Source organism: Azospirillum fermentarium, assembly GCF_025961205.1.
Classification (GTDB): Bacteria; Pseudomonadota; Alphaproteobacteria; order Azospirillales; family Azospirillaceae; genus Azospirillum; species Azospirillum fermentarium.
Genome location: NZ_JAOQNH010000001.1, coordinates 1,646,472 through 1,757,367 on the forward strand (window position 1 = coordinate 1,646,472; position 110,896 = coordinate 1,757,367).

The window sequence follows — 110,896 nt, forward strand, 5'->3', positions numbered from 1 at the left end:
CGGGTGCGGGCGGCGTCAGACGCCGCCGGCCAGCATTGAGGCCACGCGGGCCAGCAGGGCGTCGGTGGTGACCGGCTTGCCCAGAAGCTGGGTGTCCGGCCCCAGCGTCTCGTCCTGGATGCCCTGCTTGTGGGCGTAGCCGGTCAGGAACAGCACCTTCAGGCCGGGGCGCAGGCGGCGCCCGGCCTCCGCCACCTGCCGCCCGTTCATCCCCGGCAGGCCGACGTCGGTCACCAGCAGGTCGATGGCGGTGTCCGACGTCAGAAGGTCCAGGGCCGACGGCCCGTCCCCGGCCTCCAGCACGGTGTAGCCCTGATCGCCCAGGGCCGTGGCGAAGACCAGACGGACGAGCGCCTCGTCCTCCACCAGCAGCAGCGTGGCCGCCGCCGCGGCTTCGGCGGTGGCGGCGTCCGGGGCGTGAGGGGCGGCGCCTTCCTCCCGCCGGGCGCAGGGCAGGGTGATCGTCACCGTGGTGCCCATCCCCTCGGTGCTGCCGATGTGCAGGCGCCCGCCGGACTGGTGCACGAAGCCGTAGATCTGGCTCAGCCCCAGCCCGGTTCCCTGGCCGATGGGCTTGGTGGTGAAGAAGGGTTCGACCGCGCGGGCCAGCACGTCGGGGTTCATGCCCATACCGGTGTCGGACACCGACAGCATCACCCCCGGCCCGCAATCCCCGTCCTCCTCCGCCGGCGGGGCGGCGGCTGTGGCGATGGTGAGAACACCGCCGTCCGGCATGGCGTCGCGGGCGTTGATGGCAAGGTTGAGCAGGGCGCTTTCGATCTGGTTGGCATCCCCCCAGACGCATGGCAGGCCGTGGTCGAGCCACAGATCCACCCGCACCGCTCCCCCCACCGACCGGCGGAGCAGGTCGGCCATGCCGGTCACCAGCCCATTCAGATCGACGCTGCGCGGCTGGAGCGGCTGGCGCCGGGCAAAGGCGAGCAGGCGCTGGGTCATCGCCGCGGCCCGGTCCACCGACTGGCGCACGGCGCGCACGTAGGGGGACACGTCGGTCCGCCCGGCGGCCAGACGGCGGTCGATCAGCTCCATGCTGCCGCCGATGGCCTGAAGCAGGTTGTTGAAATCGTGGGCCACCCCGCCGGTCAACTGGCCCAGCGCTTCCATCTTCTGCGCCTGGCGCAGGGCGTCCAGCGCCTCTTCCCGTTCCCGCGTGCGCTGTTCCACCTGGGCTTCCAGCCGGGTGTTCATGGCCGCAAGGTCGTTCCGGGCGCGCACGGTGGCGGTGGTTTCCACCACCGTGTCGATCATCCCGGCGACGGCCCCGCTCTCATCGCGCACCGGGCTGTAGCAGAAGGTGAAATAGGCGTGTTCCGCATAGCCGTTGCGCTCCACCACCAGGGGGAAATCCTCGATGAAGGTGGCTTCGCCCTGGAACGCGCGTTCGGCGATGGGGCCGATGACGTCCCACGCCTCGCTCCAGATGTCGCGGAACGAGCGGCCCAGGGCCGGCGGCTTGGCCCCGAGGATGGGCGTGAAGGCGTCGTTGTGGATGGTGGTCAGTCCCGGCCCCCAGACCACCGCCGAGGGGAAACGCGAATTCAGCACCATGCCCACCGCCGTCCGCAGCGACGCCGGCCACCCGGACGGATGACCCAGCGGCGTGGCGTTCCAGTCATGGGTCCGCAGCCGCTGTCCCATGACGCCGCCTCCGTGCGCGAACGCGAAGGCGCCGTCGGTCGTCATGGGAAGCCGGTCGTTGTCGTCGGGCATGGGGGTGGTCCGGGCTGGCACAGCGGCTATCATGGTAACATAGGCACCGTGGGGCATCGGGAAAACATACCCGCGCATCGTTTGGGGGAAATGCTCCTTGTGGTGCGGCCTTGATGCCTTCTTTCGTGTGTTCCATCCTCATGGACGAGGGTTCGAATCCAAAATAAGGGAGGCACCATGAATCCGGGAAACGCCGCCAACCGCCGGGTCGTCCGCGCCCCGCGGGGCACCGCGCTCACCGCCCGGTCCTGGGCGACGGAGGCGGCCTTGCGGATGCTCATGAACAACCTTGATCCCGACGTGGCGGAAAAGCCGGAAGAGCTGGTCGTCTATGGCGGGATCGGGCGCGCGGCGCGCAACTGGGCCTGTTTCGACGCCATCGTCGAGACGCTGACCACGCTGGGCGACGACGAAACCCTGCTGGTGCAGTCGGGCAAGCCGGTGGGGGTGTTCCGCACCCACGCCGACGCGCCGCGGGTGCTGATCGCCAATTCCAACCTCGTTCCCGCCTGGGCCACCTGGGACCATTTCCGCGCCCTGGATGCCAAGGGGCTGATGATGTACGGCCAGATGACCGCCGGCTCGTGGATCTACATCGGTTCCCAGGGGATCGTGCAGGGCACCTACGAGACGTTCGTGGAGATGGGGCGGCGCCATTACGGCGGCGTTCTGGCCGGGCGGTGGATTCTGACCGGCGGGCTAGGCGGGATGGGCGGCGCGCAGCCGCTCGCCGCCACCATGGCCGGAGCGTCGATGCTGGCGGTGGAATGCTCCCCCCACCGCATCGACCGGCGGCTGGAGACCCGCTACCTCGACCGTGCCGCCGCGACGCTGGACGAGGCCATGGCGATCCTGTGGGAAGCGCAGGCCGAGGGCCGCGCCGTGTCGGTCGGTCTGCTGGGCAACGCGGCGGAGGTGTTCCCCGAACTGGCCCGCCGGGCGGCGGCGGACCCCCGCTGGCGCCCCGACGGGGTGACCGACCAGACCAGCGCCCACGACCCGCTGAACGGCTATCTGCCCGCCGGCTGGACGCTGGAACAGGCGGAATCCCGCCGGCAGAGCGATCCCGCCGCCGTGGTGGCCGCGGCCAAGGCGTCCATGGCCCGGCAGGTGCGCGCCATGCTGGATTTCCAGGCCCTGGGCATCCCCGTCTTCGACTATGGCAACAACATCCGCCAGATGGCCCAGGACGAGGGGGTGACGGACGCCTTCGCCTTCCCCGGTTTCGTGCCGGCCTACATCCGTCCGCTGTTCTGCCGCGGCATCGGCCCGTTCCGCTGGGCGGCCCTGTCCGGCGACCCCGAGGATATCCACCGCACCGACGCGCGGGTGAAGGAGCTGATCCCCGGCGATCCGCACCTGCACACCTGGCTGGACATGGCGCGGGAACGCATCCGGTTCCAGGGGCTGCCGGCCCGCATCTGCTGGGTGGGGCTGGGGGACCGGGCGCGGCTGGGGCTGGCCTTCAACGAGATGGTGGCGCGGGGCGAGCTGTCGGCCCCCATCGTCATCGGGCGCGACCATCTGGATTCCGGCTCCGTCGCCAGCCCCAACCGCGAGACGGAGGGGATGATGGACGGGTCCGACGCGGTGTCGGACTGGCCGCTGCTGAACGCGCTGCTGAACTGCGCCTCGGGGGCGACGTGGGTGTCGCTGCACCATGGCGGCGGCGTCGGCATGGGCTACAGCCAGCACGCCGGCATGGTCATCGTGGCCGATGGGACCGAAGCCGCGGCCCGGCGGCTGGAACGGGTGCTGACCAACGATCCCGCCACCGGCGTCATGCGCCATGCCGACGCCGGCTACGGCATCGCCAGGGACTGCGCGCGGGAACAGGGCCTGCGCCTGCCCATGATCGAATAGCTATTCCCCCTTCCCGGCGGCATCGGTGCGGTGCCGCCGCATGGTTTCGGCGTGGGCGCGGATGACCTTTTCGGTGCGCGAGAACCCTTGCCGCCGCACCAGCACCAGCAGGACGAAGCCGCTGGCCCCCATGAACGCCCACGGCCCGACCATCCACGCCAGCGCCGCCAGGGCGAAGTAATAGGCGCGCAGGCCCCCGTTCAGCGCCCGCACCGCCAGGGTGATCGCCTCGGCCATCGACGCGGCCAGTTCACGTTTCAGCGGTTCGGCCACCGGCGGCATCGGCGCCGAGCCCAGCAGGGCGCAGCAGTAATTGTATTGCCGCAAGGCCCAGGTGAACTTGAAGAAGGCGAAGGTGAAGATCGCCACCAGCAGCAGCAGCTTGGTTTCGAAAAAGGCCCGCGACACCTGGGCGGTGAAGGACAGGTTGCCCACCAGCTCGTGCGCCCGTTCGATGGCGCCGAACGACCCCACCAGTCCCGCCAGGACCAGCGCCGTGGTGGAAGCGAAGAACGAGCAACTGTTCATGGTATGGCCCACCAGTTGGGCGTCCATGATGCGGTTGTCGCGGCCCAGCATCTGTTCCATCCATTCCACGCGGATGTTGACCAGATGGCGGTTGACGAAGGCGCGGCTGTTCAGCAGGTGGTCCTGGGCGATGGTGAACAGGCCCCAGATGCCGATGAACCAGCAAAGGGCGATGATGTCGAGCGTGGTCAGGTCTTTGGGCACGGGGGGGTATCCGGGGCGGCTGCCGAAAGGGGAGAGGGGGCTTTTCGGAAAACAGCGGCGTGTCTATTCGTGTAGGCTGGGTTCCCGGTGCTGGCAAGCGCTTCCGTCGCCGCTGCCGCCGGCCAGGGGCACGGTGATGGAGAAGACCGACCCGCGCCCCTCCCGCGATTCCACGCCGGTGGGGTGGTGCAGCAGGGCGCCCAGCCGCTGCACGATGGACAGCCCCAGCCCCAGCCCCTTTTCACCCGTGGTGCGGGTGCCGGCCTGATAGAACTCGTCCCAGATGGCGGCGAGGGCGGCGGGCGGGATGCCGGGGCCGGTGTCCCACACCTCGATCCGCACGGCATCGCCGCGGCGGCGGCAGCCCAGCATCACCCCGCCGTGATCGGTGTAGCGCAGCGCGTTGGCCAGCAGGTTGCGCACCATCCGTTCCAGGAGCGACGGGTCCGTGCACACCGTCACGTCCAGCGGGTGATAGAGAAAACGCAGCCCCTTTTCCGTGGCCAGCGGCCCGGTCTGGGTGGCGATGGGGTCGAGAACGGCGCTGAGCGGTACCGGCCCGATGGCCGGCGTCACCGCGCCGGCATCCAGGCGCGAGGCGTCGAGCAGGCTGGACAGCAGCCGCTCGCTGGCCTCCAGCGCGCGGGTGGCGTTCTGGGTGATCTGGACGTGGGCGGGCTTGTCCAGCGTCTCTTCCAGGATGCCCAGGAACAGGCGCAGCGCCTGGATCGGCTGGCGCAGGTCGTGGCTGGCCGCGGCCATGAAGCGGGATTTGGCGGCGTGCGCCTTTTCCGCGGCGGCGCGCATGGTGTCCAGTTCGGCCATGGTGCGTTCCTGGCGGTCGAGCGCGTGGATCAGCGCCCGCCCGGCCAGCACGCCCGCGGCCAGCAGGAGCAGGGCGGTGGGAATCAGCCACGCGGTGCGGGTGCGCCACGGACCCAGCACCGTGTCCATGCGGATGCCGGCCGCCACGAACACGCTGGTTTCCTCGATCCGGCGGTAGGCCATCAGCCGGTCGCCGCCGTCCACCGGTGACACCAGCCGCACCGTGCCCGCCGGGGCCGTGCGGGCCTGGGCCAGCAATCCCGTGTTCTCGATGCCGGGGCCCGTGGGATCGGCCATGGGAAAGCGCACGATGATGGCGCCGTCGGTGCGGTAGATACCCGACACCGCCCCGTCCCCCAGCCCCAGATGCCGGTTGAAGGCGGTGAAATAGGCGGTGTCGATGCCGGCTGTGACCGCGCCGGCGAAGCCCCCGGCCTCGTCCACCCGGCGGCGGGTCAGGGTGAACAGCGGTCCGTCGCCGCCCAGCCGAATCGTACGCCCCACGCTCAGGGGGGCGGGGTCGTCCCGCGCGGTCTGGAAGAATTCCTGTTCCCCCGCGTCCGAGCCGGGGGGTGGGGGAAAGGCGCTGCTGACCTGCACCGCGTGTCCGTCGGCGCCGTACACGGCGATGATGCCGGGCAGGGGCAGCAGGCCGGCGGCGTCCTGCACCATCATCCATGTGGAGCCGCCGCCGATCCGTTCGGGCGGCACCTCGTCCATGTCCCGCCCGATGTGGTGCAGCACCAGATTGATGGCGGTGAAATTGCGTTCGGTGTGTTCGGCCAGCAGGTTGACGGCGGCGGTGACGCGCGTCCGGGCCGCAGCCACCTCGGTGTCGTGGTCGTGCAGGATGAACAGCCCCGTGCTGCCCATCACCAAGGCCCCATAGGCGGCCATCGCCACCATCACCCGGTAGCGCAGGGTTCCTTGGCGAAAGGGCGGGGTTGGCGTCATCGTCGTCCGGGGCACGTCCCAGAAGGGGCAGGGCGTGGAAGGGGGGCCGGGGGCCGCAGTGCCTGCGGCTTCATCCCTCCCTTGTGATCAGCCGTGCCCGCAGACTTGTCAAGACATGCACGCGTATGGCGCTGGACAGGTTGCCCGTACGCCCCACGTCGATTTCACCGATCAGGCTGTTGATGGACATGCCGCGCTCCTCCGCCAGTTCCTTCACGGCTTCCCAGAATTCCGGCTCCAGCGACACGCTGGTCGGGTGGCCGGCGATAAGTACGGAACGTTTTTTCATAACGGCATGATAAATCGTGAATCCTTAAGAAAATCCAAGCGTTCAGATGGCGGACGGATCATCCGGCCCCAGCATTTCCTGCGGGCGGACGCGGGCCTCGAACTCGTCCGCGCTCATGATGTTCAATTCTTGCGCAACGGCTTTCAGGGTTTTACGCTCGGCGTGGGCTTTCTTGGCGATGTGTGCCGCTGCGTCGTACCCGATGTGCGGGGCCAGCGCCGTGACCAGCATCAGGCTTTCCCCCACCAGCCGGGCGATGCGGTCCTCGTCCGCCGCGATGCCGGCCACGCAATGGTCGGTGAAGCTGGCGCAGGCATCGGCCAGCAGCCGGATGGACTGCAGCACGGCAAGGGCGATCACCGGCTTGAACACGTTCAATTCGAAATGGCCGGTGGCCCCGGCGACGGTGACGGTGGTGTGGTTGCCCATCACCTGGGCGGCCACCATGGTCAGCGCCTCGGCCTGAGTCGGGTTGACCTTGCCGGGCATGATGGAGGAGCCAGGCTCGTTTTCCGGCAGGATCAGCTCGCCGATGCCGCACCGCGGCCCCGACCCCAGCAGGCGGATGTCGTTGGCGATCTTCATCAGCGACACCGCCAGCGTGTTCAGCGCCCCGTGCACCTCCACCAGCGCGTCGTGGGTGGCCAGCGCCTCGAACCGGTTGTCGGCGGGGCGGAAGGGCAGGCCGGTCAGCGCCGCCGCGTGGCGGGCGAAGGCGGCGGCGAAGCCCGGCGGCGCGTTCAGCCCCGTGCCCACCGCCGTGCCCCCCTGGGCCAGTTGATGCAGGCGGGGCAGGGTGGCTTCCACCCGCGCGATGCCGTTGCGCACCTGCTGGGCGTAGCCGGAAAACTCCTGTCCCAGCGTCAGCGGCGTGGCGTCCTGAAGATGGGTGCGGCCGATCTTGACGATGGCGGCGAAGGCGTCCCGCTTCTCCTCCAGCGCCCCCAGCAGGTGGGCCAGGGCCGGCAGCAGCGCCCGGTCGATCTGCAGCGCCGCGGCGATGTGCATGGCGGTGGGGATGCTGTCGTTGGACGACTGGCTGCGGTTGACGTGATCGTTGGGATGAACGGGCGTCTTCGATCCCACCGTGCCGCCCAGCCGGGCGATGGCACGGTTGGCGATCACCTCGTTGGCGTTCATGTTGGTCTGGGTGCCGGAACCGGTCTGCCAGACCACCAGGGGGAATTCCTCGTCCAGACGGCCGTCGGTGACCTCCTGCGCGGCGTCGGCGATGGCCGCACCCAGGGTGGGGCCGAGAACGCCCAGCTCCATGTTGGCCAGCGCCGCGGCCTTTTTCTGGATGCCCAGCGCGCGGATCAGCGCCGCGGGCATCCGTTCCTCGCCGATGCGGAAATTCTCCAGCGAGCGTTGCGTCTGGGCCCCCCACCAGTGGCCGGCGGGAACGGCGATGGGGCCGAAGCTGTCGGTTTCGGTGCGGGTGGCGGCCATGAATTCCCCCTTGCCGGATGATGCAAGTCGAACGGCGCATCCCAGACATTTGCCCTGCCTGCGTCCGTAACAAGGGCAGCGGGCGGCCAAGTTCCCGCCGAAGGAGGAAAATGCACCGGCCGCTCTTTTTAGTTCTTGTTCTGTTCGGAAAGATCGTCCATCTTTTGTTCTATCTTCGGACGGTTCGCCGTCCAACCCGACACAGGACAGGAGGCCGCTCATGGGTTTCATGCCGTGGCAGGATGGTCAGGTGGCAACGGATGCCGGCGCGGGGTACGGCACCCCGGCGGTCCCCGATGGGCCGCTGGTGCGCGCCCGCATCGCCAAGGGCCGGGTGACGGAGATGCTGGCCCGCGGCTGGGCGGTTCTGGATTCCGGTCATGAAAGCTGGACGGTGATGGAAGGGCCGGAAACCGACAGCACCCCCGAACCCATCGGGGCGATCGTCCCGCCCATGCTGGCTGAATTCTGGCGCCTTTCACAAATGGACGTCATGGATGAAGAGGAATGGAGTACCTCTTTCGCATAATACTTTCGATTGTCACATGTATTGCGAGGGGTAGTTCTGAAGATGGCGGCGTTTCCATTGTCAAATTAACGTCTCGTTAATTGGAAAAGCCGTTCAATCACTCCATCGAACGCACCGATTACCGATGGAGAGATGAGGATGATCACCGCCGCCACGATCCTTCCGGTCGCCACCCTGTCCGATACCGCCGTCCGTTCGGCATCGCTGCTGCATATGGCGCTGCTGGACGAGTTCATCCGCCTGACCCGGGAGGCGGCGGGGGACGAGAACGACGGTTTCGTCCGCGACAGCCTGGAGGAAACCCTGGCCGCGCTGCGCGTGGAACGGGATGGTTACGCCGTCGTCCTGCACGGCGCCATGATCATGCCGCAGGCGTCGGTGCCCGCCGCCTGATCCGGCCCGATCCACCCGCGACCGTCTTGTCTTTGAGGAGTGCTTTCCGATGATGTCCACCGACCTGCGTCTGTCGTCCCTGCGCCATGTGGAACTGCTGGATTCCTTCATCCGCACGGCGGAGGACGCGCTGAGCCTTCAGGCCGATCCCTTCATGCGCGACAGCCTGGGCGACCTGTTGGGCACCTTGCGGGCGGAGCGGGACTCCTACGCCCGCATGGCCGGCGGCGACGGGCGGGCCGGCACCGCGTGAGGGGCGTGCCCCCGCGCCCTCAGAACAGCCCGTTCAGCAGCGACCCGCGCCCGCTGTAGGACGACGAGGACGACGATGAACCGCCGCCCCCCAGCAGGATGTTGGTCAGGCTGGACGACGTGACGGCGGAGCCGTTCATCAGGCTTTGCAGGGTGCGCACATACGACGGCACGTCGCCCCCCGACGATCCCGCCGCCGGCTGCTTGGCATAGGTGTCGTAGTCGGTGGTGAAGGCGCCCTGGGTCAATTGCAGGGCGTACTGCTTTTCCTTGGTGGCGTCCTCGCCCTTGTCGCGGGTGACGCGGATGGTGTAGTCGCCCTTGTCCAGCGGCAGCTTGCCCTGGGTCCATTTGGTGTAGGCGTCATAGGCAGCGCCGGCATCGGCGTTGCTGTCGGCCATCACCTTGCCCGCCTTGTCCATCAACTGCACGCGCACGCCGGCATCGCCGACCCGGCCCAGGCCGGATTCGCCGGCACTGGTCACCTTGAACTTGTAGAAGTCCACAGGATCGTTGGCACCGAGGATGCTGAAGCCGTTCAGCCGGCTCTTATCCTTGATGAGATAGCCGAGGTTGGTGGCAAAGGCCGCCTGCGTGGACGAGGATTTGGTGGCGTTCTGTTCATAAACCTTGTCGGCGGACTGGGTTTTCGCCGTCTTCGCCTGATCCTGGGTGCGCTTGACCGCCGCCTCGATCGACTGCTGCAGGCTCGACACCATGCCGGAGATGTCGCTGATCCCGCCCATGACCTGTCCCCATCGGTTGCGTGCTCGTGGGATGGGTCAAGCAAGAACGGGGCCAGAGGTGAATTCATTAAAAACAGTATCTTAAATGAAAAGCCCGGCACCTTTGCCCCCTTCGGGTGCAAAAAGTGCCGGGCAAAATCCGTCCACCGCCGTGGGCGTCACCCGGCCAGCGCCGCTTCCAGTTGCGCAACGGCCTCGCCGAGGGTCAGGTCGATGCGGCGGATGCCGTGCTTTTCCAGGAAGCGGATCTCGTTCCGGGACAATTCGCCCGGCAGCACCGCCCAGTGGCTGTCGCTGGACCGCTTGGCGATCTGACGCCCGAAGGTGCGCTGGATCTCCTGGTCGAAACGGCAGCCGAGGAACAGGAAGTGCTTGCCCGCGCGGCGCTTCTGCACCTCCGGCGGGATGGGGGTCTGGATGTCGATCTCGGTCAGGATCTCCACGAAATCGGAATCCGAAATCAGATAATTGCCCGCCGGGGCCACGCTGCCCGACGGCTTGTAGAGCAGGGTTTCCCACGCTTCCGCCGCGTCCGCCGTGGACGGGCTGCCGTCGGGGCCGAAGTAATGCACCCATTCCCCGGTGGACTGCGGGTGGGACAGGCCCTGGACCTCTCCCCAGGTGCGGGTGGCGTCGGCGGCCAGCAGCGCTTCCAGCACCGCGTCGTACCACACGTCCACCACCAGCGCCGGGGCGGGGATGCCGGCCACGAAGCGGTGGACCGGCGTGGGTGGCACGTCGTGCCGGAAGGTTTCGTCCAGGATCTTTTCCAGCGTCTTGCGGTGACGGCGGGATTCGATGAACTGGGCGACGGCGGTCAGTTGCGACCGGATGCGGCCGGGGGCGGCCACCTTGGCGTTCAGCCGTTTCACCAGCTCCGCCGAATTGCGCGGGATGGGGCAGGCGCCGTCCGGCAGCAGGTCGAAGGCGCCGGGGCCGACATAGGGCACGACGGTCCGGGCCTTGAGGGCGGCGGCGATGCCGGCGATGGCCTCGGCGGGATCAACCGTCACGCTGTCGGCGGTAAGGGGGGCGTCGGTCACGGCACGCACTCCATAAAGGATCGTTCGGGGATGAAAGGGGCTTACAGATAGATCGCCGCACCGGCGCCGGTGTTGACCGTGGCGTCCTTCAGCGTATCGACGATGAAGGCGATCTGGTCCTGTGTCACCTTGTGGTGCAGCGGCAGGGCGATGGCGCGGTCGGCGGTCTTCTGGCACACCGGATAGTCGGCACGGTTGTAGCCGCGATCCACGTAGTATTGCTGGGTGTAGAGGGGCTGGCCGTAATCGCTGGTATCGACGGCATGGGTGTCCATGTCCTCGATGATGGCCTTGCGGCCCGACGCGGTGAAGCGGGTGCCCAGATGCACGGCATAGACCATGGGATTGACGGTTTCCGCCCCCGGCCCCTTGTAGGGCGGCTTGATCCCCTCGAACGAGGCCATGGCGGCGTCGTACCAGCGGATCACCTGATCGCGCTTCGCGATGATCTCCGGCAGCCGCTTCACCTGCACCAGACCCAGGGCGGCGTTGACGTTGCTCAGGCTGGCCTGGAGCGGCAGGCGGCGGGTGATGCCGACGGTGTAGCGGTGTTCGGTCTCCCGCTGGCGCAGGTAGCGCAGCTCGTGGGCCAGACCGCGGTCGTCGGTGACGATCATGCCGCCGCCGCCGGCCAGCAGGATGCCCGGCTCGGAGAAGTCGAACAGCGAGCACAGGCCGAACGAGCCGACCACCCGGCCCTTGTAGACCGAGCCGATGGATTCCGTGCTGTCCTCGATCAGCACGAGATTCCTGGCTTCGGCCAGGGACTGAAGCTCGTCCCAATGGGCGGGGTGGCCGTTGACGTTGGCGGCGATGACGGCCTTGGTGGCGGGGGTGATCTTTTCCGCCGCCTTCGCCGGGTTGATGGTGTGCTGCCAATAGTCGATGTCCACCAGCACCGGGGTGGCCCCCGACAGCGCCACCGCCTGCTGCGCCTGGTGCCAGCCATAGGGGGAGCACAGAACCTCGTCCCCCGGCCCGATGCCCAGCGCCCGCAGGATCATCAGCATGCCGATGGTGCCGCTGGGCACCGCCACCCCATGGGCCCGGCCCACGGTGTCGGCGAAGGCTTCCTCGAACGCGTGGGTCATGTGCCCGTTGTTGAGGGAGCCGGCGGTCAGCACGCGGCCCACGACCCCGACTTCGGCGTCCGAGATGTCGGGGTCGCACAGCGGGATGAAATCCAGTTCGGTGTCGTCCCCGTCGGGCGACAGGCCGTCGCCGGTGCCGGGGGAGGGGGTGCGGGCCGCGTCCGTGGTCATCAGATGTCGTCCTCGTCCTTTTGGCCGATCACGATGGCGGTGGCGTTTTCCGGCTTGTCGGTCACCAGCCAGCAATGGTTGGACCCGTCCACCAGATAGAGGCAGAAGTCCTTCTCCTCCCGGTACGGGTCTTCCGCCATGACCGAGGCCATGGCCCCGGTGACGGAGAAACCGGGGCACGCGGCCTTCACCGCGTGGACAATATCGGTCAGGCTGGCGCCGGCGGCGAACCGCCCGCCGATGAACTCGACCAGAATGTCGATCTGCTCCGTCGTCAGGGCCATGATGGGATCACTCCGCCAGTTTCTTGGCTTCCACGGTGATGGGCAGGCGCGTGTCTTCCGGCATCTCCGGCATTTCCAGCGTCCAGCCGTTGGCGATCTTCGCCCAGCCGCCCCACAGGCCCGGCTTTTCCATCGCGACGATGGGCTCCTCCAGATCCTTCTTGGCGACATAGATGGTGTACTGCTCGGCAACCTTGCGGACCATGACCTTCATTGTCGGTGTGCTCCTGTCTTTCTTGTCGTTGCTGTGACCTGTTACGCCGCAAAGCGCGCGAACAGCGGGGGAAGCGCGTCTTCCACCGCCGCGATGTCCGCGGCGGTGGTGAAACGGCTGAGGGAAAAGCGAAGGCACGCGGACGCCGCCGCGCGGGACAGGCCCAGCGCCAGGAGCACGTGGGACGGCTCGTTGCCGCCCGAGGCGCAGGCCGCCCCCATGGACACCTGGATGCCGGCACGGTCCAGGCGCATCAACAGTTCCTCCGCGTCCAGCGGCAGCCCGGCGGGGCCGTTGAAACGGATATTGGCCGTGTTGGGCAGCCGTTCCACCCCTGCCGCGTTGACCACGGCGTGGGGGCAGGCGGCCAGGACCGCCCGCTCCAGCCGGTCCCGCAGGGTGCCGACGCCGGCCATGGCCGGCAGGGCCGCCGCGGCCAGGGATGCCGCCACCCCGAATCCGGCGATGGCGGGCACGTTTTCCGTGCCGCCGCGGCGCTTGCGTTCCTGATGCCCGTGGATGAGCGGGGCGATGGCCTGCCCCTTGCGGACCCACAGGGCGCCGATCCCCTTCGGCCCATGGATCTTGTGGGCGGAGAGGGTCAGCAGGTCGGCGCCGACGGCGGCGGCGTCCACGGCGGTCCGTCCCGCCGCCTGCACTGCGTCGGTGTGGAACACGGCCCCGGCGGCGCGGGCGATGGCCGCGGCTTCGGCCACCGGCTGGACGGTGCCGGTCTCGTTGTTGGCCCACTGGACCGACACGACGGCGGTGGTCCCGTCCACCGCGGCGGCCAGGGCGTCCAGATCCACCCGCCCGCCGCCGTCCACCGGAACGATGGTCACCGGCCAGCCGCGCCGCTCCAGGTCGCGGGCCAGCAGCAGAATGGAGGGATGCTCCACCGCCGTAGTGACCAGCCCGCGGCGGCCGGGGGCTGCATCGGCCAGGATGCCGAGGAGGGCGGTGTGGTTGGCCTCCGATGCGCTGGCGGTGAAGATCACCTCCGCCGTCCGCCCCCCGATCAACGACGCCACCGCCCCGCGGGCGTCCCCCACCGCCGCCTTGGCGGCCATGCCGGCGCCGTGGGGGCTGGACGGGTTGCCGAACTGCCCGGTCAGATAGGGCAGCATGGCGTCCAGCACCCCCGGAGCCAGCGGGGTCGTGGCGTTGTTGTCGAGATAGACCATCACGTCATCTCCGTTCCTGCCGAACCGGTACGGCGTCAGCCCATCACGCCGGGCGCCAGGCGCAGCGGCTTGGAGATGGGGGCCAGCTCGTCCTCGAAGCAGCCGACCATCACGGAACCGGGGAATTCCACCAGATAGACGGGGGTGCTGTCCTCTTCGGACTTGCCGACGCGCACCACCTCGCCCGGCGTGCCCTTGGGCACCAGCAGGGCGCCTTCGGGGGCGTGGGGGTGGCTGCCGTCGTTGAACAGATCCTCCGCCGCCGCGACGCGCATGCCCCAGTCGAAGATGGGTTCACGGGGCGGGATGAAGCCGGCGGGCTTGGCATCGGCAGCGGCGGTCTGGGAGGGGATGGCTTCGGTCATCAGGGGAAATCCTTTTCACGAAGGGGACAAGGATGAGATGGGGGTAGCCGGGGTGCCGCGCTTATTTCGGATCGTTGCAGCGGCTATCGACCAGTTCGAGTTCTTTGGCGCGCATGCCCACGACGATGCGGCGTTCGTAGAAGTCGATGGCATAGATGTAGTACATCTGCAAATAGGTGCCGATCGACTTGACATAGCCCACGTCGCCGGCCTGGATCATTTCCGTTCCGGTGGGAACGCCGGGATAGGTGCCGTCGTTGCGCACGGTGCGCAGCGCCCGGACCTTCTGCCCCTCTTCGAACGCCGGCGGGTGGATCAGTTCCACCACGTCGTCCGACGTGCGGGAGGAGGAGGATTTCAGCTTGGCCGTGGTCATGGTGTGTCACCCTGTACGGTGCCGTCCGCGGTTCCGGCGGCGGTGTCTGTGTCTGTGCGCGTGCCGGCGTGGGCGGCGGCCTTCAGGCGGGCCAGGGCCACGGCGCGCACGTCGTCTTCCGGGTCGTGGGTCAGCGGTTCCAGGTCGTCGGGCGCGATGCGGGTCGCCACCACATAGCGCACGCACCAGTCGGTATCGCGGGCCAGCGGCGCCAGCTTTTCCGGGGCCAGGCGCTGGGCCACCAGCGAGCGCACGCGGGAATTGTCGTCCCAGGCCATGGACATCAGCCATTCCAGGCTGATGCGCCGCGCGATCTCCATCCGCACCTCGGCGTCCTCGTCGTGCATCATGGCCGGCAGCATGCCTTCCGGCGCCCGGCGGGCGACGCGCAGACGGACGGAGTAGTCGCCGTCCCGCATCATCGGCGCCAGATCCGGCCCGTCCAGCCGCATGGCCACCGCGATGCGCACCTCCCGGTGCGGGTCGTCGCGCAGCTTCAGCAGCAGCCGGCGGGGCAGGCGGCGGGCGAGCGAGGCGCGCACCGTCTCGTCGGGGTCGGCCATCAGCCGCGGCACCACGAAGATGGGGGCGAAGCGCACAGCATTCGCCCGCACCTCGAAATAGGGGTGGTCGAGGTATTCCCCGGCCAGATCGTCGTTCCATTCGAAGAAGCGCTGGATGCGCTTGGCGTACCGGTCGTGGACGCAGGCGCGCAGCGGCTGGCAACGGCCCTCGGCCTTGCGGTCCTGATGGTCGCAACGGCCGCAATCGACCGGGCGGCCCAGCCAGTCCAGCGTTTCGACGATGTCGTTGCCGCGGGGGCCATCACCGCCGGGGGGCTGATCGGTGGACCCGGCATCAAGGCCGTCGTGCGTCTCGCTGCCGGTCATGGTCAATCCTCTTCATCCTGGCCGTGGCGGTCGTCGATGGCGAGAAGGCGGGACGCCCCCATGCGCCCGGCGGTGTCGAGATCCTGCACTCGGGTCAGCACCTCCCGTCCCTCATCCCGCCGGCCCAGACGCAGCAGCAGATAGCCGCAGGCGGTCAGCGCGAACAGGAACAGGCGGGGGGCATGGTCCAGCCCGGAGAAATCGGCGGTGTCACGGGTGACGAGGCGCCAGTCGTCGTCGTTGCGGCCCAGCGATGCCAGGGCGTGCCCGACCATCTTCCAGCCGTACCCCAGCGCCGTGTCCAGATTGGCGCGGTAGAAATGGTATTTGTAATGGCCGAGATCGACCAGACGGTGACCGGGGGCGGCCTGCGCCGCCTGGGCGAGCCAGGATTCCGCGGTGGCGGGGTCGCTGTAGCTGGCCGCCGCCAGATGCAGACACCGTTCCGCGTCCGCCGGAAGGTCGCCGCCGTAATAGCGGCGCTCCAGCCAGCTTTCGTCCACCTCGACCAGCATGGCCACCCGTCATGTTGGGGAGAAGGCAAGAAACCGGGGGGAAGCGGGGGCGCCGCACCGGCCGCCCCCAGCGTTCCCAAGGGAGCGTCAGGCCGGGACGCAGCAGTCGGCGGGGCACACCGCCGCGCACTGCGGGCTGTCGAACTGGCCGGCACATTCGGTGCACTTGGCCGGGTCGATGACGTAGGTGCCCTTCTTCATCGAAATGGCCACGTTCGGGCATTCCGCTTCGCAGGCGCCGCAGACGGTGCATTCAGCCGACTTGATCTTGTAAGCCATGGAACTCACTCCTTCGGTGTTGATCGGGCGGACCGTCCAGGGTGACCGCCCGGCCCCCCGCCGGCTGCTCGCGGCGGGGAATGGGGGGATGGTTGATGCCGTCTTACCGGACCGTTCAGGCCCGGAGCACTTCCGCCGGGCGCAGAACCGCGTCGTGGCCCTTGCGGCCGGTGACCGCACCTTGCCTCAGCCGTTCGGCATAGTCCTTGAAGTAGGTCAACGCGGACTCTTCGATGTACTCGAAGGCGAAGCGGTCAACGGGCTCGATGCCGGCGTCGGTCAGGGATTTGCTGGGGCAGCCGCCGATCTTCGCCACCAACACGGCAGTGCAGTCGGCAATCGCCGCGAGAACAGTGGACAGCGCGTCCTCGTCGCCCGAACCGCCCTCGCAATAGGTTTCCACCCGGCGGTGGCCGACGAACGTGGCGCCCTTCAGGCCCACTTCGTAGATCTGGAATTCCCTGGCGTGGCCGAAGTGCTCGTTGATGCGCTCGCCGCCCTTGGTGGCGACGGCGATCAGGATCGGCGCCACGTCGGCGGCGACGGCTTCCGCCACCTCGGCCTTGGCCGCTTCCTTGGCGGCGTGGCGCCCGGCGCGTTCGGCCTCGATGTGCTCGCGGTATTCGCGGCGCACGGTGTCGTCGGTGGAGATCTCCATCGCCTCGATCCGGTCGATGGTGAATTCGTCCCCGCGGTCCTCGCCCAGCAGGCCCACGGCATCGGCGCGGCACTGGCGGCAGTGGCGCATCAGCTTCGCCCCGCCTTCGCACTGGTCCTGCACCACCTTCAGCTCCTGCGCGGTGGGGCCGCGCTGGCCGGTCAGGCCGAAATGGGTGCCGTGGGCCGGGTCGGAGATCAGCGGCATGATGTTGTGCAGGAACGCCCCGCGGGCCTTCACCGCCTTGTTCACCTCCAGGAGGTGGTCATCGTTGATGCCGGGGATCATGACCGAGTTGATCTTCACCAGGATGCCGGCGGAGGTCAGCATCTCCAGCCCTTCCATCTGGCGCTCGTGCAGGATCTTGGCGGCGTCCAGCCCGGTCCAGCGGCGGTGGTTGTGGAAGATCCAGGGGTAGATGTGCTGCCCGACCTCCGGGTCCACCATGTTGATGGTGATGGTCACGTGGTCGATGTTGTAGTCCTTGATCCGGTTCACGTGGTCGGGCAGGGCCAGACCGTTGGTGGACAGGCAGAGCTTCAGGTCCGGGGCCAGCTTCTGCAGCCCCTCGAAGGTGGCGAAGGTGTTCCGGCCGGCGGCGGCCAGGGAGTCGCCGGGACCGGCGATGCCGATCACCGAAAGCTGCGGGATTTCCTGGGCGACGGCCAGAACCTTCTTCACCGCCTGCTCCGGGGTCAGCTTTTCACTGACCACGCCGGGGCGGCTTTCGTTGGAACAGTCGTATTTGCGGTTGCAGTAGTTGCACTGGATGTTGCAGGCCGGCGCCACGGCGACGTGCATCCGTGCGAAGTAATGGTGCGCCTCTTCCGAATAGCAGGGGTGGTTCTTGACCTTCTCCCACACCTCTGGCGGCATGTCGGCGGGGCCGTCCGACGAGCCGCAGGCCGATGACGAACAACCCGACGCCGCCTTCGGGATCTCCGCCGGGGCCTTCAGCTCGCCCAGGCCCAGGATGCCATCCAGCGCGATCACGTTACCCATGGGTCCACTCCTCCGCCAAATCGGCCACTGATCGTATGACCAGTGTTATGCAAGGAGTAGGCCAGTTTTAAAATTGTTGTTTTTCAATAAGTTGATTGAATGCTCCGTGTCCCTTACCTTGTCGCCTAGGCGACAAACCCGCAGCCATGCCGGTGGAATGTCGGGGATGCGACAAGGGGCGGGCGGGCGTGGGGGCGTCAGGCCGTCTCGCAGCAAAAGGCGACGACGTGATCCTCGTCCTCTCCGCCGGGTTCGGCGCCGAACCCCAGCAGGCCGGCGCCCACCAGCCGGGCATGGTCGCGCACCACCGCCACCGGGCGGGCGGCGCCCGCCTGGAGATAGGTGCCGTTGGTGGAGTGGTCGGTGACGATGAAGGCGCCGCGGCTGTATTCGATCACCGCGTGGCGGCGCGACGTGCAGCGGGACAGGATGCGCAGGGTGGAGATGTCGTCCCGCCCGATGGTCAGCCGCGGCTGGCCCGGCAGGAGCAGGATGTTCCGTCCGCGGTAGGACAGGTGCAGCCGCGCTTCCGCCGTCTGGAAGCCGGGGCCGGGGGAGCGTGCCAGACCGATGGTGGGGCCGTTGCCGGTGGTGGGCGGCTCCTCCGCCTCCGGTACGGCGGGGGTGAGGCTGTAGATGTGGATGGGGGCGGTCTTGCCCTTGACCCGCACCGCCTTCAGCGGCACGGCCCGTGCGGCCAGGGTGGGGGACAGGCGGCGCACCAGCGTGTCGGTGGCCAGCGCTTCACCCGGACGGGCCAGCGCTTCGACCCGTGCCGCCACGTTGCAGGCGTCGCCGTACAGATCCCCGTCCCCCTGGATGGCGGTGCCGTAATGAAGCCCGAGCCGCAGGTTGAGCCCCAGCGTTTCCTGGCTGGCGGTCATGGTGCCGGCGGCCCACACCGCATCGTCGGCGCCGGGGAAGGCGGCCAGCAGCCCATCCCCCATGACCTTGATCACCTGCCCGCCGTTGACGTCGATGACCAGCCGCAGGTGGCGCAGCATTTTACGGGTGAGCGCGGCGGCGGCGGCATCGCCCAGCCGTTCGTACAGAGGTGTCGAATCGGCAATATCCACGAACAGCAGTGCGAAAGCGCTGGCGGTGGCGGCGCCGTACGTCCGGGGTGGGACATGATACATGGTCGAAATCATATCATAGGCATCCCAGCTTCAGCCATGGCCGGCAGCCGCGGAAGGAGGGGCCGGGAAACGCCGCAAACGTTTCCCGGCCAGGAAGGAAGGGGAACACCGCAGCCGGTCCCCCTTCCTGGGGGAGGGGAGGTATCAGGCACTGCGCAGATAGGTGATGAACCGGTTCACCTCCGACGTCAGGCTTTCGGCATCGCGGGACAGGGTGCGGGACGCTCCCTCCACCTCTTCCGCCGCGGTGCCGGTGTTGCGGGCCACCTGGGTCACATCGGCGATGGTGGTGGTGATGCTTTCGGTGCCCTGAGCCGCTTCGTTGACATTGCGGGAGATCTCGCGGGTGGCGGCGTCCTGCTCCTCCACCGCGGCGGCGATGGCGGCCGTGGTTTCGCTGATGCGCACGATGGTGCGCGCGATCTCGCTGATGGCGGTCACGGCGCCGCGGGTGGCGGTCTGCATGCCGGTGACCTGGGCGGTGATCTGGTCGGTGGCCCGCGCGGTCTGGGTCGCCAGCGCCTTCACCTCGCCGGCCACGACGGCGAAGCCCTTGCCGGCCTCGCCCGCGCGGGCGGCCTCGATGGTGGCGTTCAGCGCCAGCAGGTTGGTCTGGCTGGCGATGGAGTTGATCAGTTCCACCACCTCGCCGATGCTGCGGGCCTGATCGGACAGGGCCCGGATGTTGGCGTTGGTGGCCTCCGCCCGTTCCACGGCGGCGCGGGCGATTTCCGACGATTGTCCCACCTGGCGCGAGATTTCGCCGATGGAGCTGGTCATCTGCTCCGCCGCCGCCGCCACCGTCTGCACGTTCATGGAGGTCTTCTGCGACGAGACTCCCACCTTCATCGCCCGTTCCCGGCTTTCCTGAGCCATGACGGACAAGTGCTCGGAATGGCTCTGCATCTGATGGGCCGCCGCCGACACCTGGGCCGCCAGACCATGCACCGTGCGTTCGAACTGACCGGCCAGATCCTGCAGCATGCGGCGTTTGTCGGCTTCCTGACGCAGGCGCGTCTCGTTGGCGTCCTGCTCCATGGCGCGGGTGCGGATCAGGTTGTCCTTGAACACCTGCACCGCGCCGGCCATCAACCCCACCTCGTCCCGCCGCCCGACGCCGGGCACGGTGACGGCGGCGTCACCCTCGGCCAGGCGGTGCATGGAATCCACCATGCCGTGAAGCGGCGTCACGATCGACCCGGTGATGGTCCAGGCCAACACCACCGTCAGCAGGATCGCCACCCCGGTCAGGGTGATGGAAAGGGTTTGGGTCAACTGGGCCGCGTCCTTCAGATCGCGGGAGGCCGCCTGTTCCAGTGTCACCACGTTGCGCAGGATCCAGCCCGACAGCTCCTCCACCCGGGTGCCGGTCTTGTGCACGCCGTTTTCCAGTTGCGTGCGGATGCTCCGGCGCAGGGTCACCAACTCGGCGATGCCTTGGGTATAGGCGGTCAGCAGGTCCATGGCCTTTTCCATCCGCGCCTGCCGTTCGGGGGGCAGGACGGAGACCAGGACCGCCCGGATGCTGTCGCCCACCGCGGCCAGTTCCTTTTGAATCCGCGGGTATTCCCTTTCATCGTCGGCGGCCAGCATGCGGGCCACCACCACGCGGGCCAGCAGGAAGCTTTCCCCCGCGGTGTGGGCGATGCGGATATGGGGGATCTCGGCGCTGTCCATGGCGTCCTCGATTTCTTGGGTCAGCAGCTTGCGCAGCTCGGCCCCCAGCCCGTTGACCGCATCGGCGATGATGGACAGGCGCCGGTCGTTCAGCGCCTTGACCCGTTCGAACTCCGCCATCATCGACCGGCTGGCGTCCTGGATCTGGTCGAGACGGGAGCGGTTCTCCTCCATCAGCAAGGTGGGGCGGACCTGTTCGAACAGCGCCATGCTTTCCACCATGCGGGTGCGGAAGGCGGCGGCATCGTCACCGTTGCTGGAACTCTGGAACCGCATGGCGGCGGCCACCCCGTTCAGCACGGCGCGGTCGGCGGCCTCGATGGTCTTGGCGATCTCCGTTTCCTTGTTCAGGAACGTCACCTTTTCCATCTGCGATCTGTTCAGTGTGTAGGCGGTCGCCGACAGCAGCAGAATCAGCAGAGCCATCAGCGTGAAGCCCGACCGGATGCGTGTTCCGATGGACAGGCTGGCGAGAAGGCCATGGCCGGTCCGGGGAGCGGTATGGAATTCCTGCGGTGACATCGGGTGTTGCCTTTCCAGACGGCGACGATGCTTTCCCATCTGTAAAGCAGTTTCCATGCCACGGACCCGTTATATTAACGTATTGATATGAATTACTTTACTTTGGTTGTCCTGGCGCCGCCCGTCGCAAAGTGCACTGCCTGAATCTTATTTTGCAACAAAGGGGCACCCCTGTTGTTGAAAGGGCGGCGGATCTGCCGCCGGATAAGAACAGCCAGGAGGACACCATGAAAACCGTTCTGACCGTCACCATCGAGATGGACGCCGACGGTGCGGACCGCGCCGCGCTGGAACAGGATCTGCGCGGCTGGCTGGAATCCCGTCCGCAGGTGCAGGGCGTCACCCTGTCCGACGAGGGGGCGGGCAATGTGGCGGCGTGGCGCCGCTCGCGCGAAGCGGCCTTCGGTCCGGCGCTGCACAACCCCTTCGCTCCGGCCTCGCGCCCCGGCTGAGCCGCAAGGACACGTATGAAAAGGGGGGGCGGGCGACAGCCCCCCCTGCCGCCGGTATGGGGGGATCCGCTCCAAGACCGTGCTACTACAGCCGAGATCCGTCAGTCGCGGCGGCCGCGCAAGGACGCTTCCCCGCCCAAATCGCCGACCGAGGATGCATAAATGAACTCCGCCGCCGCCGGATCCTGCGATGGGCGGCCGAAGCGGTCCGTCGCCAGGCAAACGAAGCCGGCGGCGCGCAAATGGTTCAGCAGATCGCGGTTGTCACCCCAATCGGGATGGACTTCCATCGCCAGGTTGTCAACCCGGCCGAGCCAATCGGCTCCGGCGGCGAACAGCGGATATTCCGCCCCTTCGATGTCGCATTTCAAAAAATTGATCCGGGCGCCGTCCAGGCTTCTCAGCACATCCGTCATGCTTGTCTTGCCGGGTTCGGTGACGGGAGCGATCGCCGCAACGATGCGGCGGACCGTTTCCGGTGCGATGGCGTTGGCGGCGCACAGCAGGGGGAAAACTTTGTCGTAGCCCACCTCCGGTTCGACGCCGACGGCGAGCCGCGCCTTCAGAACCTTGACGGCGATCACCAGGAACAAGCCACGGTTGGAGCCGAGATCGACCACGACGTCGGCGCGCAGGCCGGGGCGGAACGGCCGCAGGTAAACGTCGTTGGCGAACATTTCCCGCAAATTACCGAACGTGGGGTTGTCGTCCGGCACCGCCATGAGGCGGTCGATATCGCCCAACGGCAAGGCGATGCGGCTGCCGTGATACGTGATGTGGCAATTTCGGCTCATCGCCGCGTCCACCGCCGTCAGCCGGCGGCTGCGCAAGACCGGCCCGGCGCAGCGCAAGGAGGCGGCGGCCAAACGCAGAATCATGCCGGCTGACAAGACCCGGAACAAATTTCCGTATTCATACACAAGGCGGGCAACGGCGTTCATGTCACGCCCTCCGGCGCAGTCATCCGTTTCACGCCCTTCGGCGGGAGAGCGGCGTGGATTTTCAGTAACCGGGGAATGTAAGACACGGTTCTCACACTGCGGGGCGCATGAGGGCCGCCTCTTCTAACTTGGGGAATATACTCTGCTTCCGTGAGACGCCACAAAAAAGCGATCGCATCGGAAAGATGCGGTTGCGCTGAAGGGGGGCGGATGATTCCACCCCCCTTGCGCATGCCCGCGACCTGCCGCCCGTTACGACAGGGCCGCGATTTCCACGGCCCGGCGCGACGTGGCGTCGGCCCGGTGGTCCTTGGCCAGCAGGGTATAGACCGCCGGCAGGACGAACAGCGTGAACATGGTGCCGATCAGCATCCCGGCCACGATCACCAGCCCGATGGAGAAGCGGCTGGCCGCCCCGGCCCCTTGCGCGCTCAGCAGCGGCAGCAGGCCGACCACCATCGCCGCGGTGGTCATCAGGATGGGGCGCAGACGCACGGCGGCTGCGTGTTCGATGGCCGCGCGGCGGTCCAGCCCCTCGTTGATCTGCATCTCGCGGGCGAATTCCGCCATCAGGATGCCGTGCTTGGAAATCAGCCCGATCAGCGTGACCAGCCCCACCTGGGTATAGATGTTCATGGTCGCCAGACCGAAGAACAGCGGCAGCAGCGCGCCGCAGATGGACATGGGCACCGTCACCAGAATCACCAGCGGGTCGCGCAGGGATTCGAACTGGGCCGCCAGCACCAGATAGATGACGATCAGGGCGAAGACGAAGGTGATGATGAGCTGGTTGCCCTCGGTCACGTACTGGCGGGATTCGCCGAGGAAGGAGTGGGTGAAACCGGCGGGAAGCTGTTCGCGCGCCTGGGCCTTCAGGAAATCCACCGCCTGTCCCATGGTGACACCCGGCATCGGCACCGCCTGGAAGGTGGCGGCGGGAAGCTGGTTGTACTTGGTCAGGGCGTTGGGCTCCACCTCGGTGCGGATCGACACCACGGTGGACAGCGGAATCTGGTCGCCGCTGGCCGTCGGCACGTAATAGCGGGTCAGGTCTTCCGGCGTCAGGCGCAGCGAGCGCGGCACCTGCGGGATCACCTCGTACGAACGGCCGTTCAGATTGAAGCGGTTGACGTAGTTGCCGCCCAGCAGCGTGCCCAGCGCGTTGCCGATGCTGGACATGTTGAGGCCCAGGTCCGCGGCCTTGCTGCGGTCGATGTCGAAGCGGATGACCGGGCTGTTGTACTGCAGGTCGCTGTCGGTCACGATGAACATGCCGCTCTTCTGGGCCGCGCTCTTGATGCGTTCCATGGCGTCATAGATGGTGCGGTAGTCGCCGGAGGAGTTGACGACCATCTGCACCGGCAGCCCGCCCGACGAACCGGGCAGGGCCGGCGGCGAGACCAGGAAGATGCTCATCCCGGTGACGCTGGACAGGGCGGCCTGAACCTCGGGCTGAAGCTGCTTGGCCGTCTTGGTGCGCTGGTCCCACGGCTGCAGGATCATGCCGGCGAAGCCCTGGGTCAGCGACATGGCGCCGTTGACCACGAACCGGGTGTCGGTTTCGGGGTATTGGGCGAACACCTGGTCCATCTGGGCGCCATAGGCGTCGATATAGTCCAGGTTGGCGTACTGCGGCGCCTTGGTGATGCCGAACAGCACGCCCTGATCCTCTTCCGGCGCCAGTTCCGACATGACGTTCATGAACAGGAAGCCGACGCTGACCAGCACGCCCACCGCGAACAGCAGCACCGCCGGACGGAAATCCAGCGCCCGCGACAGCCGCCGCCCATACCAGCGGGTCAGCTTTTCAAAGGTGCGGTCAACGAAACGGGCAAACCGGCCCTCGTTCATCTCCGGCGTCAGGATGGCCGAGCACATCATGGGCGACAGCGTGAGCGCCACCACGCCCGAGATGATGACCGACGCGGCCAGGGTAAAGGCGAATTCCTTGAACAGCGCGCCGGTCAGGCCGCTGAGGAAGCCGATGGGGGCATAGACCGCGGCCAGCGTGATGGTCATGGAAATGACCGGGGCCACGATTTCCCGCGCGCCGATCACCGCCGATTCCACCGGACTCTTGCCCTCTTCCAGGTGGCGGTGAACGTTCTCGACCACCACGATGGCGTCGTCCACCACCAGCCCGATGGCCAGCACCATGGCCAGCAACGTCAGCAGGTTGATGGAGAAGCCCATGGCCAGCATGAAGATGCCCGCCCCGATGATGGACAGCGGGATGGTGACGATGGGGATCAGCACCGACCGGAACGAGCCGAGGAACAGGAAGATCACCACGATCACGATGGCCACCGCCTCGGCCAGCGTCTTCTGCACTTCCGAGATGGACGCCTCGATGAAGCGCGTGCTGTCGTAAACGATGTCCATCTTCATGGACGGCGGCAGGTTGCGCTTCAGGTCCGGCACCATGGCCCGGATGTCGGCCACGATGGTCAGCGGGTTGCCGGTGGGGGTGGAATCCACGCCGATGAAGATGGCCTGCTGCCCGTTCATGGTGACCGAGGCGTCGGCGCTCTTGGCCCCCAGCTCGACCGTGCCGATGTCGCGGATGCGCACCAGCGCCCCGTCCTTGGCCTTGACGATCAGGTCGCGGAACTGCTCCACGTCGGTCAGGCCGGTGTTGGCCGTGACGTTGGTGACGGTGAATGTGCCCTTGGCCTGACCGGGAGCCGACTGGAAGTTGTTGGCCTGGATGGCGGAGGTGACGTCGGCGGTGGAGATGTTGCGGGCGGCCATGCGCACCGGGTCCAGCCACAGCCGCATGGCGAACACCTGTCCGCCGAGGATCTTGGCCGACGCGACACCGTTGACGGTGGAAAGCTGCGGCTGGATCACGCGGGTGATGTAGTCGGAGATCGCCGCCCCGGACAGTTCCGTGCTGGAAAAGCCCATATAGAGGAGCGATGTCGTCTCGCCCGTGCTTTTCAGGATGACGGGATCGTTGGCTTCGCGGGGAAGCTGGTACTTGACCTGATTGACCTTCGCCATCACGTCGGTCATGGCGACGTTGGGGTCGAAGTTCAGCCGGATGTTGGCCGTGACCAGGCTGGTCCCCTGGGTGGAGGACGAGGTGAGATAGTCGATGCCCTCCGCGCTCGCCACCGCCTGTTCGATGGGGGTGGTGATGAACCCCTGCATCAGGTCGGGCGAGGCGCCGGGATAGGCGGTGGTGATGGTGATGACGGTGTTCTTCAGTTCCGGGTACTGCCGGATCGGCAGTTCGGTGAAGGCCCGCAGGCCGATCAGGAAGATCAGCAGGCTGACCACCACCGACAGGATCGGCCGGCGGATGAAGATATCGGTAAAGGCCATGTTCTGCGCTCCCCGCCGTCAGTTGAGCGGCAGCTTGGCCGGCGGCACCAGCACGTTCTTGTCGGCGATGGACACGGCGGCCCCTTCCGACAGCTTGAGCTGGCCCGACACCACCACGCGCTCTCCGGGCTTCAGCCCGTCCAGGATTTCCACGATGCCGACGTGGCGGGGGCCGGTCTTGACCGGCACGCGGGCCACGGTCAGCGCCTCCTTGCCGCCGTCGCCGGCCTTGGCGTGGACCACGAACACCGAATCGCCATAGACGGTGTAATCGACCGCGGTGTCGGGCACCACCAGAACGCCGGGCTTGGGCGGCTCCACCACCTCCACATGGGCGAACATGCCGGGGCGGATCAGCCCCTCGGCATTGCCCACCGTCGCCTGCACCTTGATGGCGCGGGTGTCGGTGCTGACCTGCGGTTCGACGGTGGTGATGACCGCATCGAAGGTGCGGCCGGGGAAGGCGTCGGTCAGAACCCGCACCTTCTGCCCGATGGACAGGCGGGGCAGCGCCTGTTCCGGCAGGCTGAAGTTGACGAACAGACGGGACAGGTCGGTCAGGGTGACGATGGGGTTGCCCGGCCCGACGTAGTCGCCCACGTTCACCTGGCGGATGCCCAGATCCCCGCCGAACGGCGCGCGGATCAGCTTTTGCGCGATGGTCGCCTGGGTCTTGCGGATGTTGGCGTTCATCTCGTCGAGCTGGGCCTGGTACTGGTCCACGTTGGTCTGCGGCCCGGCCTGGCGGCTGCGCAGGTCGCGGGCGCGGTCCAGGTTGATGGACGCCAGCTTGGCCTGGGCCTGCAAGGCGCCCAATTCGGCCTGTTCGATGGCGTCGTTGAGCTGGATCAGCTTGGCGCCGGCAGCCACCGACGCCCCCGATTCGAAGGCGATTTCCACCACGCGGCCCGCCACTTCCGGCGCCACCGTCACCTGCCGGATGGCGGTCAGGGTGCCGATGGCCGACATGAAGCGGGGAACGGTTTCGGTGCGCACCTCGGCCACCGCCACCGGGGTGGGGGGCGGCTTGTTGCCGGCGAAGAAATTGGCGATGGCCTGATCGCGCATGTTGCGGAAGGCGTACAGCCCCCCCAGCAGCAGCCCGACGATGACCAGAGCCACCACGACGGCGAACACCCGGGCGCCGCGGCGGACCGGCGGGCGTTCCGGCGCGCCGTGGCCGGAGGACGGGGAAGGGTTGGAGGTCGGCGTGCTCACGGTTGGCCTCTCTGGCTTGGCGTGTCGGGAGATGGAAGGGAGGGTGGAAGCATGCTGAGAAGCCCCTCGGCGGCAGAGGCGGCGATAACGCTGTCCTTCAGCCCCAGGCCGCGCAGGATGAACCATGTGGCCTGCCGCCCGACGTCGGCGTCGGAACAGGCATAAGGCACCAGCTTGCGTCCCGGCAGACAGACGGTGGCAAGAGATGAACTGAACAGATGAGCGAACCACACCGCCTGACTGTGGCAGCCGCAATCCGCCGCTGGCAAGGGGGTCAGGTCGCCGCACGCGGCGGCGGCGGCGATCGACGCCTCCACGCTGGGGTGCACGTGCTGGGCGCTCCAGACCAGCACCTGATGGGCGAATTCGCCGTCTTCCAGGAAGCTGGTGATGACCAGGCGGTGGCGGGCCAGTTCGGCGGGGGTGGCCGGCACCTCGATCACGAAATAGCGCACGATGCCGGCGATGAACTCCACCAGGGTGCGGGTGGACGGCGGCAGCACCATCAGGCGGGCGAATTCCTCGTCCCCTTCCAGGCAGGCGGTGAACATCGCCTCGTAAAGCGCCTGTTTGCTGGGGAAATGCTTGAAGATCAGCGCTTCGGACACGCCGGCGGCCTGGGCGATCTCCCGCGTGGTGGTGGCGGCGAATCCCTTGGCGGCGAACAGCGGCATGGCCGCGTCGAGAATCGCCAGCCGGCGTTCGCTGCTGTCCAGGCGGGAGGGGGGCATGGGCGCTCACGTGCTTTGATTGGTAAGTAAACGCTCACTCACCATGGCGATGCCATATAGGCCGGTATTCCCGTACTGTCCAGCCTGGGCTTGCAGAATTTTTCCGTGCCGGCTCCGGTGTGGTATGGGTGGCGGATCAGCCGTTTTCTTCGAGACGTTTCCGGTGCCGCCCGTCATCACCATCACCGATCCCGCCGATCCCCGCCTTGCCGCCTACCGCGATGTGCGCGAACGCGACCTTGTGGGGCGGGAGGGATGCTTCATCGCGGAAGGGGAGGTGGTGCTGCGCCATCTGGTGGCGCCTGGGCGGCACCGGCCCCTGTCGCTGCTGCTGGCGGCCAAGCGGGTGGCAGCCCTGGAGTATCTGTGGGGTGGGTTGCCGGACGATGTTCCGGTCTATGCCGCCGGGCAGGCGGTGATGGACGCGGTGGCCGGCTTTCCCCTCCACCGCGGCATTCTGGCCCTTGGACGGCGGGGGGAGCCGGTGGCGCCCGGTGATCTGCTGGCCGGTCTGGGGCCGCGGGCGGTGGTGGTGGTGGCCTGCGGCATCGGCAATCACGACAACGTGGGCGGCATCTTCCGCAACGCCGCGGCGTTTGGCGCCGATGGGGTGCTGCTGGATTCCGGCTGCTGCGACCCGCTGTACCGCAAGGCCACGCGGGTGTCGGTGGGGGCCACCCTGCGGGTTCCCACGGCGCGGCTGGACGCCGGCGCCGATCCGGTGGCGGTGCTGGAGCGGCACGGCTTCACCGTCCTGTCGCTCAGCCCGTCGGGGGCCGAAACGCTCAGCCGGCTGCGCCGCCCGGACCGGGTGGCGCTGCTGCTGGGATCGGAAGGGCCGGGCCTGCCGCCCGCGGTCCTGGCCCGCACCCGCACGGTGCGCATTCCCATGGCCGGCGGCTTCGATTCCCTGAACGTGGCCACCACCAGCGGCATCGTGCTGCACCATCTGGTGTGTGGGCTGGTGTGTGGGCTGGTGTGCGGGCCGGCGAGCGGGGAGGAATAAGGGCCGGGGTCAGACCAGCGCCACCTCCGCCCGCACGGCGTCCAGAACGGCCGGCAGGTGGGTGGCGGCGCTGCTGGCCAGGGTCGGGTTGCCGTGGACGAGCGCCTCTTCGATCAGCGAGCACAGGGACGCAAGCTGTTCCGCCCCGGCGATGCGGGCGGCCCCCGCCGCGGCGTGGGCCGCCATGCGCGCCCCCGGCAGGTCGCCATGAGTGAGGCTGGCCTCCAGCCGTCCGCGCAGCTCGTCCTCGTTCTTCAGGAACACGCCGTAGAGCTGGCGCAGAAGCCCGGCGGTGTCGCCCACGTTGCGCCGCATGCCCGTGGTGTCCAGAATCGGCGTGTCCGCCGGCCACAGGCCGTCGGGCGGAAGAAAGTGGCGGGGCAGGGCGGGCACGGTGGTGGCTCCCGGCGTGGATCGGACAGGGTAACGGCAGCGTGCCCCTCCGCCGGGGCGGGGTCAACCGCCCGGCCTTGCGGCGAAACGACGCCATCGCAGATGTTGCAGGGACCGGCAGGGCCGGTTGATGCGGTGTTCCTGACGCAAGACACGCTCGCTGAACTGGACAAGGGGGGCGCGGGTCCACTAGAAGCGGTCAGGCTCGCTTTTTCCGGCGGTTTTTCATGACGTTCCAACGGCAACTCATCCTTCTGGTCACCGGGTTGGTCGTGGCCTCGGTGCTGGCGGTTTCCGGCGTTCTGGCGTGGCACACGCGCAGCGCCATGCTGGCCAAGGCCACCTCCGACGGCGAGATGGTGGTGGGGGTGCTGGCACGCTCCGCCGCCCTGACCACCGGCCTGCCGCGGGAAGCCGAGGCGCTGGTGGCCGAACAGATGCTGGCACAGGCGCTTCTGACCGCCCAGCTCGTGGCCGTGGCCGACGCCGCCAAGATCCCGCCCCGCGTGCTGGCCGACCGGCTGCGCAGCGTCACCGACGCCAGCGCCGTCAAGGACATCGCCGTCAGCGACAACCGTGGCCGCGGCATCATCCACACCAGCCCCGGCGCCGATCCGGTGCTGGGCGCGGAAGAGGACGGGCCGGGCAGCCTGGGCGACCTGCTGCGCCGCAACGGCGCCTCGGTGGAGCAGCCCATGCGCCGCCGCGACGGCGACGGCAAGCCGGTGAAGACGGTGGCGGTGTCGGGCATCGACCGTCCGCGCATCGTGCGGGTGACCGCCGACGCCACCCGGCTGGCCGATCTGGCCGGACGGCTGGGGCTGGAGCGGCTGGTGGATTCCGTGCTGGGGACCGGAGGCATCGAGGCGGTGTGGCTGCTGAACACCGACCTGCGCACCGTCGCCCACGGCGCCCGCCTGCCCAGCGGCGAAAGCGCCCCGCTTCTGGAAACCGCCGAGGTGGAGACCCTGCGTTCCGCGCTTGCGGACCGCGCCGCCCGCAGCGTGCTGCTGCCGCGCAAGGTGGCGGTGGCCGCCCCGGTGATGGACGGGCAGGGCGCGGTGACCGGTGCGGTGCTGGTGCGGCTGGGCACGTCCGCCGCCGGACACGCCGCGCGGGTGCAGGTGATGACCGGCGTGCTGGCCGCCATCCTGCTGGGGGCGCTGGGCTGGTTCACGGCCAAGGCGTTCGCCCGCCGCCAGATGGCCCCCGTCAACCGCCTGCTGGAGGCGGCGGCGGCGGTGGAGGCCGGGCGCTTCATCCCCTTCGTCCTCGACGATGCCGCCGCCCGCACCGATGAGTTGGGTGAGCTGGCCCGTGTCTTCCGCACCATGGCGCGGGAGGCCGAAGCGCGCGAGGAACGGCTGGACGCGGCGCTTCAGGTCACCGGGGCGGAGCTTGAGGACACGCGGGAGCGTCTGCGCGCCGCCCAGGACCGGGTTGAGCACGACGCCCGCATCGCCCAGGAAATGCAGTTGTCCCTGCTCCCCCGCGCCTTCCCGGCGTACGAGGATCATCAGGTGTTCGGCGCCCTGGCCCCGGCGCTGGGCGTGGCCGGCGACTTCTTCGACGTGTTCGACCTGGACGAACGCCGGCTGGCGCTGGTGATGGGCGATGTGGCCGGGCACGGCATCGCGTCCGCCGCCTTCATGACCGTCGCCCGCACCATCTTGCAGGAGGTGGCGCCGTCGTCGCCGTCGCCGGGGGCGGTGCTGACCACGCTGAACGGGCGGCTGTGCGACCAGAACCCGGTGGGCATGGTCATCGCGCTGTTCTACGGCGTCTACGACCGGGTGACCGGCGAACTGCGCTATGCCAACGCCGATCACGTCGCCGCCTGCCGCATCACCGCGGGCGGGATTGTGGACCGGCTGCCGGTGGGCATGGCCCCGCCGCTGGGCAGCGCCGCGGGCCAGTTGTACGGCGAGGACCGCATCCGGCTGGAACCGGAGGACACCCTGGTCCTGCACACCGACGGTCTGGTCAAGGCCCGAAACCCTGCCGGCGAACCGTTCGGGGAGGAGCGGCTGATGGCCTCCCTCACCGCCGGGGCGACGGCGGCGGACGTGCAGGTCAGCCGTATCTTCGACACCGTGGCCGCCTTCACCGGCGGAACCCCGCTGTCCGACGACGTGAGCTGCATGGTGCTGCACCGTCTGCCGGTATCCGAGGTGGTGGAGGGGGCGCCCTTGGAGGATACGGAAGCGTAACCTTCCGTTCAGGCTCGGTTCAGCCGGCGGGGGGCATGTTCCTGACATGGATTGATGATCTTTTCAGGAGCAAAGCCATGTTGCCGGCTGACCAGCGTTACGATGTTCCGGCCCAGATCCTTCATTGGCTGACCGCCATCGCCGTGTTCGGCGCCTTTGTGCTGATCCAGGTGGTGGATGGGATGCCCAAGGGTCCGGAGCGCGCCTTCGTGATGGGGCTGCACAAATCCTTCGGCGTGGTGGTGCTCGCCCTGTTCCTGGCGCGGGCGGTGTGGCGCCAGATCAGCCCGCCGCCGGCCATGCCCGCCGCCACCGCCCCGTGGATGGCGGTGGCCGCCAAGGCCGGGCACGCGGCCCTTTACCTGCTGATGCTGGCGGTGCCGGTGGCGGGGATCGTCATGTCGTGGTCCGCCGGCCGCCCGGTGGACGTGTTCGGCCTGTTCACCTTGCCGACCCTGCTGCCCCCCGATCCGGCCCTGAAGGGGGCGATGGAGGAAACCCACGAGATTGCGGGCAACCTGTTCGTCTTCCTGGCCGGCGCCCACGCCGTGGTGGCCATCGTCCACCAGTACGTGCTGAAGGACGGCACCCTGTCGCGCATGCTGCCCGGCGGCCGGGCGGCGTAAGAAAAGCGCCCCCCTCGCCCCGGCGGGGCGAGGGGGAATGATGCGCGGGCCGTCAGCCGTCCGCCTGCATGCGGGCGACGATGGCGGCCAGGGCGGCTTCGGCCTCGTCGTTGGGAACCTGACAGGTGCCGGCGGCGTGGTGCCCCCCGCCGCCGTATTCCAGCATCAGCGCGCCGATGTTGGTGTTGGACGAGCGGTTGATGATCGACTTGCCGCAGGCCAGCACCGTGTTCTGCTGCTTCAGCCCCCACAGCACATGGATCGACACGTTGCACTGGGGGTGCAGCGCATAGATCATGAAGCGGTTGCCGGCCCAGATGGTGTCTTCGTTGCGCAGGTCCAGCACCGCCACGTTGCCCATCACGCGGGTGCAGCGGTCGAGCTGGTCGATGAAGCGGTGCTGGTGCTGGGTGAACAGGTCCACCCGCTCCTTCACGTCGGGCAGGGCCAGGATCTCGTCGATGCTGTGCTGGCGGCAATAGTCGATCAGGTGCATCATCAACTGATAGTTCGACACCCGGAAATCCCGGAACCGCCCCAGTCCGGTGCGTGCGTCCATCAGGAAATTCAGCAGCGTCCAGCCCTCGGGCGCCAGGATGTCGGCCTTGGAATACTGCGCCGAGTCCGCCTGATCCACGGCGGTCATCATCTCGTCCGATACGCGGGGGAAGCGGTCCTTGCCGCCGTAATGGCGATAGACCACCCGCGCCGCCGACGGGGCGGTGGCGTCGATGATATGGTTATCCTTCTTTCCAACTCGAATGGTTTCGGACAGGTGGTGGTCGAACACCAGATGCGCCCCGTCCACATAGGGCAGGTTGGTGGTGATGTCACGGCTGGTGATTTCGATCTTGCCGTCCTGCATGTCCTTGGGGTGGACGAACAGGATATCGTCCACAAGGTCCAGTTCTTTCAAAAGAACGGCGCAGACCAGACCATCGAAATCGGAACGGGTGACGAGGCGGTATTTTTTGGTGTCGCTGTGCGCGTCGCTCATGGACCTTTATCCCCAGGGCCAACCATTTTTCGGCGTGCGCGGAAGGTAAACGCAAGCCTGTGGCGGGTGCAATCGCTTAGCCGCACCCCCGCCTATTGGTCGCAGTCCCGATCTCGTTAACCGCAAGCGGCGTTTGCCCGGCTGGTTCGGCTGTTTCGCCGCAGCTTGCGATTGATTGCGTTGCGCGGGAGAAACAGATAGCATTTTGCCTATCTGAACCGGTGTTTACCGTCTTCTGTGGGATCGACCCGCGTGCCGTCTTCACTCCTCCCCGCCGAAACCGCCGTTCCGTTGGACGAGGGCACCCTGTGCGCCATCGTCGGATCCTTTCCCGGTGCGGCCATGCGCCTGGACGCCGGCGGGGGGATCGTGGCCGCCAACCCGGCGGCGGAGGAGCTGTCGGGCAGCGATGGGGCGTGGCTGGCCGACGTGCGCCATTGGCTGACCTCCGCCAGCGTGGCGCCGGGTGTCCGCGCCGTGCCGGTGGAGGCCGCCCGCGGCGCCATGGTCATCGAATGGTCGGCGGTGCCGCTGGCCGACGGCGGCGCGCTGCTTCTGGCCCGTGACGCCACCCTGGAACGCCAGCTTCGCCACACGCTGACCGAATCCCGCCAGCGCTATAAGGATCTGGTGGAGGCATCCAGCGATTTCGCCTGGGAAACCGGCGGCGACGGGCGCTTCGTCTTCGTCACGCCCAAGGGGGCGCTTGGCTATGGTGCCGACGCGCTGATCGGGCGCCACCCGCGCGAACTGTGCGTGGAGGAATGGGGCGACCTGCCGCTGCCCTTCGACACCCAGCGCCCGGTTGACCAGAGCGAGCTGTGGCTGAAGGGGGCCGACGGGTCCATGTCGTGCGTGGTGGCGTCGGCGGTGCCGCTCTACAGCCCGTCCGGCCGCTGGCTGGGCGCGCGCGGGGTGTGCCGCGACATCACCGAGCAGGTGATGCGCTCGGCGGAACTGGCCCGCGTGCGAAACCGCGAACGGCTGCTGTCCCACATTGTTCATACCCTGCGCAACCAGTTGGACGCGGGGGAGGCGCTGCGAGTCGCCACCGCCGAGACCGCCCGTGCCCTGGGCGCCGACGGCTGCCGCGTCTACCGCGGGGGGGGCTGCGGCGATGGGGTGGCAGCACTGGAGGTCATGGAGGATTTCTGCGCCGCCACGCCGCCGGAACTGGCCGGCGCCGCCCTGATGCCGCTGCTGGAACAGGCGGCGGTCAGCGATGAGCCGGCGGCGGGCGCCATCGGGGCGTACCGCCTGCTGGCCTGCGTCACCGAACACCAGCAGGCGCTGAACGGGGCGCTGGTGGTGTGGCGGGCCGACGACGCCGAACCGTGGGACGACGACGACCGTCACCTGATCGCCGGCGTCGCCGACCACATCGGCATCGCGCACGCCCATCTGGCCTATCAGGACCGGCTGCGGCGTCTGTCGGAGCGGGACGGGCTGACCGGCCTGTTCAACCGCCGCACCTTTTTCGAGCGCATGGGCGAACAGTTGGAGCGGCCCGACACCGGCCCCTCGGCCCTGCTGTACGTGGACCTGGACAATTTCAAGGCGGTCAACGACCTGCACGGCCATCAGCAGGGCGATGCGGTGCTGAAGGCCATCGGCACTCTGCTGACCGGCGGGGTGCGCCCCGGCGACCTGCCGGGCCGTCTGGGCGGCGACGAATTCGTGCTGTGGGTCGGGCGCACCGACGAGGACAGCGCGCGGGTGGTGGCCGAACGGCTGCTGAACGGCATCGCCGGCCTGCGCCACCTGTCGGCCAGCCCGGAAAAACCGCTGGGCCTGTCCATCGGCATCGCCGTGTATCATCCCGGCCTGGGCGAAACGGTGCAGGAGTTGACGGACCGCGCCGACACCGCCATGTACGCCGCCAAGGGCCGCGGCAAGGGCAATTACGCCTTCGCCGGCCCCTATCAGCCCCCATCATCCCCCGTGCCGACGGACGAAGCCGCGGAGAGCACCCCGTGACCAGCCCCGCCCCCCCGACTGCCGCGCTCGATCCCGGCAATTTTGAAAACGCCAAGATGATGGCGCAGTCTGCCGACCCCCTGGTCCGGCAGCAGGTGGCGGCGTACCCCAAGACCCGGCCCGAACTGCTGTTCTATCTGGCCGCCGACGCCGCCCCCGAGGTGCGCCACGCCATCGCCCGCAATGAATCCACCCCGCGGCAGGCCGATCTGATGCTGGCCCGCGACAAGGACGGGGTGGTCCGCCGTGCCCTGGCGGAAAAGGTGGCCGGGCTGGTGCCCGACCTGCCGGCGGAGCGCTATTCGCAGATCGAGCGGATGACGGTGGAGTGTCTGGAAACGCTGGCCCGCGACCAGGCGACGGAAATCCGCGAGATCCTGGCGGAAACCCTGAAGCACCTGCCCACCGCCCCCCACGCGGTCATCAACCGGCTGGCCCGCGACGTGGAACTGTCGGTGTGCGGTCCGGTGCTGCTGCACTCGCCGATCCTGACCGAAGAGGATCTGCTCGACATCATCCTGACCGGGCCGGTGGCCGGTGCGCTGTCGGCGATCGCCGGGCGGTCGGGGGTGTCGGCTTCCGTCGCCGACGCCATCGCGCGCTCGGACGACGAGGCGGCGATCACCTCGCTGCTGGCCAACCCCTCCGCCCAGATCCGGGAGGAGACGCTGGACCGTATCCTGGATCAGGCCCCCCAGCACGAGCCGTGGCACGCTCCCCTGGTCCGCCGGCCCAAGCTGCCGCCGCGGGCGGTGGCGCGGCTGGCGACCTTCGTCGCCGACGAACTCTTGAAGGCGTTGCAGGAGCGCACCGACCTGGAACCCGCCGCCGCCCGCCAGTTGGCCGAGGCGGTGCGCCAGCGCGTTGCCAAGGGCGCCGACGCCAAGCACCGCGGTCTGGTGGATTTCGGCGAGGACGAGTTGCGCCCCGGCGGTGCCGCCGCCGGTGGGGGCGGGGAGGAGAAACAGCCCGCCGAACGCCCCACCGACCGGGCGCACCGGCTGAACAAGGAAGGCAAGCTGACGGAAAAGGTGATCGAGGGCGGCCTGTTCGAAGGCGACCGCGCCTTTGTCATGGCGGCCTTGGCGGAATTGTCCACCATTCCGCTGGGCACGGTGGACCGCATCATCAGCACCCATTCGCCCAAGGCGGTGACGGCGCTGGTGTGGCGCACCGGCCTGTCCATGCGCTTCGCCCGTCAGATTCAGCTACGCCTTGCCCAAATTTCGCCGAAGTCGGCGCTTAACGCTCGTGAAGGCGTCGATTACCCCATGTCCCCGGATGAAATGCGCTGGCAGCTTGAATTCTTCGGGGTGACGGACGGGAAATAGGCGGCGCCGTCCCTTTGTCTCAAGACCGGGTTGGGTGCCATGGGTGTCGTGCGGGCGTGTCTGGTTTGGCTGTGTCTGGCGTGTGCGGTGTCGGTGTCGGCGTGGCCGGCTCTGGCCGCGGCTCCCCGTGCCCCGGAAGAGGCCCCGGTGGTCGCCGCGTTCGAACGCGCCCGCGGCGCGCTGGGCGCCGGGCGGGGGGCCGAGGTGCTGGGGATGCTGACCAAGGGGTCGGTGGCCAGGCTGGACGCGGTGCGCACCGCCGCCCATGCCGGCGACGGTCCCAGCCTGGACCGGTTGGATTCCGCCGGACGCTTCGCGGCCCTGGGCCTGCGCCGTTTCCTGTCCCCGGCGGAACTGCGGCAGATGAAGACCGGTGACATCGCCAACGTGGCGTTGAAGAAGGGCTGGCTCGGCCCCAACATCATTTCCCAGGCGGCCTTGGGGCCGGTGCGGGTGAAGGGCGAGCGCGCCAACGCGGTGGTGCTGGTGGATGGCCGCCCGTCGCTGGTCCAGGCCGATTTCGTGCGCGAAGGCGGGCAGTGGCGCATCGACCTGACCCAGCTTTTCAACACCTCCAGCGCCATGCTCGACAGCTTCGCCGCCATCGCCGGCAAAAGCGAGCGGCAGTTCACCGATGAGTTGTTGGAGAAGCTGGCGAAGAGGGTGGGAAAGTGAGGGTTGTGCGTTGGCCCTGCGGGATGTTCCCGCGGGGGTAGCGTGGTACGGACAGACGCACTAGACTGAATGCTGCATCATCGGAGGAACTGCTCATGACGCCCGAGAAGGAAGCCGAGCTGTTTGCCACGCTCAACCAGATTGCGGCCTCCCTGCAAACCCTCCCCGTTATTCTGGCCCGGTTGGATGGCCTCGAAAAGCGCCTGGACGATCAGGCCCGTATGATTGCCGCCCTCATTCCCACGCGGATTGCTGCGGTTCCACCGCCCGCCGCCTGATGCGGTGGCCCCTCCATGGCCGGGAGCAGGGAAAAAAGAGCATGAAAAAAGCGCCGTCCGAAGACGGCGCTTTTTCTTTTCCCGAACCGGCGCGAAGGATTACTTCGCGTTGAACATGGCGACGGCGGTGTCGCTCATGCGGTTGGAGAAGCCCCATTCGTTGTCATACCAGCTCAGGACGCGCACGAAGTCACCGTCGATGACCTTGGCTTCCTTCAGCGCGAAGACCGACGAGTGCGGGTCGTGGTTGAAGTCCGACGACACCAGCGGCTCGTCATAGGCGCCCAGAATGCCCTTCAGCGGGCCTTCGGCCGCGGCGGCCTTGATGGCGTCGCGGATCTCATCGGCGGTGGTCTTGCGCTTGGCCTTGAACTTCAGGTCGATGACCGACACGTTGGCGGTCGGCACGCGGATGGCGGTGCCGTCCAGCTTGCCCTTCAGTTCCGGCAGAACCAGACCCACGGCCTTGGCGGCACCGGTGGAGGTGGGGATCATGTTCAGGGCGGCGGCGCGGGCGCGGTGCAGATCCTTGTGCGCCGTGTCCACCGTGTTCTGGTCGCCGGTGTAGGAGTGGATGGTGGTCATGAAGCCGTGCTCGATGCCCACCAGATTGTTCAGCACGTACGCCACCGGCGCCAGGCAGTTGGTGGTGCACGAGGCGTTGGAGACGATCTTGTGCTCCGCCGTCAGCTTGTCGTGGTTCACGCCATAGACGACGGTGATGTCTTCATCGGTGGCCGGGGCGGAGATCAGCACCTTGCCCGCACCGGCTTCCAGATGCTTGGCGGCGTCGGCGCGCTTGGTAAAGATGCCCGAGCATTCGAAGGCGATATCGACGCCCAGATCCTTCCACGGCAGCTTGGCCGGATCGCGTTCCTGCACCACGGCCACGGCGTGGCCGTTGACGACCAGCTTGCCGTCCTTGGCTTCGACGGTGCCGGGGAAGCGGCCATGAACGCTGTCGTACTTCAGCAGATGGACGTTGGTTGCCAGGTCGGCCAGATCGTTGATGGCCACCACCTCGACATCCTTACGGCCGCTTTCATAGATGGCGCGCAGGACAAGGCGGCCGATGCGCCCGAACCCATTGATCGCAACCCGAACTGCCATGACTTCCTCCAGTCTGTCGTTGCGGCCGCCGCCGAAAACAGGCGCGGCGGCCGTTTGTGCAAATCCTGACGTTCCGCGCGTCTTTTAAAGGCGCGCTTTGGCCGCGGCAACCACCGCTTCGGTGGTGATGCCGAAGTGCTTGTACAGCTCCTGATACGGGGCCGATTCGCCGAAGCCGGTCATGCCGATGAACGCACCCTTGTCGCCCAGCCAGCGGTCCCAGCCCAGGCGCGCGGCGGCTTCCACCGCCACCCGCACACCCGATCCCAACACCGCGGCGCGGTATTCGTCGCTCTGGGCTTCGAACAGTTCCCAGCAGGGCATGGACACCACGGCGGTGCCGATGCCGTCGGCCTGCAGCGCCGCGCGGGCTTCCAGCGCCAGCGACACTTCCGAGCCGGTGGCCAGCAGCGTCACCGTCCGCTCACCCTCGGCCTCGGCCAGCACATAGGCGCCCTTGGCGGTCAGGTTTTCCGACACGTCGGTGCGGGCGGTGGGCACGTTCTGGCGGGTCAGCGCCAGCAGCGAGGGGGCGGTGGCCGACGCCAGGGCGATTTCCCAGGACTCCGCCGTTTCCACCGCGTCCGCCGGGCGGAACACCAGCAGGTTGGGAATGGCCCGCAGGGCCGCCAGATGCTCCACCGGCTGATGGGTCGGGCCGTCTTCGCCCAGGCCGATGGAGTCGTGGGTCATGATGTAGACCACACGCTGCTTCATCAGCGCCGACAGGCGGATGCTGGGGCGGCAGTAATCGGCGAACTGCATGAAGGTGCCGCCGTAGGGGATCACGCCCCGGTGCAGCGCCATGCCGTTCATGATGGCGGCCATGCCGTGCTCACGCACGCCATAGCGCACGTAGCTGCCGTTGAAGTCGCCCGACCCCTTCACGTCGGCCTGGACCTTGGCCTTGGTGTTGTTGGAGGGCGTCAGGTCGGCGGAACCGCCCACCAGTTCGGCCACCGCCGGCGCCACGGCTTCCAGCACGTTGCCGGACGCCACACGGGTGGCCCACGACGGCTTGTCCGCAACCACCTTCTGCTTGAAGGCGGCGAACACCTCGGTCAGGCCGGCGGGCAGGCCGCCGGTCATGGCGCGGTCGAAATCGGCCTTGGCGGCGGCGTCCAGCGCGCCGTGGCGCGTGCCCCAGGCGGCGTAGGCGTCGGCGCTGCGGGTGCCGGCGGCGCGCCAGGCGGACAGAACCTCGGACGGAACCACGAACGGCTCGTGCGGCCAGCCCAGCGCCACGCGGGTGGCGGCCACCTCGTCCTTGCCCAGCGGCGAGCCGTGGCAGTTGTGGCTGTCGCACTTGTTGGGCGAGCCCTTGCCGATGATGGTGCGGCAGGCGATCAGCGACGGGGTGCCGGTCGCCTGCGCGGCCTTGATGGCCGCGGCAACGGCGTCCATGTCGTGGCCGTCAACGGTCTGCACGTCCCAGCCATAGGCGCGGAAACGGCCCGGCGTGTCGTCGGTGAAGCTGAGGTCGGTCTTGCCGTCGATGGAGATGCGGTTGTCGTCCCACAGCACGATCAGGCGCGACAGCTTCAGATGGCCGGCCAGCGAGCACGCCTCGTGGCTCACCCCTTCCATCAGGTCGCCGTCCGACGCGATGACATAGGTGAAGTGGTCGATCAGGTCGCTGCCGAAGCGGGCGTTGGTGATCCGCTCGGCCAGCGCCATGCCGACGGCGGTGGAGATGCCCTGGCCCAGCGGACCGGTGGTCATTTCGATGCCGAGGGTGGGATCCACCTCGGGGTGGCCGGGGGTCAGGCTGCCGAGCTGGCGGAACCGCTTCAGCTCGTCGATGGTCATGCGCGGATAGCCGGTCAGGTAGCCCAGCGCGTACATCAGCATGGAGCCGTGGCCGGCGGACAGCACGAAGCGGTCGCGGTCGGCCCACACCGGATCCTGCGGATTGAATTTCAGGAACTGGGTGAAGAGCACCGTGGCGACGTCGGCCATGCCCATGGGCATGCCGGGGTGACCGGACTTGGCGGCCTCGACGGCATCCATGGCCAGAACGCGGATGGCGTTGGCCAGGGTGGCCGGGGAAACGGCGGAAGAGGAAGCGGGCATCGACAGGTGTTCCTGATGGCGGACGCGCGGACGGGATACGACGGAGAGGCGGGAAAGCCATGCTTTCCCACCGAATGGCGGCAACATGCAGATACGCCGCCCCTTGGTCAACCGGCGAATGGGCATTGCAGGGTCCGCGCGTGGGCCGGCGTGTTTCCCGCACGCGCGGAACGTGCTTTTTCATTGACCTTGTGCGCGAACCCCCCCAACTGTATAGGCCCATTCGCCCCGTGATGGGGCCGGGTGTCCGTTCGGCTGCCCCGTTTCGATTCTGGTTCAAGGATCTGCCTGCTGCCATGGAGCCGTTGAAAGCCGCGTTGGACCGGCTGGCGCGAGCCGCCGACCGGTTGGCCGTCGCCGCGGAAACCCGCGAGGCCCGTTTCGTCCGCCGCGAACAGGATCTGGCCGTCGCCCTCCAGGAAGCGCGCGGCGAACAGGACCGGCTGTCCGGCACCACCGAGGCCGTGTCCCTGCGTCTGGACGCGGTGATCGCCCGGCTGGAAGCCGTGCTGGCCGACCCCGACTCCGCTGCCGATTTCGAGGCCGATTCCGCCGCGCCCGCCGATGAGCCGGCCGCCGATGCACCGCTTGCCAATGCATCGCCGGCAGGGGCGGAGGCCGGACCGGAGCGGGATGCGGCGCCGGACGCCCCCTCCGTCCCCCCCACCACCGTGTAAGGAGGCGCGCCGATGGCCCGCGTGGATATCGAGATCAACGGCCGCCCCTACCGCTTCGGCTGCGAGGATGGGCAGGAACAGCGGCTGTTCGATCTGGCCGCCTATGTGGACCGGCGGCTGAAGGAGGTGACCGGCGGCGGCAAGCTGGGGTCCGACGCCCAGATGCTGGCCGTCACCTGCGTTGTGCTGGCCGACGAGTTGCAAGAGGCGCTGGCCCAGCGCGACCGGGCGCTGGCCGCCGCCGCCCAGCCGGTGGTGGCACCCCGCACCGACGACGACGGTCTGGCCGCCGCCGTCGATCATGTGGCCCGCCGCATCGAAGAGGTTGCCGCGCGGCTGGAACGCGCCTAGATTAAAGACATGAAAGGGGGCTGCCTGGTTCGTCAGGCCGCATTTATCCCCAGGGCCGATAACCCTAACCTCTTGGGAGCTGTCCCTGCCGGAACCCTGGTTCCGGTACATGGCGCCCACCTGCTCTGGCAGGCCATGGAGGATAGTCACATGCCAACGGCCAAGGCGGCTTCCTTTCATCGCTCTTTTCGGTTCCCCGGACGTCCCCACCCCACCATGACCGATCGCCACCCGGCACCCGCCCCACCCGATGATGACGGGCGGAAGGCTGCGGCCCGTCTGCGCGCCCGCGCGCTCCGCGACGCGCATGGCGGGCCGGAAGACCATGCCGTCGTGGCGGCGGCGGTGCGGCGGCGCATCCTTGACACGGTGGCTCTGCCCGATGGGCCGGTGGGCGGTTATTGGCCGCTGGGATCGGAACTCGACGTGCGGCCCCTGCTGCTCCATCTTGTGGAGCGGGGGCGGGTGGCGGCCCTGCCGGAATCGGGGCCGAAGGGCCAGCCGCTGACCTTCCGCCGCTGGGATGCGGATGCCCCCATGCGCACCGGGCGCTACGGCATCGCCGAACCGGACGGGACGGCGGCGGTGGCGCCGGCGGTGCTGCTGGTGCCGCTGCTGGCCTTCGACCGCACCGGGCACCGGCTGGGCTATGGGGCCGGGTATTACGACCGCACCATCGCGGCGCTGCGGGCGGCGGGGCCGCTGCTGACCATCGGCGTCGGCTTTGCCGCGCAGGAGGTGGAGCGGGTGCCCACCGGCCCGTACGACGAGCCGCTGGACTGGATTGTGACGGAACACGCCGCGCACCGCTGCGGGGCATGAACGGGAAGACGGGTTAAGGACATGAGGCTGCTGTTTCTGGGCGACGTGGTGGGGCGCAGCGGGCGGGATGCGGTGGTGGCCGCTCTGCCCCGGCTGAAGGAGGCGCTGGACCCCGATCTGGTGGCGGTGAACGCCGAGAACGCGGCCGGCGGCTACGGCCTCACCCTGAAGATCGCCGAGGAACTCTTCGCCGCCGGCGTCGATTGCCTGACGCTGGGCAACCACACGTGGGACCAGAAGGAACTGGTCGCCCAGATCGACGGGCAGCCGCGCATCATCCGCCCGCTGAACTACCCCGAGGGCACGCCGGGCCGCGGCTTCGTGCTGCTCCAGACCCGCGGGCAGCGCAAGGTTCTGGTGGCCAACGTCATGGCCCGGCTGTTCATGGACCCGCTGGACGACCCGTTCCAGGCCATGGAGCGGGTGCTGCGCGCCCACCGGCTGGGACCGGGCGGGGTTGACGCCATCCTGGTGGATTTCCACGGCGAGGCCACCAGCGAAAAGATGATCATGGGCCATTACCTGGACGGCCGCGTGTCGCTGGTGGTGGGCACCCACACCCACGTGCCCACCGCCGACCACACCATTCTGCCCGGCGGCACGGCATACATGAGCGATGCCGGCATGTGCGGCGATTACGACAGCGCCATCGGCATGAAGAAAGAGGTCGCCATCGCCAAGATCACCCGCAAGCTGCCCACCGAACGTCTGTCCCCGGCCGAAGGGGAGGCGACGGTGTGCGGCGTCTATGTGGAAACCGACGACCGCACCGGGCTGGCCGTGCGGGTGGAGCCGGTGCGCCTGGGCGGGCGGCTCAGCCAGTCGCTGCCGTCGCGCACCGCGGGGTGACCCGCGGGGCGGAAGGGGCGGTTGGGTTATCAGCAGGGTTGCCGTTCTGCCACAGCCGGGCGGCGGCTTTGCGGGGTAAGCCCCCTGGCCGCAATCTCGCCATATTGACTTTCTAATCCGGTGGGTGTCGTGTCGCGCTCCTAATCGGCGGTGTGGGTGTGCGCACGGGGTGACCCGTGGTGTGCGCCCGCCGGCTGTCGTTTCCAACACCCCTTTGTTGTCCGAGGCTCGTCCGTCGTATGGCCGGTCATTCACAGTTCAAGAACATCATGCACCGCAAAGGCGCGCAGGACGCCAAGCGGTCGAAGATCTTCAACAAGCTGGCGCGCGAAATCACCGTCGCCGCCAAGTCCGGCCTGCCCGACCCGGCGGCCAACCCGCGCCTGCGCGCCGCCATCCAGGCCGCCCGCGCCCAGAACATGCCCCGCGACCGCATCGAGCGGGCGATCAAGAGCGGCTCGCCCGGCGGCGACGACACCAATTACGAAGAGGTGCGGTACGAGGGTTACGGCCCCGGCGGCGTTGCCCTGATCGTGGAGGCGCTGACCGACAACCGCAACCGCACCGCGGCGGAAGTGCGCTCCACCTTCACCAAGTACGGCGGCACCATGGGGGAAACCAACTCGGTGAGCTTCATGTTCAACCGGGTGGGCGCCATCTATTACCCCGCGGCCACAGCCGACACCGACACCATGTTCGAAGCCGCCCTGGAAGCGGGCGCCGACAACGTGGAATCGGACGACGACGGGCATGAGGTGACCTGTTCGGTGGACAGCTTCGCCACCGTGCGCGACGCGCTGGATGCGAAATTCGGTGCGGCGGAAAGCGCGCGGCTGACCTGGAAGCCACTCAACACCGTGGCCCCGTCGGAAGACGCCGCCGCCTCGCTCATCAAGCTGATCGACATTCTCGACGACAACGACGACGTGCAGAGCGTGGTCGGCAACTTCGAGATCGCCGATGAGCTGATGGAGAAGCTCGGCGGCTGAGAATGGCCTTTCCCGTGGGCGGTGACGTGCTGAACGGGCCGGTGCGGCTGCTGGGGATCGACCCCGGCCTGCGGCACACCGGCTGGGGGGTGATCGCGGTGGCCGGCAACCGGCTCTCCCACATCGCCGACGGTGCGGTCCATTCCGATGCCGACAGCCCGCTGGCGGAGCGTCTGTGCCAGATTCACGACGCTCTGACCGAGGTGCTGGACCTCTACCGCCCCGACGAGGCGGCGGTGGAGGAAACGTTCGTCAACATGAACGCCGCCTCGACGCTGAAGCTGGGGCAGGCCCGTGCGGTGTCGCTGCTGGTGCCGGCGCGGGCCGGTCTGGCGGTGGCGGAATACCCCAACAACATGGTGAAAAAGGCCGTGGTCGGAGCGGGACGGGCGGACAAGACCCAGGTGCAGGCGATGGTGCGGCTTCTGCTGCCCGGCTGCACCATCGCCACGCCCGACGCCGCCGACGCGCTGGCCGTCGCCATCTGCCACGCCCACCACCGCGCCACGTGGCGCCTGTGGCGGCGGCAGGGGGTGAGCGGGCAGGGGGCGCGGGGGAATTTGCCATGATCGCCAAGCTGACCGGGGTGGTGGATTCCACCGGGACCGATTGGGTGGTGCTGGACGTGGGCGGGGTGGGGTATCTCGCCACCTGCTCGGCGCGCACGCTGGCGCGCATGGTGGTGGGGGAGCGGGCTTCGCTGGTGGTCGAGACCTTCGTCCGGGACGAGCGCATCGTGCTGTTCGGCTTTGCCGATGCCGGTGAGCGCGACTGGTTCCGCCTGCTGACCACCATCCAGGGGGTGGGCGGGCGCGTGGCGCTGTCGCTGCTGTCGGTGCTGGACCCCGAGCAGATCACCCGCGCCATCGCCACCCAGGACAAGACCGCCCTGGTGCGCGCCGACGGCGTGGGGCCGAAGCTGGCGCTGCGCGTCATCAACGAATTGAAGGACAAGGTCGGCAACCTCTCCCTCGGCACCCCCGCCGCCGCTTCGGCGGGCAAGGGGGCGGCCCCGGCACCCGCCGGCGTCAACCCGGCGCTGGCCGATGCGGTGTCGGCGCTGGTCAACCTGGGCTATGGCCGGTCGGAAGCCTTTGCCGCGGTGATGGCGGCGTCCAAGGGGCTGGGCGACACGGCGCCCGTGGGTGATCTGATCCGTCTGGGCCTGAAGGAACTCAGCCAATGAGCGGCGGCAAGGACGGTGACCGTCTGGTGACCCCCGGCATCCAGCCGGGCGAGGGCGCCGACACCAGCATCCGCCCCCTGACCATGGCCGAGTTCATCGGCCAGAAACAGGCGCGCGAGAACCTGTCCATCTTCATCCAGGCCGCCCGCGCCCGCGGCGAGGCGCTGGACCACGTGCTGCTGTTCGGCCCGCCGGGGCTGGGCAAGACCACGCTGGCGCAGATCATCGCGCGCGAGCTGGGGGTGGGCTTCCGCGCCACCTCCGGCCCGGTCATCGCGCGGGCGGGGGATCTGGCGGCCCTGCTGACCAACCTTCAGCCGCGCGACGTGCTGTTCATCGACGAAATCCACCGGCTGAACCCGGCGGTGGAGGAGATCCTTTATCCCGCCATGGAGGATTTCCAGCTCGACCTCATCATCGGCGAGGGGCCGGCGGCGCGGTCCATCCGCATCGACCTGCCGCCCTTCACCCTGGTGGGGGCGACCACCCGCTCGGGCCTGATCACCCGGCCCCTGCGCGAACGCTTCGGCATCCCCACGCGGCTGCAGTTCTATGAACCGGACGAGCTTCAGTTGATCGTCAGCCGGGCGGCGGGGGTGCTGGGCATGACCATGACCGCCGACGGCGCGGGCGAGGTGGCCCGGCGGTCCCGCGGCACGCCGCGTGTGGCCGGGCGCCTGCTGCGCCGGGTGCGCGACATCGCCGCCGTGGCCGAGGTGGATGTGGTGGACGCCCGCGTGGCCGACGCCGCCCTGACCCGGCTGGAGGTGGACCGGCTGGGCCTCGATTCCATGGACCGCCGCTATCTCGGCTGCATCGCCGCCAATTACGGCGGCGGCCCGGTGGGTGTGGACACCCTGGGGGCGGCGCTGGGCGAACAGCGCGACGTGCTGGAAGAGGTGGTCGAACCCTATCTGATCCAGCAGGGTTTTTTGCAGCGCACACCGCGCGGGCGCATGCTGACCGACACCGGTTTCCGCTATCTGGGCCTGACGCCGCCCGCGGCGGTGGCGCGGCAATTGGACCTGCTGACGCCGCCGGGACCGGCGGGGGAGGGGGACGATGAGTGACGCCCTGTCGGGATTCTTCGCCGCCGACTCCACCCACATCCTGCCCGTGCGGGTCTATTACGAGGACACGGACGCGGGCGGAATTGTCTATCACGCCAATTACCTGCGCTTCATGGAGCGGGGGCGGTCGGCCATGCTTTACCGGCTGGGCTTCCGTCACACCGAGGTGATGAACAGCGCAGGTGTGGCTTTTGCGGTACGGGCCATGGAGATTGATTTCCTGTCCCCCGCCCGGCTTGACGACGTGCTTGAAGTCGAGACGCGAATCACCAAAATCGGTGGCGCCTCCTTCGCAGTTGCACAAGCCGTCCGCCGGGGTGACCGGGTTCTGTCCCGCGCCGGCCTGAAACTGGCAACCATCGACAGAGCCGGACAGGCGGCGCGGATGCCCGCCGCCGTGCGCGAGGCGCTGACCACCCTCTTTCACAAACAACAGCCCTCTTCCCAAGCATAAAGCGAGACTGACAGCGATGGAGCATACAGCCCAATTGGCCGGTGCGGTGGCCAATGCCCACCCGATCACGATCTGGGGCCTGTTCATGCAGGCGGACTTCATCGTGAAGTTCGTCATGCTGCTGCTGCTTTCCGCGTCGATCTGGTCGTGGGCCATCATCATCGAGAAGCTGACCCGCCTGCGCCGCCTGAACGCCCAGGCCGATGCGTTCGAGGACACCTTCTGGTCCGGCGGCTCGCTCGACCAGCTCTATGAGCGCGTGGGCCAGCGGCCCGACGATCCCATGTCGGCCACCTTCGCCGCCGGCATGCGCGAATGGCGCCACGCCGCCGAGCGCGGATTCGCCGCCGGCATGAAGGCGTCGCTGCAGCAGCGGGTCGAGCGGGTGATGTCGGTGACCATCGGGCGCGAAATGGGCCGGGCCGAACGCTACATGACCTTCCTGGCCTCGGTCGGGTCGGTGGCGCCGTTCATCGGGCTGTTCGGCACGGTGTGGGGGATCATGAACTCCTTCACCTCCATCGCCGCGTCCAACAACACCAGCCTGGCCGTGGTGGCCCCCGGCATCGCGGAGGCGCTGTTCGCCACCGCCATGGGCCTGCTGGCCGCCATTCCGGCGGTGGTCGCCTACAACAAGTTCTCCACCGACCTCGGCCGCTACGCCGACCGGCTGGAGGCGTTCTCGGGTGAGTTCACCGCCATCCTGTCCCGTCATCTCGAGGAGCGGGGGGCCGCCTGATGGGCGCACAACTCGCCGGAAAGGGCGGTGGCGGGCGCGGCAAGCGCCGCGGCTACCGCGCCATGGCCGAAATCAACATGACGCCGTTCATCGACGTCATGCTGGTGTTGCTGATCGTGTTCATGGTCGCCGCCCCGCTGCTGACGGTGGGCGTGCCCGTGGACCTGCCCAAGACCAACGCCGCCCCGCTGGAGGCGCAGAAGGATCCGCTGTTCGTCACGGTTCAGGCGGACGGCACCATCTTCGTGCAGGAGCAGCGGGTTGACCGGGCCGGTCTGGTGCCGCTCCTGACCGCCATCACCAATGCCAACGCCGAGGCGCGCATCCTGGTGCGCGGCGACGCCCGCATCGCCTACGGCACCATGCTGGAAGTCATGGGCACCATGAGTGCCGCCGGCTTCAAGAAGGTGGGGCTGGTGGCCGAGCTTCCCAACACCCCGGCGAAACGCTGAGAAGACGGGCGGTACCGAACCGTGATGCGCCAACCCCTGATCGTGTCGTCGGTGTTGCACGGAGCGATCATGATGCTCCTGCTTCTCGGCATGCCGGCAAGCGATCGCAAGCTGGATCTCCCCCCTTCGATCCCCATCGAGGTGGTGGACGTCGGCGAAATCACCGAAGCCGCCCGCATGGACAAGGGCGAACCCAACGCCGCGTCCTCGCCCAAGGCCCCGGTGCCGGAAGCCAAGCCGGCCCCGCCGGCTCCGCCCGTGCCCGATCCCGACGACGCCGAACCCGCGCCGGCCCCGCCGCCGCCGCCCAAGGCCCCGGAACCGCCCAAGGTCGCCCAGGTGCCGCCGCCGCCGCGTGAGCCGGAACCGCCCAAGCGCGAACCGACTCCGGCGCCTCCTCCTCCCCCGGCCCCCCCGCCGCCTCCGGCTCCTCCTCCGCCGCCTCCGCCCCCGCCGGAGCCGACGCCGGCCCCCGTTCCGCCCAAGCCGCCCCAGCCCCCGAAGCCGGAGCCGCCCAAGCCGGAACCACCCAAGCCGGAGCCGCCGAAACCCGAACCTCCGAAGCCGGAACCGCCCAAACCGGAACCGCCGAAGCATGAGCCGCCGAAACCGGAGCCGCCCAAGCCGACTCCGGCAAAGCCCGAGCCTGCCAAACCGGAACCGGCCAAGACCCCGGCCAAGCCCGACGCTCCGGCCAAGCCGGACCCCAAGGCCAAGCCCGATGCGAAGGCGAAGCCCGAGCCGAAGAAGGAAACGGCCAACGCCGACCCGCTGGCCAGCCTGCTCAGCGACGTGTCGAAGCTGAAGCCGAGCGAGGCGGCCAAGGACGGCAAGGGCAAACCGGCGTCGTCCGCGTCGTCGTCGTCCTCCGCGTCGGCCAAGGCGTCGAATCAGCCCAACGGCGGCCCGAAGGCCACCCAGGGGCCGGACCGCGCCTTCAAGCCGTCGGGCAAGGCCATCGACGCCATCCGCAGCCAGGTTGGCAAGAACTGGAACTTCGATCCGGGCCGCAAGGACACCGGCAACATGGCGGTGGAAATCCGCATCGAGGTGGCCCCCGACGGCACGGTGCTGCGCGCCGATCTTGACGATGCCACCCGTGCGCGTGCCATGTCGGACAGCCATTTCCGGGCGGCGGCCGAAAGCGCGCTTCGTGCCATCATGAAGACGCAAAAGCTTGATCTGCTCTCGTCCGAATTCACCCCGGACACCTACGACAAGTGGCGTACGATCATCTTCAAATTCGACCCGAGGGATATGTTCTGACCATGACGACGACGACCAGGCGTTTCCTGCGGCTTGCCGGGCTTGCCGGCGCTGTGATGCTGGCCCTCGGGGTTGCCGCGCCCCAGACGGCACGGGCCGAACTGCGCATCGACATCACCAAGGGCGTGGTGGAACCGCTGCCCATCGCCATCACCACCTTCCACGGCGGTGCCGGGCGCGACGCCCAGGTGGGCGCTGACATCGCCAAGGTGGTGTCGGCGGACCTGGAACGGTCGGGCCTGTTCAAACCCTTGAATCCGCAATCCTTCCTCCAGACCCCGCAGCAGCTCCAGAGCGGGGAGCCGCGCTACGCCGACTGGCGCACCATCGGCGCGCAGGCGCTGGTGGCCGGCGGTGTGCAGGGGGCCGGCAGCGGCCAGATGAAGGTGGATTTCCGCCTGTGGGACGTGACCGCGGGCCAGTACATGTCGGGCCTTTCCTACTCGGCCTCGCCCGACAGCTGGCGGCGAATCGCCCACATCGTCGCCGACGCCATCTACAAGCGTCTGACCGGCGAGGACGGGTATTTCGACACCCGCATCGTCTATGTCGCCGAATCGGGCCCGGCCACCAACCGCGTCAAGCGGCTGGCGATCATGGACCAGGACGGCGAGAACCATCAGTTCCTGAGCGACGGGAAGACGCTGGTGCTGACGCCGCGCTTCTCGCCGACGGCTCAGGAAATCACCTATATGTCGTACTTCAACAAGAAGCCGCGGGTCTATGTGTTCAACATCGACTCCGGCCGTCAGGAAGTGCTGGGCGATTTCCCCGGCATGACCTTCGCCCCCCGGTTCTCGCCGGACGGGAAGCGGGTGGTCATGAGCATGGCCCAGAACGGCAACACCGACATCTTCACCCTGGATCTCGGCACCCGTCGGCAGACCCAGCTCACGGATTCGCCCGGCATCGACACCGCCCCCAGCTATTCGCCGGACGGCAGCAAGATCGTGTTCGAGTCGGACCGTGGCGGCAGCCAGCAGCTCTATATCATGAACGCCGACGGGTCGGGCGTGCGCCGGCTCAGCTTCGGCAACGGGCGTTACGGCACCCCGGTGTGGTCGCCCCGCGGCGACCTGATCGCCTTCACCCGCCAGCAGGGCAGCGGTTTCGCCGTGGGCGTCATCCGCCCCGACGGCACCGGCGAACGCATCCTGACCGAGGCGTATCACGTGGAAGGCCCGACCTGGGCGCCGAACGGCCGCGTGCTGATGTTCTTCAAGGAGACCCCCACGGGCGGCGGGCGCAGCGCCAAGCTCTATTCCATCGACGTGGGCGGGTTCAATGAACGTCGGGTCAGCACCCCGCTGGACGCATCGGACCCCGCATGGTCGCCCTTGATTCCCTAAAGCAGTAAGCCTATTTTCCGGCTGCGTGTTCGACGTGCCGCAACACCGAAAGAAAGCGAAGTCCACCGGGGTCTGGTGGACTTCAGCCCCATTCCCTGAATGCTTCCGGTGCCACCAAACGTCTCAAATAAAGACATCCCGTTCTCGCACTCAAGGGGTTCACCAATGCGTATGAAGGCTCTCGCCCTGATGGCGGCTCTCGCTCTGCTGGGCGCTTGCGAATCCGCTCCGAAGGATGCCGGCGCCGGCGCCGGCACCGGCACCCAGAACACCATCGTTCCGGGCTCGCAGCAGGATCTGGTCGTCAACGTCGGCGACCGCGTGTTCTTCGGCTTCGACCGCTCCGACCTGTCGGCCGAAGCCCGCGCCACCCTGGACCGTCAGGCCCAGTGGCTGAAGACCTACGGCAACGTCAACGTGACCATCGAAGGTCACGCCGACGAGCGCGGCACCCGCGAATACAACCTGGCGCTGGGCGAACGCCGCGCCAACGCCGTGAAGAAGTACCTGGTCGCCCAGGGCATCAACACCGCCCGCGTGAAGACCATCTCCTACGGCAAGGAGCGTCCGGCCGTTGTGGGTTCGGGTGAAGCCGCTTGGGCCCAGAACCGCCGTGGCGTGACCGTCGTCGATTGATCCCTGGCGGATCATCGGCACGGCGTGCCGCCGCACCCCGGTGCGGCGGCGCCATGACGGACCTGTTCCTGATGCAGGTTTGATGCGAACGCCGTCCCGGTTTCGGCCGGGGCGGCGTTCGTTATTTTGGCCGACGGTTTGCTTCGCAAAAGAATTGTCGGTTTCACAGGTCTTTCCGTTGACAAGCAGCCGCAGCATGGCTGCAATACCGCTCTCACGGGCGCGGCGCCATGGGGGGCCGTCCATCCTTTCCAGGTTGAGGGGACCATGAAGAAACGTTTTGCTCTGAGCCTTATGGGCGCCGTCGCGGCGGTGGCCGTTACCGTGGCCGGTTTTGCCGGCGGTGCTGCGGCTCAGGACAAGAAGCCGGTCAACATCTACATCTGGAACGACTATCTGGGTGAAACCACCCTGGCCGACTTCACCAAGGCCACGGGCTACCCGACCAACGTCGATCTGTACGACAGCCTGGAACTGCTGGAACAGAAGGTTCTGGTGGGCAAGTCCGGCTACGACGTCATCGTCCCCACGGTGGAACCCACCGGCTCGCGCATGATCCAGGCCAAGGTGCTGGCGCCGCTGGACAAGGCGAAGATCCCCAACCTGAAGAACGTCGACCCTTCGGTGCTGAAGCTGCTGGAGACGTCGGACCCCGGCAACAAGTTCCTGATCCCCTATCTGGGCGGCACCGTCGGCATCGGCATCGTGCCGGAAAAGATCAAGGCGATCATGCCCGACGCCCCGCTCGATTCGTGGGATCTGCTGTTCAAGCCCGAGGTGGCGAAGAAGCTGTCGGCCTGCGGCATCACCATCATGGATTCGCCCACCGACGTTCTGCCGTCCGTCCTCCACTATCTCGGCCTCGACCCGAATTCCGAGAAGAAGGAGGATTACGAGAAGGCGGAAAAGGTTCTGATGGCCATCCGCCCCTATGTGAAGCAGTTCGTCACCGGCCAGAACATCAACAATCTGGCGGGCGCCGATGCCTGCGTGGTCATGGCCTATTCCGGCGACGTGCTCCAGGCCCAGTCCCGTGCGGAAGAGGCCGGCAAGGGCGTGAAGGTCGAATACGTCATCCCGAAGGAAGGCGCGCAGGTCTGGTGGGACACCATGGGCATTCCCGCCGACGCCCCCAACAAGGACGGCGCGCACGCGCTGCTGAACTTCGTGCTCGATCCGGCCAACATGACCGGCATCACTGCCAAGGTGCAGTACGGCAACGCCGTGCCCGCCACCCTGGCCGGGCTTGAGGATTCGGTGAAGAACAACCCCGCCGTGTTCCCGACCGAAGCGCAGAAGGCCAAGCTGTTCAGCATCAAGTCGCTGAAGGCCGGCACCGAGCGCCTGCGCACCCGTCTGTGGACCAAGGTGAAGACCGGTAAGTAAGCCTGCGTCTTTTCCGGTACCTGACCACCCCGCGCCCCGGTTTCGCCCGGCTGATGAAGCCCGCCGAAGCCGGGGCGTTCGGCTTTCACCCCCAAGACCACGCTGTCGGGGACGGAGCGGTATGACAACCAGCGGTATGACTTCCCAGGCGATTCGCAAGCCGGTGCGGCTGGAACCCTGGCTCGATGCCAACGAAAAACCCTATGTCCGCATCGAGCGGGTGACCAAGCGCTTCGGCGGCTTCGTGGCGGTGGACGACGTGTCGCTGTCCATCTACCGCGGCGAATTCTTCGCGCTGCTGGGCGGGTCGGGGTCGGGAAAGACCACGCTGCTGCGGATGCTGGCCGGATTCGAAACCCCGTCGGAGGGGAAGATCTTCATCGACGGCGTGGATATGTCGGACATTCCGCCGTACGACCGCCCGGTCAACATGATGTTCCAGTCCTACGCCCTGTTCCCGCACATGACGGTGGAACAGAACGTGGCGTTCGGGCTGAAGCAGGACCGGGTGCCCAAGGACGAGATCCGCGACCGCGTGGCCGCCATGCTGGACATGGTGCAGCTTGCCAAATTCGCCCGCCGCCGCCCGCACCAGCTCTCGGGCGGCCAGCGGCAGCGGGTGGCGCTGGCCCGGTCGCTGGTCAAGCGGCCCAAGCTGCTGCTGCTGGACGAACCCCTGGGCGCGTTGGACAAGCGGCTGCGGGAAAAGACCCAGTTCGAGCTGGTGAACATCCAGGAAAAACTGGGCATCACCTTCGTCGTGGTCACCCACGACCAGGAAGAGGCGATGACCATGTCGTCGCGCATCGCCGTGATGAACCAGGGCTACATCGCCCAGATCGGCACGCCGACCGAGATCTACGAATACCCCAACTCCCGCCTGACCGCCGAGTTCATCGGTTCGGTCAACATCTTCGAAGGCCGGGTGGTGGAGGACGAACCCGATCACGTCCGCATCCGGTCGGAGGAGGCGGGGTGCGACCTCTACATCACCCACGCGGCGTCGGCCCCGGTGGGCACGCAGGTGTGGGTGGCGGTGCGCCCGGAAAAGATCGCCCTGTCCAAGGAGCCGCCACCGGGCGCCCACGAGGACGGGCGCAACATGACGCAAGGGGTGGTGCGTGAAATCGCCTATCTCGGCGACGTGTCGATCTATCTCATCGAACTGGCGGGGGGGAAGATGCTGCGCGCCACCATGCCCAATGTCACCCGCCGCACCGACCTGCCCATCACCTGGGAGGATACGGTTTACCTGACATGGCGGCCCTTTGCCGGCGTGGTGCTGACCCAATGAGCCGCAAGGGCTTCATTCCGCTCGGCAACCGCATGGGCGAAGGCCGTCCGCCGGGGTATGACATCGGCGGGGCGGTGGTGGTGCAATGGGCCGTGGCGTTGCTGCGCCGGGCCGGGCTGTGGGGCCGCGGGCTGGTGCTGGCGGTGCCGTACCTGTGGCTGCTGCTGTTCTTCCTGGTCCCGTTCCTGATCGTCTTCAAGATCAGCTTTTCCGAAGCGGAACTGGCCCAGCCGCCCTATACCGCCCTGTTCGCGTGGCTGACCGACGACAGCGGGGAGGGGGGCAAGCTCCAGATCATCCTCAATCTCGGCAACTACATCCGCCTGTGGGCCGACGACCTGTACGTGCTGGCGTACCTGTCGTCGCTGAAGATGGCGGCCATCTCCACCCTGCTGTGCCTGCTGCTGGGCTATCCCATGGCGTACGCCATAGCCCTTGCCCCGCCGTCGCGGCGAGGCGCGCTGATGATGCTGGTGATCCTGCCGTTCTGGACCTCGTTCCTGATCCGGGTGTACGCCTGGATCGGCATTCTGAAGGCCAACGGCATCCTGACCGGCATCCTGTCGTCGCTGGGGCTGGTGGACGAGCATTTCGAGATTCTGTATTCGGACACCGCGGTCTACATCGGCATCACGTACACCTATCTGCCGTTCATGATCCTGCCGCTGTACGCCACCCTGGAAAAGCTGGACCGGACGCTTCTGGAAGCGGCGGCGGACCTGGGCTGCCGCCCGTGGCAGGCGTTCCTGAAGATCACGCTGCCGCTGTCCATACCGGGCATCATCGCCGGGTCATTGCTGGTGTTCATTCCGGCGGTGGGGGAATTCGTGATCCCGGAACTGCTGGGCGGCCCCGACACGCTGATGATCGGGCGGGTGCTGTGGAACGAGTTCTTTTCCAACCGTGACTGGCCGGTGGCGTCGGCGGTGGCCATCGCGCTGCTGGCCTTCCTGGTGGTGCCGATCATGATCTTCCAGTACGTGCAGGGCAAACAGGACGCGGAGGTTCGGCGATGAAACGGACCGGTTTCCTGTCGTGGGCGCTGTGGTTCGGCTATGCCTTCCTCTATGTTCCCATCGCGCTGCTGATCATCTATTCGTTCAACGAAAACCGTCTGGTGACGGTGTGGAGCGGCTTTTCCACCAAATGGTATGGGGAGCTGCTGGAGAACGACCAGCTTTTGTCGGCGGCCCGGCTGTCGCTGGAGGTGGGGGCGATTTCGGCCACCGTGTCCACCATTCTGGGCACCATTGCCGGCTTGGCGCTGGCCCGGTTCGGGCGGTTCCGCGGACGCACGCTGTTCGGTGGCATGATCACCGCTCCCTTGGTGATGCCCGAGGTGATCACCGGCCTGTCGCTGCTGCTGGTGTTCGTGGCGCTGGAGGGATTGACCGGCTGGCCCGACGGGCGCGGCATGACCACCATCACCATCGCCCACACCACCTTCACCATGGCCTATGTGGCGGTGGTGGTGCAGTCGCGTCTGGTCAGCATGGACGAGAGCCTGGAGGAAGCGGCCATGGATCTGGGCGCCCGCCCGGCCAAGGTGTTCTTCGTCATCACGCTGCCGATCATCTCGCCGGCCATCGTGTCGGGGTGGCTGCTGGCCTTCACCCTGTCGCTGGACGATCTGGTGATCGCCAGCTTCGTGTCGGGACCGGGGTCCACCACGCTGCCCATGGTGATCTTTTCCAGCGTGCGGTTCGGTGTCAGCCCGCAGGTGAACGCGCTGGCGACGATCATCGTGCTGCTGGTGGCGACGGGCATCTTCATCGCCACCATGCTGATGGCCCGCCAGGACCGCCAGCGCCTGCGCGACGAGCAGATGGCGCAGCAGGGGGGGTGACCCCCCTGTTTTTTCCCCTCACCGCCGGGGCTACGCACTGCATGGATCTCTAATTTATTGATATAAAAATTTTTTTTATCGTCATTCCCGCGAAAGCGGGAATCCAGGCGTGAGCCGTGATCAGCGGCGATATGAGTCCCCAAGGTGCTGGCCTTGGAAACACCCTCTGGATCCCAGCTTTCGCTGGGATGACGATGAAAAGTTATTTTATATCAAAATGTTACATGATGCCCCTCTCCCACGGCGGGAGAGGGGGCATGCTTTACCCCACCAGCGCGCACCATTCCTCTTCGCTCAGGATCGTCACGCCCAGGTCGCGGGCCTTGGCGGCTTTTGACCCCGCGTCGGCGCCGCAGATGACGTAATCGGTCTTGGCCGACACCGACCCGGCCACCTTGGCGCCCAGGGACTCGGCGCGGGCCTTGGCCTCGGGGCGGGTCATGGTGGTGAGCGTGCCGGTGAACACCACCGTCTTGCCCGCCACGGGCGAGGACGTGGCCCCCTTGGGCGGCTCATAGGGGATGACGGTCACGCCCGCGGCCAGCAGGTCGCCGATCACCGCGCGGTTGTTCGGCTCCAGGAAGAAGCCGGCCAGTTCCTCCGCCGCCACGGTGCCCACGTCGCTCAGCGACACAAGCTCGCCCCACGCCGGGCCGGGCCGGTGGGCGGCGGCCTCGGCCATCGCCTCCACCCAATCGGGAACGGTGGCGTAGCGTTCGGCCAGCGCCTTGGCCGCCGGGCGCTTCACCGTCTTCGACAGCAGGGTGGCGATGACGGTTTCCACCGACAGCGTGGGCTGGGTGGCGTAGAACCGGGCGTTGGCCACATTGTCCGCGTGGGCGAACCATGCCAGGATGCCCTCCACCGTGGTCGGCCCCACGCCCTTGAGCGTGTGGAGATCCTGCCACGCCTGTCCCGGCATGGCGGCGGCTGCCTCGTTCATGCCGGCGATCCAGGCGTCCACGGTGCGGTAGTGCTTGGCCAGCGTCTTGGCCGTCACCTCGCCCACATGGCGGATGCCCAGCGCGAAGATGAAGCGGTGCAGGTCGATGGCCGCGCGGCGCTGGTTGATGGCGGCGAACAGCTTGTCCTGGGACACCACGTCCCAGCCGAAGCGGTCGCGGATCGGCGGGGTGAAGCCCTCGTTGCGCTGCTCCAGGGTGAAGATATCGACCGGCGAGCGGACCAGCCCGTCGGTCCAGAACTCCACGATGGTCTTTTCCCCCAGCCCTTCGATGTCGAAGGCGTCGCGGGACACGAAATGGCGCAGCCGCTCCACCGCCTGGGCCGGGCACACCAGACCGCCGGTGCAGCGGCGCACCACTTCCCCCTCTTCCCGCACGGCCAGACTGCCGCATTCGGGGCAGTGGGTCGGGTAGGCATAGGGCTCGCTGCCGCTTTCGGGGCGCTGGCTCTCCACCACGGCGACGATCTGGGGGATCACGTCGCCGGCCCGCTGGACGATGACCAGATCGCCCACCCGCACGTCCTTGCGGGCGATCTCATCCTCGTTGTGCAGGGTGGCGCGGCTGACCACCACGCCGCCGACGTTCACCGGCTCCAGTTCCGCCACCGGGGTCAGGGCGCCGGTGCGGCCCACCTGGATGGTGATGGCCTTCAGCCGGGTCTGGGCCTGCTCGGCGGGGTACTTGTGCGCCGTCGCCCACCGCGGGGCGCGGGACACGAAGCCCAGCCGTTCCTGCAGGTCCAGCCGGTCCACCTTGTACACCACCCCGTCGATGTCGAAGGGCAGGGTGGCGCGGCGGCGCTGGATGCCGTCGTAGAAGCGCAGGAGCGACTCGACACCATCGCAATGTTCGGCGGGGCGGTTCAGTTGGAAGCCCCAGCCCTTCAGCCGTTCGCGGACGCCCCATTGGGTGCCGGCGATGGGTTCCGATACCTCCCCCAGCGCATAGCCGAAGAAGCACAGGGGCCGCCCGGCGGTGATGGACGAATCGAGCTGGCGCAACGACCCGGCGGCGGCGTTGCGCGGGTTGGCGAACAGCGGTTCGCCCCGTTCCGCGCGGGCGGTGTTCATGGCCAGGAAATCGCCGCGGTTCATATAGACCTCGCCGCGCACCTCCAGCACCGCCGGGACGGGGGCGGGCAGGGTGTGCGGTACGTCGCGGATGGTGCGGACATTGGCGGTCACGTCCTCCCCCTCCGCCCCGTCGCCGCGGGTGGTGGCCTGTACCAGGTCGCCGTTTTGATAGCGCAGGGAGCAGGACAGCCCGTCGATCTTGGGTTCGGCCACGAAGTCCAGCGCGTCCCCTTCCTTCAGCCCCAGGAAGCGGCGGACGCGGGCAACGAAATCGGTCACGTCCTCGGGCGCGAAGGCGTTGTCCAGCGACAGCATGGGCACCGCGTGCCGCACCTTGCGGAACCCCGACGCCGGGGCGGCCCCCACGGACAGCGACGGCGAATCGGCGCGGCGCAGTTCGGGGAACCGCGCCTCGATGGCGTTGTTGCGGCGGACCAGCGCGTCGAAATCGGCGTCGGAGATTTCCGGCGCGTCCTTCTGGTGATAGAGGGTGTTGTGGTGCGCGATGTCCGCCGCCAGGGCCGCCAGTTCGGCCTGGGCCTGTTCGACGGTCAGCTCATCGGGTGCCAGGGCACGGAGGGAGGCCGGGGACAGGGACGCGTTGCTCATGATCTCTCGCTGATAAAAGCGGCTTCGATAGGGCGGGTCAGCATAGCCGCTTGCGTCCGGCAATGGGACCGTTCAGCGTGCGGCCCGGAGTTGTTAGCAGGAGCAAGCCATGAAGGCGCGTGTGAAGTGGGTCGATGGCATGATGTTCGTCGGCGAATCGGGGAGCGGCCACGCCGTGGTGATGGACGGCGCGCCGGAGGCCGGCGGGCGCAACCTGGGCATCCGGCCCATGGAGATGCTGCTGATCGGCATGGGCGGCTGCTCGTCCATCGACGTGGTGATGATCCTGAAGAAGGGCCGCGAGGCGGTCACCGATTGCGTGGCCGAGATCGAAGCCGAACGGGCCGACACCGAGCCGAAGGTCTTCACCAAGATCCACATCCATTTCATCGTGACCGGCAAGAACCTGAACCCCGTCAAGGTGGAGCGGGCCATCCAGCTTTCGGCGGAAAAATACTGCTCCGCCTCCATCATGCTGGGGGCGACCGCCGCCATCACCCATGATTTCGAGGTGGTGGAGGGGTAAGGCCGGTGATGGACCGCGTTTCCCTTTCCGCCCGCTGGGGCGGGGGAGCGGCTGCGGCTGCGGCTACGGTGAGCCGGTGCCGGCGGCGTCGTACTGCTGTTGGGCGGCCAGCACCGATTCGATATGGGTTTCCGCCCAATCGGCCAAGGCCGCCAGCGGGACCGCCAGGGTGCGGCCCAGCGGCGTCAGTTCGTATTCCACCGTCACCGGCACGGTGGGAAAGGCCCGCCGTTCCACCAGCCCGTCGCGTTCGAGCTTCTTCAGGGTCTGGGACAGCACCTTCTGCGACACGCCCTGAACCTCCCGCCGCAACTGGTTGAAGCGCCGCGGCCCGGAGCCCAGCCGGCCCAGCAGCAGCACGACCCATTTGTCGGCCAGCCGGTCGAGCACGAGACGGGTGGGGCAGCGTTGCTCGTAAACATCGTATTCGAACATGGCATCCGGCGGCATCATGGTTTCCCCAAGGTGACCACGTTACCAGAAGGTGCCTTCTTCACACCAGGGATCATATCCTGTAGCTGGTTTCTATCAGAAACCTAGTGTGATGGAGACACGCGATGGCTGGTGCAATTCTGGTTCTGGGGGCCACGGGCACGGTGGGCACGCCGCTGGTGGAGCGTCTGGTGGCGCTGGGCCAGCGGGTGAAGGCCGCCTCCCGCGCCGCCACCCCGGTTGCGGGGGCGGAGGCCGTGCGTTTCGATTACACCGACCCCAGCGGGTGGGACGCGGCGTTCGACGGGGCGGACCGAGCCTTCGTGGCGGCGCCCACCGGCACCATGGACCCGCTGGGGATGCTGGCCCCCGTGCTGACGGCCCTGGCCGCACGGCGGGTGAAGGTGGTGCTGCAAACGGCATTGGGCGTGGATGCCGACGACAGCATTCCCTACCGTCAGGCGGAGCGGCTGCTGGAGCGGTCGGGCGCGGCGTTCGTCATCCTGCGGCCCAACTGGTTCTCCGACAATTTCCGCACCTTCTGGCTGGCGGGGATCGGGCAGGGCGTGGTGGCGGTCCCGGCGGGCGAGGGGAAATCCAGCTTCATCGACGTGCGCGACATCGCCGAATCGGCGGCTGCCGCCCTGACCACGAACCGTTTCGACGGGCAGGCGTTCAACCTGACCGGGCCGGAGGCTTTGGGCTATGCCGAGGCTGCGGCGCTGCTGACGGAGATCATCGGGCGGCCCGTGGCCTACAACGCCGTGGACGATCAGACCTTCATCGGCATCCTGAGCGCGGCGGGGGTGCCGAACGGCTATGCCGGGTTCCTGGCGTCGATCTTCCACCCGGTGCGGGAGGGGTGGACCGCTGCGGTGTCCCCGGCGGTGGAAACCCTGACCGGGCATCCGCCGCGGTCCGTGCGGCAGACGCTGGTGGATCATAAGGGCGTTTTCGCCGGGTCTTGAGCATGGGTGGCATCCCCGGCCCCGCTTGGAGGTTGGCACCTCCAAACCTCCGCCTTTCTTACAAAAAGAAGGGGGATTTGGGGGCCACCCCAAACGGGTTTGGGCGGTGGCCCAATGCGATCAGAAGGGGCCACCAGAGACGCCACCGCCGCGTTCAATTCCTGCGGCAGGTCGTCGGCGGTGCCCCCGCATTATCCCCGCCCGGCCATCAGGCTTTCCGCCGCCCGGCGCGCCTCGTCGGTCACGGTGGCGCCCGACAGCATCCGCGCGATCTCCTCGCGCCGCTCATCGCCTTCCAGCACGGCGACTCCGGTGGAGACCCGCTCCCCCTTCACCGTCTTCTGCACCTTCAGGTGGGTGGCCCCCAGGGCCGCCACCTGCGGGCTGTGGGTGACGACCAGCACCTGCAGCCCATGGCCAAGGGCTGCCAGCCGTTCGCCCACCGCGGCGGCGACGGCGCCGCCGATGCCGGTGTCCACCTCGTCGAACACCATGGTGCCGACGGTGGAGGTCTGGGCCAGCACCACCTTCAGGGCCAGCATGAAGCGGGCCAGTTCACCGCCCGAGGCGATCTTGTTGAGCGCGCCCGGCGGGGAGCCGGGGTTGGTCGCCACCAGGAAGGCCACCCGGTCGATGCCCGACGGTCCCCAGTCGCCCTCGTCCAGCGGCTCCACCAGCGTGCGGAAGCGGGCCTTGTCCAGCTTCAGCGGCGGCAGTTCGCCGGCGACCGCCGCGTCCAGCCGCCCGGCGGCGCTCTGGCGCTCCTGGCTCAGCTTTTCGGCGGCGGCGCGGTAGGTCTCGCGGGCGGTTTCCGCCTCCCGCGCCAGCCGGGCCAGCAGGTCGCCCTGATCCTCGATCAGCGACAGGCGGCGGGCGAAATCATCGCGGAGCGCCGCCAGTGAATCGACCTCCACCCCATGCTTGCGGGCGGCGGCGCGCAGTGCGAACAGGCGCTCTTCCAGCTTTTCCAGGGCCGCCGGGTCCATGTCCACGTCGGCGGAGGCGGCGTGCAGCCCGGCAATGGCCTCCGCCGCCTCGTTGGCGGCGCGGTCCAGGGATGCGATGACGGGATCCAGCCGCCCGCCGGCCTTGTCGGCGATGCGCGACAGGGTGCGGATGGCAGACGACAATTGCCGCTCGACCCCCCGGTCGCCGGACAGGTCGGCGAAGGCGGCGTTGAGCGCGTCCACCAGCTTTTCCCGGTGCATCAGCACCGCGCGGGTTTCCGCCAGCTCCTCCTCCTCCCCCGCGCGGGGGGCGAGCGCGTCGAGTTCGGCCACGGCGTGGCGCAGGTATTCCTCTTCGGCGCGGGCGCGGGCGATGTCGGCGGCGGCGTTGGCGCGGGCGTCCTCCACCTGCCGCCACGCGCGGTAACTGGCCGCCACCTGCGCGTGGCGCGCGGCAAGCCCGGCATAGGCGTCGAGCACCCCGCGGTGGGTCTGGGGGTTCAGAAGGCCGTGGGTGTCGAACTGCCCGTGAACCTCCACCAGCTCCTCGCCCAGCCGGCGGAGCAGGGCCACGCCCACCGCCTGATCGTTGACCCAGGCGCGGGACCGGCCGTCGGCGCTGACCGTGCGGCGGATCACCAGCCGGTCGTCGGCGTCCAGCCCCTGTTCCTTGAGGATGGCGAAGGCCGGATGGTCACCCGAAAGGTCGAATTCGGCGGTGACGCTGGCCTGTTCGGCGCCGTGGCGCACCAGACCGGAATCGGCCCGTGCCCCCAGCGCCAGCCCGAGCGAATCGAGCAGGATCGACTTGCCGGCCCCCGTCTCGCCGGTCAGCACGCACAGGCCGGCACGGAAATTCAGGCTGAGCCGCTCGATGAGGACGACATCGCGGATGGTGAGGGAGACGAGCCCCGACCGGCCTAGAACACGGAGTTCCAGACTTTGCTGATCCACGACTTCGGATTCTGCGCCGGACGCACGTTGGCGTCCACCAGCAGAGCGTAGCTGTCCACGTACCATTCGCTGCCCGGAAAATTGTGACCCAGCACGGCGGCGGCGGTCTTCGCCTCGTCCACCACGCCCAGGGCGAGATAGCATTCGACCAGCCGGTGCAGTGCCTCGGGCACGTGCGAGGTGGTCTGATACTGCTCGATGACCGTGCGGAAACGGCCCAGAGCGGCGGTGTATTGGTTCTGCTTCAGATAGAAGCGTCCGACCTCCATCTCCTTGCCGGCCAGATGGTCGTTGGTCAGGTCGATCTTCAGACGCGCGTCGCGGGCGTATTGGGTGTCGGGGAAGCGGCGGACCACCTCGGCCAGGGCGTCCAGCGCCTGGCGCGTCACGCGCTGGTCGCGGCGCACGTCGGTGATCTGCTCGTAATAGCACAGCGCGCGCATGTAATAGGCGTACGCCACATCCGGGCTGCCGGGGTGGAGCTGGATGAAGCGGTCCAGCGCCAGGATGGCGTCGTCGTACTTCAGGTTCTCGTAATGAGCGTAGGCGGCACGGAGCTGCGCCTTGGTCGCCCATTGGGAGTAGGGGTGCTGCCGCTCCACCTCGTCGAACAGCTTGGCGGCGGTCTTGTACTCCTCCGCCTTCATGGCGGCTTCCGCCTCCTGGAAAATCTGTTCGGCCGGACGCTCCACATAGGGAAGCTCATCCTTATCGCCGGAACAGGCGGACACCGTGAGGCCCAGCATCAGGGCCACCAGGGGCAGGCGGAAAGCGCGCAAGAACATTTTCGTCCAACGGACCGTGGAATCGTGGCCCCTATATAGCACGCGGGCAGCCGTGCCCGGCAAGTCCCCCTGTAAGGCCGGGGCACGGTTGGTGTAGGATGGGGCCACGTCTTCATTGAACGGGGGCCGGCGTGGCTGCGCGTTTCGACACCTCCGACCGTCCGTTCCAGCCCAACGCACGGGCCAAGCCGCGCCGCCCGGTGGCGGTGGCGCTGAAGTACGAGCTGGGCGGGCGCGACCTGCCGCGGGTGGTGGCGACGGGCCGCGGCACGGTGGCCGAACAGATCCTGGAAATCGCCTTCGCCAACGGGGTGAAGGTGCGCGAGGACGCCGATCTGGTGGAAATCCTGTCGGCGGTCGATGTGGACAGCGAAATCCCGCTGGAAGCCATCGTTGCGGTGGCGGAGATCCTGTCCCATGTCTATCGTGCCAACGGCACCGTCGTACCCGACCCGGACCCTGTGGAATGACGTCACCGGACACTCACCAGCGCGGCACCGTGCGCGCGGATATGGAAGCCCTGGCCGCCACGCTGGACGACGCCCGCGCGGGCGTGGCCGCGGGCGATGGCCTGGACCTGACCGGCCTGGACCAGCGGGTCGGGGGGCTGTGCGCCGCCGTCGCGGCCCTGCCGCGGGACGAGGCGCGGGCACTGGCCGCCGGGCTGGAACGGCTTCTGGACGTGCTGGGGGCGCTGGCCGACACCATCGGCGAACGGCAGCAGGCCACGGCGGCGGAGCAGGAGCAGAACGCCCGGCGGCGGGCCGCCGCCGCCTATGGCCGCCCCGGGCCGCTGGCGGTTCCGCTCGATACCTCATCCCCCCGGCACCCGTCCGGTGATAGGGTGCCCGACGGCGAGCCTCCTTCCGACACCTGATGTGACCTTATCCATGGATTTCGATCTTTACGCCCGCTTCGTCCTGGCGCTGGCGTTCGTCATCGGCCTGTTCGCGGTGATGGCGCTGGTGATGCGCCGGCTGGGCGTGGGTGTGGGGGCCCGCGGCGGATCGCGGCTGCGCCGGCTGGCGGTGGTGGACATGCTGGCGCTGGATCCCCGCCGCCGGCTGGTGCTGATCCGCCGCGACGGCACCGAACATCTGTTGCTGCTGAGCGCGTCGGGCGACGTGGTGGTCGAGACCGGCATCCGCCCTCCGGAATCGTTCGAGGACACCATGAAGACTCTTCCCCCCGCCGCCGCTCCGGCGGCGGAGGTGGCGCCATGAACCGCGGGCACCTGCGCCGGGCGGTGCTGTGGGGGGCGGTGCTGGCGCTGGGCGCCGGCATTACGGCCGGGCTGTCGGCGGGGCCGGCGCTGGCCCAGAGCCTGACGTTCGACCTGAACGACGCCGGCGGGTCCACCACCGGGCGGGTCATCCAGCTTGTGGCCATGATCACGGTGCTGTCGCTGGCGCCGTCGATCCTGATCATGATGACCGCCTTCACCCGCATCGTCATCGTGCTGTCGTTCCTGCGCCAGGCGCTGGGCGTGCAGCAGGTGCCGCCCAACACCGTGCTGGTGTCGCTGGCGCTGTTCCTGACCTTCTTCGTCATGGCCCCGATCTTCGAACGGTCCTACACCCAGGGGATCGTGCCGCTGATCAACGACGACATCGACGAGATGGAGGCGCTGCGCCGCACCGCCGCCCCGTTCCGCGATTTCATGCTGCGCCACACCAACGAAAAGGATCTGCAGCTTTTCGTGGACATGGGCCGGGTGGGGCCGATCGCATCGCCCGACGCCACCCCGTACCACGTGCTGATTCCCGCCTTCATGATTTCCGAGATCAAGCGGGCCTTCGAGATCGGATTCCTGCTGTTTCTGCCGTTCCTCATCATCGACATGGTGGTGTCGTCGATCCTGATGTCCATGGGCATGATGATGCTGCCACCAACGATGGTGGCAATCCCATTCAAGATCATCTTTTTCGTGCTTGTTGACGGCTGGTACCTCATTGCGGGATCGCTCGCGCGCAGTTTTGGCACGCTGTGAGGAGGGCGCGGCGATCCGGCGCTTGACTTCGCGGGCGTTCACGGGCGTTACAATCACACAAAGATCCGCCGGTTTCCCGGATACCGGGCCCGGCGGCCTTCCGTCCTTGTCCCTGTGAGGCAGCAGGCACCCCCCGATCATGACCGCTCCGTCATCGAAGACCGCTGGCCCCGACCGGGGCCGTCTGGCGGCGTTGCTTTTGGGTGCCATCGGCGTCGTTTACGGCGACATCGGCACCAGCCCGCTTTACACCTTCCGCGAATGCCTGACCGAAGAGCATGGAATCGCGGTCATCCCGGCCAATATCTACGGCGTCGTATCGCTGGTGTTCTGGGCGCTGGTGATCGTGGTGTCGGTCAAATACGTCCTGTTCGTCATGCGGGCGGACAACAAGGGGGAAGGCGGCATCCTGGCGCTGCTGGCGCTGGCGACCCAGAGCCGCCCCGACGCGTCCGGCCGGCTGGGCTTCCTGATGGCGCTGGGCGTGTTCGGCGCCGCCCTGTTCTATGGCGACGGCATCATCACCCCCGCCATCTCGGTTCTGTCGGCGGTGGAGGGGCTGGAGATCGCCGAACCGGCGCTGGAGAGGGTGGTGGTGCCGATGACGCTGGTCATCCTGGTGCTGCTGTTCTCGATCCAGAGCCGGGGCACGTCCAAGGTGGGGGCGCTGTTCGGCCCGATCATGGTGCTGTGGTTCGTGGTGCTGGCCATCCTGGGGCTGGCGCAGGTGGTGCAGGCGCCGGAGATCCTGGCGGCGCTGGACCCGCGCTACGGCCTGTCGTTCCTGGCGGAGAACCGGCTGAAGGCGTTCACCGTGCTGGGGTCCGTCGTGCTGGCGGTGACGGGGGCGGAGGCGCTCTATGTGGACATGGGCCATTTCGGCCGGTTTCCCATCCAGGCGGCGTGGTTCGGGCTGGTGCTGCCGTCGCTGATGCTGAACTATCTGGGGCAGGCAGCGCTGCTGCTGCATGACCCGGAAGCGGTGCGCAACCCCTTCTACCTGCTGGCGCCGGACTGGGCGCTCTATCCGCTGATCGCGCTGGCGACGGCGGCGGCGGTGATCGCCAGCCAGGCGGTGATCTCCGGCGTGTTCTCGCTGACGCGGCAGGCGGTGCAGCTCGGCCTGTGCCCGCGGCTCGACATCCGCCACACCTCCAGCGAGGAGGAGGGGCAGATCTACATCGCGCGGGCCAACTGGGGCCTGCTGTTCGCCATCATCGGGCTGGTGCTGTGGTTCGAATCGTCGGGCAACCTGGCAGCGGCCTACGGCATCGCGGTGACGGGGACCATGCTGATCTCCACCATCCTGGCGCTGGTGGTGGCCCGGCGGCGGTGGCACTGGTCGGTCCTGCTGTGCGTGCTGGTGGGGGGCGTGTTCCTGATCGTGGACGTGGCCTTCTTTGCCGCCAACATCATCAAGGTGCCCCAGGGCGGCTGGGCGCCGCTGGCCATCGGCGTCGTCACCCTGTTCCTGATGTCCACGTGGCGGCGGGGGCGGGCGGTGCTGTCGCGCCGTCTGGCCGAGGATTCGCTGCCGCTTGAGGATTTCGTGAAGCGGCAGGCCAAATCCCCCATCCACCGGGTGAAGGGCACGGCGGTGTTCATGACGTCGGGTGCCGGCACCGTTCCCATCGCCATGCTGCACAACCTGAAGCACAATCAGGTGCTGCACGAGCGGGTGGTGTTCCTGACCGTGCTGGTGGACGACGTGCCCCGCGTGCCGGCCAAGGACCGCGTGACGGTGGAGGGGCTGGCCGAGGGCTTCTACCGCATCGTCGTGCGCTATGGCTTCTCGCAGGAGCCGAACATCCCCAACGCGCTGCGGCTGTGCAAGGCGCTGGGGCTGGAATTCGACATGATGACCACCTCCTTCTTCCTGGGGCGGGAGACGCTGATCCCCAAGATGCAGCCGCCCATGGCCCAATGGCGGGAGAAGCTGTTCGTGGTCATGTCGCGCACGTCGGTCAGCGCTACCGATTTCTTCAAGATCCCGCCCAACCGGGTGGTGGAACTGGGCACCCAGGTTCAGTTGTGATGACGCTCTCGCTGCGTGACCATGCCGTGGCGGTGCTTCTGGCGCCGTCGCCGGCCGACAAGATGGCTCTGACCCTGGAAGCGGCGGCGGCGTGGAAGGCCGGTGGGATGACGGTGGGGGAGGCCGGGCCGCCCGCCCGTCCGGCCCGGCCCGAGCGCCCGCCGCTGATGCTGCCCCGCGACATGCCCCGGCGCAGCGTGGGCGGGCCGCAGGGGCGGGTGGCGCTGCTGCACGCCCTGGCGCACATCGAGCTGAACGCCATCGATCTGGCCTGGGATCTCATCGCCCGCTTCGGCGCGGTGCCGTTCCCCACGGGCTTCTTCGACGACTGGGTGCAGGTGGCGGAGGACGAGGCCATCCATTTCCGCCTGCTGGCGGACCGGCTGGCCGATTTCGGCGCGGCCTATGGCGATCTTCCCGCCCACGATGGGCTGTGGCAGGCGGCGGAGGTCACCGCCGGCGACCCGCTGGCCCGGCTGGCGGTGGTGCCCATGGTGCTGGAGGCGCGCGGGCTGGACGTCACCCCCGCCACCATCGCCCGGTTCGAGGCGCTGGGCGACGGCCACAGCGCAGCGCTGTTGCAGCGAATCTTCGATGACGAGATCACCCATGTGGCCAGTGGACGCCGCTGGTTCCAATGGTTGTGCATCCGGGATGGCCTTGATCCCGAATCCGTGTACCAGGACCGGGTGCGCCGCTTCTTCCGCGGGGTCTTGAAGGCTCCCTTCAATCAGGAGGCCCGCGGGCGTGCGGGGCTTCCCGCCTCTTATTACCTGCCTTTGGCGGATGACAGTCGCGGCGCGTGATGCGGCACGGCACAGGTTCCGTGACAAACCTGCCGGGAGTTGAGTAGCATCGGGGCCGTTTGCGCGTGCGAGGTCGGCGGGCATGGTCAATGTCGGGGCGAAGGTATCGGGGGGGCCGGGGGCCGCTGCCGGTGACCGCTGGCGGGTGCCCGCCCTGGCGAATCTTGCCGTTGCCGCCATCTATGCCCTGGTGGGCGCGCTGGTGGAGGTGTTCTTCTCCTCCATCGGCCTGTTCCCGGCACCGCTGTGGCCATCCGCCGGAATCGGCGTGGTGGCCGGGGCCATCTATGGCTGGTCCATCGTGCCGGGGCTGTTCCTCGGCTCCCTGATTATCAACGCGCTCAGTTTTTCCGCCCCGTTGGGGATGGCTTTGCCCATTTCGCTGGCCAACGCGCTGGGGCCGGTCGTGGGCATTGTGCTGGCCCGCCGTTTCGCCCGCCGCACCGACGCGCTGTTCGGCGTGCGCGACGTGGCGTCCTTCACCATGTTCGCGGTGGTGCTGCACGCGGCCATCACGGGCGGGGCGGGGGCGCTGACGCTGTCCTTGAACGGGCGGATCCTGTCGGGGGCGCTGGGGCGCACCTTTCTGGAATGGTGGCTGTCGGATGCCTGGGGCACGCTGGCGCTGGCCCCGCCGGTGCTGCTGTGGCTGCTGGACCCGGCCACCCGCGCCGGGCGCAACCGCCAGGGTGAATGGCTGGGGGTGTCGCTGGCGCTGATGGCCGGCAGCGCGGCGCTGTTCCTGTGGCGTGGGCTGGAAGGGCAGGCGGACGCGGCCTTGCCCTTCCTGCTGCTGGTGCCGTGCGCGTGGCTGGCCGTGCGCTTCACCTCGCGGGAGGCGTACACGGTGTTCAGCGCCGTAGTGGTGATTGCGGTGATCATGACCGCCACCGGCTACGGCCCCTTTGCCGGCGCGGGCATCCACCGTCCGCTGTTCTTCGTCGGCATCTTCACGGTCACCGGGGCGGCGCTGATCCTGTCGTGCGGGGCGCTGGCCAACAACCGGCGGCGGGCGGAGCGGGCGCTGCGCTCCATGGTCGCCACGCTCGAGCAGCGGGTGGCCGAACGGACCGCCGCATTGCAGGCCAGCGAGGCGCTGCTGCGGCAGGTGGTGGAGGATCTGCCCCTGCCCATCAGCCTCGTGCGGCCCGAGGACGACCGGCTGCTGTTCGCCAACGGGCAGGCGCGGCGCCTGTTCGGCGTCGATCCGGCCATCGAACCCGACCGGCACGAATCGGCGCTGTGGTGCCGGCTGGAGGACCGGCAGCGGGTCTTCGCCGCCGTCACCGCCGGCGAGGCGGTGCAGGACATGGAAACCGAGCTGTGGAACGCAAAGCGGGAGGTGATCACCGCCCTCGTCTCCGCCTCGCTCACCCGTTTCGGGGACACGCCGGTCGTGCTGCTGGGGACCGCCGACATCACCGACCGCAAACGCAGCGAGCAGGCGGTGCGCGAGAGCGAGCGCAAGCTGCGCCTTCTGACCGACAACATGACCGACGTGGTGTGGGCCGTCGATCCCGGCCTGCGCTATACCTTCGTCAGCCAATCGGTGGAACAGGCCCGCGGCATTCCGCCCGACGCCCTGCTGGGCCGGTCCATCTTCGAATTCCTGTCGCCGGAAAGCGGGGAGCGGGCCGGGCGCGCCATCGCCAGCGCCACCGCCGCCGCCGCCGCCCAGAAGCAGGAGCGTGCCGAAGTCCGCCTGGAGCTGGAGGTGGTGCGCCCCGACGGCATCGTGCTGGAGTGCGAGACCTGCATGACCCTGCTGCTCGATTCCTACGGGCGTCTTCTGGGGCTGCAGGGGGTGACCCGCGACATCCGCGAGCGCAAGATCCTGGAGGCCGAGCTGCACCGGCTGGCCACCACCGATGCCCTGACGGGGCTGCTGAACCGGCGGGCGTTCCTGGACCGGCTGGGGTCCGACATCGCGCGCAGCCTGCGCTATGGCCGCCCCATGACGCTGGCGATGGTGGACCTGGACCATTTCAAGCGCATCAACGACCAGTTCGGCCATGGGGTGGGCGACGAGGTGCTGGTGGCGTTTGCCGGCGTGTGCCGCACCGCGTTGCGCGACGCCGATGTGGTGGGGCGGCTGGGGGGCGAGGAATTCGCCGTGCTGTTGCCGGAAACCGCCATCCGCCGCGCCGCCTCCACCGCGGAGCGCCTGCGCGAGGCGGTGGAGGCGCTGCGCATCTCCGCCGACGGCGGTCCGGTCACCCCCACCGCCAGCATCGGGCTGGCGCCGTTGGGGCCGGGGGATGATGCCTCCCGTCTGATGGCGCGGGCGGATCATGCGCTCTATGCCGCCAAGCAGCAGGGGCGGAACCGGGTGGTGTCTGCGGGTGAATAGGAATATTGACCTTCATTTTTCTGAAAAAGCCTGTTGCACACCCCCCGCCTCCTAACTATAGTCCCGCTCCACCGACGGACGCGCGAAACGAACGGAGCGTAGCGCAGCCTGGTAGCGCATCAGACTGGGGGTCTGGGGGTCGCAGGTTCAAATCCTGTCGCTCCGACCAGCGCGACTGTCGGTCACGATTAAGGCGGCTCAGCGTTTGCTGGCCGCCTTAATTTTTGTCTTCATGCCAAGACGTGCGTCACCGCAATTCCACGCCGTGGTCCGCCGCCGGGGCGGATGGGGGAGCGGTCTTGCGCTTTGCCCGCCGCCGGGGCGTGCGGGTCTCTGCCGGGGGGGCGGGCAAGGGCGTGGCGCCGGTGTCTGCCGGGGCCGCAAGGCGGGTGCGGATGAACGCGTCAACCGCCTCCAGGGCATCGTACAGGGCAGCGCTGTGAGGGGTGGGCTCGCAGGGGGAGCTCATGCGGTGACCTCGCTGTTTTCAAGGGACGGGGGCTGGGGGAATGGGGCTGGCCGGCCGTGCGGGTTATACGTTTTTTGCGTATGTATGTCAACGTGGAAAACGTATTAAAATGCGTGCAACGTCCCTTGCGCCACAAGGAGAGAGCGATGGACGTTACCCAGACCCTCCGCACCATGAGAGAGCGGGCCGGTTATTCCTTGGATTCGTTTGCCAAGGATATGGGGTATCGCGGGGCATCGAGCATTCAGCGTTATGAGGATCCACGGGAATACACCGACTGCCTTCCCTATAAATTCGTCAAGAAGGCACTTCCTCTCCTTGTGAAGCGCGGGATTCCGGAGGCGGAGGTTCTGGCCCTTGCCGGACCGCTGGCCCGCACGGACGTGGACGGCGGCGGAGCGAAGAACCTTGACGACATTCCGGTGGGGCGGATCAGGATCTTCGTCGAGGCGCTTGCCGAATTCTGCAACGACAAGGCGCTGGTCCTGTCACCACGGGACCAGGGTGACATCGTCGCCCGCATCTGCCGGTGGTACGAAGAGGAGGTAGCGGCCGGGCGGGAGGTTCCGTATCCATCCGTGGCTGAGGCGAAGCGCTTCATCCCCCTTTTGCTTGGCCCTCGCCTGTTCTGACGCCACTTTCTCCCCAAGCTCGGCAAGCGCGTCGAGCCGGTCGAGTTGGGTTTCGGAAGCGTCTTCGGAATTTTGCGCCATACCCGTCGCTCTCGGCACACCTTTTTACGTTTGCGTATCGTCTGTCTGCGTAAAGATCGGCGGGGTTTGCGCGGCGGGCAAGGGGCGGAGCGCCTCTTGCCCGCCGCTGCCCGGAATCAGGCGGCCAGACGCATGATCATGCAGATCGCAGCGGTCATAGCACCGTGGGGAGCGCTTTCATCCCGCACCAGATCCAGGCCGAAATGAGACTTGGCGAGATTAACGGTTTCGTTCCAGGCGGCACTGAATTCTGACGTGCCAAAGGCATCGGCATTGTGGTGTAGGAAGGAGCCGAAAGCAGTATTGCAGAATGCCTCATAGTCTACTGTGCGGACGATAAATTCATGCCAAGCATCGTCCATCAAATTCCAAGCAGCCAGAGTCTTGTCAGGGTACATAGCGCACAGTGTCATAAAAGCTTGCAGATGAGTTGTAGCGGCACGAGCTTTTTCTGGCGCTTTTCCACGCTTGAGCAGAGCATTTTCTATTTGCGAAAAATCATAATTCTGAACGAAAATAGTATTCCCCAATTTACTCTCCATTGCGGTTGGTTGATGTTAATCCGCCGACCAATAAAGCAGCTTTTGTAACAAGGGCTGATAGATCATGCTGGCGGGTTACGCCCATTTCTCGTTTGGCTGCTGCTAAATGCGTGCGTATGGTGTGGATGCTGCGACCAGTATTTTCTGCAATATCGTCTGGTGTCTTCCCTTCCGCAATCCGTGCTGCTACAAATGCTTCTGAAGGTGATAAGCAAAATGCGTCACTTAGCAACATTTCTAGCTCTTCGGCATCTTCCTGAGAAACAACTGCTATGATTACTGCTGGATCGGTGGGCCCCGCCCCCATCAAGGCAGCAAGCGTATAGCCTCCTTCAGAGAGAGGGAGAGGTAGAAGTGCCGTATTTCTTTTTCCAAGAGAAATTTCAGAAATCAAAAATCTTAATTTTCTAGTGATATCATTTTTTATCGATTCAATTTTGTCATCATTATCGATCTTTAATATTTGGCCTCGACATAATATTCGCATCATGGATAGAGTGCTGTCTAGAAGTAACCCTGTGTGATCAACGATACATATAGCAATTCCTGCATTATCAAGGAAAGAGGTTAAACGACATATTGCCTGCTCTCTCGCTAAGTATTGGCGAATCTCACTTGGCTTTGTCTCGGGCGTAATCGTGAAGGCTGCTGATCCACTGGCATTTACAGGAAACCAAAGCTGTGCATTCCAATGACAATCGATGCCAACGTGATGACGATCATACGTAATGCCTGTGGAGCCATAATTTCGGCAGAACCTATGGCTTTTGGTGTAAGCGCGATATTCCTTTGCAAATGCGAGAAACCATGCTGGGTCTTTTAAGATTGCAGGGTCTGTGTTTTTCTTTTTACTGATACCATCCCAGTAACAATCATCAAATGTAACAATATTATCCCAATCAACAGAATACAAAGACATACCTTTTTGATTTACCCCAACAATGACATTATCCTTATAAATAAAAGCAGCTCCGGACGCCATATCGGCAATTTCTACTAATTTCCAGAGAGAATCAGGGGTATCAGAGTTTGTGTTTCGCCAAGCATTCTTCATCGTGAGCCTTAAGATTGTGCCTGATAGGAACCTTACACCATTAAAACATGGAGTCATAATTAAATTTGGTGATAGTACAATTAATACATTTGTATTTGTTTAATAGAGGCTATGCATTCATACGAATTCTCTAGCAGTTTTTGCATTTGATATTATTCATTAGCGACATCGTTATTTTCGCTTCGTTTACGCTCTGATTAAGAAGTTAGTGTGCAATGAAACTCATGCGCTAACAGGCTACGGAAAAGGCCAAATTGGCATCTGAGCATCCCATATATTGAGGTAATCGGGGCGCATCAGCCACAACATGCGGAACCTATTTGGCCAAATTCAGAGTTTTTCCGCAGCCTGCTAAAACCGTTTGGCGGTGTGATCGTTTAGGATAGTAATGTTATAATTCTGTGTTTCTTAAGAGATCTCCCCCCTCCCCATGTGACAGCCTCCCTGTTTCCACTATGGTAGCGTCCGATTTGGAACCGAGCGGGGGAGGGCGTGTCATGGGCTGGGCGGACGGGTATGTGATGGATACCCTGTGTTCACCGGGATTCTATCGGGAAACCGCGCCGGCCTATCTTCGCTATGCCGCCCTGCTGGGAGGCTTTGCGGTGGAGGAGCCGCGGCAGGGGCTGGAGCTGGGGTGCGGCATCGGTTTCAACGTCGCGCTGCTGGCCGCGGCCAATCCGGGGTGCGATTGGGTGGGGGTGGATTTCAACCCCGGGCATATCGCCGCCGCCGCCGCCTTCCAGCGCGAGGCCGGGCTGACCAATCTGCGCTACGACGATGCCTCCTTCGCCGCGTGGGCAGGGGAGGAGCGGGGGAGCTTCGGCGCCGTCCTGCTCCATGGGATCTATTCGTGGATCGACGCGGCCACCGCCGCCGATGTGCGGCGTATCCTGGGGCGGTCGCTGGCGGTGGGCGGGGTGGCGTACCTGTCCTACAACACCCCGCCGGGGTGGGCGGCGGTGGCGCCGCTGCGCCGGCTGCTGCTGGAACACGCCCGCCGTCACCCCGGCACGGCGGGGGAGCGGGTGCAGGGTGGCATTGCCTTCGCCCAGACCCTGGCCTCCGCCGCGGCTTCCGGGCCGGCGGGCGGGTACTTCGCCGCCAACCCCGCCGCCGCGGCGCGGCTGGCCGAACTGGCGGAACAGGATCCGCGCTATCTCGCCCATGAATATCTCAACGATTCCTGGCGCCTGCTCGATCATGCGGAGGTGGCGGGGGAGATGGCGGCGGCCCGGCTGACCTATCTGGGGCTGGCCGATCCCACCGACCCGTTCCCCGCCCTGACCGTGCCGGAGGGCGCGCGGGCGCTCTTTGCCGGCAGCCCCGACCGGGTGATGGCGGAAACCGTGCGGGATTACGCGGTGGGGCGCGCCTTCCGCCGCGATCTTTATGGGCGCGGGGCGGTGGCGCTGACCGCGGCGGAGCGGGAGGAGCGGCTGATGGCCGCTCCCCTGGCCACCCTGACCTATCCCGAGGATCTCCAGACCGTCACCCGCACCGGCATGGGCATGGTGGAGGCCGACCCGGCCATCGCCCGCCCCCTGGTGGCCCGGCTGTGGCAGGAGGGGCCGCAACCCCTGTCGGCTCTGGCCCGGCGGGAGTGGCCGATGCCGGACCTGCTGCACACGGTGGCGCTGCTGGTGCTGGGGGGGCAGATCCACCCCGCCGGCCCGGTGGACGCCGCCGCCCGCGCGGTGGCCCGCCGCTTCAACGCCGTGGTGTGTGCCAAGACCCGCCGGGGCGGGACCATGGGGTTCCTGGCCGCCCCCGGCATCGGCAGCGGGATCGCCGCCGGGGTGATGGAACAGGTGCTCTACACCGCCATGCTGGCCGCTCCGGAAGCGGGTGCGGAGGATTTGGCCGCGGCGGTTCTGCCCCATCTGGAGGCGCTGGGCCGTCCGCTTCTGCGTGACGGCCAGCCCATCGCCGGCCCCGCCGCCGCGCGGGAGGAACTGGCGGCCCGGCTGCGGCGCCACCGGGAACGGCGGGTGCCGGTATGGCGCGCGCTGGGGGTTTTGTGACCCCTTTTCGAGAGAACAGCCGCGCCGTCCGGTGGCCTCCTATGACCAACGGGAAGTTGCCGGCCCTCCATCTTTGCGACAGATCTTTCCCGCTCGTCCGGTGCGCGTGCGCACCCTTCCATGCCGCTCAGCGTTCATGCCGCTCAATGGGACATGTGTCATGAAGAACGGGATGCCGGAAAAAGACCTGATCCTCGATGCCTATGCTCAGGCCCTGCTGGCCGCGAAATCCAAGGGGATGGACGGCGACCGGGCCAAGACCGCCGCCCGCAACGCCGCGGCCCGGGCGGTGAGCAAGGCCATCCAACGCCCCATCACCCCCGATTACGTGGCCGAGATCGTCGCCCGGTTCTGACGGGTTTCCAGCCACGCCCGGCACGCCCGATAGGGATCCGGCACGCCGTTCAGGTCCAGCACATCCCCCGGCGGTGCCGTCCACGCGGCGGCCCCGCGGGTGCGGGCCAGCGCGTCCAGGGCCTGGACGGCGGCGGGATGGCCGGTGACGATCACCGCGCGCAGAAGCGGGGCCGTGGCGGCTTCGGCCAGAACCGCCTGGGCGTCTCCGGTCCGGTCGGCGCAATCCACGGCGATGCCGGCAACCGCCCGCGGGGCCGCCGCCGCCGCCGTGGCCGCCATGGCCAGGAACCAGCCGGCCCCCCCATGGGCGGCCGCGGCGGGGGCGCTCAGCAGCAGCACCGCGGTGCCGGCATCCGCCGCGGCGCGCACGGCCGCCGCCGCCTCGTCCGGGCCGTGGACGCGCACGGCGGGGATCACGGCTCCGTCCCCGCGGCCGGCTGGCGCCCCAGCCCGTGGCGGAACGGCTGCTGTGCGTCGTGCAGCACCAGCGTCAATTGGCCGTCCACCACGATGAGCTGCTTTTTCATCTGGCTGGACAGCGGCACCTTCCGCTCCATCAGATAGCGCATGGCCATGGCCGCCAATTCGGCCTCGGCGACGGCAACGCTGGTTTCGGTCCCATGATCGTCGCGGATGACGAACCGGGCTCTGACCGACGTATCGTCCTCGGTCAGGTGGATGCGGGCCACCTGCCCGGCGGGCAGGGGCTGGCGGCGGAAGCGGTAAAACTCCACCAGGGCCTGAAACAGCTCCATATCGTCCAGGACGATGCAGCGGACTTCATGCATGGGGGCGGCTCTCTTCGGAGGGCGAGTCGGCATCGCCGGCCAGGGGCGGGCCGTCCGGTCTGGGCAGGCGGGCGGCGCGGGGCACCGCCGGCCCCGGTTCCATGGGCGATGCCAGCGGCGCCGGGCCGTCGCCGGTGCCGCCGGGCTTGCCGTTGAACAGAGCGCAGGGGAAGGGCTGCCCCACCTCGAACCCATAGGATTTGGGGTAGCGCTGGATCAGGCGGTCCTGCGCCTCCCGCCGGTTGGTGGCGACCACCAGATAGCGGCGGGTGCCGCCCCACACCGGGGCCATGCGGTGGGAATGATTGGCTTCGCCCGCCGTGTGGGTCACCGGCATCTCCCAGATGGTGCCGGGGCGGGGATCCAGGCGGTCGAACACGTAATAGCGCTCCGCCGGGGTGTTCCTGGCGGCGGCGAGCTGGCGTTCGGCGGCGGCCAGCGCCGTCTGCACCTCGCCCAGCCGGGTGTCGAGGCCGTTCAGTTTTTCCTGAGCTTCGTACAGGGTCTGGGTGATGCCCTCCACCTCCGTTCCGATGGTGGAGAGGGCTTTTTCCTCCGCTTCCATGGCGCGGCGGGCGGCGGCGGCCCGGCGCAGCCCCAGCCGGGTCAGGATCGCGCTGAAGACGATCAGCGATACCGCACCGTACAGAAGAAGGGCGATCATGCCACGGCCCGTGCGGCGCCATCCGGTGACGGGGGGGCGGGCATGGCTTCGGCCCGGCGGGGCCGCGCCGGCTCGATCCCCTTGCGCACGTCGAAGGCGCGGGACACGGTGGCAAAGGCCGCGTCGGCGTTGGCCGCCCAGATGTGGGCCATGTTGTTGTGCTGCCAGATGTCACGGGAAAACGGCAGCGCCTGGTTGCCGCGGCGGGCGTCGGCGCGGACCTGCAGCGGGCTGAGGAACAGCCCGGCCCCGGCGTCGGGTTCGCCCAGTTCGTGGACCATTTCGATCCGCTCGCTCAGCAGCGTCTGGGTCAGGGCCAGCACCTTCTGGCGGTCGGCGACGGCGGTGTCGATGGCCGCCTGCCGCTCCCTGGCGTCACGCTGGAGGGAGTCCAGGCGCTGGCGCAGGCGGGTGAGGTTGGCGGCCCGGCTGTCCTTTTCCCGGCTCAGGATATAGCGCTGGCGCGCGACGGAGGCCATGCGCAGGCTTTCCACCACCACGGACAGTCCCAGCGCCGCGGCGCTCAGAACAACCAGAACGGTTGAAAACACTTCCAGGTTGGTCATCGCACCGCTTTCCGCCGCATGCGGGGGTACAGGCATGCTGCCGGTGGATACCCCCCTTGCCTTGATGTTTATCTTCACCGGGTCTATAAATGACGTCAAGCGTGTGTTGCCATATCTTTATCCGCAACGCTGCCCACCACTCCTTCACTCTGCAAGCATAGTTATCGAGCTCAGATAACGCGGGTGCTTTTTCCGAAAGAACCGTCATGGCTGTTGGCGCTGTCCTGGAAGATTATAGGCCGGCAACCTTTTTGGAACGGGGGGTCGCCGTCCCTTTTACCACGCCGCTTCTGGCGTGCGCCCGCGTTCGTCCCAGCCATCGGCAGAAATTGGAATTCGTGATTGCCAACCCATCGGGTGGCATTGGCTTTTACGTCATGGGATGGGATGGGCTGGCGTCGCTGACCCGCATCACGGTCCATGACCGCCTGCTGTACGAGGCGGTCCTGAAGGAGCCGCTGCTGTCGCCGGGCACCATCCGGGCCGCCGGGCGCAAGGTGGCGCTGAGCGGCGTCGCCGGGCGCCCCGCCGCCAAGGCCGCCCACGCCGCCGAGGCGCAGGAGGCGGACGACCGGCTGATCGCCAATTTTCTCTTGATCGTGCGGCTGCTCAATCAGGGCGGGATGGGCCAGATCGACTGGCGCCGCTTCAACCCGTCGGATTCCGACCTGCGCGCCAAGACCCGCAAGCTCATCGAGCGGATGGAGCCGACCCTGGGGGCCGGTGCCGAGACGATCTTTTCCTGGCTGGAGGAGCTGAGCGCCATCGTGGCCCCGGTGGGGTTCCGCACCCGCGATTACCCGTCGCGGATGCAGGTGCTTCAGGCATCGCTGGAAAAGCTTCACGGCGGGCTTCTGGCCTTCGGCAATTCCGAGGTGACGGAGGCGGGGCAGATCGCCCTGTTCGCCGCGGAGGTGGCGAAGCTGACCCTGGATCTCGGTGCCGCCACCCTGCTGAACTGCTACGGCGAGTTGGACAATCTGGTCCGCCTGCTGCAAAGCTGGGGCGGCAACCGCGAACGGCTGCTGATGCTGTTCGGACGGCCCGACTGGCTCTTGGACGGGTGGCAGTCCATCTGCGCCCTGTGGGACAGCGCCCCCAGCCGCGATGCCCAGCGCGAGGTGCTGCACGACATCGGCCGCATGGTGCCGGTGATGCCCAAGGAGGTGTCGGAATGGGTGGACGGCGGGGTTCCCGTCGAACGCACCTGGAACCAGCGGCGCTGGGTGAAGGCCAACGTCGATTGGCGCGGCGGCACCCACCTGCTCGACCGCACCGCCCGGAACGAGGCGTTGAGGGCGGTGGCCGCATGAGCAGCGACGATCACATCCGGCGGGAGGTGGAACGGTCGCTGCGCCAGGCGTCGGACCGGCAACTTGTCCGGGTGATGGGATTCATCGACCGCCTGCCGTCCCGCCGGATCGTGGAGGATATCGTGGAGCGGGTGCGCGGGCGGCTGGCGCAGGTGCGCCCGTCGCGCCCGCTGACCTTTTCGCGGGTGCTGTTCCTGCCGCTTCAGGATCTTCTGGCCGACCCGGCCCAGGCGGCGGGCAATCCATGGCTGGTGCCGCGGCCCATGCTGGGCGTCGTGGCCGCCCTGGTGCGCCGCGGCCTGCCGGAACCGCTGGCAAAATCCCTGACCGCCGTTCCCCCCGACCGCACCATGGACGACGGCGATGCCGTGGCCGGCATGGGGGAGGCGCTGTGGCCCGCCGCCGCCGCCGCCCTGCGCGGCTTCCTTCTCCACGGCGGCGATCCGGTGCCGGGGTGGCAGGAAGGCTACCGCAACAGGCTGGATGGGGTGGTGCAGATCTATGAAAGCGCCCTGGACATCACGGCCCTGCTGGCGCAATTGCCGTCACGGCCCATGGGCATGCTGACGGGGGAGCAGGAGACGGTGGCCCTGGCGCTGCTTTATTCCATGCGCCACGTGTCCGACACCGTATTCCGTTATTGCACCACCATGCTGATGCGGCGGACGACGGAGCCGTCGCAGATCTTCCGCATCATGCTCGACACCGATCTCGATCTGCCGGCGGACCAGCGCGACCGCATGCTGGCCGAAGCGGCGCTGGAATGCCTGAACGAGATCGACGGCATGAACGAGGACGTGGGCGCCCTGGCGGCCCATTCGGTGCAGACCGCCGCCGACACCACGGTGCGGCTGGTGTCGCTGATCGAATCCCTGGAAAACGCTCCGGCCGCGGTGAAGCTTGACACCAAAACCCTGTCGGCCACCAAGGCGCGGGCGTCGAAGACCATCGTGCGCACCTTCGAAAGCACCCTGAGCGGGGAAATGCGGCGGACGGTGAGCGATCTGGCATCGCGCAGCGACACCACCGACGACGAGGTGGCGGCGGCGGAGGCCGTGGCCCGCTCCACCCGCAAGATCGAAATGGCCGGCGAGCGGCTGGGCCTCGCCCGTCATCTGGAAGGGGTGCTGGAGCGGGAGTTCGGCACCTACCGCACCCTGCTGCTGGCGAAGGTGCGGCAGAGCCGCGGCGGAGCGGCCGGCCGGGGCGGGGGCACGGGCGTGTCGGCTGTCATGGACGAGTTGCGCCTGATCGAAATCCTGTTCGGCGCCGACGCCGCCATGACCATCATCCAGGAAGCCGGCGGGCCGGGCTGACAGCCGTTCTCATCCCCGCTTATCCCATCGTGGCCGGTGCTTCCGCCGGGCCGTAGCGCAGCGTGTCGATCAGCGCGCGCAGCGCCGCCGGCATCTGGCGCCGGCTGGGGTAATAAAGGAAAAACCCGGGAAACGGCTGCAACCAATCCTCCAGGACCGGGACCAGCCGCCCGGCGGCAATCAGCGGGGCCACATACTCCGTTCCGGCATAGCACAGCCCCACGCCGCCCACCGCGGCATGCACCGCCGTTTCCAGATCGTTCAGGGTCAGCGGGCCGTTGACCGCCACCTCGATCTCCTTGCCGTCCCGCTCGAACTCCCAGCGGTAGAGGGCGCGGGTGCTGGGCAGGCGGAAGCGGATGCAGGCGTGGTCCTTCAGATCGTACGGGGTGCGGGGCGGCGGATGGCGGGCGAAATACGCCGGCGATCCCACCACGGTCATGCAGGCGGGGCCGCTGACCGGCACGGCGATCATGTCGTTCTGCAGGCTTTCGCCGAAACGGATGCCGGCGTCGAAGCCGTTGGCCACGATGTCGGTGAAGCTGTCGTCCACCGCGATGTCCAGGTGCACGTCGGGATAGGTGGCGAGGAAGCGGGGCAGGGCCGGCGCCAGCACCGCCGACGCCCCCAGCCGCAGCACGGTCAGGCGCACGGTGCCCGCCGGGCGGGCGCGGTCCTCGTTGATCGCCTCCAGCGCGCCGGCGATGTCCTGCAACGCCGGCTCCAGCCGGGCCAGCAGCCGCTGCCCGGCCTGAGTCGGGGCCACGCTGCGGGTCGTGCGGTTGACCAGCCGCACGCCCAGCCGTTCCTCCAGCCCGCGCAGGCTGTGGCTGAGGGCCGAGGGTGAAACCCCCAGTTCCGCCGCCGCCCGGCGAAAGCTGCGGTGGCGTGCCACCGCAGCGAAGGCGGCCAGTTCGTTCAGCGGCGTGCGGTCCATCGTTGAAAATTCCTCAGCAGTCCAGGCGGCATTTTGTAAGCTTGCCCATCAATGGTCCAGCGGGTTGTGCGTGCGGACGGGCGGTGCCGCCCGGCAGCGGTGCGGCGGCGGCGATGCGCACGCGAAGGGATGGGATTGCCGCGCCCCAGCGTTCCGCAAGGCCGGGAACGTTGCGCAAGGGCTTGAAACTAGGGGGGAAAGGGCACACCATTCCTGCCGGTCCAAGAAGGGGTGCCGGGGCTCGCCCCCGTGTCCCCAGGGGCGGAAACCAACGCCACGGTTGGGGGGAAGATGCCATGCTGACGCTGACGGAATCGCACGTCCGTCTGGGCTGTGCCGCTGACGACAAGGCCGATGCCATACGGCAGGCCGGGCAGGTTCTGGTCGATGGGGGCTTCGTCGATCCTCCCTACATCGACAGCATGATGGAGCGGGAGAGCATCGCCGCCACCTACCTCGGCAACGGCATCGCCATTCCCCACGGCGTGCCGTCCGCCCGCGGCCACGTGCGCGCAACCGGCATCGCGGTTGTCCAGTTCCCCGCCGGGGTCGATTGGGGCGGGGGCGAGCGCGCTTATGTGGTGGTGGGCATCGCCGCCACGTCCGACGAGCATTTGCAGGTTCTGGCCAACCTGACCGGCGTTCTGGGGGACGGGGAGGCGGCGCGGCGGCTGGCGTCCACCACCGACCGGGCGGTGATCGCCGCAGCCCTGAACGGTGGAGCCGCGGACAGCGCCCCGGTGGTGGAAACGGCCGAGGATGGGCCGGTGCTGGCGGTGTCCGCCCCCGCGCCCCACGGCATGCACGCCCGCCCGGCCTCCGCCCTGGTGGAGGTGGCGAAGCGCTTCACGTCCGACATCACCGTGCGCTGCGGCGACCGCACCGCCAACGCCAAAAGCCTGATGACCCTGCTGCGGCTGGGGGCTGCCGGGGGGGCACCCCTGCGCATCACCGCCAGCGGGGCGGATGCCGACGCCGCCCTGGACGCCATCGCCGCCGCTTTCGCCGCCGGCCTTGACCCGGCGGTGGATGAGGCCGGCCATGACGGAGGGGCGGAGCCGGCGGCCCCGTCGGCGGCGGTGGATTACGATGGGCGGGTGATCGCCGGCATCTCCGCCGCCCCCGGCATCGCCGCCGGTCCGGTGTGGTTCTTCCAGCGGGAAAGGCTGGAGGTGACGGAGGATGCCCCCGACGCCGCCGCCGAACGGCGCCGGCTGGATCAGGCGCTGGCCGGCGCCGCCGCCGACCTGCGCAATCTCTACGAGGAATACTGGAAGAAGGCCGGTGCCGCGAAGGCCGCCATCTTCAAGGCGCACCTGGACCTGCTGGACGACCCCGATCTGGTGACGGAGGCCCGGTCCCACATCGACGCCGGGCGCAGCGCCGGCTGGGCGTGGCGTGCCGTCTACGAGGACCGGGCCGGCGCGCTGGCGCGGATGAAGGATCCGCTTCTGGCCGGCCGCGCCGCCGACCTGCGCGACGTGGGGCGGCGCGTGCTGCGGCTGCTGGCCGACACGGTGGAGCAAGCGGCGGCACTGCCCGACCAGCCGGTGATCGTGCTGGCCGAGGATCTGTCCCCGTCCGACACCGCCAAGCTCGACCCGGCGCTGGTGCTGGGGCTGTGCACCGCCGGCGGCGGGGCGACATCCCATACCGCCATCATCGCCCGGTCGCTGGACATTCCGTCGGTGGTGGCCGCCGGGCCGGCGCTGTTCGATCTGACCAACGGGCAGGAGGGCATCATCGACGGCGGCGCCGGGGTGCTGGTCTTGGGGCCGTCGGACCGCGACCGCACGCGGGCGGGGGAGATGCGCGACCGCATCCGGGTGATGCGCGACCGGGAAAACCACGACCGCTACCTGCCCGCCATCACCCGCGACGGCCGCCGGGTGGAGGTGGCCGCCAACATCAGCGAAGCCGCCGAGGCGCTGCGCGCCGTGGAGGCGGGCGGCGAAGGCGTGGGGCTGATGCGCACCGAGTTCCTGTTCCTCCAGCGCGACGAGCCGCCGGGGGAGGAGGAGCAGACCGCAGCCTACAGCCAGATGGTGCAGGCGCTGAACGGCCTGCCCATCATCCTGCGCACGCTGGACATCGGCGGGGACAAGAGCGTCCCCTATCTGTCCATGCCGGCGGAGGAGAACCCGTTCCTGGGCGTGCGCGGCATCCGCCTGTGTTTCGAGCGCGAGGATCTGTTCCGCACCCAGTTGCGGGCCATGCTGCGGGCCTCCGGTCTGGGGCCGGTGCGGATCATGTACCCCATGATCGCCTCGCTCGACGAGCTGCTGCGCGCCAAGGCCATCACCGAGGAGGTGCGGCAGGAACTGGGCGTGCCGCCGGTCGAGACCGGTATCATGATCGAGGTGCCGTCGGCGGTGATGATGGCCGACCGGCTGGCGCGGGAGGTGAACTTCTTCTCCATCGGCACCAACGACCTGACCCAGTACGTGCTGGCCATGGACCGGCTTCACCCGGTGCTGGCGCCCCAGGCCGACGGGCTGCACCCGGCGGTCCTGCGCATGATCGCCCGAACGTGCGAGGCGGCGAAGGACGCCGGCATCTGGGTCGGTGCCTGCGGCGGCATCGCCGGCGACCCCGCCGGGTCGGTGCTGCTGTCCGGGCTGGGGGTGGCTGAGCTGTCGGTGGCGATCCCCAGCGTTCCGTCGGTGAAGGCGCGGCTGCGCGGCATCTCCCTGGCACGGGCCGAGGATGTGGCCCGCCGTGCGCTCGACTGTGCCGGCGCCGCCGAGGTGCGTGCCCTGGTCCATGCCGCCTTCGACGTGTCCGGCACCGGGCGGGGAGGGGCGGCATGACCCGGCACCCCCTGCGTCCCGGCATCGTCACCGTCACGCTCAACGCGGCCATCGACCAGACGCTGGACTGCCCCGGCTTCACCCCCGGTGCCGTCAACCGTGTTCTGTCGGAAACCCGCACCGCGGGCGGCAAGGGCGTCAACGTCGCAGCCCTGCTGGCCTCGGCGGGGGACTCGCCGGTCACCGCCGCCGGCTTTCTGGGGCGGGAGAACGACGGCCCCTTCACCGCCCTGTTTCAGGAGCGGGGCATCGCCGACCGCTGCATCCGCCTGTCCGGGGCGGTGCGCACCAACGTGAAGCTGGTGGACCGCACCACCGGGGCCGTCACCGACATCAACCTGCCGGGCCTGACGGTGCCGCCCGACGCCCTGTCGCGGCTGACCGCGGCGGTGGAGGAGCTGGCGGCGGGCGCCGGGTGCGTGGTGATGGCCGGCAGCCTGCCCGCCGGGGTGCCGGCGGACGTCTATGCCGCTCTGGTGCCGCGGGCACGGGCCGCGGGGGCCTTCGTCGCCGTGGACACCAGCGGGCCGCCGCTGGCTCACGCGCTGGGCGCCCGGCCCGATATGGTCAAGCCCAACGTCCACGAGCTGTCCGAGCATCTGCGCCGTCCGCTGCCGGATACCGCGGCGGTGGTGGCCGCCGCCGCCGCTCTGCACCGCACCGGCATCGCGCTGGTGGTGGTATCGCTGGGGGCCGACGGCGCGGTGTTCGTCAGCGCCGAGGGGGCGCTGAAGGCCACGCCCCCGGCGGTGGAGGTGGCGAGCACCGTCGGGGCCGGCGATGCCATGGTGGCCGGTGTCGTGTCGGCATGGTGCCGCGGGGCGGGGCTGGAGGACTGCGCCCGCCGGGGTACGGCCTTTGCCGCCGGTACGCTGGCGGTCCTGGGGCCGTCGCTGCCGCCCCCCGCCCGGCTGGACGAACTGGCCCGCGCCACCGCCGTTCACTGGCTGACAGACGGCTGAGGCCGCCCGCGCCCCACCGGAACTGAGCAAGAATAAGGGCAAGAATAAGGGAGGTTTCCCATGGCCCGTCTGGTCGCCGTCACCGCCTGTCCCACCGGCATCGCCCATACCACCATGGCGGCGGAAGCGCTGCACCGGGTCGCCCGGCTGCGTGGTCATGACATCCGCATCGAAACCCGCGGCGCCGATGGTGTGCGCCACGCGCTGAGCACACAGGAAATCGCCGCCGCCGATGCGGTGATCCTGGCCGCCGACATCGCCGCCGACGAGGGGCGGTTCAGCGGCAAGCCCCTGGTCCGCACCTCCACCGCCCAGGCCATCCGCGACACCGCCGCCATCCTGGTCCAGGCGGAAAAGGCCGCGGGCATCGCGCCCGCGCGCGCCGCCGCCCCCCAGCCCGCCGCCCCCCAGCCCGGCACGGCCAAGACCGCCGCCCCGCCGTTGCTGGTGGCGGTCACCGCCTGCCCCACCGGCATCGCCCACACCTTCATGGCGGCGGAAGCGCTGACCCGCGCGGCCAAGGCCCGCGGGTTCCAGATCCGCGTGGAGACCCAGGGGTCGGTGGGGGCCAAGAACACCCTGGACCCGGCGGACATCGCGCGGGCCGATGCCGTCATCATCGGCGCCGACACCCATGTGGACACCGCCCGTTTCGCGGGCAAGCGCCTGTTGCAGACCGGCGTCGGCGACGCGCTGAAGCACCCCGACCGCGTGATCGACGAGGCGCTGGCCCTGCCGCCGCCCGAAGCCGGCAACCCTCCCGCCGCATCCGCCGATTACGCCGCCGACGTGGCCCGCGCCAAGGCCAAGCAGAAGGAGGCGCAGGCGGGGCCATACAAGCATCTGCTGACCGGTGTGTCCTTCATGCTGCCGCTGGTGGTGGCGGGCGGCCTGATCATCGCGTTGTCCTTCGTCTTCGGGATCGAGGCGTTCAAGCAGCCGGGCACCTTCCCCGCCGCGCTGATGCAGATCGGCGGGGAATCGGCCTTTGCCCTGATGGTGCCGGTGCTGGCCGGCTACATCGCCTTTTCCATCGCCGACCGTCCGGGCCTGGCCCCCGGCCTGATCGGCGGCATGCTGGCGGCCAAGGTGGGGGCGGGCTTCCTGGGCGGCATCGCCGCCGGCTTCCTGGCCGGGTACGCCGCTTTGTGGCTGCGGGAAAACATCAAACTGCCGGCCAATCTGGAGGGGCTCAAGCCCGTGCTGATCATCCCGCTGCTGGCGACGCTGGCGGTGGGGCTGCTGATGATCTATGTGGTCGGCGGGCCGGTGGCGGCGGTGATGGCGGCGCTGACCGAGTTTCTGAAGGGCATGGGAACTACCAACGCCGTGGCGCTGGGCGCGCTGTTGGGTGCCATGATGGCATTCGACATGGGCGGGCCGGTGAACAAGGCGGCCTATACCTTCGGCGTCGGGCTTCTGGCGTCGGACGCGCACACGCCCATGGCGGCGGTGATGGCCGCCGGCATGACGCCGCCGCTGGGGCTGGCGCTGGCCACCGTGCTGGTCCGCAACCGCTTCACCGAGGCGGAACGGGAAGCGGGCAAGGCCGCCGCCGTGCTGGGCCTGGCCTTCATCACCGAAGGCGCCATTCCCTTCGCCGCCAAGGATCCGCTGCGGGTGATCCCGGCCATGATGGTCGGGTCGGCGGTGGCGGGGGCGCTGTCCATGTGGTTCGGTTGCGTGCTGCACGCGCCCCACGGCGGGGTGTTCGTTCTGGCGATCCCCAACGCGGTGGCGCCGCTGGTGCCCTATATGGCGGCGATCCTGGCCGGCACCCTGGTCACCACGCTGGGGCTGGCGGTGCTGAAGAAGCCGCTGGCGGCCGTCGCCGTCTAGCGGTCCGGCGGATAGGCGGGGAGGGTGAGCACGCGCCCATCCTCCAGCGCCGTGCCGACGGTAAAGTGGTAGAGGCTTTGCCATACCATGGTGTTTTGCGTCTCGGCGGTCAGGCCCAGCAGGTCGTGCACCCCGTCGTCGAAGAAACACCCGAGCCCCGTGCCCGACGCCCCGGCGGCGGTGGCCTCCACATACAGAACCTGTCCCACCAGCCCCGCTTCCCAGAACAGGCGGCGGTAGGCCCAATCGCCCTCGTCCCGCAGGGTGCGGTCGAAATCGGCGACCATGCCCAGGCTGAACGCTCCCTTGCCGGCGATGGCCTGCAGGCAGGAAAGCTGGGAGGCGTTGCGCTCCACCGTCTCGGCGCGCAGCAGGAACAGCGGCAGCGGGCATCCCTCCACCGGCTGCCACAGAAACGACGGGTCGCAGGCGGGGCGCAGCCGGTCCAGGCTGGCCGGGTCGCGGATCAGCGCGTAAAGCCCCGGCTCCACCCCCGTTACCCGGTGGACGAACAGGAACAGCGCCAGCCGCGGCGGCCAGGGAAAGCCGCTCCACGGAATCAGGGACCGGTCGGGCAGGGTGGCCGACAGGATGCGGAAGAAGGCGCTGCGGTCCAGCGGCGTGTGCCCGTCCATGCGCACTGCGCTGCGGCGGCGGCGGATCACCGTGGCCGCCGGGGTGTCCGCCGCCGGCAGGTCCGGGGCCGACACCGCCGTGTCGTCGGCGGTCAGCGGCGGGTTGTCGGTCTTGTAGCTGTAGCGGGCGGCCAGATCCACCGCCGGCCACGGATCATGATCCTCGCTCAGCCGGTTGGCGGTGCCGGCCCAGTCGCCGGACAGCCCGCCCAGCGCCACCGCCTCCACCGGTTCGGGCGCCACCACGGCCAGCAGGTCGGGGTGTTCCTGTTCGTGGCGGTGCCACGCATCCGCGCGGTCCAGCCCCAGAACGCGCCCGACGGCGGCATCGCCGGGCCGCGGCTGCACCGTCACCCGCCAGCCCAGGCAGGCGGCGGCATAGGACAGCGCTCCCACCGCGTGGCCCACGTCGTGCTGGCAATAGCGGAAGGCCCGCTCGCCGTACTTCCACGCCTCCCGCCACGCGACGGAGGACAGGCCGACGACGAAGCCGCCCGCCGGCAGGGTGGGGAAGCGGTCGAGCCGGCAGCGCTCCTCCAGCGCGTGATCGGCGGGGGCATAGTGATAGAGGGCGGGGCCGTCGCCGATGCCGTCCAGGGGCGGCAGGATCACATACCCCTCGGTGGGGTGGAGGTTGCCGCTGGAGGGGTTGTTGCGCACCGCCCACTGGGCGCCGTCCACCGACTTCCACGCCGAAATGCCCAGCGCCAGTTCCAGGAACAGGCCGACGGCGGCCGCGCTCAGCGGCTCCGCCGCCACACCGTCCAGCCGGGCAAGATCCCGGAACGGTGGGGTGGGATGGCCGGGGGACAGGGGAAGAGGGACGGTCCGCGCCCCGTCGAACCGGCGGAAGGGGTTCGGCTGGGACGTCCAGTCGAGAAAGGCCGGGCCCAAGGCATAGCGGTGCGCCGCGTGCTTGGTGCGCCGATGATACGCGCGGATGTCGCGCGGCATTCCCTCGTCCGGCCACCCCATGTTCCGCCCATCTCCCCTGTCGTCAGCGGGTCAGCACCATGATGAGCCGCTCCACCGGCTCGCCGCCGATGAAATGGGACTGGACGATTTCGTCAATATCCTCCGGCGTTTGCGGACGGTACCAGATGCCTTCGGGATAGACCACCATCAGCGGCCCGGCGGAACAAAACCCCAAACACCCGGTCCAGGCCATGCCCACGTGCAGCAACTGCTGCGTCTGGATCTTCTGCCCCAGCCGTTCCCACAGCGGATGCGCCCCCTGGGCGGCGCAGGAGCCGCGGGGATGCCCGGGCGGGCGCTGCTGGGCGCAGCAGAACACATGATACTTGTAGACTTGGGGGAGGTCGTAGGTCACGGCCACATCTCCACAAAGATGGTATGGTCTTTGGGGGAAGGCTAGCGCGGACCGGGGGCTTGCGCCAGTAATTTATAACTATTCTAAATTATGTTGCGTTGCGCAAACAATCTTGCTATTTTGGCCAACTGCTTGGCAAGCGAATTAAATATGTCCGTGGGATCCATGACCGACTCCATCGCCGTTACTGCCGCGCAGCACCGTTTTTTGGGCGCGATGGTGCGTCTGTCGCTGCCCGGCGGGATGTCGGCGCTGCTGACGCGGGAGGAGGCGGCGACCATCGCCCGCGCGCTGTCGGCGGTGCGCGACGGGCGCAGCCGCGAACGCACCATCTACCTCAGCCCGATTGCCAGCGACCACGCGGTGACCGCCACCGTGTGGTTCGACGGCGTGACTCTGTCCGTTGGCCCGGCGGAACACCCGCTGGACTGGGGCGGTGTGGACGACGTGGCGGCGGCGCTGCTGGGGGACGGCCCGAAGGCCCAAACGAAAAGCCCCTGAAAGGCGTGACCTTTCAGGGGCTTAATTCGTGTTCGCTGTTGGTGAGCGCGCTGGGATTCGAACCCAGGGCCTACTGATTAAAAGTCAGTTGCTCTACCGGCTGAGCTACGCGCTCACCGTGGCGAAGTGCGCGGAACATAGGGCCGTCCGGCGGCGGGGTCAACCGTTGTGATGAGCTTTTTCGCACCTCACCCGCCATACGCCACGAACGACGGATTCTTGAACCCCGGCTTGCCGTATCCCAGTGCGCTGGCCCCATCCCCCACGCACACCCGGCCCCCCGCGGCCAGCAGCACCGCGTGGCCCGCCGCCGTGTCCCATTCGCACGTCGGCCCGAAGCGGGGGTAGAGGTCCGCCTGTCCCGCCGCCACCGTGCAGAACTTCAGCGACGAGCCGCAGGCCACGTGCTCCTTCACCGTGTAGCGGGACAGGAACTGTTCCGTCTCGCCTGCGTCGCCGTGCGACCGGCTGGCGGCCACCGTCACGCCATCCTTCGGTGCACGGCGCACGGTGATGGCACGGTCGTGGCGCCCCTCCTGCCACACGATGGCGGAACCGGGGCCGGCCCCGGCGTACAGCAGGCCGGTGGCCGGCGCGTACACCACGCCCAAAATCGGCTGGCCCGCCACGATCAGCGCGATGTTCACCGTGAATTCGCCGTTGCGGCTGATGAACTCCTTGGTGCCGTCCAGCGGGTCCACCAGCCAGAAACGCCCGCCCGTGATGTCGGGAATGCGGCCGGCGGCGCATTCCTCCTCCGCCACCACCGGGATGGCGGGGGTCAGGTGGTGAAGGGCCGGCAGGATCACGTGCTCGGCGGCCTGGTCGGCCTGGGTCACCGGGCTGCCGTCGGCTTTGGTGGAGACTTCCGCCCCGCTGTTGTAAAAGCGCAGGATCACCTGGCCGGCTTCGTGCGCGATGGTGCGGACGGTGGGCAGCAGCCTCGCGGCGTCGAGATCGGTCATGGCGTTCTTCTCCTGCGGTTGTCATCAAACCATAACCCGGCAATGACCGAGCCGGAAGCCGGCAGCGGTGAAAGACGAAGACGGATTGGACCTATGACCATGGAATGGCGCCCCATGACCCACGCCGACCTGCCGGCGGTGCTGGCGGCGGCGGATGCGATACACACCGATTATCCCGAACGGGTGGAGGTCTTCGCCGACCGCCTGTCCCTGTTTCCCGACGGGTGCCTGATCGCCGGCAACGGGGATGCGCTGGTGGGGTATGGGGTGATGCATCCGGGGATGATCGGGTATCCGCCGGCCCTCGATTCGCTGCTGGAGCGGCTGCCGGCGGGGGCGGACTGCCTCTATCTCCACGACATCGCGCTGCTGCCGGCGGCGCGCGGGCACAGGCTGGGGGAAGCGGTGCTGGGCCACGCCCACCGGGTGGCGCGGAAACACGGGCTGCCGTGGCTGGCGCTGACCTCCACCCCGCCGGCGCGCTCCTATTGGCTGGCCCGCGGCTTCACCCCCAGCGACGCCGGCGGCGCGGCGCTGGCCGCCAAGCTGGCCTCCTACGGCGAGGGCATGATGTACATGACGCAGGCCGTCCGGTAGGGGGTCAGATCTCGATCTGGGTGCCCAGCTCCACCACCCGTCCGGGGGGCAGGTTGAAGAAGCCGGTGGCCGGCTGCATGGATTTCGACAGCGAGATGAACAGCGGCTCCTGCCACCGGGGCAGCCCGGCGTGGGGCGAGGGGATCAGCGTCTCCCGCCCCAGGAAGAACGAGCTTTCCATCAGGTCGATGTGCAGCCCATAGGCGCGGCAGCGGTCCAGCGCCATCGGCACGTCGGGCCGTTCCATGAAGCCGAAGCGCAGCACCACGCGGAAGAAGCCCTTGCCCAGCTTCTCCACCTCCACCCGCCGGTCGGGCAGGACGAACGGCACCTCGGCCAGCGCCACGTGCAGCAGCAGCACCCGTTCGTGCAGAACCTTGTTGTGCTTCATGTTGTGCAGCAGCGCGTGCGGCACCACCGCCGGGTTGCCGGTCAGGAAGATGGCGGTGCCGGCCACCCGCATGGGCGATTCGGGCCGCAGCCGCTCCAGGAACAGGTCGGTGGGCAGGGCGTCGGCGTAGAGCCGGTCATAAAGGATCCTGCGGCCCTGCAGCCACGTCATCATCACCACGAACGCCCCGGCCCCCACCACCAGCGGGAACCACCCGCCCTCGGCGATCTTCAGCGTGTTGGCGGCGAAGAACAGGGTGTCGATCACCAGGAACGGCACGATCACCGCCGCCGTGGCCGCCAGCGGCCAGTGCCACAGGTGCCGCACCACCCACGCCGCCAGCAGCGTGGTGGCGACCATGGTGCCGGTCACCGCGATGCCGTAGGCCGCGGCCAGATTGGACGAGGACCGGAACCCCACCACCAGCGCCAGCACCGCCGCCAGCAGCAGCCAGTTGATGCGCGGGGCATAGATCTGGCCGATCTCCTGCGTCGAGGTGTGGCGGATCTCCAGCCGCGGGATCAGCCCGAGCTGCACCGCCTGCCGGCTGAGCGAGAAGGCGCCGGAGATCACCGCCTGGCTGGCGATGATGGTCGCCGCCGTCGCCAGGATCAGCAGCGGCACCGTCCCCCACGACGGCGCCAGATGGTAGAAGGGGTTCACCAGCGCCTCCGGGTCGCGCAGCAGCAGCGCGCCCTGGCCGAAATAGTTCAGCACCAGCGCCGGCAGGACCACCGCGGCCCAGGCGATGCGGATGGGGCGCCGGCCCAGGTGGCCCATGTCGGCGTACAGCGCCTCGCCCCCCGTCACCGCCAGCACCACCGCCCCCAGAACCACGAAGGTCAGCCACGGCGCCTCCACCGCCAGCGCGGCGGCATAGGTGGGGGAGGCGGCGCGCAGGACACCGGGGTTGTGCAGGATTTCCGCCACCCCCATCACCGCCAGCACCGCGAACCACAGCAGCATCACCGGCCCGAACAGCCGGCCCACCCGTTCCGTGCCCTTGGATTGCACCATGAACAGGCCGATCAGGATCGCCACCGCCGCCGGCACCACCAGCGGCGCGAAGCCCGGCTCCGCCACCTCCAGCCCCTCCAGCGCCGACAGGACCGAGATCGCCGGGGTGATCATGCCGTCGCCGTAGAACAGCGCCGCCCCGGTCATGCCCAGCGCCAGAATCACCCGCCGCCGCCGCGGCGTGCGCCCATCCGCCGCGCCCGCCCGCAACGCCAGCGCCATCAGCGCCAGGATGCCGCCTTCGCCGCGGTTGTCGGCGCGCATGATGAAGACGACGTACTTCACCGTCACCACCAGCACCAGCGCCCACAGGATGAGCGACAGAACCCCCAGAATCGAGGCGGTTGTCATGGGCAGCCCGGCACTGCCGGAAAAGCATTCCCGCAGCGTATAAAGAGGGCTGGTCCCGATATCGCCGTAAACGATGCCCAGAGCGGCCAGCATCAAGGCCGGCAGCCGGCCCCCGTGGCCGCCGCCGGACGATTCGGTGATGTGGGAGGTGTGCGCAGTGTCGTTCATGAAAAAGCCTGCACGGCAAAAGCGGGCGCATGTCCACCACAACGGTACGAGGGCACCGAAGATCCGCACAGGGAAATCCCAACCGCTCCCACCGCAGCCGCTCCCCTGTGTCCGCCGCGACACGGGTGGCCGCCAGCCGCGGGGTGGGGTGGGTGTTGAGAACACAAAGAGAACTTCGCTGTTGATGTTCCGTCTATGTTCTTATACGGTCATCTCCAGGCGCGCCCTTCTCCGTCCCATCCGTCAGACCTCAACGCTTGGAGAGCGTCCATGACCGTGATTCAGTTCCTGCGAGAAGTGGCAACACTCATCACCTTTCTCGCCATTCTCTATGTCTGGACCCTGCTGGGGCCGGGCTTGCTGGTTTAGGGGGCTGTGAGCGCCGCGGGTGCCCCCCTCCCATGGTGGTTCATCCGAAAGCGCCGGCCCCATCCGGCGGCATCACCCTTACATCTGGGTTCAGACGGGGCGGTGGCGGGCCGTGGGCACGCCGCCGCCGTTCTGACCTGCCGGAATGGGGGAACGATGCTGAACTTCTTTCGGAAACGGCGGACGGGCGGTGCGGCTACCGCTCATGAAGGGGCTGCCCCGGCGGCGGGTGCCTTCAGCCAGCCGCCGCGAACGTTCCAGCCGCCGCCCCACCTGCGCCCCGTGAACGCCGCGGGGACGGGGGCCGAGCCGCTGTCACCGGACCTGCCGCGGTTCACCATGCCGGTCAGCGGCGGCCTGCGCCGCCCCGCCTCCGGGCGGGGACCGCAGGCGGAGGCGGCGTTCCTCACCGGCCTGTCGCCGGAGGTGAACGGGCGCCTGCGCGAAGCCTTCACCCCCACCCGCCCGAAACAGCAGGTCAACGGCCTGTTCATCGGGCGCACCGACGCGCTGAAACGCATCATTGCGGCGGTGGAGGAGGAACGGGCGCACGTGATCCTGTTCGGTGACCGCGGGCGGGGCAAGACCTCGGTCGCCAACGCGGTGGAGCAGATCGCGGCCCAGGCGGGGTATCTGGCGCTGAAGCTGACCTGCAGCGGCGAGCTGAGCTTCGAGGATATCTTCCGCCATTTCCTCAAGCGCATCCCGTCCACCTATTACCGCTCGGCGGCGGGGCAGCCGTTCGCGTCCCGCCGGCCCTTCAGCAGCTTCAACGAACTGCTGCCCGAGGGGGCGTTCAGCGTCACCGAACTGAACGAGGTGCTGGGCAGCCTGCACGGCACCCACGTTCTGCTGATCCTGGACGAATACGACCGGGTGACCGACGAGGATTTCCGCAACAAGCTGGCCGAACTGTTCAAGAACCTCACCGACAGCGCCGTCCCGGTGACGCTGCTGGTGGTGGGCGTGGCCGAGAATCTGGATCAGCTTCTGGGCAAGCACCCGTCGATCCAGCGGTCCCTGGTGCCGGTGCATCTGCCGCTGATGACCGATGCGGAGATCGGGCGGCTGTTGCAGGCGGGGGCGGACACGGCGGGCATCTGCTTCGACGCGGATGTGGTGGCGCGGATCACCGGCTTCGTCCGCGGGTTGCCGTATTTTGCCCAGCTTCTGGGGCTGCACGCGGCCCGCAGCGCCGTCAGCCGCGATTCGGCGGTGGTGGAGACGGCCGATCTTGCCTACGCCGTCAACCGCTGCCTGCAGGAGGCGGAGCGGGGAATCGTCGATTCCTACAGCCGTGCGCTGGCCGGGCGCCGCCGCGCGGCGCTGGAGGAGGTGCTCTACGCCGCCGCCTGCTGCCCCGCCGACGCCTATGGCGTGTTCGACCCCGCGGATATGGAGCCGTCGGCCGCAGCGCCCCCCAGGGCGGAGCAGGCCGAGGCGCTGGCGCGGCTGTGCGATCCCGATTACGGCAGCGCGCTGGTGCCGGTGGCCGAGGCCGGGCGCACCCGCTACCGCTTCGCCAACCAGATGATGCGGCAATACATCCTGATGCGCATCGCCCTGGAACGGGATGCCCTGGAACAGGACGTGGCGTAACCCGTCCCCCGGACTGGACGGTGCCCCCGTCAGCGGGCGCCGTCCAGAGCCGCGGCCAGAGCCACGGCCCCGGCGATCACACCGATGATCACCGCGACGATGGCCAGGCTGCGCAGGAACTGCGGAAACTCCCCCTGTTTCCACGCGCTGCGGGCCAGCAGGGCGAGATAGGCCGCCATGGCCGCTCCGATCAGATGCCAGGGGCCGACCAATTCCAAACTCATCGCACGCATTTCCCGATGGGGCAGGGGATCCTCCCTTTGCGCCGCCGTACCCGGATCAGGCAACCCTCTTTTTGCGGGCTGCTACGATTGATGGCGAACCCCCCTTTACGGGTGACCGATCCACCCCACCTTTGTAAGCAACAGTCATCGCGGGGATAATCTTAGTCTTCAGGGTTCTCCATCAAAAGTATGGTGACTACCCTTAATTACAAAAAAGAAAAAATTTCTCCGTTTTTGAAATGATGACATGACCTTCTTTGTTCTTTGAGCATATGCACAAAGCGACCCGTGTGTAACTCCAGAGAACGATATTATTCGTGTGATTGTAAGGGTAATTTCATCCAAAATATTGCACTGCCACTTAAGAAACAAGCGAGCGAGCAGAGGTGCCTGTTTCACCGTCCGGGAAATCTCAGGAGCGAACCCATGGACTCAGTGCGTGTCTTTCTCATCGATTCCAACAAGCTGTTTCGTGAGGGGTTGAAGCGGCTGCTGGATGAATCGCCGTTCTCCATCGTCGCCGAGGCCAGCGGCCCGCGTGAGGCGGTGCAGATCGTCGAAAGCGGCACCCGCCCGCAATTGGTCCTTCTGGATCTTGCCAACGGCGGCGACGAGGAGGCGGAAGCGATGCGCCATCTGCGGGCCCTGCTGCCGGATGCCCGCATGGTGGTGCTGACCAGCGAGTTGTGCACCAAGCGGCTGGCCAACGCGCTGGAGGCGGGGGCCGACGGCTATCTGATGAAGGATCTGTCGTCGGACGCGCTGGCGCAGTCGCTGCGGCTGGTGATGATGGGGGAAAAGGTGTTTCCCACCCATCTTGCCGCCCTGCTCATCAGCGGGCGGGTCAACGGCAACAGCACCGAAGTGCCGGTGTCGCGCAAGGGCCTGTCCCAGCGGGAAATCCAGATCCTGCGCTGCCTGCTGAACGGCGACAGCAACAAGATGATCGCCAATCACCTGAACATCACCGAAGCGACGGTGAAGGTTCACTTGAAGAGTCTGCTGCGCAAGATCAACGCCTCCAACCGCACGCAGGCGGCCATCTGGGCGCTGAACAACGGCATCGGCGGCGAATTGGCGGGGGCCGGCGGGGTGGCCGGCGCGGCGGCGGCGGGGCAGTGACCCACCGCCGGTCCTTGTTCCCTCTGGTGCGCCGTCCCTCTTCCTGACGCGGCCCTTCTTCGGCCGGGATAGCCCCGCCTCGGATCATGTCCGGGGCGGGGTTCGCCGTGCCCGGTGGGCGTCATGCCCCGGCGGCACGGGCGGCCGGGGTCTGGTGATACCCGCCACGCCCGCCCCCATGGTCCGTGTTGAGAGAGCCGGCGTTGCGGGTCTGGATCAGGGCGGCGGCCTGGCGGGCGGCGAACACCCCGGCTTCGGTCCGGTTGCGGAAATGCAGCTTGGACAGGACGCTGCGCACCATGGATTTGATCACCGCCTCGGTCAGCGACAGGTGGTTGGCGATGGTGCGGTTGTTCAGCCCCTGGCCCAGCAGCAGCAGGGTTTCGAATTCCGCGTCCGACAGCCGGGGCAGCAGCGTCAGGCGGATTTCGTCCACCCCCAGCCGCGACAGGAACTGCGTCGGCATCAGGCAGTGCCCTTCCAGCCCCAGTTCCAGCAGCTCGTTGATCCGCTCCACATTGATGTCCTCGAACACCCAGGCGTCGGCAAAGGCCAGGATGTTCGCCGCGTCCAGAAGCTCGCGGCTGGACAGGACCACGACGATGCGCGACCGCCGCGACAGCCGCAGATAGACCATCGGCTCGTTTTCCCGCAGGGCGGCGAACTGCTGCAACCCGATCAGGATCGCATCGGGGGTCAGGGTGCTTTGCGCCAACTCGCCGATCCCGTGGTACACGGTGATGCGATGCCGGCCAGCCTGTTCCAGGGCCTGCACAACCCGATCCGTAACGGTTGAGTGGTCGAGTACAAGGCAGACGTGCATTGAAATCACCGCGTCTCAGTGGTGTCCAGGGGCAAGGGGGCGAGGGAAAGCGGGGATGTCACCGGTCCTCCGTCTGCATGCCGAACCTCCCTTCTCTTACTGGTTGCTGATTTTTGTGTTGTTTTTGCCGCATTCCAGCGGAATGTCGGATGTGGGTCCGGTTGTTCGTTGGTGAAAAACACGGAACGCGCTATCCTTAAAAAGGAAATCACACTCGTATGCCTGGCATGAACCAGAAATATCGTTACACAGAAACAATAGTTCATCTTGGATTTCGGTCAATCCATTCATTTTGAATGGGTGAAGTTACATCGTGATAGCTCAGTTGGTGTGTATGATATCAATAGGAAGGTGATTTTTATCTGGCGATGGGGGAGGAGTTCCCTCTTCCAGAGAGGTGCTCCGTTCCTGCTCTGGTTACCCGGACTCTCCGAAATTGTGCCGGGACACCGGGGTCGCGGCGATATTCGGGATATGCCTTTCAGGATTATGTCTTACGTCAGGAAATATGACTTTTGCCGGGGACGAATGGGGATTGGGGCGATTTTGCGGTGCCGAAGGTCAATCACCTGCACGCAAAAGGGCTATAGCGCTTGTGGGGATATGGAGCGACTTTCGAATGTGGTACCTGATGAACCATCAACCGCCGAAACATGGGAATGATCCGGTCCAGATGCGGGTACCACAGCTGGGATGGGGGCGGCAGACCGGCGCTCAACGAGAAAAGGCGACTGCTCCATGAAGATATTGATCGGTGATGACCATCTCCTCTTCCGTGAAGGTTTGTGCCGTCTGCTTGAGCAGATGCATCACGATACACAGTTCACCGAGGCCGGATCTTTCGCCGAGGTGGTGGCGGCCTGCCAGCGCGACGATCACTTCGACATCATTCTTCTCGACCTCAACATGCATGGCTGGCCGGGATTCGGCGGCATCCGGGACATTCAGGCGTTGCAGCCGGGCGCTCCCGTCGTCGTTATTTCGGCTTCGGAAAGCCTCAACGATATACGCGGGGCTTTGGATCACGGCGCAACCGGATATATCCCGAAGTCCAGCAGCGTGAAGGTGATGATCGGCGCGCTCAACCTTGTGATGTCCGACGGGATCTATGTGCCGCCCATGGCCATCACCTTTGCCGCCGACATGGCCCAGCAGCGCCGCCGCCCGGCCGACGCGCCGGCATCCACGGCGGAACGGGCCGGTCTGTCCGGCCTGACCCAGCGGCAGAAAGAGGTTCTGGATTGCCTGCGCGCCGGCAAATCCAACAAGCAGATCGCCTATGAACTGGGCCTGTCGGAAGGAACGGTCAAGATCCACGTCACCGCCATCTTCAAATCCCTCGGTGTCAAGAATCGCACCCAGGCCGTCATTGCGACCGCCAGCATGGCCTGAGCACCCGGGTGAAACGTGGCGGGGGGTGGCCCCCCGCTTCGGCAGCGGCATTCCCAACATCCATCCGCGCGGAATGCACCCTTGCACCCCGGACCCTGCCATAGGGTCCGGGGTGTTTTTTTGCTGCACGCGCGGTTGCGGGCGCGCCCATTTCCCGTAGCTTCTGTTACGGTCGCCGACGACAACGAACGGGAGGGATTCCGATGGCTGCCGAAACCCCGGTGTGCGATGTGGGCTGCACTGCCCCCGATTTCCGCCTGCGCGGCGTGGACGGGCGCATCCTGACCCTGGCCGACGTGCGTGGTCCGCGGGGAACGCTGGTGATGTTCCTGTGCAACCATTGTCCCTATGTGCAGGCGGTGATCGGGCGGATCGTGCGCGACGTGGCCGAACTGGCGTCCCACGGCGTGTCCGCCGTCGCCATCATGTCCAACGACACCGATGCCTATCCCGAGGACGGCTTCGACAACATGGCGGCGTTTGCCGCCGCCCACGGTTTCTCCTTTCCCTATCTGATCGACGAGACGCAGGCGGTGGCGCGGGCCTATGGTGCGGTGTGCACCCCGGATTTCTTCGGTTACAACGCCGATCTGGAACTGCAATACCGTGGCCGGCTGGATGCATCGCGCAAGGAGGCGTGCCCCGACGCCCCGCGCGAGCTGTTCCACGCCATGGTGCGCATCGCCCAGACCGGAACCGGCCCGGCGGACCAGATCCCCAGCATGGGCTGTTCCATCAAATGGCGGGCGTGACCGTCCCGTCCGCCGTTTTCCCCTTTGGCTGTTCTTCCGCCGGGGGGGCCGCGGGGGCGGCTTCCTCCTGATCCCGCTGCAGCACGGCGGCGATCTCGGCGAAAAGCTGGGCGGGGCGCAGCGGCTTGGCGGCGAACCCGTCCATTCCCGCCGCCAGGCATTCGGGGCGTGAACTGCCCGATGCGTGGGCGGTCAGGGCCACCACCGGCACCCGGTTGGCCGGGGCCGGCAGCGCGCGGATCAGCCGCGTTGCGGTCAGGCCGTCCATGGTCGGCATCTGCACGTCCATCAGCACCACGTCGAACCGGGTCGTGCGGGTCATTTCCACCGCCTGCTGCCCGTCCTCGGCGGTATCCACCGTGTGGCCGGCCCGCTCCAGGATCTTGCGCAGGATCTCGCGGTTGATAATGTTGTCGTCCACCGCCAGCATCCGCAGCGGCGGCAGGCCGGGCAGGGCCTGGACGGCGGTGCCCGCATGTCCGTCCAGCATCGCCGCATCGCCGCGGGCGCACAGGATGGAGAAGCGGAACACGCTGCCGTTGCCGGGTGTGCTGTCCACGCCGATGGATCCCCCCAGCAGCGTGACCAGCTCGCGGCAGATGGCCAGCCCCAGCCCGGTGCCGCCGAACCGCCGGGTGACGGAGGTGTCGGCCTGGGTGAAGCGTTCGAACAGGGTGGGCAGCACGTGGGCGCTGATGCCGATGCCGGTGTCCTCCACGGTGAAATCCAGCCGCAGCCGCCCGTCGGCCAGTTCGGCACCCAGCCGGGCGTGCACGGTCACATGGCCGGCGGGGGTGAACTTGATGGCGTTGCCCACCAGATTGAACAGGATCTGGCGCAGGCGGGCGGGGTCGCTGACGATGGCGTCGGGCAGCGAGGAATGGGGCAGGAACAGCAGCCCCAGCCCCTTTTCCCGCGCCCGTGGCCGCAGAACGTTGATGACGTCGCCCACCAGGGCGGCGGGGGCGCAGTCCACCTCCTCCAGCGAGATCTTGCCCGCCTCCAGCTTGGAGAAGTCCAGGATGTCGTCGAGCAGGCGCAACAGGCCCTCCGCCGACTGGCGCGCCACCTCCACCAGCCGCTTGTCGTCGTCCCCCAGCGGCGAACCGGACAGGAGGGTCAGGGAGCCCAGCACCGCGTTCATGGGCGTGCGGATCTCATGGCTGATGGTGGCCAGGAACTGGCTCTTCATCCGGCTGGCGTTCTCGGCGCTGTCGCGGGCGGCGCGCAGATCGGCCTCGATCCTCTTGGATTGGGAGATATCCCAGATGATGGCGGTGAAGTGCCGCCGCCCGCTGCTGTGCCACACCGACCATGCCCATTCCACGGGCACGGTGGTGCCATCGCTGCGGCGGATCTCCCGCTCGCGGGTGCCGGGGGACAGATCGGCGGGGCCGTCGGCCAGCAGCACCGCCACGTCATGGCCGATCACCGCACCGGCCCCGTGGCCGAACAGATGCTCCGCCGCCGGGTTGAAGCCGGTGATGACGCCTTCGGAATCGGTGACGATGATGGGTTGGCGCACCGATTCCACCATGCTGCGGTAGCGCTGCTCGCTGGCGGTCAGCGCGCGCTCGGCCCGCCGCACGTCGGTCACGTCGTACCCCGACCCGCGGTAGCCGGCAAACCGGCCCTCGTCGTCGAAGATGGGCTTGCCGCTGACCGACCAGATGCGCTGGTCCCCGTCGGGTGTGGTGATGGCGTATTCGAAATGGCGGAAGGGGCGGTGGTCGGCCAGCGTCTTCAGATGCTCGCTCCACGCGTCCTCCTCGCCGGACGGACGGGCGGCGATTTCGTCGCGGCGGCGGCCGATCAGGTGCTCCTGGTCGATCTTGAACGCGCGGAACGAGCCGGAAAAGCCGGTGAAGCGCAACGCCTCGTCCATCTCCCAGAACCAGTCGGACGCGGTTTCCAGAATGTCGCTCATTTGCTGTTCGCGGGCGCGGAGCTGGGCGGCGGTGGTGGCCAGGGCACCGTGAGCGCGGCTCTGGGCGCGGATCTGCAGCGTTCCCAGCACCGCCACCGCCAGCAGGACCAGGGACACCACGGACGCGGCGATGACGGAAACCCAGCGGTGGCTGAGGTTGTCGGCGAAGAACGCCGCCTTGTCGAAGCCCACCGCCACGAACAGGGGATAGCCGGCGACCGCGCGGTAGCCGATCAGCCGGTGGATGCCGTCCACGATGCTGGTGGATTGGATGAAGCCCGTTTCCCGCGCCTTGGCGGCCTGGATCAGCCGGCCCTGGCTGATGTCGGTGCCGACGATCTTTTCGTCCATCACCGAGCGGGCGCGCAGGATCCCGTCGTACCCGGCCATCATCACGATCCCCTGCGGGCCGACGTCGAGGGTGTTGAAGATGCGGGTGAAATAGAACGGGTCGATGGAGGCCACGATGATGCCGCCGAAGCTGCCGTCGGGGGCGTTGACGCGGCGGCTGAGCTGGATGGACCATTTGCCCGATGCCCGCCCGAAGACGGGGCGGCTGATGAACAGGCCCTCGGCCCGCCCCTCCTTGTGGACGCGGAAATGCTCGCGGTCGGACAGGTTGACCCGTGCGGGGGCGTCGTCCACGCTGGTCTGGATCAGGTTGCCGTCGGCGGTGGTCACCGAAAGCTGAAGCAGCAGATCGGAATTGTTCACCGCGTTGCGGAACACGTCGCGCAGGCTGCCCGATGCCGGCCCCAGCCGGTACAGGTCATAGGCGGCGAAGTTCAGCAGCTCGTCCGCGCCGCCGATGGCGCGTGCGGTCTGTTCGGCGATGATCTGGGTCAGGTTGGCGGTGTCCCGCTCGGCCCGGCTCATGGTCTGCTGGTAATCCCGTTCCGACAGAACCAGCGCGGTGGCCCACGCCAGCGCCGTCAGTGCCAGCGCCATCGCCCACAGCGCGGCAATCAGGCGGCGCGAGCGGCGTGCGAACAGCCCGCCGCCCAGCCCGGCGGTCACAGGGGCGGGGCTGGCCGAAGCGGGGGGAAGGGTTGGGATCATCGGCGGCTCGCGTGACGGAAAACCGGCGGCCCTCCGCACGGGGAAGGACCGGGAGACAGGCCGCATAAGGTGGGCCCCGGTGCAGGGCTTTATTCCCTTGGGCAGCAGGTTAGTGCAGCCGCCGTATGGCCTGCAAGAGTGAAGTCAGGAATATGCATCACTGCCTGGACCATGGAATGTTCTGAATTTTATTCGGACTGTTGTTTGCTTTCGATAACATCGCGTGTAATTTTAATCGCTGTGGTGGGATCGAAATCGTTTTCTGGCACTGCGCTTTATTTTCAATTCCAAAACGTCTTTATCTGAAAGAAAATCCCTCATGCGAAAGGATCTTCACGAGGCGAACCGCCTCTCCTGGAACGCCGCGACCGTGGCGCACAACAGTCACAAGGGAGATCAGGCGGCGTTCTTCCGCGGGGGCGGTTCGACCTTGTTCCCGGAAGAACGCCGCCTTTTGGGCGATATTGCCGGCCTGAGCCTGGTTCACCTGCAATGCAACGCCGGCCAGGACAGTCTGAGCCTGGCGCGACTCGGTGCCGACGTGACGGGTGTCGATATCTCGGACGAGGCGATCTCGTTTGCCCGCCGGCTGTCGGACGGGAGCGGTATCCCCGCCCGCTTCGAGCGCGAGGATGTGTTCACCTGGTTTGAGCAGGCTGTGAGCGCAGGGCGGCTGTTCGACCGGGTTTTCTCGTCTTACGGAACGATCTGCTGGCTTTCGGACCTGGATGCCTGGGCGCGCGGGATTGCCGCGGTCCTGAAGCCGGGCGGCCGGTTCGTGTTCCTGGAATTCCACCCCTTCGCCATGGTCTTCGACGAAAAATGGAAACCGCACCACGACTATTTCAACGAGGCGCCGGTCGAGGAGAGCGGTGTCGGCGATTATGTGGCTGAATCGGGTCACGGCCTGACGCCGGGGGGTGCGGTGGCGGGGGTGGCGGATTTCCGCAATCCGCACCCCTCGTTCGAGTTCGCGTGGGGCGTGGGCGAGGTGGTGTCCGCGCTCATCCGGGCAGGGCTGGCGCTTGAGCAGATGGCCGAATTCCCGTACGCCAACGGCTGGCGCGGCTTCGACGGGATGCGCGACATCGGTGGGCGGCGCATGGTTCCACCGGTGGGCATGCCGCGCATTCCGCTGATGTACGGCCTTGCCGCGCAGAAACGGTGACGGCCGTCAGTCGTGAAACCCCGGCCCCCGGCGGCCCTGCTTGACCTCCGCCCGCTTGGCCTTCCCCTCCAGCCGGCGCTGTTTCGATCCCAGCGTCGGCTTCGTGGGACGGCGGGCTTTCGGCACCACCGTCGCATCGCGGATCAGGTCGATCAGCCGCTCGCGGACATCCTCGCGGTTGCGCATCTGCGAGCGGTAGCGGTCCCCGATCAGGATCAGCACCCCGCCCAGCGTCATGCGCGACCCGGCCAGCTTGATCAGACGGGCCTTCACGTCGGGTGGCAGATTGGGGGATTCCGCAACGTTGAAGCGGAGCTGGACACAACTGTCCGTCTTGTTCACATGCTGCCCGCCGGGGCCCGAGGCCCGGACGAACTCCTCATGCAGCTCCGCTTCGTCCAGCGCGATCCGGTGGGTCACGCGGATCATGGGGCCGGGGTTTCGTCGGGGGTGGTGCTGCCGAACACGAAGTTCTCGAACATCGGCTCGATCACCCCCTGACCCACGTCGCGGGTGATGAACACCATGCGGGTGCGGTGGTCGGCGCTGGGCCACTCGTTGAGCTGCACCGGCGGGTGGAACATGTGCTGCACCCCGTGGACCACGATGGGCCGGTCGGGGCTTTCCATCACGTTGAGGATGCCCTTGACCCGCAGGATGTCGGACCCGCGCAGCGCTATCAGCGCCTCCATGAAGTCCACCAGGCTGTTCCACGAAATCGCCCGTTCGGTCACGATGCAGAACGCGCGGATGCGGTCGTCGTGGCGGTTGGCGTCGTGGTGGTGATGCTCGTGGGTGCAGCCGGGGCCGCATTCATGATCGTGGTCATGGTCATGATGCCCATGGTCATGATGATGATCGTGATGATGATCCCCATGGCCGTGATGCCCGTGGTCATGATCGTGATCGTGATCGTGATCGTGATCGTGGGCGTGCTCGTCCCGGTACGCCTCTTCCTTCAGCCAGCGGATGACGTCGGGGGTCTTGGTTTCCGGGTTGAACAGGCCGGCGTTGAACAGGGTGGCCGGGTCCACCTGACCGAAGGCGGCGGGGATCACCGGGGCCGCCGGGTTGATGGTGTTCAGCCGGCGGCACAGCGCCAGCGTGGCGGCGGGCAGGGCGGCGTCGGTCTTGGTCAGCACGATGCGGTCGGCCACCGCCGCCTGCTTCACGCTTTCCGGGTGATCGTCCAACTGCCCCATGCCGTGGACCGCATCCACCGTGGCGACCACCCCGTCCAGGCGGAAGCGGGCGGCCAGCAGCGGTTCGGTCATCAGCGTGTGGATGATGGGGGCGGGGTCGGCCAGCCCGGTGGTTTCGACGATCACGCGCTCGAATTCCGGGATCTCGCCGCGCACGCGCTTCAGGAACAGGTCGCGCAGCGTGTCCACCAGATCCCCGCGGATGGAGCAGCACACGCAGCCGGAATCCATCAGCACCATGTTTTCCGACGCCTTGGATACCAGCAGGTGATCCAGCCCCACCTCGCCGAATTCGTTGATGACGACGGCGGTGCGGGCCATGTCGGGGTGGTGCAGCAGATGCTGGAGCAGCGTCGTCTTGCCGCTGCCGAGGAAGCCGGTCAGGACCGATACGGGCAGGCGGGTGCTGGACTGGGCATCGCTCACGGGGACGTCTCCTGAGATGCGGAAGCCGTGCCGGTGGTCCGGCAGCGGGAACAGACCCCCCGCACCTCGACCATCGGGCGCAGGGGGTGGAAACCATGATCGGCGGCGGCGGCGCGGATGGCCCCGGTGATGCGGGGATCATCGATCTCCCACGCCGTGCCGCAGCGTTCGCACACCAGGAACTGGCCGGGGTGCCCGTCGCCGGGGCACGCGCAGCCGACATAGGCGTTCAGGCTCTCCAGCCGGTGGACCAGCCCGTGTTCGACCAGGAATTCCAGCGCGCGGTACACGGTCAGGGGCGCCACCGGCTTGCCGCCCTCCTGGCTCAGATCCTCCAGGATGGCATAGGCGCCGCGGGGCTTGTGGCTGGTCCACACCAACTCCAGCACCCGGCGGCGCAACGCAGTCAGCCGGGCACCGCGGGCCGCGCACACCGCATCGGCACGGGCCAGGGCATCGCCGATGCAGGCGCTGTGGTTGTGGTCGGCCGGATGCAGGGCCTGGGCGGACGGCGCGGTCATGCACGCAGATATAGCACCCTTATGCCCTATGACAAATGCACGAACCGGCGGGGGTTTCTTTTGCAGTGCGGAAACCCTATGGTGGGTCACGCCAATGGAGGAGCCGGTTATGGACGAGACCAAGCTGACCGCCGCGTTGCCGAACCTTGACGTGCAGATCCTTCACCGCACCCTGCCGGACCAGGGCGGGGAGGCGATTTCCATCACCCTGACCGCCACCCCGTCGTTCGACGCCGCGGCGGCGGCGTTTCTGCCGGGGCTGGCCGCCGGTGCCTTCCTGCCGGGGGCGCGGGGGCCGCTGGCCCTGCCGTTTCCCCCCCACGCCTTCTTCCCCCAGGCCGCTGCGGGCGGGGAGGGGGCCGGCTCGGCGGCGGAGCTGTGGCTGGCGCCCCTGCGCCTGTGGATGGAACTGACCCAGCGGGCCTGGGCGCCGTGGCTGGCGATGACCGCGCTGCGCCGGGTGTCCGACGAGCCGTGACCTTCCGGTGACATTGCCCGCCGGTTAGCCATTCCTTAGGCTGTGCCGCCGCACCCTTTGCGTCCCTGTCATGAGGAACGGAGGGGGCGGTGACGGAATCGGCGTGGCTGCGGGGGGCGGCCCTGTACCAGCTTTACCCGCTCAGCTTCCGCAGCGGCGGGGGGCAGGGGTGGGGTGACTTGCCCGGCGCCATCGCCGGGCTGGACCATGTGGCGGCGCTGGGCGTGGACGGCGTGTGGCTGTGCCCCGTCTACCCCTCGCCCTGGGCCGATTTCGGCTATGACGTCGCCGATCACCGGGCGGTGGACCCCCGCATGGGGACGCTGGCGGATTTCGACCGCTTTCTGGCCGCCGCCCACGCGCGCGGGCTGAAGGTGCTGGTCGATCTGGTCTGCGGCCACACCTCCGACCGGCACCCGTGGTTCGACGCGTCACGCCGCAGCCGTTCGGGGCCGTACGCCGATTTCTACGTCTGGGCCGACGCCGCCCCCGACGGCACGCCGCCCAACAACTGGCTGTCGGTGTTCGGCGGGGCGGCGTGGACGTGGGAGCCGCGGCGGCGGCAATACTACCTGCACCATTTCCTCTCCTCCCAACCGGCGCTGAACCTGCTTGATGACGCCTGTTTCCAGGCGGTTCTGGACAACGCCCGTTTCTGGCTGAACCGCGGGGTGGACGGGTTCCGCATCGACGCGGTGGATTTCTTCGCCCACGACCCCGCCCTGCGCCCCAACCCCGCCGCCCCGCCTGCCGACGAGCCGCCGCTGAAGCCGTTCGGGCGGCAGATCCACGTTCACGACATGCTCCACCCCTCCATCCGTCCGCTGCTGGAGCGGCTGCGGGCGGAGGTTGACCGCTTTCCGGGCCGGGTGCTGCTGGGCGAGCTGTCCAGCCAGCCGGGGGCCGCCGCACGCATTGCCGCCTACACCGCCCCCGGCGGACTGGACGCGGCCTATACCCTGTCGCTGGCCAAGGGCGCCTTCACCGCCGAGGCTTTCGCCGCCGCCCTGACCGGGGTGGACGATCCCGGCGCCATCGCCTGGAGCTTTTCCAACCACGACGTGGAGCGGGCGGTCAGCCGCTGGTGCCCGCCCGGTGCCGATCCGGCGGCGTTCAACCGGCTGCTGGCCGCGCTGTTCTGCGCCCTGCCGGGCACGCTGTGCCTGTATCAGGGGGAGGAACTGGCGCTGCCCCAGGCGGTGCTGGGGCGGGAGCATCTGCGCGATCCCTTCGGCATCACCTATTGGCCGGAGTTTCCGGGGCGCGACGGCAGCCGCACCCCGATCCCGTGGGTGGCCGGTGCCGCCAACGCCGGCTTCTGCGCCGCGGGGGCCGAGCCCTGGCTGCCGCTCGATCCCGCCCACGGTCCCCTGGCGGTGGACCGGCAGGCGGCGGACCCCGGCAGCCCGCTGGCGGTGTGGCGCGCCGCCCTGGCCCGCCGCAACACCACCCCGGCGCTGCGCCACGGCGCCCTGCGCGGGGTGGAGGCGGCGGGGGCGGTGCTGGCCTTTGAGCGCGTGACCGAGGGTACGGGAGTGCGGGTGTGCTTCAACCTGTCCAACGCTCCGGCCCGCTACCAGGGGCGCACGCTGGCCCCCCTGGAGGCGGTGGTGGCGTGACCGGTCAGTCCCAGTCCGCCGCCGGGCGGTCCTCGGTCGGCATCAGGGTGTACTGGGTGGCGCAGCCGGGCTGGGCCAGCATCCGCCGGTACCAGTCCTGCACCGCCGGATAGGCCGCGATGTCGATGTTCCCCTCGTTGGCGAGGTCGATCCAGGGAAACGCGAAGATGTCGGCGATGGTCACCGCGCCGCCGTCGATGAACGGGCGCCCGCTCAGGAGTGCCTCCATCTGGTTCAGGCCGGTGGCGGCGTTCTTGTCCATATAGGGGATGGCCTGCGGGTCGCCGCCGAAGCGGCGCAGCGCGCGGGTGCGCTGCAACGGCATCAGCACGTCGGCCAGCCACGACAGCCATTCGCCCAGCCGGTAGCGGCCCAGCGTCTCGTCCGACCCGAAACGCCCGGTGGTCTTGGCCAGATAGGTCAGGATGACCCCCGATTCCGACAGGTGGGCGCCGCCGTGGACCAGGGCCGGCACACGCCCGAACCGGCTGATCGCCAGGTAGTCCGGCGTCTTCTGCGCCCCGCTCTTCAGGTCCACGTGGCGGTAATCGAACGGGATGCCGGCCATGCGCAGGAACAGCACCACGCGGGCCGCGGGCTGGGAGGCGAAGTGGCCATAGACGGTAAAGTCGGCGCTCATGACGGCGTGTTTCCCCCTTGGCGTGTGGACGGAGCGGTCAGGTGGTGACGGCACCATAGGCGTTTCCGCCGCGCCGGCGCCACCGGATTTGCAACAGCCCCGATCCGGCTGGGGAGGACGATGAAATCGGCGTTACCCCACAAGACATCGCGGTGGAACCATCAAATCCTTTCCCGGAATTCCGGGCGCTTCATGGTGGTATCCGTCCCGTTCGGACGTCATGAGAACGGGTAATTTCCCAGATATTCCATAATCACCATGTGTTCAACCAGAGCGTGGATCGGGATTGTTCTGGGGAGACTGTGGGGATGGCGCGTTATCTTGTGACGGGGGGATGCGGTTTCATCGGTTCCCATCTGGTGGAACGCCTGCTGGCGCGGGGCCACACGGTCCATGTGCTGGACGACCTGTCCACCGGGCGGCGGGACAATCTGCCGCCGGGGGTGCCGGTCATCGTCGCCGACGTGGCCGACGCCGGTGCCGTGCGCGCGGCCATGGCCGGGATGGACGGGTGTTTCCATCTGGCCGCCGTCGCCTCGGTCGAGCGCTCGCGGGAGGCGTGGCTGGAAACCCACGCCGCCAATCTGGCCGGCACCATCGCCGTGTTCGACGCCGCCCGCACCGCCCGCCGGGGCGGGCCGGTGCCGGTGGTCTATGCCTCGTCCGCCGCGGTGTACGGCGACAACCCGGCGGTGCCGCTGGCCGAGGATGCGGCGACGGCGCCGCTGTCGGCCTATGGCGCCGACAAGCTGGGGTGCGAGCTGCACGCCCGCGTGGCCGCCGGGGTGCACGGGGTGCCGGTGACCGGATTCCGCTTCTTCAACGTCTATGGTCCGCGGCAGGACCCGAAATCGCCGTATTCCGGCGTTATCTCCATCTTCGCCGGGCGTATTTCCCGTGGGCAGACCATCACCATCAACGGCGACGGCGAGCAGGTGCGGGATTTCGTCTATGTCAAGGATCTGGTGCGCTATCTGACCGCGGCCATGGACCGCCCGCGGGCGGGGGCACCGGTGTACAACGTGTGCACCGGGCGGCCGGCCACGGTGAACCGGCTGGCCGAGGTGTTGGCCGATCTGGCCGGACAGCCGCTGGACCGCCGTTATGGCCCGCCGCGCCCCGGCGACATCCGGGTGTCGATCGGTGACCCGCGGCGGCTGGTGGAGGCGTTCGGCATGGCGTGCGAGACGGCCTTGCGCGACGGCCTGCGCGATACGCTGATGTGGATGGGGACGGATGGGGTGCGTGTGGACAAGGATCGGGTGGTTCCTGCCGCTGGCCGCGGCGCTGTTGCTGCTGCCGGTGCCGGCGCCGGCCGGCCCCGGACAGCCGCAGGGGCCGACGGTGACCGCGCCGGTGCCCGACCCTAACCAGCCCTTGCCCCACCGCCCCCGCATCGTCCGCGGTCAGGTGCTCTACCGCCTGCCCATGCCGCTGCGGGAGGTGGCCTATGCCGACAGCACCCTGTCGCACCTGTGCCGCCGCGGGGCCTTCGTGCAGAAGATGAACGGCTTCTATTGGGCGCGCACGCCTGAGCGCGCCTATGGCGTGGGGTTTCCCGCCGGCACCAGCCTGAACGACCCCCAGGGGCGCGCCCGTCCGGGGCAGGTGTATTTCTTCCAGAACCCGGATGCCTTCTGCATCGTGTGGGTGGGCGAGCAGCGGCTGCTGATGCCCCACTACGTCGGCCCGCCGCTGCCGGACCATTGACGCTCTTTTAGTGGCTGTCCGGAGCCCTCACACCGGCAGCCGGATCAGCACCCTCAGCCCCCCCTGGGGGCTGTCGTTCAGGATGATGTCGCCGCCGTGGCTGCGGGCCACGTCGCGGGCGATGGTCAGTCCCAGTCCCACCCCCCCGGTGGAGGAATTGCGCGAGGTGTCCAGGCGGAAGAACGGGCGGAACACATCCTCCCGCGCGCTGGCCGGGATGCCGGGGCCGTCGTCGTCCACCGTGATGTCCAGCAGGTTGCCGCGCCGCGCCGCCGTCACCTGGATGGTGTCGGCGTGGCGGCGGGCGTTGACCAGCAGGTTGGTCACGCACCGGCGCATGGCGTTGGGCCGCAGGGGGAAGATCAGCCCCTCGGGCACGGCCAGCGACACCTCCGCCCCGTCGCGCCGCGCGCCGTTGACCACTTCGGTCAGCAGGCGGGTCAGGTCGGTGGGCTGCACCGTCTCCGCCCCTTCGCCGCGGGCGAAGGCCAGATAGCCCTCGATCATGGTTTCCATCTCGGCCACGTCGGCCTTCAGCTCCTCCACCTCCACGCCCACGTCGGCGTCGGGGGGCAGGCTGATGGCCAGCATGTCCAGCGCCAGCTTCATGCGGGTCAAGGGCGTGCGCAGGTCGTGGCTGACGCCGGCCAGCATCTCGGTGCGCTGGGTGATCTGGCGCTGGATGCGGTCGCGCATGACCAGGAAGGCGGCGGCCGCCTGCCGCACCTCCGCCGCCCCTTCAGGCTTGAAGTTGGTGACGTCGCGGCCCTTGCCCAGGCTGTCGGCGGCGTTGGCCAGCCGGCGGATGGGGCGGATCTGGTTGCGCATGAAGATGATGGCGACCGTGAACAGCACCGCCGCCGACCCCACCATCCACAGGATGAAGATGTAGGAGGTGGGGCTGAACAGCCGGCGTTCCGGCGACATCACCGACAGCACGCCGTCGGGCATCTGCACCCGGATCTCGTACCAGGATTGCGCGATGGCGGTGTTGATGGTGAAGGGGCGGCGCACCCGCGCGTCCAGCGCTTCGCCCAGCGTCACCTCCAGCAGGCCGCGCAGAGGGGGGCGCGGCGGCAGTTCCGCCCCCGGCTCCAGCGTGACGATCAGGTCGGTGGTGCGGGCGGCCAGCTCCAGCGTCCAGCGCCGGGCGGCGGGATCGTCATTGTGGTCGAGCTGCTCGATCACCATGGCGATGTCGCCGGCCACCGCGTTGGCGAGCCGGTTGG

General features: G+C 68.0%; 110 protein-coding genes, 2 tRNA genes and 1 other RNA gene (2 of these 113 only partly in view). 61 read left to right on the plus strand and 52 right to left on the minus strand.

The features are described from left to right. On the plus strand, positions 1-39 hold the final stretch of the coding sequence (gene hutI, locus M2352_RS07855) for an imidazolonepropionase (protein ID WP_264663940.1). 1,191 nt of this gene lie to the left of the window's left edge; the window shows 39 of its 1,230 coding nt (coding positions 1,192-1,230); the start codon falls outside the window, past its left edge; its stop codon occupies positions 37-39. Here the strand turns inward: hutI and M2352_RS07860 are convergent. Next, positions 16-1,731, minus strand: coding sequence for an ATP-binding protein (locus M2352_RS07860; protein ID WP_264663941.1), 1,716 nt, complete (start codon positions 1,729-1,731; stop codon positions 16-18). The two genes, hutI and M2352_RS07860, sit on opposite strands and share 24 nt — an antisense overlap. Before the next feature lie 177 nt (positions 1,732-1,908). Here M2352_RS07860 and hutU point away from each other — a divergent pair, with 177 nt between their 5' ends. Further along, the gene (gene hutU / locus M2352_RS07865) at positions 1,909-3,594 is read left to right on the plus strand and encodes a urocanate hydratase (RefSeq protein ID WP_264663942.1); all 1,686 of its coding nucleotides are present in this window, start codon (positions 1,909-1,911) and stop codon (positions 3,592-3,594) included. Here hutU and M2352_RS07870 read toward each other — a convergent pair whose 3' ends face one another. From M2352_RS07870 to fumC, 4 genes are all read right to left on the minus strand, one after another. Beyond that, positions 3,595-4,326 (minus strand): DUF599 domain-containing protein, encoded by a 732-nt coding sequence (locus M2352_RS07870; protein WP_264663943.1) that lies wholly within the window; start codon positions 4,324-4,326, stop codon positions 3,595-3,597. Positions 4,327-4,389: 63 nt separating this feature from the next. Beyond that, a complete protein-coding gene (locus tag M2352_RS07875; RefSeq protein WP_264663944.1) occupies positions 4,390-6,105 on the minus strand; it encodes a sensor histidine kinase in 1,716 nt (571 codons plus the stop codon). A gap of 70 nt (positions 6,106-6,175) precedes the next feature. Then, entirely contained in the window at positions 6,176-6,394 is a 219-nt protein-coding gene (locus M2352_RS07880) for a ribbon-helix-helix domain-containing protein (protein WP_264663945.1), read from the minus strand. A gap of 42 nt (positions 6,395-6,436) precedes the next feature. Beyond that, positions 6,437-7,843 (minus strand): class II fumarate hydratase, encoded by a 1,407-nt coding sequence (gene fumC, locus M2352_RS07885; RefSeq protein ID WP_264663946.1) that lies wholly within the window; start codon positions 7,841-7,843, stop codon positions 6,437-6,439. 220 nt (positions 7,844-8,063) lie between these two features. On the opposite strand from fumC, the gene M2352_RS07890 reads away from it, so the two are divergent. The 3 genes from M2352_RS07890 (at position 8,064) to M2352_RS07900 (ending at position 9,018) form a co-directional block, all read left to right on the plus strand. Beyond that, positions 8,064-8,372 (plus strand): hypothetical protein, encoded by a 309-nt coding sequence (locus M2352_RS07890; protein WP_264663947.1) that lies wholly within the window; start codon positions 8,064-8,066, stop codon positions 8,370-8,372. A 138-nt stretch (positions 8,373-8,510) separates the two neighbouring features. Next, positions 8,511-8,765, plus strand: a complete 255-nt coding sequence (locus M2352_RS07895; protein ID WP_264663948.1) for a hypothetical protein — start codon at positions 8,511-8,513, stop codon at positions 8,763-8,765. 49 nt (positions 8,766-8,814) lie between these two features. Beyond that, positions 8,815-9,018 carry a hypothetical protein gene (locus tag M2352_RS07900; RefSeq protein WP_264663949.1) on the plus strand — a complete coding sequence of 68 codons (204 nt, stop codon included), beginning with the start codon at positions 8,815-8,817 and terminating at the stop codon, positions 9,016-9,018. A 19-nt stretch (positions 9,019-9,037) separates the two neighbouring features. Here M2352_RS07900 and M2352_RS07905 read toward each other — a convergent pair whose 3' ends face one another. The 14 genes from M2352_RS07905 to M2352_RS07970 all read right to left on the minus strand — a co-directional run bounded on the left by M2352_RS07905 (position 9,038) and on the right by M2352_RS07970 (position 21,173). Next, positions 9,038-9,763 carry a hypothetical protein gene (locus M2352_RS07905; protein ID WP_264663950.1) on the minus strand — a complete coding sequence of 242 codons (726 nt, stop codon included), beginning with the start codon at positions 9,761-9,763 and terminating at the stop codon, positions 9,038-9,040. A 158-nt stretch (positions 9,764-9,921) separates the two neighbouring features. Then, positions 9,922-10,806, minus strand: a complete 885-nt coding sequence (locus M2352_RS07910) for an SIR2 family protein (RefSeq protein WP_264663951.1) — start codon at positions 10,804-10,806, stop codon at positions 9,922-9,924. Positions 10,807-10,847: 41 nt separating this feature from the next. Further along, a complete protein-coding gene (locus M2352_RS07915; RefSeq protein ID WP_264663952.1) occupies positions 10,848-12,068 on the minus strand; it encodes a DegT/DnrJ/EryC1/StrS family aminotransferase in 1,221 nt (406 codons plus the stop codon). Then, positions 12,068-12,352 carry a hypothetical protein gene (locus tag M2352_RS07920; protein WP_264663953.1) on the minus strand — a complete coding sequence of 95 codons (285 nt, stop codon included), beginning with the start codon at positions 12,350-12,352 and terminating at the stop codon, positions 12,068-12,070. The genes M2352_RS07915 and M2352_RS07920 overlap by 1 nt, the downstream gene beginning before the upstream one ends. A 7-nt stretch (positions 12,353-12,359) precedes the next feature. Next, positions 12,360-12,566 carry a putative nitrogen fixation protein NifT gene (gene nifT / locus M2352_RS07925; protein WP_264663954.1) on the minus strand — a complete coding sequence of 69 codons (207 nt, stop codon included), beginning with the start codon at positions 12,564-12,566 and terminating at the stop codon, positions 12,360-12,362. 41 nt (positions 12,567-12,607) lie between these two features. Then, the gene (locus M2352_RS07930; protein WP_264663955.1) at positions 12,608-13,750 is read right to left on the minus strand and encodes a cysteine desulfurase family protein; all 1,143 of its coding nucleotides are present in this window, start codon (positions 13,748-13,750) and stop codon (positions 12,608-12,610) included. Between the two features lie 35 nt (positions 13,751-13,785). Beyond that, the gene (locus M2352_RS07935; protein WP_264663956.1) at positions 13,786-14,115 is read right to left on the minus strand and encodes a nitrogen fixation protein NifZ; all 330 of its coding nucleotides are present in this window, start codon (positions 14,113-14,115) and stop codon (positions 13,786-13,788) included. Between the two features lie 61 nt (positions 14,116-14,176). Next, complete coding sequence (locus M2352_RS07940; protein ID WP_264663957.1) at positions 14,177-14,491, minus strand: nitrogen fixation protein NifZ; 315 nt, start codon at positions 14,489-14,491, stop codon at positions 14,177-14,179. After that, on the minus strand, positions 14,488-15,381 hold the full coding sequence (locus tag M2352_RS07945) for a 4Fe4S-binding leucine-rich repeat protein (protein ID WP_264663958.1): 894 nt from the start codon (positions 15,379-15,381) through the stop codon (positions 14,488-14,490). Before M2352_RS07945 ends, M2352_RS07940 begins: the two co-directional genes overlap by 4 nt. 2 nt (positions 15,382-15,383) lie before the next feature. After that, positions 15,384-15,896: a hypothetical protein gene (locus tag M2352_RS07950; RefSeq protein ID WP_264663959.1), complete on the minus strand. Its 513-nt coding sequence runs from the start codon at positions 15,894-15,896 to the stop codon at positions 15,384-15,386. An 87-nt stretch (positions 15,897-15,983) separates the two neighbouring features. Beyond that, positions 15,984-16,175, minus strand: a complete 192-nt coding sequence (locus M2352_RS07955; RefSeq protein WP_264663960.1) for a 4Fe-4S dicluster domain-containing protein — start codon at positions 16,173-16,175, stop codon at positions 15,984-15,986. A 115-nt stretch (positions 16,176-16,290) separates the two neighbouring features. Beyond that, entirely contained in the window at positions 16,291-17,835 is a 1,545-nt protein-coding gene (nifB, locus tag M2352_RS07960) for a nitrogenase cofactor biosynthesis protein NifB (protein WP_264663961.1), read from the minus strand. Between the two features lie 197 nt (positions 17,836-18,032). Further along, positions 18,033-18,986 (minus strand): adenylate/guanylate cyclase domain-containing protein, encoded by a 954-nt coding sequence (locus M2352_RS07965; RefSeq protein ID WP_264663962.1) that lies wholly within the window; start codon positions 18,984-18,986, stop codon positions 18,033-18,035. 132 nt (positions 18,987-19,118) lie between these two features. Continuing rightward, positions 19,119-21,173 carry a methyl-accepting chemotaxis protein gene (locus M2352_RS07970; protein WP_264663963.1) on the minus strand — a complete coding sequence of 685 codons (2,055 nt, stop codon included), beginning with the start codon at positions 21,171-21,173 and terminating at the stop codon, positions 19,119-19,121. 227 nt (positions 21,174-21,400) lie between these two features. Between M2352_RS07970 and M2352_RS07975 the strand changes: the two genes are divergently transcribed. Then, positions 21,401-21,625, plus strand: coding sequence for a hypothetical protein (locus M2352_RS07975; protein ID WP_264663964.1), 225 nt, complete (start codon positions 21,401-21,403; stop codon positions 21,623-21,625). Positions 21,626-21,726: 101 nt separating this feature from the next. Here M2352_RS07975 and M2352_RS07980 read toward each other — a convergent pair whose 3' ends face one another. The 4 genes from M2352_RS07980 to M2352_RS07995 form a co-directional block, all read right to left on the minus strand. Then, a complete protein-coding gene (locus M2352_RS07980; RefSeq protein ID WP_264663965.1) occupies positions 21,727-22,566 on the minus strand; it encodes an FkbM family methyltransferase in 840 nt (279 codons plus the stop codon). A 252-nt stretch (positions 22,567-22,818) separates the two neighbouring features. Then, positions 22,819-25,893: a MexW/MexI family multidrug efflux RND transporter permease subunit gene (locus M2352_RS07985; protein WP_264663966.1), complete on the minus strand. Its 3,075-nt coding sequence runs from the start codon at positions 25,891-25,893 to the stop codon at positions 22,819-22,821. A gap of 18 nt (positions 25,894-25,911) precedes the next feature. After that, positions 25,912-27,111 carry an efflux RND transporter periplasmic adaptor subunit gene (locus M2352_RS07990; RefSeq protein WP_264663967.1) on the minus strand — a complete coding sequence of 400 codons (1,200 nt, stop codon included), beginning with the start codon at positions 27,109-27,111 and terminating at the stop codon, positions 25,912-25,914. Next, the gene (locus tag M2352_RS07995) at positions 27,108-27,842 is read right to left on the minus strand and encodes a TetR/AcrR family transcriptional regulator (RefSeq protein WP_264663968.1); all 735 of its coding nucleotides are present in this window, start codon (positions 27,840-27,842) and stop codon (positions 27,108-27,110) included. Before M2352_RS07995 ends, M2352_RS07990 begins: the two co-directional genes overlap by 4 nt. 124 nt (positions 27,843-27,966) lie before the next feature. Between M2352_RS07995 and M2352_RS08000 the strand changes: the two genes are divergently transcribed. Beyond that, positions 27,967-28,848 (plus strand): TrmH family RNA methyltransferase, encoded by an 882-nt coding sequence (locus M2352_RS08000; RefSeq protein WP_264663969.1) that lies wholly within the window; start codon positions 27,967-27,969, stop codon positions 28,846-28,848. Positions 28,849-28,857: 9 nt separating this feature from the next. On the opposite strand, the gene M2352_RS08005 is transcribed toward M2352_RS08000, so the two are convergent. After that, complete coding sequence (locus M2352_RS08005) at positions 28,858-29,241, minus strand: Hpt domain-containing protein (RefSeq protein ID WP_264663970.1); 384 nt, start codon at positions 29,239-29,241, stop codon at positions 28,858-28,860. A gap of 227 nt (positions 29,242-29,468) precedes the next feature. Here M2352_RS08005 and M2352_RS08010 point away from each other — a divergent pair, with 227 nt between their 5' ends. After that, complete coding sequence (locus M2352_RS08010) at positions 29,469-31,451, plus strand: PP2C family protein-serine/threonine phosphatase (RefSeq protein WP_264663971.1); 1,983 nt, start codon at positions 29,469-29,471, stop codon at positions 31,449-31,451. Positions 31,452-31,528: 77 nt separating this feature from the next. Next, on the plus strand, positions 31,529-32,077 hold the full coding sequence (locus M2352_RS08015; RefSeq protein ID WP_264663972.1) for a cytochrome b: 549 nt from the start codon (positions 31,529-31,531) through the stop codon (positions 32,075-32,077). A 52-nt stretch (positions 32,078-32,129) separates the two neighbouring features. On the opposite strand, the gene M2352_RS08020 is transcribed toward M2352_RS08015, so the two are convergent. Then, positions 32,130-33,074, minus strand: a complete 945-nt coding sequence (locus tag M2352_RS08020) for an exopolyphosphatase (protein ID WP_264663973.1) — start codon at positions 33,072-33,074, stop codon at positions 32,130-32,132. A 252-nt stretch (positions 33,075-33,326) separates the two neighbouring features. Between M2352_RS08020 and M2352_RS08025 the strand changes: the two genes are divergently transcribed. The 4 genes from M2352_RS08025 (at position 33,327) to M2352_RS08040 (ending at position 37,335) form a co-directional block, all read left to right on the plus strand. After that, positions 33,327-35,051, plus strand: coding sequence for a sensor domain-containing diguanylate cyclase (locus M2352_RS08025; protein ID WP_264663974.1), 1,725 nt, complete (start codon positions 33,327-33,329; stop codon positions 35,049-35,051). Continuing rightward, positions 35,048-36,382, plus strand: a complete 1,335-nt coding sequence (locus tag M2352_RS08030) for a DUF2336 domain-containing protein (protein ID WP_264663975.1) — start codon at positions 35,048-35,050, stop codon at positions 36,380-36,382. Before M2352_RS08025 ends, M2352_RS08030 begins: the two co-directional genes overlap by 4 nt. 39 nt (positions 36,383-36,421) lie before the next feature. Then, positions 36,422-37,057 carry a YbjP/YqhG family protein gene (locus M2352_RS08035; protein ID WP_264663976.1) on the plus strand — a complete coding sequence of 212 codons (636 nt, stop codon included), beginning with the start codon at positions 36,422-36,424 and terminating at the stop codon, positions 37,055-37,057. Positions 37,058-37,152: 95 nt separating this feature from the next. Further along, complete coding sequence (locus M2352_RS08040; protein ID WP_264663977.1) at positions 37,153-37,335, plus strand: hypothetical protein; 183 nt, start codon at positions 37,153-37,155, stop codon at positions 37,333-37,335. 99 nt (positions 37,336-37,434) lie between these two features. On the opposite strand, the gene gap is transcribed toward M2352_RS08040, so the two are convergent. Both gap and tkt read right to left on the minus strand, forming a co-directional pair. Then, a complete protein-coding gene (gene gap, locus M2352_RS08045) occupies positions 37,435-38,445 on the minus strand; it encodes a type I glyceraldehyde-3-phosphate dehydrogenase (protein WP_264663978.1) in 1,011 nt (336 codons plus the stop codon). A gap of 84 nt (positions 38,446-38,529) precedes the next feature. Then, positions 38,530-40,518, minus strand: coding sequence for a transketolase (gene tkt, locus M2352_RS08050; RefSeq protein WP_264663979.1), 1,989 nt, complete (start codon positions 40,516-40,518; stop codon positions 38,530-38,532). A 296-nt stretch (positions 40,519-40,814) separates the two neighbouring features. On the opposite strand from tkt, the gene M2352_RS08055 reads away from it, so the two are divergent. The 19 genes from M2352_RS08055 to M2352_RS08145 all read left to right on the plus strand — a co-directional run bounded on the left by M2352_RS08055 (position 40,815) and on the right by M2352_RS08145 (position 55,884). Next, positions 40,815-41,195 carry a hypothetical protein gene (locus tag M2352_RS08055; RefSeq protein ID WP_264663980.1) on the plus strand — a complete coding sequence of 127 codons (381 nt, stop codon included), beginning with the start codon at positions 40,815-40,817 and terminating at the stop codon, positions 41,193-41,195. Positions 41,196-41,207: 12 nt separating this feature from the next. Further along, entirely contained in the window at positions 41,208-41,546 is a 339-nt protein-coding gene (locus tag M2352_RS08060) for a cell division protein ZapA (protein ID WP_264663981.1), read from the plus strand. Between the two features lie 14 nt (positions 41,547-41,560). Beyond that, positions 41,561-41,722, plus strand: a non-coding RNA gene (gene ssrS, locus M2352_RS08065) — 6S RNA. 40 nt (positions 41,723-41,762) lie between these two features. Next, positions 41,763-42,368, plus strand: a complete 606-nt coding sequence (locus tag M2352_RS08070; protein ID WP_264663982.1) for a 5-formyltetrahydrofolate cyclo-ligase — start codon at positions 41,763-41,765, stop codon at positions 42,366-42,368. A gap of 21 nt (positions 42,369-42,389) precedes the next feature. Continuing rightward, positions 42,390-43,217 (plus strand): TIGR00282 family metallophosphoesterase, encoded by an 828-nt coding sequence (locus M2352_RS08075; RefSeq protein ID WP_264663983.1) that lies wholly within the window; start codon positions 42,390-42,392, stop codon positions 43,215-43,217. Positions 43,218-43,456: 239 nt separating this feature from the next. After that, positions 43,457-44,206: a YebC/PmpR family DNA-binding transcriptional regulator gene (locus M2352_RS08080; RefSeq protein ID WP_264663984.1), complete on the plus strand. Its 750-nt coding sequence runs from the start codon at positions 43,457-43,459 to the stop codon at positions 44,204-44,206. A 41-nt stretch (positions 44,207-44,247) separates the two neighbouring features. Further along, positions 44,248-44,775, plus strand: a complete 528-nt coding sequence (ruvC, locus tag M2352_RS08085) for a crossover junction endodeoxyribonuclease RuvC (protein ID WP_454464565.1) — start codon at positions 44,248-44,250, stop codon at positions 44,773-44,775. Further along, complete coding sequence (gene ruvA / locus M2352_RS08090) at positions 44,772-45,392, plus strand: Holliday junction branch migration protein RuvA (RefSeq protein WP_264663986.1); 621 nt, start codon at positions 44,772-44,774, stop codon at positions 45,390-45,392. Before ruvC ends, ruvA begins: the two co-directional genes overlap by 4 nt. Continuing rightward, on the plus strand, positions 45,389-46,462 hold the full coding sequence (ruvB, locus tag M2352_RS08095) for a Holliday junction branch migration DNA helicase RuvB (protein ID WP_264663987.1): 1,074 nt from the start codon (positions 45,389-45,391) through the stop codon (positions 46,460-46,462). The genes ruvA and ruvB overlap by 4 nt, the downstream gene beginning before the upstream one ends. Continuing rightward, the gene (gene ybgC / locus M2352_RS08100) at positions 46,455-46,916 is read left to right on the plus strand and encodes a tol-pal system-associated acyl-CoA thioesterase (protein ID WP_264663988.1); all 462 of its coding nucleotides are present in this window, start codon (positions 46,455-46,457) and stop codon (positions 46,914-46,916) included. The genes ruvB and ybgC overlap by 8 nt, the downstream gene beginning before the upstream one ends. 16 nt (positions 46,917-46,932) lie before the next feature. Continuing rightward, positions 46,933-47,655, plus strand: a complete 723-nt coding sequence (gene tolQ / locus M2352_RS08105) for a protein TolQ (RefSeq protein WP_264663989.1) — start codon at positions 46,933-46,935, stop codon at positions 47,653-47,655. Beyond that, complete coding sequence (tolR, locus tag M2352_RS08110) at positions 47,655-48,107, plus strand: protein TolR (RefSeq protein WP_264663990.1); 453 nt, start codon at positions 47,655-47,657, stop codon at positions 48,105-48,107. Before tolQ ends, tolR begins: the two co-directional genes overlap by 1 nt. A gap of 69 nt (positions 48,108-48,176) precedes the next feature. Further along, positions 48,177-49,373 carry a cell envelope integrity protein TolA gene (locus M2352_RS08115; RefSeq protein WP_264663991.1) on the plus strand — a complete coding sequence of 399 codons (1,197 nt, stop codon included), beginning with the start codon at positions 48,177-48,179 and terminating at the stop codon, positions 49,371-49,373. Between the two features lie 2 nt (positions 49,374-49,375). Continuing rightward, a complete protein-coding gene (tolB, locus tag M2352_RS08120; protein WP_264663992.1) occupies positions 49,376-50,722 on the plus strand; it encodes a Tol-Pal system beta propeller repeat protein TolB in 1,347 nt (448 codons plus the stop codon). Between the two features lie 165 nt (positions 50,723-50,887). Continuing rightward, positions 50,888-51,358 carry a peptidoglycan-associated lipoprotein Pal gene (gene pal / locus M2352_RS08125; RefSeq protein ID WP_264663993.1) on the plus strand — a complete coding sequence of 157 codons (471 nt, stop codon included), beginning with the start codon at positions 50,888-50,890 and terminating at the stop codon, positions 51,356-51,358. 267 nt (positions 51,359-51,625) lie between these two features. Further along, positions 51,626-52,744, plus strand: a complete 1,119-nt coding sequence (locus tag M2352_RS08130) for a polyamine ABC transporter substrate-binding protein (protein WP_264663994.1) — start codon at positions 51,626-51,628, stop codon at positions 52,742-52,744. A gap of 136 nt (positions 52,745-52,880) precedes the next feature. Further along, complete coding sequence (locus M2352_RS08135; protein ID WP_264665318.1) at positions 52,881-54,038, plus strand: ABC transporter ATP-binding protein; 1,158 nt, start codon at positions 52,881-52,883, stop codon at positions 54,036-54,038. After that, on the plus strand, positions 54,035-55,054 hold the full coding sequence (locus M2352_RS08140; RefSeq protein ID WP_406567239.1) for an ABC transporter permease subunit: 1,020 nt from the start codon (positions 54,035-54,037) through the stop codon (positions 55,052-55,054). The genes M2352_RS08135 and M2352_RS08140 overlap by 4 nt, the downstream gene beginning before the upstream one ends. Next, positions 55,051-55,884 (plus strand): ABC transporter permease subunit, encoded by an 834-nt coding sequence (locus M2352_RS08145; protein ID WP_264663995.1) that lies wholly within the window; start codon positions 55,051-55,053, stop codon positions 55,882-55,884. The genes M2352_RS08140 and M2352_RS08145 overlap by 4 nt, the downstream gene beginning before the upstream one ends. Before the next feature lie 262 nt (positions 55,885-56,146). On the opposite strand, the gene ligA is transcribed toward M2352_RS08145, so the two are convergent. Continuing rightward, positions 56,147-58,534 (minus strand): NAD-dependent DNA ligase LigA, encoded by a 2,388-nt coding sequence (ligA, locus tag M2352_RS08150; protein WP_264663996.1) that lies wholly within the window; start codon positions 58,532-58,534, stop codon positions 56,147-56,149. A 109-nt stretch (positions 58,535-58,643) separates the two neighbouring features. Between ligA and M2352_RS08155 the strand changes: the two genes are divergently transcribed. Beyond that, the gene (locus M2352_RS08155) at positions 58,644-59,060 is read left to right on the plus strand and encodes an OsmC family protein (RefSeq protein WP_264663997.1); all 417 of its coding nucleotides are present in this window, start codon (positions 58,644-58,646) and stop codon (positions 59,058-59,060) included. A gap of 63 nt (positions 59,061-59,123) precedes the next feature. On the opposite strand, the gene M2352_RS08160 is transcribed toward M2352_RS08155, so the two are convergent. Next, positions 59,124-59,513 (minus strand): winged helix-turn-helix transcriptional regulator, encoded by a 390-nt coding sequence (locus tag M2352_RS08160; protein WP_264663998.1) that lies wholly within the window; start codon positions 59,511-59,513, stop codon positions 59,124-59,126. A 104-nt stretch (positions 59,514-59,617) separates the two neighbouring features. On the opposite strand from M2352_RS08160, the gene M2352_RS08165 reads away from it, so the two are divergent. After that, a complete protein-coding gene (locus M2352_RS08165) occupies positions 59,618-60,460 on the plus strand; it encodes an SDR family oxidoreductase (protein WP_264663999.1) in 843 nt (280 codons plus the stop codon). 191 nt (positions 60,461-60,651) lie between these two features. Here M2352_RS08165 and recN read toward each other — a convergent pair whose 3' ends face one another. Both recN and M2352_RS08175 read right to left on the minus strand, forming a co-directional pair. Continuing rightward, on the minus strand, positions 60,652-62,361 hold the full coding sequence (gene recN / locus M2352_RS08170) for a DNA repair protein RecN (RefSeq protein WP_264664000.1): 1,710 nt from the start codon (positions 62,359-62,361) through the stop codon (positions 60,652-60,654). After that, a complete protein-coding gene (locus M2352_RS08175) occupies positions 62,328-63,146 on the minus strand; it encodes an outer membrane protein assembly factor BamD (protein ID WP_264664001.1) in 819 nt (272 codons plus the stop codon). Before M2352_RS08175 ends, recN begins: the two co-directional genes overlap by 34 nt. A 131-nt stretch (positions 63,147-63,277) precedes the next feature. On the opposite strand from M2352_RS08175, the gene M2352_RS08180 reads away from it, so the two are divergent. From M2352_RS08180 to M2352_RS08215, 8 genes are all read left to right on the plus strand, one after another. Next, positions 63,278-63,616 (plus strand): EscU/YscU/HrcU family type III secretion system export apparatus switch protein, encoded by a 339-nt coding sequence (locus tag M2352_RS08180; protein ID WP_264664002.1) that lies wholly within the window; start codon positions 63,278-63,280, stop codon positions 63,614-63,616. Next, a complete protein-coding gene (locus M2352_RS08185) occupies positions 63,613-64,023 on the plus strand; it encodes a hypothetical protein (RefSeq protein WP_264664003.1) in 411 nt (136 codons plus the stop codon). The genes M2352_RS08180 and M2352_RS08185 overlap by 4 nt, the downstream gene beginning before the upstream one ends. A gap of 13 nt (positions 64,024-64,036) precedes the next feature. Further along, positions 64,037-64,369 carry a flagellar biosynthetic protein FliO gene (locus M2352_RS08190; protein WP_264664004.1) on the plus strand — a complete coding sequence of 111 codons (333 nt, stop codon included), beginning with the start codon at positions 64,037-64,039 and terminating at the stop codon, positions 64,367-64,369. Beyond that, positions 64,366-65,136: a flagellar type III secretion system pore protein FliP gene (fliP, locus tag M2352_RS08195; protein WP_264664005.1), complete on the plus strand. Its 771-nt coding sequence runs from the start codon at positions 64,366-64,368 to the stop codon at positions 65,134-65,136. Before M2352_RS08190 ends, fliP begins: the two co-directional genes overlap by 4 nt. Positions 65,137-65,275: 139 nt before the next feature. Continuing rightward, positions 65,276-67,171 (plus strand): potassium transporter Kup, encoded by a 1,896-nt coding sequence (locus tag M2352_RS08200; RefSeq protein ID WP_264664006.1) that lies wholly within the window; start codon positions 65,276-65,278, stop codon positions 67,169-67,171. Then, the gene (locus M2352_RS08205; RefSeq protein WP_264664007.1) at positions 67,171-67,977 is read left to right on the plus strand and encodes a ferritin-like domain-containing protein; all 807 of its coding nucleotides are present in this window, start codon (positions 67,171-67,173) and stop codon (positions 67,975-67,977) included. The genes M2352_RS08200 and M2352_RS08205 overlap by 1 nt, the downstream gene beginning before the upstream one ends. Before the next feature lie 82 nt (positions 67,978-68,059). Beyond that, positions 68,060-70,327, plus strand: a complete 2,268-nt coding sequence (locus M2352_RS08210; protein WP_264664008.1) for a GGDEF domain-containing protein — start codon at positions 68,060-68,062, stop codon at positions 70,325-70,327. A gap of 92 nt (positions 70,328-70,419) precedes the next feature. Continuing rightward, a tRNA-Pro gene (locus M2352_RS08215) sits at positions 70,420-70,496 on the plus strand. A gap of 78 nt (positions 70,497-70,574) precedes the next feature. Here M2352_RS08215 and M2352_RS08220 read toward each other — a convergent pair. Then, on the minus strand, positions 70,575-70,796 hold the full coding sequence (locus tag M2352_RS08220) for a hypothetical protein (protein WP_264664009.1): 222 nt from the start codon (positions 70,794-70,796) through the stop codon (positions 70,575-70,577). Between the two features lie 146 nt (positions 70,797-70,942). Between M2352_RS08220 and M2352_RS08225 the strand changes: the two genes are divergently transcribed. Next, positions 70,943-71,428 carry an XRE family transcriptional regulator gene (locus tag M2352_RS08225; RefSeq protein WP_264664010.1) on the plus strand — a complete coding sequence of 162 codons (486 nt, stop codon included), beginning with the start codon at positions 70,943-70,945 and terminating at the stop codon, positions 71,426-71,428. Between the two features lie 197 nt (positions 71,429-71,625). On the opposite strand, the gene M2352_RS08230 is transcribed toward M2352_RS08225, so the two are convergent. Further along, on the minus strand, positions 71,626-72,039 hold the full coding sequence (locus tag M2352_RS08230) for a glycine-rich domain-containing protein (RefSeq protein ID WP_264664011.1): 414 nt from the start codon (positions 72,037-72,039) through the stop codon (positions 71,626-71,628). Between the two features lies 1 nt (position 72,040). After that, positions 72,041-73,105: a helix-turn-helix transcriptional regulator gene (locus tag M2352_RS08235; protein WP_264664012.1), complete on the minus strand. Its 1,065-nt coding sequence runs from the start codon at positions 73,103-73,105 to the stop codon at positions 72,041-72,043. A gap of 497 nt (positions 73,106-73,602) precedes the next feature. Here M2352_RS08235 and M2352_RS08240 point away from each other — a divergent pair, with 497 nt between their 5' ends. Next, positions 73,603-75,129, plus strand: a complete 1,527-nt coding sequence (locus M2352_RS08240) for a class I SAM-dependent methyltransferase (RefSeq protein ID WP_264664013.1) — start codon at positions 73,603-73,605, stop codon at positions 75,127-75,129. Positions 75,130-75,289: 160 nt separating this feature from the next. Next, the gene (locus tag M2352_RS08245) at positions 75,290-75,484 is read left to right on the plus strand and encodes a hypothetical protein (protein WP_264664014.1); all 195 of its coding nucleotides are present in this window, start codon (positions 75,290-75,292) and stop codon (positions 75,482-75,484) included. Here the strand turns inward: M2352_RS08245 and M2352_RS08250 are convergent. From M2352_RS08250 to M2352_RS08265, 4 genes are read right to left on the minus strand one after another with little or no spacing between them, the layout of a single operon-like run. Further along, positions 75,454-75,903 carry a hypothetical protein gene (locus M2352_RS08250; protein WP_264664015.1) on the minus strand — a complete coding sequence of 150 codons (450 nt, stop codon included), beginning with the start codon at positions 75,901-75,903 and terminating at the stop codon, positions 75,454-75,456. The genes M2352_RS08245 and M2352_RS08250 overlap by 31 nt on opposite strands. Further along, positions 75,900-76,274: a hypothetical protein gene (locus M2352_RS08255; protein ID WP_264664016.1), complete on the minus strand. Its 375-nt coding sequence runs from the start codon at positions 76,272-76,274 to the stop codon at positions 75,900-75,902. The genes M2352_RS08250 and M2352_RS08255 overlap by 4 nt, the downstream gene beginning before the upstream one ends. After that, complete coding sequence (locus M2352_RS08260; protein ID WP_264664017.1) at positions 76,267-76,938, minus strand: hypothetical protein; 672 nt, start codon at positions 76,936-76,938, stop codon at positions 76,267-76,269. Before M2352_RS08260 ends, M2352_RS08255 begins: the two co-directional genes overlap by 8 nt. Further along, positions 76,935-77,504 (minus strand): hypothetical protein, encoded by a 570-nt coding sequence (locus M2352_RS08265; RefSeq protein WP_264664018.1) that lies wholly within the window; start codon positions 77,502-77,504, stop codon positions 76,935-76,937. The genes M2352_RS08260 and M2352_RS08265 overlap by 4 nt, the downstream gene beginning before the upstream one ends. Positions 77,505-77,842: 338 nt before the next feature. Between M2352_RS08265 and M2352_RS08270 the strand changes: the two genes are divergently transcribed. Together M2352_RS08270 and M2352_RS08275 are read left to right on the plus strand one after the other, a co-directional pair. Next, entirely contained in the window at positions 77,843-78,817 is a 975-nt protein-coding gene (locus M2352_RS08270; protein WP_264664019.1) for a hypothetical protein, read from the plus strand. Beyond that, positions 78,814-80,133 (plus strand): hypothetical protein, encoded by a 1,320-nt coding sequence (locus M2352_RS08275; RefSeq protein WP_264664020.1) that lies wholly within the window; start codon positions 78,814-78,816, stop codon positions 80,131-80,133. Before M2352_RS08270 ends, M2352_RS08275 begins: the two co-directional genes overlap by 4 nt. Before the next feature lie 19 nt (positions 80,134-80,152). Here the strand turns inward: M2352_RS08275 and M2352_RS08280 are convergent, their stop codons facing one another. Then, positions 80,153-81,070, minus strand: a complete 918-nt coding sequence (locus M2352_RS08280) for a LysR family transcriptional regulator (protein ID WP_264664021.1) — start codon at positions 81,068-81,070, stop codon at positions 80,153-80,155. A 296-nt stretch (positions 81,071-81,366) separates the two neighbouring features. Here M2352_RS08280 and ptsP point away from each other — a divergent pair, with 296 nt between their 5' ends. The 3 genes from ptsP to M2352_RS08295 are packed head-to-tail and all read left to right on the plus strand — an operon-like array spanning position 81,367 to position 86,681. Then, on the plus strand, positions 81,367-83,880 hold the full coding sequence (gene ptsP / locus M2352_RS08285) for a phosphoenolpyruvate--protein phosphotransferase (protein ID WP_264664022.1): 2,514 nt from the start codon (positions 81,367-81,369) through the stop codon (positions 83,878-83,880). Beyond that, positions 83,877-84,842 carry a 1-phosphofructokinase gene (pfkB, locus tag M2352_RS08290; protein ID WP_264664023.1) on the plus strand — a complete coding sequence of 322 codons (966 nt, stop codon included), beginning with the start codon at positions 83,877-83,879 and terminating at the stop codon, positions 84,840-84,842. The genes ptsP and pfkB overlap by 4 nt, the downstream gene beginning before the upstream one ends. A gap of 60 nt (positions 84,843-84,902) precedes the next feature. Beyond that, positions 84,903-86,681: a PTS fructose-like transporter subunit IIB gene (locus tag M2352_RS08295; RefSeq protein WP_264664024.1), complete on the plus strand. Its 1,779-nt coding sequence runs from the start codon at positions 84,903-84,905 to the stop codon at positions 86,679-86,681. On the opposite strand, the gene M2352_RS08300 is transcribed toward M2352_RS08295, so the two are convergent. Both M2352_RS08300 and M2352_RS08305 read right to left on the minus strand, forming a co-directional pair. Beyond that, positions 86,678-88,291, minus strand: coding sequence for a SagB/ThcOx family dehydrogenase (locus M2352_RS08300; RefSeq protein WP_264664025.1), 1,614 nt, complete (start codon positions 88,289-88,291; stop codon positions 86,678-86,680). The genes M2352_RS08295 and M2352_RS08300 overlap by 4 nt on opposite strands. A 22-nt stretch (positions 88,292-88,313) precedes the next feature. Continuing rightward, a complete protein-coding gene (locus M2352_RS08305) occupies positions 88,314-88,646 on the minus strand; it encodes a (2Fe-2S) ferredoxin domain-containing protein (protein WP_264664026.1) in 333 nt (110 codons plus the stop codon). A gap of 150 nt (positions 88,647-88,796) precedes the next feature. Between M2352_RS08305 and M2352_RS08310 the strand changes: the two genes are divergently transcribed. Then, positions 88,797-89,147 (plus strand): hypothetical protein, encoded by a 351-nt coding sequence (locus tag M2352_RS08310; protein WP_264664027.1) that lies wholly within the window; start codon positions 88,797-88,799, stop codon positions 89,145-89,147. Between the two features lie 39 nt (positions 89,148-89,186). Here M2352_RS08310 and M2352_RS08315 read toward each other — a convergent pair. Further along, a tRNA-Lys gene (locus M2352_RS08315) sits at positions 89,187-89,262 on the minus strand. A gap of 73 nt (positions 89,263-89,335) precedes the next feature. Next, on the minus strand, positions 89,336-90,112 hold the full coding sequence (cysQ, locus tag M2352_RS08320) for a 3'(2'),5'-bisphosphate nucleotidase CysQ (protein ID WP_264664028.1): 777 nt from the start codon (positions 90,110-90,112) through the stop codon (positions 89,336-89,338). 93 nt (positions 90,113-90,205) lie between these two features. Between cysQ and M2352_RS08325 the strand changes: the two genes are divergently transcribed. Further along, entirely contained in the window at positions 90,206-90,709 is a 504-nt protein-coding gene (locus M2352_RS08325; protein WP_264664029.1) for a GNAT family N-acetyltransferase, read from the plus strand. A 4-nt stretch (positions 90,710-90,713) separates the two neighbouring features. On the opposite strand, the gene M2352_RS08330 is transcribed toward M2352_RS08325, so the two are convergent. Continuing rightward, positions 90,714-92,636: a potassium transporter Kup gene (locus tag M2352_RS08330; protein WP_264664030.1), complete on the minus strand. Its 1,923-nt coding sequence runs from the start codon at positions 92,634-92,636 to the stop codon at positions 90,714-90,716. Positions 92,637-93,161: 525 nt separating this feature from the next. On the opposite strand from M2352_RS08330, the gene M2352_RS08335 reads away from it, so the two are divergent. After that, positions 93,162-94,604 (plus strand): ATP-binding protein, encoded by a 1,443-nt coding sequence (locus M2352_RS08335; protein ID WP_264664031.1) that lies wholly within the window; start codon positions 93,162-93,164, stop codon positions 94,602-94,604. 29 nt (positions 94,605-94,633) lie between these two features. Here M2352_RS08335 and M2352_RS08340 read toward each other — a convergent pair whose 3' ends face one another. Further along, positions 94,634-94,828: a hypothetical protein gene (locus M2352_RS08340; RefSeq protein WP_264664032.1), complete on the minus strand. Its 195-nt coding sequence runs from the start codon at positions 94,826-94,828 to the stop codon at positions 94,634-94,636. Between the two features lie 426 nt (positions 94,829-95,254). Between M2352_RS08340 and M2352_RS08345 the strand changes: the two genes are divergently transcribed. Next, positions 95,255-95,950 (plus strand): LuxR C-terminal-related transcriptional regulator, encoded by a 696-nt coding sequence (locus tag M2352_RS08345; RefSeq protein WP_264664033.1) that lies wholly within the window; start codon positions 95,255-95,257, stop codon positions 95,948-95,950. A gap of 121 nt (positions 95,951-96,071) precedes the next feature. Here the strand turns inward: M2352_RS08345 and M2352_RS08350 are convergent, their stop codons facing one another. Beyond that, positions 96,072-96,725, minus strand: coding sequence for a LuxR C-terminal-related transcriptional regulator (locus tag M2352_RS08350; protein ID WP_264664034.1), 654 nt, complete (start codon positions 96,723-96,725; stop codon positions 96,072-96,074). A gap of 786 nt (positions 96,726-97,511) precedes the next feature. On the opposite strand from M2352_RS08350, the gene M2352_RS08355 reads away from it, so the two are divergent. Next, complete coding sequence (locus M2352_RS08355) at positions 97,512-98,165, plus strand: LuxR C-terminal-related transcriptional regulator (protein ID WP_264664035.1); 654 nt, start codon at positions 97,512-97,514, stop codon at positions 98,163-98,165. 203 nt (positions 98,166-98,368) lie between these two features. Then, positions 98,369-98,917 (plus strand): thioredoxin family protein, encoded by a 549-nt coding sequence (locus tag M2352_RS08360; protein ID WP_264664036.1) that lies wholly within the window; start codon positions 98,369-98,371, stop codon positions 98,915-98,917. Here the strand turns inward: M2352_RS08360 and M2352_RS08365 are convergent. Beyond that, entirely contained in the window at positions 98,901-101,903 is a 3,003-nt protein-coding gene (locus tag M2352_RS08365) for an ATP-binding protein (protein WP_264664037.1), read from the minus strand. The genes M2352_RS08360 and M2352_RS08365 overlap by 17 nt on opposite strands. A gap of 319 nt (positions 101,904-102,222) precedes the next feature. Here M2352_RS08365 and M2352_RS08370 point away from each other — a divergent pair, with 319 nt between their 5' ends. After that, positions 102,223-103,071, plus strand: a complete 849-nt coding sequence (locus tag M2352_RS08370; protein WP_264664038.1) for a class I SAM-dependent methyltransferase — start codon at positions 102,223-102,225, stop codon at positions 103,069-103,071. Between the two features lie 6 nt (positions 103,072-103,077). Here the strand turns inward: M2352_RS08370 and arfB are convergent, their stop codons facing one another. From arfB to M2352_RS08385, 3 genes are read right to left on the minus strand one after another with little or no spacing between them, the layout of a single operon-like run. Then, positions 103,078-103,500, minus strand: a complete 423-nt coding sequence (arfB, locus tag M2352_RS08375) for an alternative ribosome rescue aminoacyl-tRNA hydrolase ArfB (protein WP_264664039.1) — start codon at positions 103,498-103,500, stop codon at positions 103,078-103,080. Next, a complete protein-coding gene (locus M2352_RS08380; protein WP_264664040.1) occupies positions 103,497-104,699 on the minus strand; it encodes a CobW family GTP-binding protein in 1,203 nt (400 codons plus the stop codon). Before M2352_RS08380 ends, arfB begins: the two co-directional genes overlap by 4 nt. Beyond that, positions 104,696-105,220 (minus strand): Fur family transcriptional regulator, encoded by a 525-nt coding sequence (locus M2352_RS08385; protein WP_264664041.1) that lies wholly within the window; start codon positions 105,218-105,220, stop codon positions 104,696-104,698. Before M2352_RS08385 ends, M2352_RS08380 begins: the two co-directional genes overlap by 4 nt. Before the next feature lie 109 nt (positions 105,221-105,329). Between M2352_RS08385 and M2352_RS08390 the strand changes: the two genes are divergently transcribed. Then, positions 105,330-105,698, plus strand: a complete 369-nt coding sequence (locus M2352_RS08390; RefSeq protein WP_264664042.1) for a hypothetical protein — start codon at positions 105,330-105,332, stop codon at positions 105,696-105,698. A gap of 89 nt (positions 105,699-105,787) precedes the next feature. Beyond that, the gene (locus tag M2352_RS08395) at positions 105,788-107,317 is read left to right on the plus strand and encodes an alpha-amylase family glycosyl hydrolase (RefSeq protein WP_264664043.1); all 1,530 of its coding nucleotides are present in this window, start codon (positions 105,788-105,790) and stop codon (positions 107,315-107,317) included. A 4-nt stretch (positions 107,318-107,321) separates the two neighbouring features. Here the strand turns inward: M2352_RS08395 and M2352_RS08400 are convergent, their stop codons facing one another. Continuing rightward, positions 107,322-107,957, minus strand: a complete 636-nt coding sequence (locus M2352_RS08400; protein WP_264664044.1) for a glutathione S-transferase family protein — start codon at positions 107,955-107,957, stop codon at positions 107,322-107,324. Between the two features lie 308 nt (positions 107,958-108,265). Between M2352_RS08400 and M2352_RS08405 the strand changes: the two genes are divergently transcribed. Continuing rightward, complete coding sequence (locus M2352_RS08405) at positions 108,266-109,327, plus strand: NAD-dependent epimerase/dehydratase family protein (RefSeq protein WP_264664045.1); 1,062 nt, start codon at positions 108,266-108,268, stop codon at positions 109,325-109,327. Next, positions 109,314-109,667 (plus strand): hypothetical protein, encoded by a 354-nt coding sequence (locus tag M2352_RS08410; RefSeq protein WP_264664046.1) that lies wholly within the window; start codon positions 109,314-109,316, stop codon positions 109,665-109,667. The genes M2352_RS08405 and M2352_RS08410 overlap by 14 nt, the downstream gene beginning before the upstream one ends. Positions 109,668-109,694: 27 nt before the next feature. Here the strand turns inward: M2352_RS08410 and M2352_RS08415 are convergent, their stop codons facing one another. Then, on the minus strand, positions 109,695-110,896 hold the 3' portion of the coding sequence (locus M2352_RS08415) for an ATP-binding protein (RefSeq protein WP_264665320.1). The gene runs 151 nt beyond the window's last position; only the last 1,202 of its 1,353 coding nucleotides appear in the window; its start codon lies off the right edge, out of view; its stop codon occupies positions 109,695-109,697.

Excerpts from the sequence above, each read along its gene's own strand:
- M2352_RS07860 (WP_264663941.1), bottom strand. The coding sequence starts at position 1,731 with ATGCCCGACGACAACGACCGGCTTCCCATGACGACCGACGGCGCCTTC.
- hutU (WP_264663942.1), top strand. The coding sequence starts at position 1,909 with ATGAATCCGGGAAACGCCGCCAACCGCCGGGTCGTCCGCGCCCCGCGG.
- M2352_RS07875 (WP_264663944.1), bottom strand. The coding sequence starts at position 6,105 with ATGACGCCAACCCCGCCCTTTCGCCAAGGAACCCTGCGCTACCGGGTG.
- M2352_RS07880 (WP_264663945.1), bottom strand. The coding sequence starts at position 6,394 with ATGAAAAAACGTTCCGTACTTATCGCCGGCCACCCGACCAGCGTGTCG.
- fumC (WP_264663946.1), bottom strand. The coding sequence starts at position 7,843 with ATGGCCGCCACCCGCACCGAAACCGACAGCTTCGGCCCCATCGCCGTT.
- M2352_RS07890 (WP_264663947.1), top strand. The coding sequence starts at position 8,064 with ATGGGTTTCATGCCGTGGCAGGATGGTCAGGTGGCAACGGATGCCGGC.
- M2352_RS07895 (WP_264663948.1), top strand. The coding sequence starts at position 8,511 with ATGATCACCGCCGCCACGATCCTTCCGGTCGCCACCCTGTCCGATACC.
- M2352_RS07900 (WP_264663949.1), top strand. The coding sequence starts at position 8,815 with ATGATGTCCACCGACCTGCGTCTGTCGTCCCTGCGCCATGTGGAACTG.
- M2352_RS07905 (WP_264663950.1), bottom strand. The coding sequence starts at position 9,763 with ATGGGCGGGATCAGCGACATCTCCGGCATGGTGTCGAGCCTGCAGCAG.
- M2352_RS07915 (WP_264663952.1), bottom strand. The coding sequence starts at position 12,068 with ATGACCACGGACGCGGCCCGCACCCCCTCCCCCGGCACCGGCGACGGC.
- M2352_RS07920 (WP_264663953.1), bottom strand. The coding sequence starts at position 12,352 with ATGGCCCTGACGACGGAGCAGATCGACATTCTGGTCGAGTTCATCGGC.
- nifT (WP_264663954.1), bottom strand. The coding sequence starts at position 12,566 with ATGAAGGTCATGGTCCGCAAGGTTGCCGAGCAGTACACCATCTATGTC.
- M2352_RS07930 (WP_264663955.1), bottom strand. The coding sequence starts at position 13,750 with ATGGTCTATCTCGACAACAACGCCACGACCCCGCTGGCTCCGGGGGTG.
- M2352_RS07935 (WP_264663956.1), bottom strand. The coding sequence starts at position 14,115 with ATGACCGAAGCCATCCCCTCCCAGACCGCCGCTGCCGATGCCAAGCCC.
- M2352_RS07940 (WP_264663957.1), bottom strand. The coding sequence starts at position 14,491 with ATGACCACGGCCAAGCTGAAATCCTCCTCCTCCCGCACGTCGGACGAC.
- M2352_RS07945 (WP_264663958.1), bottom strand. The coding sequence starts at position 15,381 with ATGACCGGCAGCGAGACGCACGACGGCCTTGATGCCGGGTCCACCGAT.
- M2352_RS07950 (WP_264663959.1), bottom strand. The coding sequence starts at position 15,896 with ATGCTGGTCGAGGTGGACGAAAGCTGGCTGGAGCGCCGCTATTACGGC.
- M2352_RS07955 (WP_264663960.1), bottom strand. The coding sequence starts at position 16,175 with ATGGCTTACAAGATCAAGTCGGCTGAATGCACCGTCTGCGGCGCCTGC.
- nifB (WP_264663961.1), bottom strand. The coding sequence starts at position 17,835 with ATGGGTAACGTGATCGCGCTGGATGGCATCCTGGGCCTGGGCGAGCTG.
- M2352_RS07965 (WP_264663962.1), bottom strand. The coding sequence starts at position 18,986 with ATGATTTCGACCATGTATCATGTCCCACCCCGGACGTACGGCGCCGCC.
- M2352_RS07970 (WP_264663963.1), bottom strand. The coding sequence starts at position 21,173 with ATGTCACCGCAGGAATTCCATACCGCTCCCCGGACCGGCCATGGCCTT.
- M2352_RS07975 (WP_264663964.1), top strand. The coding sequence starts at position 21,401 with ATGAAAACCGTTCTGACCGTCACCATCGAGATGGACGCCGACGGTGCG.
- M2352_RS07980 (WP_264663965.1), bottom strand. The coding sequence starts at position 22,566 with ATGAACGCCGTTGCCCGCCTTGTGTATGAATACGGAAATTTGTTCCGG.
- M2352_RS07985 (WP_264663966.1), bottom strand. The coding sequence starts at position 25,893 with ATGGCCTTTACCGATATCTTCATCCGCCGGCCGATCCTGTCGGTGGTG.
- M2352_RS07995 (WP_264663968.1), bottom strand. The coding sequence starts at position 27,842 with ATGCCCCCCTCCCGCCTGGACAGCAGCGAACGCCGGCTGGCGATTCTC.
- M2352_RS08000 (WP_264663969.1), top strand. The coding sequence starts at position 27,967 with ATGGGTGGCGGATCAGCCGTTTTCTTCGAGACGTTTCCGGTGCCGCCC.
- M2352_RS08010 (WP_264663971.1), top strand. The coding sequence starts at position 29,469 with ATGACGTTCCAACGGCAACTCATCCTTCTGGTCACCGGGTTGGTCGTG.
- M2352_RS08015 (WP_264663972.1), top strand. The coding sequence starts at position 31,529 with ATGTTGCCGGCTGACCAGCGTTACGATGTTCCGGCCCAGATCCTTCAT.
- M2352_RS08020 (WP_264663973.1), bottom strand. The coding sequence starts at position 33,074 with ATGAGCGACGCGCACAGCGACACCAAAAAATACCGCCTCGTCACCCGT.
- M2352_RS08035 (WP_264663976.1), top strand. The coding sequence starts at position 36,422 with ATGGGTGTCGTGCGGGCGTGTCTGGTTTGGCTGTGTCTGGCGTGTGCG.
- M2352_RS08040 (WP_264663977.1), top strand. The coding sequence starts at position 37,153 with ATGACGCCCGAGAAGGAAGCCGAGCTGTTTGCCACGCTCAACCAGATT.
- gap (WP_264663978.1), bottom strand. The coding sequence starts at position 38,445 with ATGGCAGTTCGGGTTGCGATCAATGGGTTCGGGCGCATCGGCCGCCTT.
- tkt (WP_264663979.1), bottom strand. The coding sequence starts at position 40,518 with ATGCCCGCTTCCTCTTCCGCCGTTTCCCCGGCCACCCTGGCCAACGCC.
- M2352_RS08055 (WP_264663980.1), top strand. The coding sequence starts at position 40,815 with ATGGAGCCGTTGAAAGCCGCGTTGGACCGGCTGGCGCGAGCCGCCGAC.
- M2352_RS08060 (WP_264663981.1), top strand. The coding sequence starts at position 41,208 with ATGGCCCGCGTGGATATCGAGATCAACGGCCGCCCCTACCGCTTCGGC.
- M2352_RS08070 (WP_264663982.1), top strand. The coding sequence starts at position 41,763 with ATGACCGATCGCCACCCGGCACCCGCCCCACCCGATGATGACGGGCGG.
- M2352_RS08075 (WP_264663983.1), top strand. The coding sequence starts at position 42,390 with ATGAGGCTGCTGTTTCTGGGCGACGTGGTGGGGCGCAGCGGGCGGGAT.
- M2352_RS08080 (WP_264663984.1), top strand. The coding sequence starts at position 43,457 with ATGGCCGGTCATTCACAGTTCAAGAACATCATGCACCGCAAAGGCGCG.
- ruvA (WP_264663986.1), top strand. The coding sequence starts at position 44,772 with ATGATCGCCAAGCTGACCGGGGTGGTGGATTCCACCGGGACCGATTGG.
- ruvB (WP_264663987.1), top strand. The coding sequence starts at position 45,389 with ATGAGCGGCGGCAAGGACGGTGACCGTCTGGTGACCCCCGGCATCCAG.
- ybgC (WP_264663988.1), top strand. The coding sequence starts at position 46,455 with ATGAGTGACGCCCTGTCGGGATTCTTCGCCGCCGACTCCACCCACATC.
- tolQ (WP_264663989.1), top strand. The coding sequence starts at position 46,933 with ATGGAGCATACAGCCCAATTGGCCGGTGCGGTGGCCAATGCCCACCCG.
- tolR (WP_264663990.1), top strand. The coding sequence starts at position 47,655 with ATGGGCGCACAACTCGCCGGAAAGGGCGGTGGCGGGCGCGGCAAGCGC.
- M2352_RS08115 (WP_264663991.1), top strand. The coding sequence starts at position 48,177 with ATGATGCTCCTGCTTCTCGGCATGCCGGCAAGCGATCGCAAGCTGGAT.
- tolB (WP_264663992.1), top strand. The coding sequence starts at position 49,376 with ATGACGACGACGACCAGGCGTTTCCTGCGGCTTGCCGGGCTTGCCGGC.
- pal (WP_264663993.1), top strand. The coding sequence starts at position 50,888 with ATGCGTATGAAGGCTCTCGCCCTGATGGCGGCTCTCGCTCTGCTGGGC.
- M2352_RS08130 (WP_264663994.1), top strand. The coding sequence starts at position 51,626 with ATGAAGAAACGTTTTGCTCTGAGCCTTATGGGCGCCGTCGCGGCGGTG.
- M2352_RS08135 (WP_264665318.1), top strand. The coding sequence starts at position 52,881 with ATGACTTCCCAGGCGATTCGCAAGCCGGTGCGGCTGGAACCCTGGCTC.
- M2352_RS08140 (WP_406567239.1), top strand. The coding sequence starts at position 54,035 with ATGAGCCGCAAGGGCTTCATTCCGCTCGGCAACCGCATGGGCGAAGGC.
- M2352_RS08145 (WP_264663995.1), top strand. The coding sequence starts at position 55,051 with ATGAAACGGACCGGTTTCCTGTCGTGGGCGCTGTGGTTCGGCTATGCC.
- ligA (WP_264663996.1), bottom strand. The coding sequence starts at position 58,534 with ATGAGCAACGCGTCCCTGTCCCCGGCCTCCCTCCGTGCCCTGGCACCC.
- M2352_RS08155 (WP_264663997.1), top strand. The coding sequence starts at position 58,644 with ATGAAGGCGCGTGTGAAGTGGGTCGATGGCATGATGTTCGTCGGCGAA.
- M2352_RS08160 (WP_264663998.1), bottom strand. The coding sequence starts at position 59,513 with ATGATGCCGCCGGATGCCATGTTCGAATACGATGTTTACGAGCAACGC.
- M2352_RS08165 (WP_264663999.1), top strand. The coding sequence starts at position 59,618 with ATGGCTGGTGCAATTCTGGTTCTGGGGGCCACGGGCACGGTGGGCACG.
- M2352_RS08175 (WP_264664001.1), bottom strand. The coding sequence starts at position 63,146 with ATGTTCTTGCGCGCTTTCCGCCTGCCCCTGGTGGCCCTGATGCTGGGC.
- M2352_RS08185 (WP_264664003.1), top strand. The coding sequence starts at position 63,613 with ATGACGTCACCGGACACTCACCAGCGCGGCACCGTGCGCGCGGATATG.
- M2352_RS08190 (WP_264664004.1), top strand. The coding sequence starts at position 64,037 with ATGGATTTCGATCTTTACGCCCGCTTCGTCCTGGCGCTGGCGTTCGTC.
- fliP (WP_264664005.1), top strand. The coding sequence starts at position 64,366 with ATGAACCGCGGGCACCTGCGCCGGGCGGTGCTGTGGGGGGCGGTGCTG.
- M2352_RS08200 (WP_264664006.1), top strand. The coding sequence starts at position 65,276 with ATGACCGCTCCGTCATCGAAGACCGCTGGCCCCGACCGGGGCCGTCTG.
- M2352_RS08205 (WP_264664007.1), top strand. The coding sequence starts at position 67,171 with ATGACGCTCTCGCTGCGTGACCATGCCGTGGCGGTGCTTCTGGCGCCG.
- M2352_RS08210 (WP_264664008.1), top strand. The coding sequence starts at position 68,060 with ATGGTCAATGTCGGGGCGAAGGTATCGGGGGGGCCGGGGGCCGCTGCC.
- M2352_RS08220 (WP_264664009.1), bottom strand. The coding sequence starts at position 70,796 with ATGAGCTCCCCCTGCGAGCCCACCCCTCACAGCGCTGCCCTGTACGAT.
- M2352_RS08225 (WP_264664010.1), top strand. The coding sequence starts at position 70,943 with ATGGACGTTACCCAGACCCTCCGCACCATGAGAGAGCGGGCCGGTTAT.
- M2352_RS08235 (WP_264664012.1), bottom strand. The coding sequence starts at position 73,105 with ATGAAGAATGCTTGGCGAAACACAAACTCTGATACCCCTGATTCTCTC.
- M2352_RS08240 (WP_264664013.1), top strand. The coding sequence starts at position 73,603 with ATGGGCTGGGCGGACGGGTATGTGATGGATACCCTGTGTTCACCGGGA.
- M2352_RS08245 (WP_264664014.1), top strand. The coding sequence starts at position 75,290 with ATGAAGAACGGGATGCCGGAAAAAGACCTGATCCTCGATGCCTATGCT.
- M2352_RS08255 (WP_264664016.1), bottom strand. The coding sequence starts at position 76,274 with ATGCATGAAGTCCGCTGCATCGTCCTGGACGATATGGAGCTGTTTCAG.
- M2352_RS08260 (WP_264664017.1), bottom strand. The coding sequence starts at position 76,938 with ATGATCGCCCTTCTTCTGTACGGTGCGGTATCGCTGATCGTCTTCAGC.
- M2352_RS08265 (WP_264664018.1), bottom strand. The coding sequence starts at position 77,504 with ATGACCAACCTGGAAGTGTTTTCAACCGTTCTGGTTGTTCTGAGCGCC.
- M2352_RS08275 (WP_264664020.1), top strand. The coding sequence starts at position 78,814 with ATGAGCAGCGACGATCACATCCGGCGGGAGGTGGAACGGTCGCTGCGC.
- M2352_RS08280 (WP_264664021.1), bottom strand. The coding sequence starts at position 81,070 with ATGGACCGCACGCCGCTGAACGAACTGGCCGCCTTCGCTGCGGTGGCA.
- ptsP (WP_264664022.1), top strand. The coding sequence starts at position 81,367 with ATGCTGACGCTGACGGAATCGCACGTCCGTCTGGGCTGTGCCGCTGAC.
- pfkB (WP_264664023.1), top strand. The coding sequence starts at position 83,877 with ATGACCCGGCACCCCCTGCGTCCCGGCATCGTCACCGTCACGCTCAAC.
- M2352_RS08295 (WP_264664024.1), top strand. The coding sequence starts at position 84,903 with ATGGCCCGTCTGGTCGCCGTCACCGCCTGTCCCACCGGCATCGCCCAT.
- M2352_RS08300 (WP_264664025.1), bottom strand. The coding sequence starts at position 88,291 with ATGGGGTGGCCGGACGAGGGAATGCCGCGCGACATCCGCGCGTATCAT.
- M2352_RS08310 (WP_264664027.1), top strand. The coding sequence starts at position 88,797 with ATGTCCGTGGGATCCATGACCGACTCCATCGCCGTTACTGCCGCGCAG.
- cysQ (WP_264664028.1), bottom strand. The coding sequence starts at position 90,112 with ATGACCGATCTCGACGCCGCGAGGCTGCTGCCCACCGTCCGCACCATC.
- M2352_RS08325 (WP_264664029.1), top strand. The coding sequence starts at position 90,206 with ATGACCATGGAATGGCGCCCCATGACCCACGCCGACCTGCCGGCGGTG.
- M2352_RS08330 (WP_264664030.1), bottom strand. The coding sequence starts at position 92,636 with ATGAACGACACTGCGCACACCTCCCACATCACCGAATCGTCCGGCGGC.
- M2352_RS08335 (WP_264664031.1), top strand. The coding sequence starts at position 93,162 with ATGCTGAACTTCTTTCGGAAACGGCGGACGGGCGGTGCGGCTACCGCT.
- M2352_RS08340 (WP_264664032.1), bottom strand. The coding sequence starts at position 94,828 with ATGAGTTTGGAATTGGTCGGCCCCTGGCATCTGATCGGAGCGGCCATG.
- M2352_RS08345 (WP_264664033.1), top strand. The coding sequence starts at position 95,255 with ATGGACTCAGTGCGTGTCTTTCTCATCGATTCCAACAAGCTGTTTCGT.
- M2352_RS08355 (WP_264664035.1), top strand. The coding sequence starts at position 97,512 with ATGAAGATATTGATCGGTGATGACCATCTCCTCTTCCGTGAAGGTTTG.
- M2352_RS08360 (WP_264664036.1), top strand. The coding sequence starts at position 98,369 with ATGGCTGCCGAAACCCCGGTGTGCGATGTGGGCTGCACTGCCCCCGAT.
- M2352_RS08365 (WP_264664037.1), bottom strand. The coding sequence starts at position 101,903 with ATGATCCCAACCCTTCCCCCCGCTTCGGCCAGCCCCGCCCCTGTGACC.
- M2352_RS08370 (WP_264664038.1), top strand. The coding sequence starts at position 102,223 with ATGCGAAAGGATCTTCACGAGGCGAACCGCCTCTCCTGGAACGCCGCG.
- arfB (WP_264664039.1), bottom strand. The coding sequence starts at position 103,500 with ATGATCCGCGTGACCCACCGGATCGCGCTGGACGAAGCGGAGCTGCAT.
- M2352_RS08385 (WP_264664041.1), bottom strand. The coding sequence starts at position 105,220 with ATGACCGCGCCGTCCGCCCAGGCCCTGCATCCGGCCGACCACAACCAC.
- M2352_RS08390 (WP_264664042.1), top strand. The coding sequence starts at position 105,330 with ATGGACGAGACCAAGCTGACCGCCGCGTTGCCGAACCTTGACGTGCAG.
- M2352_RS08400 (WP_264664044.1), bottom strand. The coding sequence starts at position 107,957 with ATGAGCGCCGACTTTACCGTCTATGGCCACTTCGCCTCCCAGCCCGCG.
- M2352_RS08405 (WP_264664045.1), top strand. The coding sequence starts at position 108,266 with ATGGCGCGTTATCTTGTGACGGGGGGATGCGGTTTCATCGGTTCCCAT.